89 protein-coding genes (1 of these 89 cut by a window edge) are annotated in these 94975 nt (G+C 37.4%); 32 read left to right on the plus strand and 57 right to left on the minus strand.

The genetic code is table 11. The annotated features are described in order from the left end of the window. From O4O04_RS01075 to O4O04_RS01085, 3 genes are all read left to right on the plus strand, one after another. On the plus strand, nt 1-770 hold the end of the coding sequence (locus tag O4O04_RS01075; protein WP_272531399.1) for an SNARE-like domain protein. Its footprint begins 847 nt before the window's first position; only the last 770 of its 1617 coding nucleotides appear in the window; its start codon lies beyond the left edge, outside the window; the stop codon is at nt 768-770. 105 nt (nt 771-875) lie between these two features. Continuing rightward, entirely contained in the window at nt 876-1718 is an 843-nt protein-coding gene (locus tag O4O04_RS01080; protein WP_272531401.1) for an alpha/beta fold hydrolase, read from the plus strand. Nucleotides 1719-1752: 34 nt separating this feature from the next. Beyond that, a complete protein-coding gene (locus O4O04_RS01085) occupies nt 1753-4422 on the plus strand; it encodes an autotransporter outer membrane beta-barrel domain-containing protein (protein WP_272531402.1) in 2670 nt (889 codons plus the stop codon). A 73-nt stretch (nt 4423-4495) separates the two neighbouring features. Here O4O04_RS01085 and htpX read toward each other — a convergent pair whose 3' ends face one another. The 5 genes from htpX to O4O04_RS01110 are packed head-to-tail and all read right to left on the minus strand — an operon-like array spanning nt 4496 to nt 10235. Continuing rightward, nucleotides 4496-5383: a protease HtpX gene (gene htpX, locus O4O04_RS01090; RefSeq protein WP_272531403.1), complete on the minus strand. Its 888-nt coding sequence runs from the start codon at nt 5381-5383 to the stop codon at nt 4496-4498. 35 nt (nt 5384-5418) lie between these two features. Then, a complete protein-coding gene (locus tag O4O04_RS01095; protein WP_272531404.1) occupies nt 5419-6258 on the minus strand; it encodes a hypothetical protein in 840 nt (279 codons plus the stop codon). After that, on the minus strand, nt 6255-7859 hold the full coding sequence (locus O4O04_RS01100; protein WP_272531406.1) for an NCS2 family permease: 1605 nt from the start codon (nt 7857-7859) through the stop codon (nt 6255-6257). Before O4O04_RS01100 ends, O4O04_RS01095 begins: the two co-directional genes overlap by 4 nt. After that, nucleotides 7849-8334: a ClpXP protease specificity-enhancing factor SspB gene (locus tag O4O04_RS01105; RefSeq protein WP_272531407.1), complete on the minus strand. Its 486-nt coding sequence runs from the start codon at nt 8332-8334 to the stop codon at nt 7849-7851. The genes O4O04_RS01100 and O4O04_RS01105 overlap by 11 nt, the downstream gene beginning before the upstream one ends. Nucleotides 8335-8357: 23 nt before the next feature. Then, nucleotides 8358-10235 carry a polysaccharide biosynthesis protein gene (locus O4O04_RS01110; protein ID WP_272531687.1) on the minus strand — a complete coding sequence of 626 codons (1878 nt, stop codon included), beginning with the start codon at nt 10233-10235 and terminating at the stop codon, nt 8358-8360. Between the two features lie 93 nt (nt 10236-10328). Between O4O04_RS01110 and O4O04_RS01115 the strand changes: the two genes are divergently transcribed. Further along, entirely contained in the window at nt 10329-10814 is a 486-nt protein-coding gene (locus tag O4O04_RS01115) for an STAS domain-containing protein (protein WP_272531408.1), read from the plus strand. 8 nt (nt 10815-10822) lie between these two features. Here O4O04_RS01115 and O4O04_RS01120 read toward each other — a convergent pair whose 3' ends face one another. Then, entirely contained in the window at nt 10823-11713 is an 891-nt protein-coding gene (locus tag O4O04_RS01120) for an acyl-CoA thioesterase (protein ID WP_272531409.1), read from the minus strand. Between the two features lie 9 nt (nt 11714-11722). Continuing rightward, nucleotides 11723-12307, minus strand: a complete 585-nt coding sequence (locus tag O4O04_RS01125) for a TetR/AcrR family transcriptional regulator (RefSeq protein ID WP_272531410.1) — start codon at nt 12305-12307, stop codon at nt 11723-11725. A gap of 122 nt (nt 12308-12429) precedes the next feature. On the opposite strand from O4O04_RS01125, the gene O4O04_RS01130 reads away from it, so the two are divergent. Both O4O04_RS01130 and O4O04_RS01135 read left to right on the plus strand, forming a co-directional pair. After that, complete coding sequence (locus O4O04_RS01130; protein ID WP_272531411.1) at nt 12430-13122, plus strand: nitroreductase; 693 nt, start codon at nt 12430-12432, stop codon at nt 13120-13122. 66 nt (nt 13123-13188) lie between these two features. After that, nucleotides 13189-13506: a hypothetical protein gene (locus O4O04_RS01135; protein ID WP_272531412.1), complete on the plus strand. Its 318-nt coding sequence runs from the start codon at nt 13189-13191 to the stop codon at nt 13504-13506. Between the two features lie 63 nt (nt 13507-13569). Here O4O04_RS01135 and O4O04_RS01140 read toward each other — a convergent pair whose 3' ends face one another. From O4O04_RS01140 to O4O04_RS01150, 3 genes are all read right to left on the minus strand, one after another. Next, a complete protein-coding gene (locus O4O04_RS01140) occupies nt 13570-13986 on the minus strand; it encodes a hypothetical protein (protein ID WP_272531413.1) in 417 nt (138 codons plus the stop codon). Beyond that, complete coding sequence (locus O4O04_RS01145; RefSeq protein ID WP_272531414.1) at nt 13976-14491, minus strand: hypothetical protein; 516 nt, start codon at nt 14489-14491, stop codon at nt 13976-13978. The genes O4O04_RS01140 and O4O04_RS01145 overlap by 11 nt, the downstream gene beginning before the upstream one ends. 62 nt (nt 14492-14553) lie before the next feature. Beyond that, a complete protein-coding gene (locus O4O04_RS01150; protein ID WP_272531415.1) occupies nt 14554-15414 on the minus strand; it encodes an AraC family transcriptional regulator in 861 nt (286 codons plus the stop codon). Between the two features lie 249 nt (nt 15415-15663). On the opposite strand from O4O04_RS01150, the gene O4O04_RS01155 reads away from it, so the two are divergent. Continuing rightward, on the plus strand, nt 15664-16596 hold the full coding sequence (locus O4O04_RS01155; RefSeq protein ID WP_272531416.1) for an NAD(P)-dependent alcohol dehydrogenase: 933 nt from the start codon (nt 15664-15666) through the stop codon (nt 16594-16596). A 9-nt stretch (nt 16597-16605) separates the two neighbouring features. Here O4O04_RS01155 and O4O04_RS01160 read toward each other — a convergent pair whose 3' ends face one another. Beyond that, nucleotides 16606-17214, minus strand: a complete 609-nt coding sequence (locus tag O4O04_RS01160; RefSeq protein ID WP_272531417.1) for a glutathione S-transferase family protein — start codon at nt 17212-17214, stop codon at nt 16606-16608. Nucleotides 17215-17335: 121 nt separating this feature from the next. On the opposite strand from O4O04_RS01160, the gene O4O04_RS01165 reads away from it, so the two are divergent. The 5 genes from O4O04_RS01165 (at nt 17336) to O4O04_RS01185 (ending at nt 25672) form a co-directional block, all read left to right on the plus strand. Beyond that, a complete protein-coding gene (locus O4O04_RS01165) occupies nt 17336-17677 on the plus strand; it encodes a hypothetical protein (RefSeq protein ID WP_272531418.1) in 342 nt (113 codons plus the stop codon). Between the two features lie 28 nt (nt 17678-17705). Then, entirely contained in the window at nt 17706-18545 is an 840-nt protein-coding gene (locus tag O4O04_RS01170; RefSeq protein WP_272531419.1) for a bile acid:sodium symporter, read from the plus strand. 121 nt (nt 18546-18666) lie between these two features. Next, nucleotides 18667-19290 carry an NlpC/P60 family protein gene (locus tag O4O04_RS01175; protein WP_272531420.1) on the plus strand — a complete coding sequence of 208 codons (624 nt, stop codon included), beginning with the start codon at nt 18667-18669 and terminating at the stop codon, nt 19288-19290. Nucleotides 19291-19656: 366 nt separating this feature from the next. Next, a complete protein-coding gene (gene gltB, locus O4O04_RS01180) occupies nt 19657-24234 on the plus strand; it encodes a glutamate synthase large subunit (protein WP_272531421.1) in 4578 nt (1525 codons plus the stop codon). Next, nucleotides 24227-25672 (plus strand): glutamate synthase subunit beta, encoded by a 1446-nt coding sequence (locus O4O04_RS01185; RefSeq protein ID WP_272531422.1) that lies wholly within the window; start codon nt 24227-24229, stop codon nt 25670-25672. The genes gltB and O4O04_RS01185 overlap by 8 nt, the downstream gene beginning before the upstream one ends. On the opposite strand, the gene O4O04_RS01190 is transcribed toward O4O04_RS01185, so the two are convergent. From O4O04_RS01190 to O4O04_RS01250, 13 genes are all read right to left on the minus strand, one after another. Further along, complete coding sequence (locus O4O04_RS01190) at nt 25639-26166, minus strand: GNAT family N-acetyltransferase (RefSeq protein WP_272531423.1); 528 nt, start codon at nt 26164-26166, stop codon at nt 25639-25641. The genes O4O04_RS01185 and O4O04_RS01190 overlap by 34 nt on opposite strands. 73 nt (nt 26167-26239) lie before the next feature. Then, a complete protein-coding gene (locus O4O04_RS01195; protein ID WP_272531424.1) occupies nt 26240-26563 on the minus strand; it encodes a hypothetical protein in 324 nt (107 codons plus the stop codon). Nucleotides 26564-26784: 221 nt separating this feature from the next. Then, on the minus strand, nt 26785-28614 hold the full coding sequence (htpG, locus tag O4O04_RS01200) for a molecular chaperone HtpG (RefSeq protein ID WP_272531425.1): 1830 nt from the start codon (nt 28612-28614) through the stop codon (nt 26785-26787). Further along, nucleotides 28611-30269 (minus strand): BatD family protein, encoded by a 1659-nt coding sequence (locus O4O04_RS01205; protein ID WP_272531427.1) that lies wholly within the window; start codon nt 30267-30269, stop codon nt 28611-28613. Before O4O04_RS01205 ends, htpG begins: the two co-directional genes overlap by 4 nt. A 95-nt stretch (nt 30270-30364) precedes the next feature. Beyond that, a complete protein-coding gene (locus O4O04_RS01210; protein ID WP_272531428.1) occupies nt 30365-31096 on the minus strand; it encodes a tetratricopeptide repeat protein in 732 nt (243 codons plus the stop codon). Beyond that, the gene (gene batB / locus O4O04_RS01215) at nt 31096-32136 is read right to left on the minus strand and encodes a VWA domain-containing protein BatB (protein WP_272531429.1); all 1041 of its coding nucleotides are present in this window, start codon (nt 32134-32136) and stop codon (nt 31096-31098) included. Before batB ends, O4O04_RS01210 begins: the two co-directional genes overlap by 1 nt. Further along, a complete protein-coding gene (batA, locus tag O4O04_RS01220) occupies nt 32114-33073 on the minus strand; it encodes a VWA domain-containing protein BatA (RefSeq protein WP_272531430.1) in 960 nt (319 codons plus the stop codon). Before batA ends, batB begins: the two co-directional genes overlap by 23 nt. Further along, the gene (locus O4O04_RS01225) at nt 33066-33974 is read right to left on the minus strand and encodes a hypothetical protein (RefSeq protein WP_272531431.1); all 909 of its coding nucleotides are present in this window, start codon (nt 33972-33974) and stop codon (nt 33066-33068) included. Before O4O04_RS01225 ends, batA begins: the two co-directional genes overlap by 8 nt. Further along, a complete protein-coding gene (locus O4O04_RS01230; protein WP_272531432.1) occupies nt 33971-34807 on the minus strand; it encodes a DUF58 domain-containing protein in 837 nt (278 codons plus the stop codon). The genes O4O04_RS01225 and O4O04_RS01230 overlap by 4 nt, the downstream gene beginning before the upstream one ends. Beyond that, complete coding sequence (locus O4O04_RS01235; RefSeq protein ID WP_272531433.1) at nt 34807-35805, minus strand: AAA family ATPase; 999 nt, start codon at nt 35803-35805, stop codon at nt 34807-34809. The genes O4O04_RS01230 and O4O04_RS01235 overlap by 1 nt, the downstream gene beginning before the upstream one ends. Before the next feature lie 3 nt (nt 35806-35808). Continuing rightward, nucleotides 35809-37125 (minus strand): LIC20035 family adhesin, encoded by a 1317-nt coding sequence (locus O4O04_RS01240; RefSeq protein WP_272531434.1) that lies wholly within the window; start codon nt 37123-37125, stop codon nt 35809-35811. Continuing rightward, nucleotides 37122-37676 carry a PaaI family thioesterase gene (locus O4O04_RS01245; RefSeq protein ID WP_272531435.1) on the minus strand — a complete coding sequence of 185 codons (555 nt, stop codon included), beginning with the start codon at nt 37674-37676 and terminating at the stop codon, nt 37122-37124. Before O4O04_RS01245 ends, O4O04_RS01240 begins: the two co-directional genes overlap by 4 nt. A 1-nt stretch (nt 37677) precedes the next feature. Continuing rightward, nucleotides 37678-38715 carry an SAM-dependent methyltransferase gene (locus O4O04_RS01250; protein WP_272531688.1) on the minus strand — a complete coding sequence of 346 codons (1038 nt, stop codon included), beginning with the start codon at nt 38713-38715 and terminating at the stop codon, nt 37678-37680. Nucleotides 38716-38766: 51 nt separating this feature from the next. On the opposite strand from O4O04_RS01250, the gene O4O04_RS01255 reads away from it, so the two are divergent. Next, nucleotides 38767-40989, plus strand: coding sequence for an ATP-binding protein (locus O4O04_RS01255; RefSeq protein ID WP_272531436.1), 2223 nt, complete (start codon nt 38767-38769; stop codon nt 40987-40989). On the opposite strand, the gene O4O04_RS01260 is transcribed toward O4O04_RS01255, so the two are convergent. Continuing rightward, nucleotides 40952-41737, minus strand: a complete 786-nt coding sequence (locus tag O4O04_RS01260; RefSeq protein ID WP_272531437.1) for a DUF1295 domain-containing protein — start codon at nt 41735-41737, stop codon at nt 40952-40954. The genes O4O04_RS01255 and O4O04_RS01260 overlap by 38 nt on opposite strands. Nucleotides 41738-41779: 42 nt before the next feature. Further along, the gene (locus tag O4O04_RS01265) at nt 41780-42982 is read right to left on the minus strand and encodes a TraB/GumN family protein (RefSeq protein ID WP_442915887.1); all 1203 of its coding nucleotides are present in this window, start codon (nt 42980-42982) and stop codon (nt 41780-41782) included. Nucleotides 42983-43056: 74 nt separating this feature from the next. On the opposite strand from O4O04_RS01265, the gene O4O04_RS01270 reads away from it, so the two are divergent. The 3 genes from O4O04_RS01270 to O4O04_RS01280 are packed head-to-tail and all read left to right on the plus strand — an operon-like array spanning nt 43057 to nt 44958. Next, the gene (locus O4O04_RS01270) at nt 43057-43563 is read left to right on the plus strand and encodes a chemotaxis protein CheD (RefSeq protein ID WP_272531440.1); all 507 of its coding nucleotides are present in this window, start codon (nt 43057-43059) and stop codon (nt 43561-43563) included. Nucleotides 43564-43570: 7 nt separating this feature from the next. Next, entirely contained in the window at nt 43571-44422 is an 852-nt protein-coding gene (locus O4O04_RS01275) for an HDOD domain-containing protein (RefSeq protein ID WP_272531441.1), read from the plus strand. Then, entirely contained in the window at nt 44419-44958 is a 540-nt protein-coding gene (locus O4O04_RS01280) for a shikimate kinase (RefSeq protein ID WP_272531442.1), read from the plus strand. The genes O4O04_RS01275 and O4O04_RS01280 overlap by 4 nt, the downstream gene beginning before the upstream one ends. Here O4O04_RS01280 and O4O04_RS01285 read toward each other — a convergent pair. The 4 genes from O4O04_RS01285 to queA form a co-directional block, all read right to left on the minus strand. After that, entirely contained in the window at nt 44952-45461 is a 510-nt protein-coding gene (locus tag O4O04_RS01285) for a PaaI family thioesterase (RefSeq protein ID WP_272531443.1), read from the minus strand. The two genes, O4O04_RS01280 and O4O04_RS01285, sit on opposite strands and share 7 nt — an antisense overlap. Further along, entirely contained in the window at nt 45461-45979 is a 519-nt protein-coding gene (locus O4O04_RS01290) for a FlgO family outer membrane protein (protein WP_272531444.1), read from the minus strand. The genes O4O04_RS01285 and O4O04_RS01290 overlap by 1 nt, the downstream gene beginning before the upstream one ends. Further along, nucleotides 45976-47376, minus strand: a complete 1401-nt coding sequence (locus O4O04_RS01295; RefSeq protein ID WP_272531445.1) for a hypothetical protein — start codon at nt 47374-47376, stop codon at nt 45976-45978. The genes O4O04_RS01290 and O4O04_RS01295 overlap by 4 nt, the downstream gene beginning before the upstream one ends. Nucleotides 47377-47437: 61 nt before the next feature. Continuing rightward, entirely contained in the window at nt 47438-48523 is a 1086-nt protein-coding gene (gene queA / locus O4O04_RS01300; RefSeq protein ID WP_272531446.1) for a tRNA preQ1(34) S-adenosylmethionine ribosyltransferase-isomerase QueA, read from the minus strand. A gap of 1 nt (nt 48524) precedes the next feature. Here queA and O4O04_RS01305 point away from each other — a divergent pair, with 1 nt between their 5' ends. From O4O04_RS01305 to O4O04_RS01335, 7 genes are read left to right on the plus strand one after another with little or no spacing between them, the layout of a single operon-like run. Then, the gene (locus O4O04_RS01305) at nt 48525-49817 is read left to right on the plus strand and encodes a glycosyltransferase family 87 protein (protein WP_272531447.1); all 1293 of its coding nucleotides are present in this window, start codon (nt 48525-48527) and stop codon (nt 49815-49817) included. Next, complete coding sequence (locus tag O4O04_RS01310) at nt 49801-50946, plus strand: glycosyltransferase family 4 protein (protein ID WP_272531448.1); 1146 nt, start codon at nt 49801-49803, stop codon at nt 50944-50946. Before O4O04_RS01305 ends, O4O04_RS01310 begins: the two co-directional genes overlap by 17 nt. Continuing rightward, nucleotides 50934-51524 carry an LIMLP_18675 family protein gene (locus O4O04_RS01315; protein WP_272531449.1) on the plus strand — a complete coding sequence of 197 codons (591 nt, stop codon included), beginning with the start codon at nt 50934-50936 and terminating at the stop codon, nt 51522-51524. Before O4O04_RS01310 ends, O4O04_RS01315 begins: the two co-directional genes overlap by 13 nt. Next, complete coding sequence (locus tag O4O04_RS01320) at nt 51525-52886, plus strand: hypothetical protein (protein ID WP_272531450.1); 1362 nt, start codon at nt 51525-51527, stop codon at nt 52884-52886. Between the two features lie 2 nt (nt 52887-52888). Beyond that, the gene (locus O4O04_RS01325; RefSeq protein WP_272531451.1) at nt 52889-54391 is read left to right on the plus strand and encodes an MBOAT family O-acyltransferase; all 1503 of its coding nucleotides are present in this window, start codon (nt 52889-52891) and stop codon (nt 54389-54391) included. Between the two features lie 8 nt (nt 54392-54399). Then, on the plus strand, nt 54400-55554 hold the full coding sequence (locus tag O4O04_RS01330; RefSeq protein WP_272531452.1) for an SGNH/GDSL hydrolase family protein: 1155 nt from the start codon (nt 54400-54402) through the stop codon (nt 55552-55554). Continuing rightward, nucleotides 55551-55877: a nucleotide pyrophosphohydrolase gene (locus O4O04_RS01335; protein ID WP_442915888.1), complete on the plus strand. Its 327-nt coding sequence runs from the start codon at nt 55551-55553 to the stop codon at nt 55875-55877. Before O4O04_RS01330 ends, O4O04_RS01335 begins: the two co-directional genes overlap by 4 nt. Before the next feature lie 216 nt (nt 55878-56093). Here the strand turns inward: O4O04_RS01335 and O4O04_RS01340 are convergent, their stop codons facing one another. From O4O04_RS01340 to O4O04_RS01350, 3 genes are read right to left on the minus strand one after another with little or no spacing between them, the layout of a single operon-like run. Beyond that, nucleotides 56094-56555 (minus strand): class I SAM-dependent methyltransferase, encoded by a 462-nt coding sequence (locus tag O4O04_RS01340; protein ID WP_272531453.1) that lies wholly within the window; start codon nt 56553-56555, stop codon nt 56094-56096. Nucleotides 56556-56582: 27 nt separating this feature from the next. After that, nucleotides 56583-59141, minus strand: a complete 2559-nt coding sequence (locus O4O04_RS01345) for a methyl-accepting chemotaxis protein (RefSeq protein ID WP_272531455.1) — start codon at nt 59139-59141, stop codon at nt 56583-56585. A gap of 45 nt (nt 59142-59186) precedes the next feature. Beyond that, nucleotides 59187-60323, minus strand: coding sequence for an Lsa36 family surface (lipo)protein (locus O4O04_RS01350; RefSeq protein WP_272531456.1), 1137 nt, complete (start codon nt 60321-60323; stop codon nt 59187-59189). A 68-nt stretch (nt 60324-60391) separates the two neighbouring features. On the opposite strand from O4O04_RS01350, the gene O4O04_RS01355 reads away from it, so the two are divergent. Together O4O04_RS01355 and O4O04_RS01360 are read left to right on the plus strand one after the other, a co-directional pair. After that, the gene (locus O4O04_RS01355) at nt 60392-60736 is read left to right on the plus strand and encodes a hypothetical protein (protein WP_272531457.1); all 345 of its coding nucleotides are present in this window, start codon (nt 60392-60394) and stop codon (nt 60734-60736) included. An 81-nt stretch (nt 60737-60817) separates the two neighbouring features. Beyond that, nucleotides 60818-61315 (plus strand): TPM domain-containing protein, encoded by a 498-nt coding sequence (locus tag O4O04_RS01360; RefSeq protein ID WP_272531458.1) that lies wholly within the window; start codon nt 60818-60820, stop codon nt 61313-61315. 212 nt (nt 61316-61527) lie between these two features. On the opposite strand, the gene O4O04_RS01365 is transcribed toward O4O04_RS01360, so the two are convergent. Both O4O04_RS01365 and O4O04_RS01370 read right to left on the minus strand, forming a co-directional pair. After that, nucleotides 61528-61806 carry a TIGR04454 family lipoprotein gene (locus O4O04_RS01365; protein ID WP_272531459.1) on the minus strand — a complete coding sequence of 93 codons (279 nt, stop codon included), beginning with the start codon at nt 61804-61806 and terminating at the stop codon, nt 61528-61530. A 66-nt stretch (nt 61807-61872) separates the two neighbouring features. Then, nucleotides 61873-62754: a patatin-like phospholipase family protein gene (locus O4O04_RS01370; RefSeq protein WP_272531460.1), complete on the minus strand. Its 882-nt coding sequence runs from the start codon at nt 62752-62754 to the stop codon at nt 61873-61875. Between the two features lie 82 nt (nt 62755-62836). Between O4O04_RS01370 and ccrA the strand changes: the two genes are divergently transcribed. The 3 genes from ccrA (at nt 62837) to O4O04_RS01385 (ending at nt 65632) form a co-directional block, all read left to right on the plus strand. Further along, complete coding sequence (ccrA, locus tag O4O04_RS01375) at nt 62837-64090, plus strand: crotonyl-CoA carboxylase/reductase (protein WP_272531461.1); 1254 nt, start codon at nt 62837-62839, stop codon at nt 64088-64090. A 79-nt stretch (nt 64091-64169) separates the two neighbouring features. After that, a complete protein-coding gene (locus O4O04_RS01380; RefSeq protein WP_272531462.1) occupies nt 64170-65183 on the plus strand; it encodes a zinc-dependent alcohol dehydrogenase family protein in 1014 nt (337 codons plus the stop codon). A gap of 74 nt (nt 65184-65257) precedes the next feature. Next, nucleotides 65258-65632, plus strand: coding sequence for a hypothetical protein (locus tag O4O04_RS01385; RefSeq protein WP_272531463.1), 375 nt, complete (start codon nt 65258-65260; stop codon nt 65630-65632). Nucleotides 65633-65764: 132 nt separating this feature from the next. On the opposite strand, the gene O4O04_RS01390 is transcribed toward O4O04_RS01385, so the two are convergent. Genes O4O04_RS01390 through O4O04_RS01405 form a run of 4 tightly spaced genes read right to left on the minus strand, consistent with a single transcriptional unit; the run spans nt 65765 to nt 68683 of the window. Beyond that, nucleotides 65765-66364 carry a glutathione S-transferase family protein gene (locus O4O04_RS01390; protein ID WP_272531464.1) on the minus strand — a complete coding sequence of 200 codons (600 nt, stop codon included), beginning with the start codon at nt 66362-66364 and terminating at the stop codon, nt 65765-65767. Nucleotides 66365-66367: 3 nt separating this feature from the next. Then, on the minus strand, nt 66368-67282 hold the full coding sequence (locus O4O04_RS01395; RefSeq protein WP_272531465.1) for a DMT family transporter: 915 nt from the start codon (nt 67280-67282) through the stop codon (nt 66368-66370). A 55-nt stretch (nt 67283-67337) separates the two neighbouring features. Continuing rightward, the gene (locus O4O04_RS01400) at nt 67338-67817 is read right to left on the minus strand and encodes a DUF2505 family protein (protein ID WP_272531467.1); all 480 of its coding nucleotides are present in this window, start codon (nt 67815-67817) and stop codon (nt 67338-67340) included. Further along, nucleotides 67814-68683 (minus strand): ferritin-like domain-containing protein, encoded by an 870-nt coding sequence (locus O4O04_RS01405; RefSeq protein WP_272531468.1) that lies wholly within the window; start codon nt 68681-68683, stop codon nt 67814-67816. The genes O4O04_RS01400 and O4O04_RS01405 overlap by 4 nt, the downstream gene beginning before the upstream one ends. Nucleotides 68684-68804: 121 nt before the next feature. Here O4O04_RS01405 and O4O04_RS01410 point away from each other — a divergent pair, with 121 nt between their 5' ends. The 4 genes from O4O04_RS01410 to O4O04_RS01425 all read left to right on the plus strand — a co-directional run bounded on the left by O4O04_RS01410 (nt 68805) and on the right by O4O04_RS01425 (nt 71836). Beyond that, nucleotides 68805-69110: a hypothetical protein gene (locus O4O04_RS01410; RefSeq protein ID WP_272531469.1), complete on the plus strand. Its 306-nt coding sequence runs from the start codon at nt 68805-68807 to the stop codon at nt 69108-69110. 43 nt (nt 69111-69153) lie between these two features. Beyond that, nucleotides 69154-71034 carry a methylmalonyl-CoA mutase family protein gene (locus tag O4O04_RS01415; RefSeq protein WP_272531470.1) on the plus strand — a complete coding sequence of 627 codons (1881 nt, stop codon included), beginning with the start codon at nt 69154-69156 and terminating at the stop codon, nt 71032-71034. An 80-nt stretch (nt 71035-71114) separates the two neighbouring features. Next, the gene (gene cutA, locus O4O04_RS01420) at nt 71115-71438 is read left to right on the plus strand and encodes a divalent-cation tolerance protein CutA (RefSeq protein WP_272531471.1); all 324 of its coding nucleotides are present in this window, start codon (nt 71115-71117) and stop codon (nt 71436-71438) included. A gap of 2 nt (nt 71439-71440) precedes the next feature. After that, nucleotides 71441-71836 (plus strand): DUF5329 family protein, encoded by a 396-nt coding sequence (locus tag O4O04_RS01425; protein WP_272531472.1) that lies wholly within the window; start codon nt 71441-71443, stop codon nt 71834-71836. Between the two features lie 21 nt (nt 71837-71857). On the opposite strand, the gene O4O04_RS01430 is transcribed toward O4O04_RS01425, so the two are convergent. The 18 genes from O4O04_RS01430 to O4O04_RS01515 form a co-directional block, all read right to left on the minus strand. After that, a complete protein-coding gene (locus O4O04_RS01430) occupies nt 71858-72352 on the minus strand; it encodes a GDYXXLXY domain-containing protein (protein ID WP_272531473.1) in 495 nt (164 codons plus the stop codon). Further along, nucleotides 72339-73436, minus strand: a complete 1098-nt coding sequence (locus tag O4O04_RS01435) for a DUF4401 domain-containing protein (protein WP_272531474.1) — start codon at nt 73434-73436, stop codon at nt 72339-72341. The genes O4O04_RS01430 and O4O04_RS01435 overlap by 14 nt, the downstream gene beginning before the upstream one ends. Further along, complete coding sequence (locus tag O4O04_RS01440; RefSeq protein ID WP_272531476.1) at nt 73433-74374, minus strand: DUF2157 domain-containing protein; 942 nt, start codon at nt 74372-74374, stop codon at nt 73433-73435. The genes O4O04_RS01435 and O4O04_RS01440 overlap by 4 nt, the downstream gene beginning before the upstream one ends. A 9-nt stretch (nt 74375-74383) precedes the next feature. Further along, a complete protein-coding gene (locus O4O04_RS01445) occupies nt 74384-74677 on the minus strand; it encodes a ubiquitin family protein (protein ID WP_272531477.1) in 294 nt (97 codons plus the stop codon). An 83-nt stretch (nt 74678-74760) separates the two neighbouring features. Continuing rightward, complete coding sequence (gene metH, locus O4O04_RS01450) at nt 74761-78486, minus strand: methionine synthase (RefSeq protein ID WP_272531478.1); 3726 nt, start codon at nt 78484-78486, stop codon at nt 74761-74763. Nucleotides 78487-78723: 237 nt separating this feature from the next. Further along, nucleotides 78724-79023, minus strand: coding sequence for an indolepyruvate ferredoxin oxidoreductase subunit alpha (locus O4O04_RS01455; protein ID WP_272531479.1), 300 nt, complete (start codon nt 79021-79023; stop codon nt 78724-78726). 160 nt (nt 79024-79183) lie between these two features. Continuing rightward, entirely contained in the window at nt 79184-80503 is a 1320-nt protein-coding gene (ahcY, locus tag O4O04_RS01460) for an adenosylhomocysteinase (protein ID WP_272531481.1), read from the minus strand. Next, entirely contained in the window at nt 80484-81470 is a 987-nt protein-coding gene (locus O4O04_RS01465) for an ArsR/SmtB family transcription factor (protein ID WP_272531483.1), read from the minus strand. Before O4O04_RS01465 ends, ahcY begins: the two co-directional genes overlap by 20 nt. Nucleotides 81471-81550: 80 nt before the next feature. Then, nucleotides 81551-83005 carry a pyruvate kinase gene (gene pyk / locus O4O04_RS01470; RefSeq protein ID WP_272531484.1) on the minus strand — a complete coding sequence of 485 codons (1455 nt, stop codon included), beginning with the start codon at nt 83003-83005 and terminating at the stop codon, nt 81551-81553. A gap of 6 nt (nt 83006-83011) precedes the next feature. Next, nucleotides 83012-85006, minus strand: a complete 1995-nt coding sequence (locus tag O4O04_RS01475; RefSeq protein ID WP_272531485.1) for a hypothetical protein — start codon at nt 85004-85006, stop codon at nt 83012-83014. A gap of 41 nt (nt 85007-85047) precedes the next feature. Then, nucleotides 85048-86094, minus strand: coding sequence for an aspartate-semialdehyde dehydrogenase (gene asd, locus O4O04_RS01480; RefSeq protein WP_272531487.1), 1047 nt, complete (start codon nt 86092-86094; stop codon nt 85048-85050). Between the two features lie 35 nt (nt 86095-86129). Further along, the gene (locus O4O04_RS01485) at nt 86130-87650 is read right to left on the minus strand and encodes a hypothetical protein (RefSeq protein WP_272531488.1); all 1521 of its coding nucleotides are present in this window, start codon (nt 87648-87650) and stop codon (nt 86130-86132) included. A 22-nt stretch (nt 87651-87672) separates the two neighbouring features. After that, nucleotides 87673-89196, minus strand: coding sequence for an MBOAT family O-acyltransferase (locus O4O04_RS01490; RefSeq protein ID WP_272531489.1), 1524 nt, complete (start codon nt 89194-89196; stop codon nt 87673-87675). Between the two features lie 816 nt (nt 89197-90012). Then, entirely contained in the window at nt 90013-90228 is a 216-nt protein-coding gene (locus O4O04_RS01495; protein ID WP_272531490.1) for a hypothetical protein, read from the minus strand. Between the two features lie 799 nt (nt 90229-91027). Continuing rightward, on the minus strand, nt 91028-91495 hold the full coding sequence (locus O4O04_RS20395) for a hypothetical protein (protein WP_336297477.1): 468 nt from the start codon (nt 91493-91495) through the stop codon (nt 91028-91030). Next, nucleotides 91396-92520: a hypothetical protein gene (locus tag O4O04_RS01505; RefSeq protein WP_272531491.1), complete on the minus strand. Its 1125-nt coding sequence runs from the start codon at nt 92518-92520 to the stop codon at nt 91396-91398. The genes O4O04_RS20395 and O4O04_RS01505 overlap by 100 nt, the downstream gene beginning before the upstream one ends. A 49-nt stretch (nt 92521-92569) precedes the next feature. Then, nucleotides 92570-93562: a hypothetical protein gene (locus O4O04_RS01510; RefSeq protein WP_272531493.1), complete on the minus strand. Its 993-nt coding sequence runs from the start codon at nt 93560-93562 to the stop codon at nt 92570-92572. Nucleotides 93563-93565: 3 nt separating this feature from the next. After that, nucleotides 93566-94846, minus strand: a complete 1281-nt coding sequence (locus O4O04_RS01515) for a helix-turn-helix domain-containing protein (protein ID WP_272531494.1) — start codon at nt 94844-94846, stop codon at nt 93566-93568. Between the last annotated feature and the right edge of the window lie 129 nt (nt 94847-94975).

Genomic DNA, 94975 nt, shown 5'->3' on the forward strand with positions numbered 1-94975 from the left:
GAATGAATTTTCCTGTGATTCTAAAACCTGATGTAGGGGAAAGGGGAGCTGGAATTCAAAAAGCAGAAAATATAGAAATCTTGATTGAGTTAATTTCTAATATAAAAGAGCCTTATATTATCCAAGAGATGCATCCTGGACCGTTTGAAGCAGGAATATTCTATTACCGATTTCCTAGTGAAGAGAACGGAAATATTTTATCGATCACTGATAAAATATTTCCTAACTTGATCGGAGATGGAATCCATAATGTTGAGGAATTGATTGACAACCATCCAAGATTTAAATTTCAATCTGATGTATTCAAAAAAAGAAATTCACATAATCTAAAGCGAATATTAGATAAAGATGAAATTCTCACCATCGGAAAAGTTGGAAATCATATTCAGGGATGCTTATTCAAAGATGGAAGTTCCCTTATAACGACCCAACTACTAGAATCTATAGATTCCATTTCTAAATCCATAGACGGATTCTTTTTCGGAAGATATGACATCCGTTATAAATCCAAAGAAGATTTTCGAATGGGCAAGAATTTTCAAATCATTGAATTGAATGGAGTAACAAGTGAATCAACAAATATGTATGATCCAGATTTTCGAATAGTAGATTCTTATCACTATCTATTTTTGCAATGGCGAATCCTTATGAAGATAGGTTATGAAAATTATAAGCAAGGCGTTGATCCTATCACTTGGACTGAGTTTAAGAATATTCTGAAGAGCCATAAAAATTCAATGAAGAATATAAATCCATATGCAATTTTTTAAACTTATGGATGGATGGATAGTTTTTGTAGACAATTCGCGAACGAAATATTCTCAAACTAATTTTAAGTTTCTTGCTTCACATTACTTATGTTTTCTTATTGTAGGATGGAAGGAATCATTTCCACACCTCTCACCGAAATAGCATACCAATCCTTTGGAAGGAAAGATGGTAAACCGATCCTTTGCTTACACGGATGGCTAGACAACTCTTCAAGTTTTGAGCCAATAGCTCCAATACTTGCTGATCATGGATATTATTTAGTAGCAATTGATTTTCCTGGACATGGTAAATCCGGTTGGCGTTCAACAAAAACAATATACTCCTTTGTGGATTTTATCGCCGATATCAAAGCAGTGGTAGACAGTCTAGGTTGGGAGCATTTTTCGCTATTAGGTCATTCAATGGGTGGCGGACTTGGCTCTCTATTCGCAGGCAGTTTTCCAGAACAAGTAGACAAATTGATATTAATTGAAGCACTTGGGCCAGTCACTCGTGAACCGAGTGAAGCTCCTTCTTCTCTTGCAAATGCCATCAACCGTCTGTTAAATGGAATTGACCAGACGGACTCATCTACCTTTAGAAGTTTGGAATTGCTAGTCAACCTCCGTCTCAGAGCAGGCGCTATGAAAAAAGAATCAGCAGAACTCCTAATGAAACGAGGAACAGAAAAACTAGAAGACAATACTTATAGATTGCGTCGTGATCCCAGATTGAATCTTCCATCATTGGTAAGATTGACCGAGGAACAAGTTTTGGAATTTCTAAAAAGGATTTCATGTCCTGTGAAAGTGATTTGGGGGCAAACTGGATACCAATGGGAGAAAAAATTCCTTGCTCAAAGAATTGGATCCATCGCTAATATAATTGAGGTGACATTAGAAGGAAACCATCATCTTCATTTGGATTCTCCTGATGAGGTTTCCAAGGAAATTCTCGATTTTTTATAATTGTTTCTTTTGACGGCAAAGATTGGAGATTCAATTGTTGTATAGGATGATGGTTTTAACTAGAAATTTTTTTCTTCTGATTGTATTGGTATTCTTATTGGGACATTGCGCACCAATACCTACAAACTCTTCTGAACAATTTCTAAATGCACTTGGATTTGCAAACTACGGGTCTCAATCCTTTCAATTGGGAGGTCGAATATCTGGTCTGCAAGGAACGGGTCTGCAAATCAGCAACTCGATTTCAGGAACGAACTTAGCGATAACAGATAACGGCAACTTTGTATTTGCTGAACCGATTTCGATCAATCAAGCATACAACATAACCATAACCAATCAACCAACTTCCCCTGCGCAAGAATGCGTTGTTACAGGAGGAGAAGGAACTGCATTAGGCAATATTGAGACAGTATCAATCAACTGCGATATTTCCAGATTTAGTATTGGAGGAACTGTCGAGAACTTAAAAGGTAGCGGATTCCAAATCAGTCTTAATTCAGTACAATTTTTATCGATAACCTCAAATGGAACTTTTGCTTTTCCTGATACCTTTATTTCGGAACAAACCTATTCGGTGACCGTTACGAATCAACCAACTAGTCCACCGCAGACTTGCTTGTTAGAGAATGCGACGGGAACAACCTCAAATAGTAACATCACAAATATTAGAATCAATTGTTTGGATCAAGCCGTAGTTGCATCAGTGAGTCCATCTGGGCTTACCATGACTGCGACCGCCCCGATTGTGATAACTTTTAATAAAGCAATGCAAGCAAATAGCTGCACCATTGAAGGATCGATTGAAGGCGATAGCCATACAGAAACTTGGTCAACGACTAGTTCAGCAAATGATACTTTGACTCTAACTCCAACCGCAACTTGGGGACTTGGTATCAACCGTAATCTAATCATACAGAATTGTTTGGATGTTGATGGTCTCTTAAGTCTCAATGGCTTCAGTTTGCGATATGAAGGATTTTTCTCGATTACTGCTACAGTTGATGCGATTCGGTATGTTTCTAATTCGGGAAATAATGCAGCCAATAATTGTACCAATCCTGCAAGTCCTTGTCTTACAATTGAATACGCCTACAATCTACTCACTGGAGTTGCTAATTGTGCGACCAATCATGATTGCGCTGTATTCATTCAATCTGGGAATTATTTTCCAACTAACACCATTGCTTTAAGTGAAGGTGTATCATTGATTGGAAGTCGGAGTAGCAATTTTTTCTCTTCGACGTATCCAAATACTGTTACGGGTATTTTTGGTAATAGTATTACAGGATGTGGAAATCTTGCTTCCAATTATTGCAGAACCATACTAGTGCAAAATGTTTCCAATCAAACCCAGATTAGTTCGATGGCTGTCCTCGGCAAACCTTCGGTCGAATTTGCAACTGCAATTCAAGTCGGTAACTCAGGTAACGCAAACTTACGAAGCCTTCAGATCACAGTGAATGATACCAATCTTACAGGATCAAGTCCTGTGGGTGTTTTGATTAATGGAACTGGCCTCACAGTCAATTACAATTATCTCTACGTAGAAGGAGGGAATGCAACGGGAACCGGAAGCACCACGACCGCTATGCTAGTTGATAATTCTCCGAGCATAAATTTGACAATGACTGGATCTGTCCTTGGCATCAAGAATGCAAACACAGTTTACGGATTTCGTCTCCAATCAACGAGTATTGCAACGATTAATCTATACTATATATCCAGTAATCGGAACAATGTTGGATTTCTTCCAAACTCCGTTAGAAATCTCTCTTTTGATGGAAATCTATCTCAAGTCGCTTTCAATCTAATCTATTCAAATATTCAATCATTCAATGCCAATGAAACTTCAATCGCAATCGATTGGAATAGCACGAATGCTCCAACAGCAGTGCAATACCTTTTAAGCAACAATATTACAACTGGTTCGATCTCGTTAGGAACTGGTCAAGCGATTGGAATAAACTATCAACGATTGGCTGGAATCTTACTCAACAATCGCATAGTAGGTGGAGAATTTAGTGGAGCAGGATCTCCGACTATAAATGGAATCCGATGTTCGATTGCAAATGATGTAAGAATCTGGGGTAATAGCATTGCCTCGGGCAGAGGCTCTTCTAGCCACTCGGCAGTGTTTCTCGGTGCTGGATGTTCGGAAGCCTCGATTCTCAATAATAATCTTGCTGGCAATAGTGATGGAAGCAGTGTTTGTATACTCGCAGACAATTCCTATGCAAATGGAGCGATTACCAATAATAATTTCCATTCTTGTGCCGGTGCTCACTTCAGAGTAGATGGTGGAACTCCAGTCAATTACTTCGTGTCGAATTGTGCAGGCACTGGAACTGGGAATTTAGCTTCTGGTGCAGGATGTACGAACACTCTGTCCGCAGCTACGGCAGCGACAGTGGCAGGCAACATAGATCAGAATGCATCCTTTCTCAATACGGGATCGGGAATTGATTTGTGGAATTGGGATTTGAGACTGAGAACCGATGGAACAACTCCTTGCATACTATCACGAGGAGCAAGAAGCCTCACGCCACTATTGGCGATGGGCAATCCTGCATATCAATATCTTAGCTTAGATATAGCAGGGAATACAAGAACACAAACTAGTACAACTGGAATAAACAATTTACCTGTTGATGCGGCTGGAATAAGTATAGGATCTTATGAAAATGATGGCTTCTGCCAAAACTAGAACAGCTCTATTCGTGTTTTAAACCAATAGAGCTGTATTCTCAAAAAAGAAAACGATTATTAGAATGTTCTAATCAGTATCGATTTCTCCGTAGGGCATCAATTCGATCTTCGAGCGGTGGGTGTGTTGCAAACAAAGCCATCATTTTACCTTTACCAGAGATCTTTAATGAAGCAAGGGCTGCACCGCGTTCATCTTCTGGAGCATTTGCATATTTGCGTAATTTTTCTAATGCAGCAATCATAGATTCACGACCGGCAAGCTTTGCTGCACCTGCATCAGCACGAAATTCTCTTGCACGAGAAAAATAATTCACAATTATGGATCCAAGAATTGTGAATAAGATATCCAAGACAATAGTCGATGCAAAACGAACTATAAATTCTAGATCTTCTCTTACCATACGTCCAATCGCAAAAGCAATGACGCGCGACAAGAATAATGTGAAAGCATTCACGACTCCTTGAACTAGTGTCATCGTCACCATATCTCCGTTAGCTACGTGGGATACTTCATGAGCAAGAACACCGTCAACTTCAGATGTATCCATATAATTCAGGAGACCCGTAGAAACCGCAACTAAGGAACTGGATTTTGTAGGGCCAGTGGCAAAGGCATTGATTTCTGGCGAATCATAAATTCCGACTTCTGGTGTTGGGATCCTTGCAGCAGCCGCAAGCCTTTGCACTCTCGCATATAAGTCTCTTTCGACCCCGACAGCTTTATTCGGATCAATTATTTTGACTCCCATCATCCATTTTGCCATTACTTTTGAAAGGGCTAATGATATGAAAGCTCCGGCAAAACCCCAGATAGAACAGAATATAAGCAGCGATGTAAAATTTATTCCTTCTGCTTCCACCCAATGCCTAACTCCAAGTAAATTGGTTATGATGGAAATAGTAACAATAATAAGAATATTCGTAACCAGAAACAGTCCGATTCTTTTAAACCAAGTCATAGATTTTATGACCTCCTTTATATCCATTAGACTGGCTACCTAGACTTTTTTGCCAAGTAGGATTCCAAAATTAAATCAGCCTCGCTAGAACGAAGCCAACCTTTATCTCGGAAGATTTCTATACAGACTTCTAGAGAATCCGATGGAACATTTCCAAAGAAGGAATGAAGTTCAGGATAGCTTAGATTAGAACCTTTTTTCTGAATCAACTTTTCCATTTCGTCTGCAAAACTCGAAGCAATCCTCAATTGAACAAATAGCATTGTGTAGTTTTCGAGAAAGCTCAAAAATTCCGTATCAGAATCCTCAACAGCCAAACCGAAAGCATAATCGTAAATATTCATATCTTCCGAGAAAACCTTTTTTATATCAGAGCCGAGCGACTTGAAAAGATGCAACATTCGACTTGGGTCAACCGTTCCGCTCTTGGTTAGCATTTTGATATGTACTAAATCAATTCTTGCAATCAATCCTTTCGCTGGCTCGAGATTCCATGTTCGTGAAATTGTATTCTTTAACAAAACCGCATACTGTGCCTTAGATAGATAACTCCAATAGGAGCTGATCAGATCAGGCGCCGGTTTATTCAGTAATTTGGCTTTGTGAATTGAAGTAATCTGACAATAGAATAATTCCGTAAGTGCCGCATGAGAAAACATTGGATTCTGCAAAATGGATTTAACAATATATTTATCTGTCACACGAAAATAATAATCCATCATATAAGCGAATCCTACATCTTTCTCAATCTCGACAGAAAGAGTTGCTGGATGGATCTCACTTAGTACGGATTCAATTTTCTTTAACTTTGGAACCGGTTCATAAACCAGTTCTAGTAATTCTCTTATCTTATCTGGATTACTAGATATTGTCATTCTTTTCGTGGACTCAATTTAAAATAAGATGCAATAAACATTAGAACAGCAAGCAGAATATATGCGATCGTAAATTTTGAATCATAGTACAATCGAAATTCAGTTAAAATTGCATTCCCAGAAAGCGTATATGCATGGATGATACCAACGAGACTCAACACTCCACCCGCCAAACACCAAATTGACGCTTTTTTGAATTGCCTATCGATAATAAAAACTGTAATAGATGCCCATACCATAGCGGTAAGAAGGAATCCTTGAGACAAAGACAATACTCCATCTAAAGCATAGGGAAGAATCGGCTGCGACATAGACACATTGGACATCCAGAGATTATGAACTCCACTCACTCCTGATTGGGACAAAATTGTCTGCAATTGATTATCTGCATAAATGAAAACACTTTGTACCATTAGCACAGCCCAACCAGCGAGTGCGGGAAACAATCCTACAACAACAGCAGGCGCATGATTTTTTGGAACCGATTGAAACGCTTGAGCTCCGATCACAATTCCGATCCATAGAACAATAGCCATACCAGCTTCAATCGGAATCAAAGCTGAGATAAGTCCAATAAGACCAAATAGAGATAGTACTGTGATGAAGGCTCCATTTAACACAGAATAACCGATTTTTGCTCCGAGACCTTTCCATCCTGGATGTCCAATGTAAATCGTCGTTGGGAAAGGAGAGCCAAACAAGGAACCTGCAATCGTTCCAATCCCATTCACTAGCAGAGATGACTTGGTATCATAGGAATCTCCAGCAGCGTCCGCTGACTCTAGGTTTTGGAGAGATCCAATCACATTGAAAATTCCCATAGGAAGAATTACTGCAAAATAGGCGGATAAGTAGCTTGGTTCTAATACTGAGAAAAGTTCTGATATATAAATTTTTGGAAACTCAAAACCGATTGTTGCTGTGGCAAGAGAAACCTGTTCCATCTGCATCAAAGGCGTTCCCCAGATCCCACTTAACCAAGCGAGTCCAGTTCCGACGATTACCGCAAGAAGACCACCTGGAATCATAAGTGGGAATTTGACATTGGCAAAATACTGTACCAAAATAATTCCGAAGGGAATAAATCCAACTAGTGGATTCTGAAATGTGCGAAGTAAAAAATCCATTGATATAAAAGTGATCGCAATCCCAGCAAGTGATGAAAGTAAAGCTGCCCTCGGAGTTGAACGTCGTATCCATCCAGCAACGAAGGATCCTCCTACTTCAATCAATCCTGAAAGAAAACTAGCTAGAATTCCTGCCTTCCAAGCCGCAACATAATCACCAGTTTCCTTATAAACGGGGAAGAGAATAAAAAATATAAATGCAAATAAAGATACCGTATTGATTCCATAGGGAAGGGCAGTCACATCGTCTCGACCCTCTCTTATGCCAAGTCTATACGAAAGCCATGCATAGAATAAATTACCAATTAACAGTGAGACTGCGATACCGGGCATTACAACTGATGTGATAAAAGCGATTGGAAACCCACACAACCATACACAGAGAGCGATGATGACGAGCAATTGAATGAGATTGTCAATCATCAATCCAAAAAAACCATCGATATCTCCACTGACGAAGATCTTAGGTCTCATTTTTTTTGCCTCCAAAATCTACACGAATCACATTGCCATCGTTAGGTTCGGATGGCATTCTCTCTTTTACAGCTTTTTTGGTAGACTCAGCTTTGGATTCTGATTTTGCTTCTGACTTATCTTCTGAGACAGGCGGAAGCATTCTCAACTGAACCAGGGAAGTCTGACTTTTATCATAGATACGAAAAACACTATCCCAAGGAATGATTACTGCTTCCCAATTATATCCGAATTGCAGTTCGGCAAAAAGTTCTGTCTCGAGGGATTGAACATTTCTTACAGCTCTTGGTCCAAAAACCAAAATGATTCCCGATTCTTTTTCTTCTCCAACAAGTCCACGATTGCCAATCTTCAATTGAGGGTGCGGTAGGACATGGAGATAAAAAGTTCCAAATCGTTCCCAATATAGATTAAACAATTCACTCTTAAAAGAGCGAATGTTTTTCAATTCTTCAGCCGTAAGTTCGCCGTCCATGCGTTAGTCCTGTAAATTCTATTTTATAATGGTATTTTTCTTGTGGTCTGAATATAATCATTGTGTACAACATATTCTGGAACCAATTCTTGAAATAGTTTATATATTTCTGCATCTTTGTTTGCTTTTGCCATGCTAAACATTGTATTCAATTTATTCTGGAACAAAAGAAGGTTGTATGATTGGAGTGGCGCTGCAATTCTGATTTTCGGATGGTGGGTTTTCTTGATTCCTTCTTGATCAAGCATCAATTCTTCGAATAGCTTCTCACCTGGTCTAAGACCAGTATATTCAATCTTAATGTCTTTGTTTGGAGTGTAGCCAGAGAGCCGAATCATCTCTTCTGCAAGATTGGATATTCTTACAGGTTCTCCCATATCCAAAATAAAAATCTCTCCATGCTCACCCATGGAACCAGCCTGCAAAACCAATTGGCTTGCTTCTGAAATTGTCATAAAATAGCGAATGATATCTGGATGAGTGACAGTGACCGGTCCACCACGTTTGATCTGCTCTCTAAACCTCGGGATAACAGAACCATTAGATCCCAAAACATTCCCAAACCTTACTGTTATAAATTTTGTTCTTGAGTTAACAGAAATATGTTGCAAATACAATTCGGCTACCCTTTTGGATACACCCATTATATTGACAGGGTTGACTGCTTTGTCTGTCGAGATAAGAACAAATCGTTCAACTCCCGTTAGCCGAGAAACGTCCGCCAGGTTTTTGGTTCCCATAACATTATTCAACACAGCTTCACTGGAATTGATCTCCATCATCGGGACATGCTTGTAAGCGGCCGAATGAAAAACAACTTGAGGTTGGTGGACTTCAAATACATGTGATAGTCTTGATAAATTTTTTACATCAGCAACAACCGGATGGATCTTAGTCTTGTTTGTAAATCGATTGCGCATTTCATATTCGATTTCATAGAGCGGAGTCTCAGCTGCATCCAGAAGAATCAATGTTTCGGGCTCGAAATACATGACTTGACGACACAACTCACTTCCAATCGATCCGCCGGCACCCGTAATGAGGATACGCTTTCCTTTTAAGTAAGATTGAATATTCTCAACTTCTAATTTTACAGTAGATCTCCCCAGTAAATCTTCCACTTCAACTTCTCTAAGCTGCTTGATTTTAGGTGCATCCAACAGGAGTTCACCTAACCCAGGTAATATTTTAAAGGGAACTTGGCATTTATCACAGATTTTTACAACCTGCGTAACAAATTTTCCGTCAGGATGTGACATTGTGATAATGACTTGCTGGACGGAATTTGACCGAATCGCATCTTCTAGAACATCTAAATTTCCGAGAATTGGAACTCCTTGTATATGACCTCCAATTTTGCCTTGGTCTTCATCGATGAAACCGACTGGCTGAAAATTCAATTCTTTATGTCGACGGATCTCGCCCAAGAAGGTTGCGCCAAGTTTGCCTGCACCGACCAAAATTACAGGCTTTGTTCCTGCAGTATTTCGATTCGCCTTGAAAATCTCATCTCGAATCATTCTCCAAGAAAAAGAACGAATGCAGAGAAAACTTAACAATAATAATGTGTCTAGAATCGGAACCATTCTGGAAAGCTGTGAAAATCTATTGTAGAAGAGCAGCATGGTCGTCGATACCAAAGAAGAGAGAAGGGTAGTCTTGATGATTTCGACTAAGTCATGAATGGATGCATAAGACCAGATTGACCGGTAGATCCCGGAGAGTAGAAAAATGACAGAGCGAACGCTAACAACAATTACGAGTGAAGTAAAAAATAAATTTCTATCCTCCAAAAAAGAAAAATTTTCGTATCGGATCCAATGGGCGAGGAAAAAAGATACGACCATAAAGACAAAATCAAATGGGAAAACTAAATATCTTCTACTGAAATTACTCATAATAGTGTTTCGTAGTTCATTCTCAACAATGCAGAAAGCTTGTAAACAAAAGAAGAAAAGAATTGACTCTAAAATCTCACAAAGGATACAATTTCAATGTTGAAATCTACAATTATTAATTTGCAAGGGATACTTTCTGCCGATTTGGGTTCAGAATTTTATCTTGAGACGAAGAAACTCTTTTCAGAAGACCGCTATCTAGTTCTATTGGACGCACAGGAATTGAAGTCTATCGATGAAATCGGAATTGGTTTTTTGGAGAAAACTGCGTCCGCTGCCAAAAATTCCGGAAGCCAGATTGCTATTTGCAATTTAGCACCCTCACTTATAAAGATTTGGAATGAATCCAATCTAGAAAGTTTGATTCCGAGCTTTCAGACTAGATCTGACGCAATCCAACACTTGGAACAATTTATCCATGCTCCTTCTCAGAAAAATACGGATCCGAGCTTGGTATATTGTCCTGCATGCTCTGTCCTGCTACGAATCAAGAATTTTGGAAATAACTCATGCCCAGCTTGCGGAAATAAATTCTATATCCAGCAAAATGGACATTTGACTTCTTACGAAAAATTAGCATAAGCGAAGGTCTATTCCAGTCTGTATTTTTTCGTTTTGTCATAAAATTCTTGAGGGACTCGGCAGGGCTTAGACGCCGACAATTTGACAAAAAGCTGTTCGTCTCTCATACTAGCGAGCAATTTCCCATTGGCATCCCGAATGTCTTGCCTGAAGTAGAAACGGATTTTCTCAATTGAATCAATCCAGCTTTCCATAGTGATGATGGTTCCAGGTTCTGGAAGTTCAAAAATTTGAATATTCGCATTCATAAAAAATGTTGTTACATCGATTTCCATGTCTGCACCTATTCCAAAAACTTCCTTAAAGAACAAAAACCTTCCTTCTTCGAAAAACTTCCAAACTGCAACAGACGATAACGTCCAAAATATATTTAGATCATTGAATGGAACTTTTATAGAATGAGTCAACGGAGTTAATTGTTCTGGCCTCGTATTCATTTGGATATTGAGCGTGTGATATTCCAGTTGCGATGGGTCAATCTCAATCTTTTTTCCAGCAGATTCGTCTATTAGATTATTCGGATCTATACGCAAAGATTTTACTTGCAAAGGTTGATTTTTATTATCCATTAAATAAGAATTCGATTTTAAATCACATACAGCCTTCCCATCCTTATCTTCAATTAGATGATTCCAATGAATGAGCCCCGATGAATCTTGGTAAGCACTAGTACGAACTTTTAACTTAGAACCAGCAAATTGTTGGTTGAGGAAGCGAACAGTGGTTTCATTTGCGATAACTTTGTATTTCAATTTTAAAAGTTCGTGAATTGACAATCCTATCGAATCTAGAAGATCCATTCTACCTGCGTATGCAAAGTTCTCGTATGTTCTGCTAGTCACATGACGATTATAATCCAAGTCAAAAACTTGCGTTTCAATAAATATTTCTTTATACATAAATGTTCCTTATTCTGAATATAGTCTGCCCGCTATTAAAACAAGATCATCAATGGCATTTGAATCTCCTGTAAGTCGCCAAGTTTGCATTACGCCTTCATAAACAGAAAAAAGCAATCTTGCCTCTACTTTTGGATTGATGGAATCTGAGATCAGTCCTTTCTTCTTAGCCTCCAGAAGATATTTTTCTAAAATTTGAAGCGTACGAGATGTTACATCCTTTATATCTAAGAGAATATCTGGAGCCTTATCTGCTATTTGCGATCTAAAATTTGCCATTGCACAACCGTGGATGTTATGCTGCTTGGCTTCTCGTTTCAAAAATTTACACCAATATTTAACAAAGTCACGAGGGTTTGAATAACGATTTGCAAGACCTTCTAGAAGCATAAGATTTTCTCGGGTATACTCGCGTAGAATGCATCTTCCTAATTCTTCTTTAGAAGGAAAATGTTGATAGAGACTCGCTTTGACAGTTTCGGCCTCTGATACAATTTGATTCAACCCAGTCTCACCATATCCTTGGCTTAGAAATAATTTTTTGGAAGTTTGGATGATTCGATCCCGCGTACTCAATTTATTCGCTTTTGACATTTGAACATCCCTCCTTAGAAATTATTGAAGTTATAGTAAATTTTATTTACATACATACCGGTCAGTCTATTTTTGGTGACAGGATCATTTTGTCTATATTTTTTTATTAGGAGTTATATACTATGGAAGAGTTTATAAATGTTGAGGAAAAGGCGATATCTGTCGCTGAGGCCATTATTACCAGACATAGCGTGCGAGAATTCAGCCAAAAAGCAATCGAACAATCCGTTTGGGACGAATTACTGAATTTGAGCAAGCGAGCACCTAGTTGGAAAAATTCTCAACCCTGGAAACTGAGAATTCTGCAGGGCAAGAGTAAGAACAAGATGGCAGAATCATTGGTTAATGCAGCCAAGGCGGGTCCGCCGAGTCCTGAAAACCCATGGCCAGAAAATTACCCTGCTGATGCCAAAAGAAGAATGTTTGATCTTGGCATGAAAATATATGGGGTGGCAGGAATTGATCGCAAAGACAAAGCTGCACGAGATCAATTCATGTTGAACAATTTTAAATTTTTTGATGCCCCGGCCGCAATATTTATCACAACTACTTTCGATTTAAACTTCTATGTTGGAATCGATATTGGATGCTTCTTGCAAACAATCCTATTGTCAGCACGTGCGCTTGGGCTAGGCACTTGTCCTCAAGCAGCACTTGGAGCTTTTCCTGATGTAGTAAGAAAAGAATTGGAATTGCAACCAGAAGAGAAAGTTATCTGCGGATTGAGCATTGGTTACCCCAAAGAAGAATCACAACTAAATCGCTACCACACACCCCGCGAACCCTTAGAAAACATGGTTCAATTTTATAATTGACGATCATAGATGGGTTAGGAAATATATTATTTCCTAACCCATTAAAGTAACCACTCTGGAGAATCTATGTATAAATTGATTGCATTAGGATTTTGTATTTTCATGGGCATGACAGCAGTATCTCTCGGCTTTGGGGCAATTTATCCACCACTGAATTCTGTTGCAAAACCACTTGTATGTCCTAATGGGGAAATGACTTATAATAGAAGTTTCTCCAATCCGCTTCCTGGTAAAACTTATATCCAGGCAATTTGGCTCTGTGAAGATCCTCAGGGAAGCATCCAACCCATTAGCAATTTTCTCATAGCTCTATATGCTGGAATTTTTTATGGTTTCCTAATATATATTTTTTTCTGGATGATCATTAAGCTCCGTAGAAAATAAAATCCGTTGAATTATTCACTCAAGCTTTCATTAACTCATAAATAGATTCTAATATTCTACATTTCATTTTTCAATTTCCTGTTTTCTCATTTTATCGATAAAATCAACTCCGAAGCTTAATTTTTTTGCAAGAGGAGAAGCTGGATCTATTACCCTCCAAAAAGGTATAACCTCATCTATTGGAAATCCGTTGGTAATTCTTTCCATTTCGCGTTCCGCTATCACTCGTGTAAAAATTCCCGTAGTAACAGGGCAAGTAAAGTCCGCATTTTTTGATTTAGCTAGCTTTTGGCGGAGTTCCTTAATAGTTAGAAATTTACCTTTTCTAATTTTTTTAATTTCGGAACCAATTTTTTTCGGATTAGAGATCAAAAGTCTACTTCCTTCAGGAACATCCGCAAACCGTTTCGTTAATATCTCTATTTTTTCCTCCGTTTGAGACTGATATTTTTCTTCCCAAGTTTTGATTTTATTTCCCATTTTGCCTCTCCAATTCTGTTTTCAAGTCTGCTAGATATAGATCCATTGTAGAGTTTAGATCAATAAATATTTTCGCAAAAATTCGCATCCAAGGGGAAGGGTAACTTACTGATTCAACGAAATCTATTTCCGTTTGACTATCATTCAATGATTTAAAGGAACCAGTCCAAGTAGCAGAAAATCCTTTAGTTTCAACGATCTCCATTTTCCATGCGATCGATTCTTGGATTGATACAGTTCTGAATTTGATTTGAGGACCAGATTTCGGGTATTCTATCCATATTTCTTTGGCTTTAGTAGTATCTAATACTTCAATATTATTGATATCAGATCTCCAATTTTCTTGTCCTTTGATATCTCGGACTGTTTCCCAGACGCGGATTATCGGGTGATTCAAAATTTCCGATTTCTGAAATTTCAAGTTTTCTGGCAATGTCAGTCCCCAGGCATACAGCAATCCAATAAGACTCATAACCGAAATTGCTACTACAATCATTGTTTTCATAATTCTCTCCTAATTCAATGATAAAGGTAACTTGGAATTTTGAGTTGACGAATCTTGCTTTTTTAAAGATTTTCAATCGGAATAAAAATGTCCGTGATACAGTCTTTTTCTCTATAAAAAATTGGACTTTGAATGTATTTCTCAAAAATCATTCCATCTACCAATCTATAGCGATCAGCCTTAAGAATTCCATCGTATATCAATGGATAAACGACATCTAAATATTTAAATTCACTGGAATATCGAAATTTTAAATAATTTCCGGCTTCAATATATTTATTTATAAAGCTTTGAAATAAATCTCTGCTATCAATCGGGAACTCATAACACGCATCTAATAAGAAACTTTCATCATCAGTGATATCTGGATTATTCAATATAATTCCATAAAAATTATCTTCCTTTGAAATTTTTCTTTTTTTATTTATTAGTTTGACAAATTCTTTCCATGTCTTTCCGATTTTGTCGACCGAACTTGTATGTCTCATGCTTATTATGGGAATTGATTTCTCAATTCTCACAACCTGTGGAGATGAAAGTTTCTCTTGAGCGATAGCCATTCGTTTGCTATCAGTTTTCTTTGCTTCAAGAAGCTTGGAAATATTTTTCTTCTTTCGAAATTTATCAGGACTCAATCCAAAACTTGATTTAAATCTTCGAATAAAAGTCTCTGGATTCTCATAACCAACTTCAAAAGAAATATCTCCTATAGGAATTTCGGAAACATGAAGCAGATGCGCCGCTCTTTCAAGCCTGATTTTTTCTTGGTATTCCCTGGGTGTATAGCCAGTTACTGCTTGAAAAATACGGTGGAAATGGAAAGGGGAGAAAAAAGAAGATTTAGCTATTGTTTCCAGCTTAAGCTTTTCTGAATAATTTTTCTCAATAAATGCTACAGCAAGTTGGACCGATTCGATCTGCATTGAATTTGATTCCAAAAATAAGTATTTTTTTATCCTATTATAAAATTTTAGTTTACAGTGTAAACTAAAAATCCTTGACAGAATTACGCGATACCAATAATGTCAAAATCTAGGCTTACGTTGTAAGCCTAGATTTCAGTTTGATCAGTAGAGAATTGCTAAGGAGAATTTTTAAATGTTGTTATTTTTACTTTCGATGCCATTAAAAAACAAATCAGAACCAATCATTCAAAAAAAGGATAAGAAAAAATGAAAGTGATAATCTGCGAAAAATATGGACCTCCAGAAGTATTGAAAATTACAGAGATCCCGAAGCCAAATCCCAAGTCCGATGAACTACTTGTCAGAATCAAGGCAACAGCCGTCAATTCTGGTGATGTGCGAGTAAGAGGACTCGCTGTGTCCGGATTTATGAAATTGATCATGCTCCTTGTTCTAGGATTTAATAAACCTAGTAAATCTATTCTTGGAACAGTCTTCTCTGGAGTAGTTGAAGAAGTTGGAAACAATGTTCATAAGTTCAAAATCGGGGACGAAGTGTTCGGAATGAGTGGATTCCAATTTGGAACATACGCTGAATATATTTGTATTAAGCAAGATTCAACTGTATGCTTAAAACCAATAAATGGAAGCTTTGAAGAGGCTGCTTCGATTGTATTCGGAGGTTCGAGTGCATACTATTTTCTCAAGAAGGCAGGTATCGATATTTCTCCAAAGAAAGTCTTGATCTATGGGGCAACAGGCTCCGTCGGAATTGCGGCAGTGCAAATGGCAAAATACTACAATGCAGATATCACAGCCGTTTGCAGTGAAGCTGGTTTTGATTTAATTAAATCTTTAGGAATAAAAAATATATTAAATTATAACAACGACTTCATTGAACAGCTCTTTCAAACAGGAGAAAAATTCGATATTGTTTTCGATGCAGTTGGAAAGATATCAAAAAGAGATTGCGCAAAAATTCTATCAGCAAATTCAAAATTCATAACCGTCGGCGGATTGGATGTTGCAGATGAAACTTTACAGCAAATGGAATTCCTTAAGAAACTCTTTGAGGAAGGTTTCATCAAACCTGTGATAGATAAAATATTTAGTTTAGATGAAATTGTAGAAGCACATAGATACGTCGATTCCGGAAGAAAGAAAGGAAATGTTGTCTTGAGAATTAATAATAATGAATAAGGGACTAAGTCAATTTTCATACATTCGAACATATCCATCAATATTTTCAATGCGTTTTAACCATGCTTGTATAGATGGATATTTTCCTAGATCGAATCCCCCCTCATCTGCAACATGAGTGTATGAATACAAAGATATATCTGCCAAACTGATTCTATCTCCAACAAAAAAGTCTTTTTGTTCCAAATGATTATCCATAATAGTTAATGCCTTGTTTCCACCAGATTGTTTACTTTCATACTCCGCGAATCGCTCTGATGGAAGTCCTAGATACTTACTGATAAACCGAGCAACGGCAATATAGGGTTCATGACTGTATTGTTCAAAAAATTGCCATTCAAGCATTTTATGATAATCAAAAGGATCATTTGGAATCAATTCACTGCCTAAAGATAAAAAATTGATTATCGCATTGGATTCAGATAAATACTTTCCATCCCTTAATTCGAGAACAGGCACTTTGCCATTTTGGTTCATGATCAGAAAATCTTTCGTTTGAGTTTCATTTTTTAGAATATCAATTTCAATCCATTCATGTTCAATTTTCAAAATTGACGTAGTCAAAATGATTTTATAACAATTCCCAGATTTTCTATCTCCGTAAATTTTCAATTGCATTTTCCTCTTTATCAGATATCAAACATTTTCGTTTTACAAGTTTTGAGTCAAATCTGTAAAGTATGCATTGAGACAGAACTGTAAAGTATGTATGAGTACACTCAATCTGGGAATAGCCTTGATGAGACATAAGATTGATTATGGGAAGTTGCACCTTTTTTACAAATCAAACTCGATCCTATCTTATTTTAGAAAGTTAACTATATCGGGATTCCATATTGACAGAAATATCAACCATACAAAACGTTCTACTATGATAATGATTGTGGTTAAATCTGTTTTGATTTTAGTTGGTTGCATTCTTGGTTGCGGTGTTCTTGGTTTTTTGATACCATTCATTATTGCTTTATTTGATCCAACACAAAATCCAGCCTGGTCATTCATTCCGATGATAACAGTTCCGATTGGTTTTGGAATTGGTTTCTTTTTGGGAATCTATCTGATCTTCCGTTTCTATGTTTAATCATTCTCCGTAAAATCAATTTTTTTCTATGTTGATGCAAATCGTTCTCATTATTGTGAGTTTTTCATCCATGTATGCACTTGGATTGAGTTTTCATTTTCAAGAAATAAAATCAATATTTCGATTTTGGAAATCGACTCTTGGAATCCTACTGTACAATTTTGCAGTTCTTCCAGGAATAACCTTTTGGATATTGAACTATTCAGATTTCGATCCAGAAATTTCTATAGGGATTTTCCTTGCGGCAGCAGCACCAGGTGGTGCGTCTGCGGCGATATTTGTACTGCGAGCAAAAGGAAACCCAGCATTCGGCGGATTGCTCATCATCTTATTGAATCTATTCAGTACAGTCATAACACCAATTCTCTTTGCCTTGTATTCGGGTATTGAATTATCTGCTGGCTATTCTGTCGCAAAGAAGTTACTCATTGTTAGCTTTTTAATTCAAGGCCTTCCTTTGATTGTTGGAATATGGAATCGAGCGAAATTTTTATCTCTATCAAGGAGATTGTTACCAATAGCGGTTAAAGTAAGTAATTTTTCCTTAGCTATTGCAATAGGAATTTTGGTTGTTTATTATTATGATGAGCTGTTTAGTTTCGGATGGATTGTTTGGTCGGTAATCCTAATCGTAATTTTTATTTCTATCATCAGCGGATTATTCTTTTACAATCTTGATACAAGTTGGAAAGCTTCAATCTCAGTAGTGACTTCTGTTCGAAGTTTGTCACTTGCATTATTGCTGTCTGAGATCCAACTCAAAAGTCCAACCACCCTTCTTGTGATTTTGGTTTATGGATTCTTGATGTATCTTCTTACAGAATTGTCAGCTAGAATTTGGGTTCAAACTGCTCATAAAAATACATAGATAAAAGTTTTGTTGTCTGATTTAAATTTCTTTCTTTCTAAAGGATGGTATCTTTAAATTTCAAAAGCCTATTAATGTAGAAACTCATTTTAGTCGAACATAAATATAGGTACCTTGCAACATGAAGTTTATCAAATCCATTTCTTTTTTTCTTTTAATTTTTGTTGTAACCTTCAATCAATTCTCAGCTCAGATCTCCAAATCCAAAAAACAAGAATTGATTCGATATGCTCGTGAGATGAGTTCTAAGCAAATCAAATACGGAGAAACTTGGAAACCAAATGATCGAGAGCTAAATTACGTTATGGATTGTTCGAACACATTGCTCTATAGCTACGATCGTATTTTTGATGTTAGATTGCCTCGCACTTCTCTAGATCAATTCAATTACGTTAAGAAAAATGGTAAATTCCATGCTTCGGAAAATTTGATCAATGGTTCTGGAGAAATCGATATTGATAAAATACGAAAATCATTACAAATTGGCGATATACTATTTTGGGAAAACACGTACAATGTGTCCCACAATCCGCCCGTTTCTCATGTCATGATCTACCTCGGCAAAAACAAAGATGGGCGAATGAAAATGTTTGGAGCGGGTTCCTATGGATCTGGTGAACAAACGACCAATGGTGGGATTGATGTTTACGTTTTTGATCCAAACCGTTTTATGGGATGTGTCAAAAGCTCAACCGGAAAATGCAAAATCAACGGCCGTTTCATCGGATATGGTCGGATCCTATAGTTTGCAAAATTCTCTATAATTTTTTTACGGGAATCTTTTCCATAAAATCTGCGCATTACTTCCCAAAATTATTGAACTGAACGCATTGAATTCCTGGAATACTGCCTGTAAAAACAATCGACGTACAGAAAATAACCGAAATCTTGGTACAAGTTTTGCTATGTTAATTAGCAAGAAGCAATTTCGTGAAACGTTTTCAGTAATAAAATGTCGAAATGATGACTGATTGATATATTTCTAGGCATTTTGTTTAAATTGCTTGCACATTCATCAGAAGTCCCTTGTAGGTCTGATTTGATTACTACTTTCCGAATTTTGCCACCCTGGTAACAAGGTAAATACAAATAATATTAAAGGCACAAGACTATGGATCCAAGACATTCTTTACCTGCATTGCCTCCATTAGGCCCACAGCCGCAAGGCCTGTATGACCCCGCCCTCGACAAAGATTCCTGTGGTGTTGGATTTATCGCAAATATCAAAGGGAGAAAATCCCGCACTATTGTAGACAAGGGCTTGCGTCTCATGTGCAATTTAGAACATCGTGGTGCCGAAGGTGCCGATCCCAAAACGGGAGACGGTGCGGGAATCATGATTCAGGTTCCTGATAAATTCTTTCGAGGTGTCGTGCCTTTTCAACTTCCACCAGAGGGAGATTATGGCGTCGGAGTTTTGTTTTTACCACAAGACGAAGAAATTCGCGAAGCAATAGAAAATATTATCGAGAAAGTAATTATTGATGAGGGCGAGCATTTTCTCGGATTTAGAGAGATGCCAATTAACAAAGAATATTCGGGAGTTGTTGCATCCAAGACCATTCCTGTTTTTAAGAATGTTTTCATTGGCAAAAACAAGAAAATCAAATCTTCCGATGAATTCGAACGTAAACTGTTCCTGATTCGTAGAATTATTGATAGGCGAGTTCGAGCAGAATACAAACTCGACCGTAGCCAATACTATGTTCCTAGTTTTTCAAGCAGAACAATCGTATACAAAGGTATGCTACTTGGTAATCAAGTAAAACCTTTTTATGAGGACTTGAATTCACCAGATATTGAATCAGCGATGTGCTTGACTCATACAAGATTTTCTACTAATACTTTTCCGACTTGGGATCTTGCCCATCCATACAGATTGATCGCGCATAACGGTGAGATCAATACTCTACGTGGCAATATCAATTGGATGCAAGCAAGGCAAATGGTTATGGAATCTCCTCTCTACGGTGAAGAACTCAAGAGAATGCTTCCAATCGTAATGGAAGGACAGAGTGATACAGCAACTTTTGACACAGTACTTGAGCTGCTATTCCTTGCTGGACGAAGCCTTCCCCATGCTGTGATGATGATGATTCCAGAAGCTTGGTCTAAGAACAAAGATATGGATCCCGACAAACGTGCATTCTACGAATACCATGCTTGCCTCATGGAGCCCTGGGATGGTCCCGCTGCAATCGCCTTCAGTGATGGTAGGATTATCGGTGCAACTCTTGACAGAAATGGTCTAAGACCAGCACGTTATATTGTTACCAAAGATGATGATATAATTATGAGCTCGGAAGCTGGAGTTTTGAATACTCCTCCTGAAGATGTAGTTGTATCCGACCGTCTGCGTCCAGGTAGGATGTTACTAATTGATATGGAGAAAGGACAGATTCTTGATGATGAAGAAATCAAGAAACAAATCTCTACACAAAAGCCTTACAAAAAATGGGTTGATGAGAATCTGATTCGATTGAGTGAATTGCCTGCAACCAATTCGGCAACTAACCCTAATCACGATACTATCTTGGAAAGACAGAGAGCTTTTGGTTACACAAACGAAGAAGTATTTACAGCTCTCAAACCGATGGCGATCAATGGTGAAGAAGCAATAGGATCAATGGGTGAAGACACGGCACTACCCGTTCTCTCTGATAAACCTCAATCTCTTTTCAAATACTTCAAACAATCCTTTGCACAAGTTACCAATCCACCGATTGATCCAATCCGGGAAGAGCTTGTTATGGAGCTTACTACTTATATAGGTCCTGAAAAAAACCTCCTAGATGAGAGCCCAGAGCATTGTCGAAGATTAGAACTTGAGCATCCGATTCTAAGCAATGATGATTTTGAGAAAATCAAACATATCAAAGAAGGACAACTCAAATCCTTTACGATAGAAATACTTTTTGATCCGAACAAAAAGCACGATATGCGCAATAGCTTAGAGAAGGCTTGCAACAAAGCAGCAGATGCAGTTCGAGATGGCCACAATATGATTATTCTATCCGATAGAGGGCATAACAAAGACAAGGCGGCAATTCCAAGTTTACTTGCCGTTTCAGGTATGCATCACTATTTGATTCGAGCAGGTCTCCGAACGAAAACAGGAATCGTGATTGAGTCGGGTGAACCTCGTGAAGTATCTCACTTTGCTCTATTGTGCGGATATGGAGCGAATGCTATCAATCCTTATCTAGCTTTTGAAACACTTGCAGATCTCGTCAAAGAAGGCGTTATGCCAGAAGTGGATTTCAAAACTGCAAAGAAGAATTATATCAAATCCATTGGTAAAGGACTATTCAAAATTTTTAGTAAAATGGGAATCTCCACTCTGCAATCTTATTGTGGAGCACAGATTTTTGAAGCGGTTGGTTTGGATTCCGAATTGGTCAATAATTACTTTACTGGAACTGCAACTCGAATTGAAGGCTTGTCTAGTGAAATGTTGGAAGAAGAGACGGTTCGTAGACATAAAAATGCTTATGACTCAACTTTTTTCCCTGGCAATCTTGAACCTGGTGGCTTCCACTACTATAGAAGAAATGGTGATGCCCATCTTTATAATCCTTTAACAGTTCATAAATTGCAGGAAGCAACCAAGCATAATGACTATAAAGTTTTCAAAGAGTATTCCAATCTAATTGATGATCAGAATGAGAAATTAATTACACTGCGATCTCTTTTCAAATTGGACACAGCTCATAGCAAACCAATTCCGATTGAAGAAGTAGAATCTACCAAAGAAATCGTGAAACGATTTCAGACTGGTGCTATGAGTTTTGGATCTATATCTTGGGAAGCTCATACAACTCTTGCAATCGCCATGAATCGCATCGGAGCCAAATCGAATACAGGTGAAGGCGGCGAAGATCCAATTCGTTTCAAAACTCTGCCGAATGGTGATTCTATGCGATCTTCGATCAAGCAAGTTGCATCTGGAAGATTTGGTGTAACCGCAGATTATCTCGTAAACGCAGATGATATTCAGATCAAGATGGCACAGGGCGCCAAACCAGGAGAAGGTGGTCAGCTCCCAGGACACAAAGTTGATAAATACATTGGTCAACTTCGTTATAGCACACCTGGTGTAACTTTGATCTCTCCCCCACCCCATCACGATATCTATTCAATTGAAGATTTGAAACAATTGATCTTTGATCTGAAGAATACCAATCCAAGAGCTCGAGTGAGCGTGAAGCTCGTATCTGAAGTTGGTGTAGGAACAGTAGCCGCAGGAGTGGCTAAGGCAAAAGCTGATCATATCCTCATTGCAGGACATGAAGGTGGAACTGGAGCATCTCCTGTATCTTCCATTCACTATGCTGGAACTCCTTGGGAGATAGGACTTTCCGAAACTCATCAAACGCTAGTTGCGAATGGGCTTCGTGATCGAGTTTATCTTGCAGTAGATGGTAAGATCATGACAGGAAAAGATGTGATTATCGGAGCACTACTCGGTGCTGAAGAATTCGGTTTTGCTACATCTGCACTAGTTACAATGGGATGTATCATGATGCGAAAATGTCATCTCAATACCTGCCCTGTTGGTGTTGCGACTCAAGATGAATTCCTTAGAAGCAAATTCCTTGGTAAACCAGAATATGTAGTGAACTTTATGTTCTTCATTGCCCAAGAAGTTCGCGAATATATGGCAGCACTCGGATTCAAAACTTTCAAAGATATGATTGGACATGTGGAAAAAATCAAATTCAACAGACCTCATCATCACTGGAAAGCGAGAGGATTGGACTTTTCTAAAGTATTGCATAAACCAGTTCCGAATTTCCCAACTGAGTTCCATAGAACTAAAGAACAGAATCATGGACTTGCGGCACAAATTGATAACGAAATGATTCGCAAATCATTAGCCGCAATCGACCACAAACAATCTGTTCGCTTCCCAATGGAGCTAACAAACCTTAATCGAACCGTCGGGGCTATGCTATCGGGTGAAGTTGCGAAGAAATATGGAACAGAAGGCTTACCAGAAGATACTATCCAAGTGGATTTCACGGGAACTGCTGGACAGAGTCTTGGAGCCTTCCTATCCAAAGGAATCACCTTTAGAATGGTAGGCGAAGCAAACGACTATGTAGGAAAAGGATTGTGTGGTGGTAAGATCATTATCAACCCATCAACAAAAGTTACTTTTGATCCATCACAAAACATTGTAATCGGAAATACTTGTTTCTATGGCGCAACGAGTGGCCAAGCTTTCATACACGGGATTGCCGGTGAAAGATTTGGAGTTCGTAACTCTGGTGCGGAAGTGGTAGTTGAAGGTGTTGGTGATCACGGTTGCGAATACATGACAGGTGGCAGGATGATCGTTCTTGGTAAGACCGGACGTAACTTTGCAGCAGGAATGTCCGGTGGGATTGCGTATATATGGGATCTCGATCAAGCATTCAAGACAAGGGTGAACCCAGAGATGGTCGACTTAGATCCGTTAGTTGAAGATGCAGAGATCAACTATGTAAAATCTATGATCCAGCAACAATTTGACTATACACAATCTCCGAGAGCCAAAGCGATTTTGGATAATTGGAAAGAGAACGTGAGTAAATTCATAAAAGTGATTCCACGTGATTACAAGAAAGCTCTTCTCAATGCCCAGAACGAACTAAACGAATCCAATGGAAAACAAAACTCAAAAGAAGGAGTGACCGCAAATGGGTAAGCCGACAGGTTTTATAGAATTTGATAAGAAAACTTTAAAGAAAATTGAACCTAACGAAAGGATCAAGAATTATAAGGAATTTGAATCGGATTACGATGAGCCCATTGCGAAAGAGCAAGGTGCTCGTTGCATGGATTGCGGAATTCCATTCTGTCATGGGGATACAGGTTGCCCAGTTGAGAACCTTATTCCTGAGTTCAATGATTTTGTCTATAGAGGTAAATGGAAAGAAGCTCTAGAGAATCTCCATTCAACTAATAATTTCCCAGAATTTACAGGAAGATTATGCCCGGCTCCTTGTGAGTCGGCTTGCACACTCGGAATTATCGCATCCCCAGTTTCGATAAAAGCAATTGAAAGAACAATCATTGATCGTGGATGGAAGGAAGGTTGGATCAAACCAAGAATCGCAGAACATAAATCAGGCAAGAAAGTTGCAGTTATTGGATCGGGACCCGCAGGTCTTGCAACAGCTCAGCAACTAGCAAGAGCTGGACATAGTGTTACTGTTTACGAGAAGAACGAAAAAATTGGCGGGCTTTTAAGATATGGTATTCCCGACTTCAAAATGGAAAAATACCATATAGATCGAAGACAAGAGCAAATGGAAGCCGAAGGTGTTGTTTTCAAGACTAATACCAATGTTGGTAAAGATATAACTGCTCAAGATCTAATGAAGGGTTATGACGCGATCATCCTTGCTATGGGTTCTGAAGTCCCAAGAGATCTTCCCGTTGAAGGTCGCCCACTAACAGGCGTTCATTTTGCAATGGATTTTCTTGCTCGCAACAATCGATTGGTTGATGGAATCGATGTACCAGACAAAATCATGGCTACCGGCAAAGACGTGATAGTGATTGGTGGGGGTGATACTGGTTCGGATTGTGTGGGCACATCCAATAGGCACGGTGCTAAATCTATTAAGCAATTGGAAATTTTTCCAGCTCCTCCAAAGGAAAGAGATAAAACTACACCCTGGCCTCTGTATCCGAAAATGTACAGAACGTCCTCTTCTCATGAAGAAGGTGTCGATCGTAAATGGGCAGTCAACACAATTGCTTTCATAGGTAACGAGAAAGGTGAAGTTACCAAGCTAAAAGGATCCGAAGTAGAATTCAAGGACGGACGCCCTGTACCCGTTCCTGGGACTGAATTTGAATGGCCAGCTGATCTAGTTTTACTAGCTATGGGATTCGTTCATCCAGTCAAAGAGGGAATCATCTCACAATTCCAAGAAATGGGTCTACAGATTGATCCTCGAGGTAATGTGGATGCCAAATTTGGAAATGCTGATGGATCTTTTGCAACTGGCGTATCAAAAGTATTTGCTTGCGGAGATGTAAGACGCGGACAATCGCTTATAGTCTGGGCAATTTCTGAGGGAAGAAAATGTGCAACCCAAGTTCACAAGTTTCTAACAGCAGAAGTAGAAGCATAATCGCTCCTCTGTAAAACATGGACAAGGCATTCGTCTTGTCCAAACCAACGGATTTCGATCGGTTTAAAACCTAGTCTCTGGTAAAATTTATGTGCGCGAGTATTAGACAATAATGGATCAATCCAAATTTCTGTAACATGCAAATCTTCAAAACATAAATCTATAGCTAGCCGCATCATCTCAGATCCAAAGCCTTGGTCTAAAAAATCCTTCTCCCCAATCCAAATATCGATAGCTCTTAAGTTAGGTGAGCAATCACCCCAATAATGAGAATCTTCTAAGTGTGGATCTATGATGTGGACAAATCCAATTGGTTTTCCATCCAATTCAGCTATCAGTTGCTGTCTCCATTCTGGGTCTTGAAGAAGCTCTTCTTCCCAATTCCAATCATCGTTTGGATCCGATTCAATGACATGCTCCTCGTTGTCCCATTTATTTAATAAATCAAGATCTTCAATTGTTGCGGTTCTTAAGATAATTTGATTGTTTTCCAAAAGAATTACCACCCAAAAAATTATTTTTGCCTTCTGCAAATTATAATATAAAGATATAACTGGGCTTTCGTTTCTATTTTGAAGTCTTTTTCTTGGAATCTGAAGTCTTGATAGATCGTTTGCTTGAACCAGATAATTTAGATGATATTTTAGAAGGCGTACAATCGGCACAAGCAGATTGGAAAAGATTGAGAGAAAATGGTGCGTGATTGATTGTATTTGCGAGTCCGATCTTTCCAGATCCATCTTCTAAACTATTCGCATTGCGCTTGCCAAATTTTATCTTGTAGATTTGAGAGAAATGGTTCCATAAAGATAAAATTGTTGAGCCAAACAAAAGATAAAGAACGATAATAACAATCCCATATACAATATAGTTTTGTAAAACTGGACTCATAGAAACAATCTGCAAACTGAGATGTCTTGTGTCAAATCGGAAATTGAAGTCTAGCAAATCTAGCCAACTAGCTTCCTTCCTTCAATTCATTCTCAATTTCATAATTTTCCATTCGAAATCAAATTCGTACGGAAAGCAATCAACATTTCAATTCGTTTGAGTCATAATGGAGAACGGAATTACTCTCCATTATGTATATAAAGCTAACCGAATAATTTAAATTATGCGGTAAGTTCCTCAAGTAATTTCGCTGATCGTTTCGTAAATTCCCCTAATTCCTTTTCTCCGAGTACTTTCGAAGAGATCAGAGCTAAGTCATAAATTTGTGCTGCAAGCAATTCTCCTTTACTTGCATTCACTGACTCAAAGGCTTTCAAGGCGTTCTTCACTAAACCCGATGAAGCATTGATCATCAATGTATGATTTTTCAAAAGTGTTCCGGCCATTTCCGAATTCATCATAGTATTCATCTCAGACATTCTACGAATGTATTCCGGCAAAAGAATTACCGCTGGAACATCTGCACTCTTGAGAGAACTGACTTTGATCTCTAAGCCTTCTCTTCCTAATGCCTTTTGGAAAAATTCCTGGATTCTGTCATTCTCTGTCTTATTGTTCTGATCTACAACCCCTGCACTTGCGTCTTTGTCAACAACTTGATCAGCTAACTCGGAATCAACTCTCTGAAATTTCCAATCAGGATTCTTGCCTTCCAAATGTTGAAGAAAATGTGAATCAATTCTTGAATCTACTAATACAGCCTCCAAGCCTTGTGACCTGAGTAGATCCATATAAACTGACGTTTTCTCTGTTTCATTGGCATAGAAAATTTTATTATTATTTTTTTCCTTATTTTTATCCCAATATTCTTGCAAAGTAGTGAATTTATCTTCAGATGTTTTGAAAAGAAGTGCGTCTTTAACGGACTCATAGAATTTTTCTTCCATCATCATTCCATACTTAACAAATATCGAAATATCATGCCAATTCTTCTCATAAGTTTCACGATCTTTCTTGAAATCTTCTGTAAGTTTATCTGCAATTTTTTTGATGATATGAGCAGAAATTTTCTTAACGAGAGGTTCAGATTGTAAGTAAGATCTCGAAACATTTAAGGGAAGGTCAGGTATATCGATGGTTCCCTTCAGAATGGTAAGAAATTGCGGGATTAACTCATTTGCTTCATCAGAGACGAAGACATGATTGCAATACAATTTGACTCCATTCTTGGCCGCTTCCAATTCATGTGTGAGTTTTGGAAAATAAAGAATTCCTTGTAGTCTAAATGGATAATCCACATTCAAATGAATATGGAACAATGGCTCAGCTTGGAAAGGAAATAAATAATTATAGAATTCTTTATAATCTTCTGGTTTAACAGAAGAAGGTGATTCTGACCATAAAGGGCGCATTTTGTTTGCCTGTTCGTCGCTGACTGATATTGGGACAGGAAGGAAATCGCAGTATTTCTTGATTAATTCTTTGAGTTTGTATGCATCCAAGTATTCTCCCGAATCTGAATCCAGATGCAAAATGATCTTCGTGCCTCGATCTTGTTTGTCGTTAGTTGAAATTTTGAAGTCTGTTCCTGTCTCAGATTCCCAAGCAACTCCAACGGATCCTTTCTTATAAGATTTGGTCTGAATCTCAACTTTCTTCGAAACCATGAAGGAAGAATAGAAACCTAAACCAAAATGACCAATAATCTCGGCTTTATTTTCTTCAGTTGAATATTTTTTTGCAAACTCAGTTGCGCCAGAAAAAGCGATCTGATTGATATATTTCTTAACTTCTTCATCCGTCATCCCTATCCCATTATCTTCAATGGTAAGTGTTCTTGCTGTCTGATCAAAGCTAAGATTCACCTTGTAGTCGGTGCCTCCTTCGAATTCTTCGGATAGCGCGACCTTTTTTAATTTTGCTATCGCATCACAAGCATTAGATATTAATTCTCTGAGAAAAATATCTTTCTCAGAATACAACCACTTCTTAATTATTGGAAAAATATTCTCTGTTTCTACTGATATTTTACCTGTTTCAACTTGACTCATTTTTTAACTCCTACATTAAAATATTCATTTAAAATTTCTTTCTCTCTTCCATCTACTATCGATAAGATTTCGGTGAATTTTTGGTCAATATATTTATCACGCAAGCTTCGCAAAAATTTTGCCTGTTCACCATCATATCCGTTTTGCATAAGAGCTTTTTCAAGCAATAATCCTGACTTCATACCAGCGATTTTTTGAACCTGGCTTAGTGCTTCACTGACGTTGTTAGCTTTCGGAAGCAAGAAAAATCGATAGATTGTCCAAGCTATAAAACCGAATACACTCAAGAATCCGATTGTATAGAATTCCCAGCCAATCTGCATCTCCTTCGTAAAGTCAGATGAAGAATCCTCATTTGAAGATTTTTGAATACTATTTGCGTCTATAACCAATTTTGGAAACTGAATGTTTGTGGTAACGTATTTTCCAAGTTTTGGATTGAAAAAAGAAAATTCTATCTTATATGGACTGTTGCTTTTCTCGAGAAAAACTCCATATAAAAAAGAGACCTCACACCTAAATCCATACACCCCTGGTTGAATCTCTGTGAATTTCTGATTCTTGTTCGTAGATAAATTTACAATTCTTCCCGGAAAATTCTTTGGAATATTCGTAATCAGCGGATCTTTAATATTATTACAAAGTCCTAATCCCGAAATTTTAATTTCATAATTCCATGGCTCTCCACGCTTGACTTGTTCTCCGTTATAAACTGCAATCATATCCATCTCTCCGACTTCACCTGAAAACGACTTCGGCGCCCCAGGTGGCAGACCATTGACTTCAATTGATTTCGGCTCAGAATGGATAGTATGGGTTAAATAATGCATTCGATTCGAATTCGTATAATCAAACTTAGTTGATCCGATTTCGAACTTTCCATCTTTTAAAGGAGTGAGCGCATAAATTTCCCGATTGTATGGAATTGCATTGTATAAAGTTTGCTTGCCAAGCGAGTCAATTGGTATTTCCTCAGGGTAGCTAATTTTAACTCCCGTTAGCAACTCACTTGTAAAGAATGGAAATCGTATGGACTCATTAGGATTCCTTTCAAAATGTGGCTTTCGAGAATTTCGATAATAAAAGACAAAATAGCCGATGATAGGTTCGCCTACGTAAATTTTACTTTTGCTTGTTTGAAATTTCAACTTTGCGTCCATTTCACTCATTTGAGTTTCAATGTCTTCGTGAAAAAAATTTCCAAACATTCCGTAAGGAGATCGATTTTGATGATTGTTTTGATATACTTCATTGGAAACTTCGAAATAAGTTTCGGATATCGTGTATTTTGATCCATCAACTAATACAGAGATTGGTGGCACTCTAAACTTACCAGGTTTGTTATGCATTAAATTGAATCGTAATATCGTGTAACTGGTCGTTTTAAGATTGATGATTTTTGTTTCCGACACAATCCCAGAATAGACTGCGGTTATAGAGCCTTCTGTAAATGATTTGGAAACGGGTTTTAAATTTTTGGATCCTTGTGCGACAAATTCAATGGTTAAAGGTTCGCCTTTTGCCACTTTCTGAGCAGATAAACGAAATTCGAAGTCATTGGCACCAACCCCAATCGGAAAAAATACAAAGCAAACCAAGACAATTTTTATTATTCGATATTGGAAATGAAATGTTTGCGATAGGGTTTTTTTCATATTCAATTGCTATATTTTTATATTAATATATCTTAATATAAATTGAAGACTCAAGACTTTTCAAACTTCAACTATAAAACTTTTTACAACTCGCCCTACCAGAATTTATCTCTTCTCATTTGGAAAAATCCTCGATTCTTCCTCCGCTCGATTTTGTCAGGATTCATCGAATCCATAATTCGATCCGCTTGATCCCGGCTGAGCTGATCTGGATCATTGCCATTGTTCTGGGTCGACGGATCTTGCCCTATACTATTATCATTACCTTTGCTCGAGCTATTTCCTTTTGTATCCCTTTGATCATTAGACCCCGAACTTGGATCTTTTGAGTTGTTCTGGTTGGGATTGGATTCGGATCCATTCGCTTTATTCGATTGAGGTTGATTATACAGCAGCTCTAAGTTCTTTCTAGCAGCTTTATTTATAGGGTCATATTCTAGTGATTTCCGATAAGAATCTAAAGCCTTTTTCTTCTGACCCATAGCCGAATATGCCTTACCCAAATTATAATAAGATTTGGATTTCCATTCAGGATCTGGGTTTTCCAGAGATTTCTCTAAGTGGGTTATGGCTTCAGAATGCCTACCATCATGAATTTTGACACTTCCTTTGTTGAATTCAATTCTTGGATCATCGGGCAAATCATCTTCAGCTTGTTCAAAACTGCTGACAGCATTATCATAATTCTTATCATAAAAAAAATCAATTCCTTGTCGGATACTATTTCCTGTTGGATCGAAAAAAGACTCTGCGAACAAAATGTTCGGATTTACAAGAAATAGTAGGTATATGACTGAAATATAGATTCGGTAATAGCATCTAATCATTATTGACTTTCCTCCTTTCGATGAATTCGAAACATCAACCATTCTAAAATTGAAATATCGATAAAAAAAAGAAATACTGCGGGGATCAGAAAATAATGTGGTTTTTGATTTCTCAACAATTGTTTGTTCTTCGATAAAGAATTTTTTTCCATGTCTTGAATATCATCAATCAATTTATAGCGAGCACTGCCATCAGTTGTTAGATCGAAATACTTACCTCGATTCTCTCGAGCAATATCTCTTAGATAATCTGGATCTGCGACCGATATTATGATTTGTCCATCACTAGCCGAAGATACCAATCCCCCTTGAGTTGTGACATAACCTCGACTCCCTGTATCGCCATCTTCATAATAGATTGGTGCTCCATCGATCGATCCAAAACCCCACACAACCAAATCAGCGGATATCCGTGGGAGACTCGACTTGGAATGATCCTCGCCATCTGATGCAAGAACGATTATTCTATTTCGCAAAAGTTTCGAGGAATCTATCAATTTCATCGCTTTATCGAAGGCACCATTGATGTCAGATCCTTTGTCACCAACCATATCCACATCCAATCCTCGGACATAGTCTGCAAACGCATTCATATCTGTAGTCAAAGGACAATACAAAAAAGGTGATCCAGCAAAAACTACAATACCGAGTCGATTCCCTTCAAGCTCAGGCAAAAGAGACAGAAGAGTCTCTTTGAATCGAGCAAGCCTTGTTGGTTTTGCATCCACAGCATTCATTGATAGTGATGAATCAACGAGGAAAAGAACATCTACACCTTCAGAAGATTCTTCTCTTAAGATATTTTCACCGGGAGGGAAAATCAATGCACCAACTAACAATACAACGACTATAAAGTATAAAATAAGTCTAATTATCTTTACTCTTGGATCTCCGAATGATATTCTAGATGCAATACTTGGCTTTTTCGAAATTGCTTGCCTAATAATTTTTATATCAAGCATACGATAAACGCCATAAGCCAGAACAAATACTAACAGCACAGTTGCGACTAGCCACTCAAGGATAGAATCGGAAAGCATACATTCTTCCTCCCAAATCTAACATAAACAATAGCATAGCAAGTATTAGATATTTTTTATAACTTGATTCTATCAATTCTTTTGGTTTGTCAGCTAGAATATCCTTTTCCAGTTGATCAATCTCGAGTAACACTGACTCCAATTCAGCAGGACTTTCAGCTCGAAAGAATTTCCCACCACTGCGTCTCGAAAGATCGTGGAGAGCTGAGAAATTCACTTCATATTCTCCATCTTCTTTTCCGATTCCAATAGAATATATTTTTATTCCATAAGCTCTTGCAGTTTCGGAGGATGTTTCGGGATCTATTTTGCCAGTATTGGACACTCCATCCGTAAGCAGAATGATTACTCTTGATTTTGTTTTGGATGATTTCAATCGATAAGTAGAAAGTAAAATAGCATCGCCAACCGCTGTCCCTTGTTCTTCGATAGTATCTGTATCTATCTCACTTAGTATTTCTCGCAAGGCAGATAAGTCACTCGTCAAGGGGGACTGAAGGTAGGCTGCGCCAGCGAATACAACCAAACCTAAACGATCTGTAGTTCGTTTTTTTATGAATTCGTCGACTAGATCTTTGGAGACTTCTAATCGATTGCGAGGAAGAAAATCTCTAGACTTCACCATCGAACCAGAAATATCCAAAGCAAACATAATATCGATGCCCAGTTTATCATTGGGAAGGAACTGGTGCTTACTTCCAGGTCCCGCGGCTGCAAAAACTATAAGGGCAATGATGAGAAATCTTAAATAGGGAAATAGCTCGCGACAAATTGATTGAAAAGTGAACCCAATTGACTTGGATTCCGTGTGATCCAAGTTCATCTCTTGACGTGGAAATGGTTTGAAAAACTGAACGAGGTTTCGTGCATGATAGGCAAGAACCAATAAAATCGGAACAAGTAGAATCAAGATAAAGGGACGTTCGAAATCAGACATGATGAATTCCTGATATCAAATTTGCCCATCGATCCCAAAATTTTTTTGCCTCTTCCTGGGAAAAGGTTTCTAATAAAGGAGTGAACTTGGCGACCAACAAAAACCATTTCACTTCCCTCAACTCCTCTTGAGGAATAGAGGAACGATTGAAAATCACTTCCAGCAATTCTGAATCACTCTTCATACTGAGATCTGATTCGAGGGCAATGGATAATTTCCATTTCAAATACTCTGTCAGAAAGAATGCAAATTGCTTTTTTGAAATTTCTGGATCTTTAAAAAATTTCTGAATCTTCAGATTCCATTTCTCATCATCAGGAATTGGAGGTCTGGTCTCAATGATGGCATCCAACGGTTGATTCTTCCAATGGCGGTATGCGTAAATGAGTCCGACAAGAATCAGAAGAAAAAAAAGTGTTAAAAGAATCAGCCGATGCCATAAAAACTTCCCAAATTCGATAGGGGCAATAGCATCTTCTTCTGTGCTGGACTCACCATCTGCAATGGATGATTTTACCTTTATAGTTTTCTGAGATTCCACCCAAGCATCTGAGTCCGGAAGTTTCCAGCTCACTGGAACATAGAATTCGCCAGAAAGGAAATACCTCAGTTGAATGGTTGCCTTACGTTTTTCCAAATCAACAGATAGTATTTCACCAAAACTCATTTCATTATTTTCTGACTGCAATTCTCCAATGGTAGGCAATGAAACTTCCCAACCATCTTCCCATTGAATTGTGTAGCGAGCGGTATCATAGACTACCACTTCATCTGATTCCAATTTTTCTTCGGGAATCAAATCTGTTGCCCGCAAAGCGTTGATGCTATAAACAAGTGAGCAAAGAATTGCAAATTTTAGACCAATGCCCATTGAATGAAGAGATCGTTGCCCATTCTTCATAGACCATCTCCAAATATTCTCAGCAGTTGCCCAACCCAATCACCATCGCTTCGAATTTCATTTAGGTTCCGTCCAAAAAGTTTTTGCAATCTCTCAAGATCTCTTTCATAAGTAGGAATTGTATCGGTTGCCAGAGAAGATGATTCCGAGTTTTTAAGGGCAAACAAAGTCTGTAATTGGGTTAAATCCTGCGATTCGGAATTAATAAAGAGGGCGTTGATTTCATGCCTTCTCGTTACTGGCAGCAATCTATCAGTTTCAGGAAAGTTTGCAAAATCACTAATGATATAAACCAAGTTTCTCGTCATTGCCCTATCCTGTAAGAATTGAAAGGGCAATGCAAAGTTTGTTGGGTGTACTCCGACTTTCAAGGTTAGAATTTTTTCTTGCAGCAGTTTCGCTTGGCGAAAGAAATCCACTTTAGACTTGATAGGTTCTTTGATAAATTCCCATCGGTTGGTAAATCCCATAATCTGCACTCGATTGTTCGACTGATTGTGCAACAGGGCAATGAGAAGAGTCAGCTGAAAACATAAATCCGACTTACGAGAATCTATTAGCATCGAAGTTGAAAGATCCAAAAAAATAATTACAGGAATATCACGTTCTTGATAGAATTCCTTGATATGAATTTCGCCAGTTCGTGAAGTTACATTCCAGTCAATTAAGCGAATATCATCACCCGAAATGTAATTTCTCACATCTCGAAATTCCATCCCCCTTCCTTTTTTATGAAAATGCGATCCCCCGTCCCGTCTGCCATGAATCCATTTCCTTGACCGAGCTTCCAATAGTGAAACGAGTCTGTAAAAGGATGGATTTAGATAGTTCACTACGGAACTCCGATGGTTTCCAAAATTGATTCAATGATATTGTCAACAGATACATCTTCAGCCAATGCTTCATAATTGAGAAGAATTCTATGGCGAAGGATTTCCTTAGCATAGGCCTGGATATCTTCAGGAATCACAAAATCGCGACCTTCCAAAATTGCCTTAGCCCGAGCGATTCGTAAAAAGGAAAGACTTGCTCTTGGACTTGCACCATGTCGGATAAACTGAGAAGTCTCCTTGGCAAAACTCGTTTCAGGTCTTGTCTGTCGGACAATCCTGACAATATACTCTTTGAGCTTTGGATCAATATAAACTGAGTCAGCGAGTCGAGAGATCGCAATTCTATCCTTGCCTTTGAGAATCACGGTAACTTTTTCTGAACTGCTATGTCCACCTTGCCCATGTTGATCCAGAATCGATATCTCATCTTCTTGGCTTGGATAGCCAACTTGTATTTTTAAAATAAAACGATCCATCTGAGCTTCAGGCAATTGATACGTTCCCTCTTGATCAATTGGATTCTGAGTTGCTATAACAAAGAAATTCGGATCCAATTCAAAAGTTTGATCACCAATCGAAACAAGTCTTTCTTCCATACATTGCAAAAGAGCCGACTGGACTTTTGCTGGAGCACGATTGATTTCATCTGCAAGCAATACACCTGTGAAAACAGGTCCTTTCCTTATATCAAAAGTTGCTGTTTTTGGATTAAAAACACTAGTACCTGTTAGATCGGCTGGTAAAAGATCTGGTGTAAATTGTATCCTCTGAAAAGGAGAATCCATTGATTTGGAGATTGTTTTCGCAAGTAATGTTTTTGCAAGTCCTGGCATTCCTTCAAGCAGAACATGTCCTTGTGAGACCATCGCAAGCAAAACCGCCTCGACGCTTGCTTGCATTCCTGTGATTTGCTTTTGAATTTCTGTTCGAGCCGAGGCCATTTTCTCCCGGACAAATTGTATCTTGTCATCCGGGATTGTGGTTTGCTTTTGCTCCATTCTTTAAGAGCCTCCGCAAGCGTTCGCGGTCATGGTTGCTCTTTCTTTGCCTAACATATAGTATACGGTTTTACCACCCTCTTTCCAACAGCCATTCTTTCTACCTTGAGCATCACCGCCACCTCGTCCAATTTCTTTGCCATTTTTATCATATTCAATAGCATCTTCACTGGATCGGATTTCTAGTCTTTTCTTACCATTGTCATGGTAATAAGTAAAAGGAATATCTGGTTTGTAGCTGTCTTTTAAATCGCCAGTTTTATCATCAATGGCAACGATCGAGAAGAAAAATTTACCTTCACCTATCTTTAGGCCAGATCGGTCAAAAACTTCGGCTGATTGAAGCATAACTTCATTCGCCATAATTCCACGATATCGAAGTTTACCGTCGTTGTAGTAGTAATTCCATTTGCCATTGCGAACATGTTTTCTTGGACCCTCAGCAAATAATTGTCCATTTGGATAGTATTCTCTCCATATCCCTACTCTCTCATACTTACTATCTCCAGTTCCGCCATCTTTCGGAGCATAGCTTCCTTCTGATTGAAGTTTCCCATCTGGATAGAAAGTTTTCCAAGTCCCAACTCTTGCATCGTCGCGGTTCATTCCCATTGAAGAGACAGTTTTACCATCATCATAGAAATTTTTCTCTTCTCCATTCAGTGCACCGTTCTGATAATTTGACAGCTGTTTAATGGTTCCTTTTCCAAAATGAAAAGTTGTCCAGAGACCATGCTTTTCTCCTTCCTTGTACTGTCCCTTTTCTAGAAAGTTACCATCTTTTGCTGCTTTCAGGTAATAGGAACCATGCATCTTATCGTCAACATACTCTGTCTCGCTGATAAGTTGCCCATTTTCCCCATAAGTTTTCATAGTACCTTGGCGCTTGCCATCAGTATAAGGAATCTCAGCAATGATCTTACCTGTTTCCGCGTTAGGTCTTTTCCAAACGCCAACTCGCTTTCCATTTTCATAGGTTCCGACAAGATCTAAAACATTTTTGAATTTAGGATTTTTCAGATCACCACCATCTTGAAACTGGAGGTATTCTTTCCATTCACCGTGCTTGGGGAAGGCTTTTATTTTAACGATACCGAGAGTTTCCAATTGCTTGGAGTCACATGGCTTGCCACCGCAATCTGTTAATACGGGTCCTTGACCACGAATCAATTTTGTATTGCTAAATCTTTCGATTCGAATATTGGGTGCCTTCATTTCAAAATCAGGAATCCCCTTTTCAGGTTCCTTAGTGTCGCCACCTCCGCACTGAATGAGAAATGACATTGTAAGGATCAAAAGGCTTGGGATTTTAAATTTCATTTTGGGTTCTCCTGATTGGGTGAGTAATCTCTTATTCGATCAAAGAAATGGGCTCTTTCTTTTTTGTTCAACTCCAATAATTCATAAGCATCGAAATGTTGTCCACCATCCAATTTTCTTACAAAGAATCGAGGAGGCAAAATATGGAAAACACCTTCACCTTTTACATAAGTAATTGATTCGTCGAGTGAAGTAAGACTACATTGTAGATGGATTTTTCTCTTTTCTTTCTGGATCGGCCATGCTCGAGCAAGCAATTCATTTTCTACCGGAGTCGCCTTTAGAAATTTATAGGACATTGTGTCCGTCATTACAATATAGCCTAGATGGAAGCACAAGGCTCCCATCGTCTCATCCATCAGAGTTGATATCACTCCACCATGACTAAAGCCAGGAGCTCCATTATAATGTCTTGGAAACTTGTAAGTAAATCTTACTTCACCCGATTTATCATCGAATGAAAAATCAGCTTGAAGTCCGTACGGATTGTTCTTACCGCAACCAAAACAAGTGTCATGATGGATTTCATGTCCCAATAAGGATGGTTTCATTTTACCTCTTTTGAAACAAATAATGGCTTACAATCCATTCCTGACCACCATTATATCCCCACAACTCTGCACATGCCATAAAGAAAACTTTCCAATACACCCACCATTTAGTGGCATTCTCTTTACCATAGGTATCCTCTAAGATTGGGAAAATTTTATCTCTATGGGTATACATATTTGCAAGCCAAGCTTCACTTGTTTTCTGATAATGCGTTCCCTCTACAGCCCATTGATTCTCAATCAGAAAATCTTTTTGGAAATACAAGAACAGATCGTTCGAAGGCATCTGACCTCCAGTAAAGAAATATTTTGCCATCCAATCAGTATCATCTATGACTTCAAAAGGATAAGCATAATCTTTATGGGTAAAAATATGAACAAAAAACTTTCCATTGGGTTTGAGATATGTTGCAAGTCTAGCGAAGAGAGCTTCATAATTCTTCATATGCTCTAACATTTCAACAGAAATGATTCGATCAAATTTTTTACTGGTTTTAAAAACATTCATATCTTGGGTAACAATCTCGAGATTCTTCAAACCACGTAACTTTGCTTGTGCGTCAATAAATTGTTTCTGTGTTCTAGAATTGGAAACTCCAAGTATTTTACACTTTGGGAAATGTTCCGCGACATATAGAGAAACAGAACCCCAACCACATCCAAGATCTAGAACCGTCATCCCGTCTTTGAGTTCCGCTCTTTCGACTGTTAGCTTAAGCATCACTTCTTCGGATTCATCAAAACTCGTGTTCTCGCTTGGCCAGAAGCCAGAACTGTATTTCATTTTCTTCCCCATAACAAAGCGAAAGAAATCACTTGGAACTTCATAATGCTGTTCATTGGCAGCTTCGGTGTGAACAGCTATAGGTGAGTTTTTTAATTCATTCACATATTTAATTTTATGTGCAAGTTGCTCGCTTGCATTTGCCTTTTTTTCTTGCTTGAGTCTTGTGCTCAAAAGCTGTCTTATCCTCACGCGAATTAACCAATCAGGAAAAATATCCTTCTCTAATAGCTCTTCAATCTTCAAAAATTTTATCTCCAATTTTTTTTTTATAGAAATTCTCAAGCCAAAACGAAACTTTAATCCGTGAAGCAAATTTGTCTGGTTTTATGCATATTCTTTGCCGAATCGTTGGCGGCAGAAGAGTTCATCAATCTTCGGAGCAATCCAGTTCTGGTTAGAGCTGGATTCGAGCAAGAATGGACCATGCATTTACCTTCACAAGAAGAGAAAAAGAACTGGATTCAAGTTGACCAAGGTTTTGGGAAATACCATTCCCTTATGGCTCATGCTTTAAAGATTCCAGATCCAAATCCTAGAAGTTTCCTTTCCTTAGACGACTCAGCCGAAGAAACTTTTTCATATGTTTTTCATTTTTCTTTAGATTCAAATGATTTTGATCAAGATAGATTGTATGGAATACTTCTGGGTTCTGTTGGAATCCGCTGGCAATGCTATCTGAATGGGAACCTTGTACATGACAAATCGCAAGAAGACTCGAGAAATGTTAGGTTCAATTATCTTTTTCCCATTCCATCACAGCACTTGACTGCTGGCGATAATGTTCTCTTGTTCAAAATTATAGGTTCTCGAAGTAATAATATGACGGGCTTTAACTATGCGGAGCCTTATCTATTAGGTAAGTATGATTCTCTTGTAAAAATCCAATCAGAGATTCCAATCATCATCATAATCACAATTTTTTTTATGATTGGTCTTTTCCATTTTCTTCTCTTCTTCAAAAAAAGAAAAGAAATCCATAATTTATTTTATACTTTGTTTTCGTTGTCCTTGAGCGCATTTATCCTATCACGAACAGATTTTATTTCACATTATATTCCTGATTCTATGACAATGCATAGAATTCAGGCTTTTACTTTCTATTCTTTGCCCATTCTGGGAATTGGTTTTTTTCGTTCTCTCTTCCAACAGAAGTTTAATTTTTTTGATAAGGTTATGATCGTTCTAAATCTCTGTTTGATGGTTGCAGTCTTGTTATTCTCTCAGTCTTGGATTTATGACTCAGTAACGGCCTATAAATACTTCTTACCTATTCTATCTTTGTACGTCTTGGTGGACCTGGTCGGAAGAGAGTTTATAAAAGATCTGATGAGAAAGGAATCCATTCGACCTGACGAAATGGAAAATATTCAACCTATTGGAATGTTCTTTAGAATTCTCTATAGAACGGTTTCTGGCAATCTGCTCATTGGTACGTTTAGTTTCGTTGCCTTTATGATTATCGATATAGTTGATATGGGTTTTCTCTATAAAGGTTTATTCCTGAGTCAGTATGGATTCGTTGCGTTTGTCTTTTCGATTGCTTTCTCACTTACAAATCGATTTCTCAAAGTCAATGAGATGAATGAAAAATTGAATTCTGAATTGGAATCGAAATTTAAAGAATTAGAATATTCGGATAGAAAATACCGATTCTTAGTAGAAGGAACAACCGATTTACTTTTTATCCTGAATTCAAAGTATGACATTATATCAATCAATTCTTCCGCTAGGAAATACTTTGGTCTGCGTCCAGACACTCTCATTGGCAAGAATTTTATTGATCTTTTGTACACCACAAGCAAAGATAAAATGATTATCCATCAATTGGCGGAAGAGAATTTACGCCAACTGAATGAAGCGGGAAAGCAAGTTAAATTTCGATCTAGAATTAGGTCCTCCAGCATCCATGAGCCTCTCGAACTTTTCTTCCATATTGAAGCCGTTGATACTGGTGATAACTTAGAATTCATTGGCAAGGGCAATCGATCCTTTGAAGATTCATTAACTTCTCAGATTGTAAAAGAATCCCAAGTCTATCAGATTGATAATTATATCCTAATGGCAGATGAATTGAGCCAGCGCCTTGTTCGCGTGATTAGCAAAAAGCTTCCTGATTATAAAACAGATGCCATTCGAACTGGACTCAAAGAAATGTTAATCAATGCGATTGAACACGGTAATTTAAATATTACCTTCGAAGAAAAATCTCAGCATCTATCCAAAGGAGATTATTTACAATTGATCAATAGTCGCCAGAAAGATATGATCTATGGATCGAGAAAAGTAAGAGTTGAGTATGAACTGACAGATCATTATGTGAGCTATCTCATATCGGATGAGGGCAACGGTTTTGATTATAAAGAGCTTATGATGAAAGCCTCTGCCAACCAATCTCTAGGTCGGGAGCATGGCAGAGGAATTATGCTTGCCGAGAATATTTTTGATTCAGTGGAATATCAGGGCAAAGGCAATAGCGTTTATCTAAAAGTTAACTTTTCGGAAACCAAGGGAAAAAAGCATTCGTAGTTCGCTGGTATTCCCGAAATAAGTCTCCCTTAGATTGCAACGAATATTTCTCAGCAAAAGGAACTCCAGAAAAGTAAACAAGCAATAGATACATTAAGATTGCTGGAAGAAAACCTATAAAATGATAAGATCCCGCTACCATTGATAGCCCAACCCAGATTACCCATTCAAAAAAATAGTTTGGGTGCCTTGTGTATTTCCATAATCCCTTTTTACAGACTTGCCCTTTATTGGATTTATCTTTTATAAAGCTGGATAATTGATTGTCTGCAATGGTCTCGCCTAACTGTCCAACGATAAATAAAACAACCCCTGCATACGCAAGGCAACCGGGATCAGAATCAGCATAGATGAATAGAGCTAAGAAAGGAGCTGTAAGGATTAGAGCAAGCAGTCCCTGGAACAGAAATACATTGGTGAAGAATTTGCGGTGAACCGCGTCACCATAGTCTGCACGAAATGCATTGTATCTCTTATCTTCCGCATGCCCTGGCTGAATTCTTGTGAAGAACAAAAAAATTGCCAATCGAAATCCCCAGATGGCAACAAGAATAAAGAGTAGCAATCGTGCATTGAGGTTGGCATCTGATAAGTACGCATACACACCAACTATGGCCGCGATCACAAGCCCCCAACCTACATCAATAACACCATAATTATTTCTTGATCGTCCCCATGACCAAAACAAAACCATCATAAAAAGTGAAGTGGCAAAGCCTGGAAGAACCATTTCCAATAGTATATTCATAATAACCTCTATGGGAATTAGACATTTCTAATTCGATCGGTATTACAATATAGATTGAAAAACCGCTTTGGTTACCAAAAAGGTGCCAATGCTTGAACCAATTTGCGGAAGCATAAAAACCAAAAATATTCTAATCACTCGATTTTTCCAATATCCAGTAAATCGTTCTGAATCTATAGAAATATTCTCGAAGTCTTCGGCGGTCGGTTTGCGAAACCAGGATTCAGAAAGGGCTGCGACCCAACCTGGCTTAATGATTGGATTGAAATTTCCTAAGGGTGCAGCAAGAACTGCAAGCAATAAGGATACAGGGTGAGCGAGTGCAATCAGCGCACCAATTCCAGCTAACGTCGATTTCACGATAATCCAAGACCAGATTAGATCGGTGCCAACTTTTGCTCCTCCTTTCCAGAAAGCGAGTGAGAATAGAGCTATAAAAAACATTGGAAATAGAATGACTTTGGCCTTATCCCACCAAGTCTTAGCAGGCACGATATCCAATTCTTGTATGTCACTGTCTTCTTCTATATGAGTAATGATTCCATTCAAATGTCCAGCACCCACAATCGCGAGAAGCTTTTTGGAACCGACAGCTGCGTCACGTATTCTTTGGGCAAGATATTGATCTCTCTCATCGATGATGACTCGTTTGACTTTTGCATAACGGTTCGGAATCTGAGAGAACAGATCGTTTAGCACATCTTCGCTTTTCATTTCCTCAATCTTCTCTTCGCTCACATTCTCTTTTACGAAAAGAGAGGTAATCAAAGCACTCAAAAGATACATTTTGGAAAATCCACCGACCGTTCCCCATGCCCTTTTGAGAGTGGTTTGAATTTCTCTATCTATAGGAATCAATTTGGCACCATATACAGTTGCTTGATCCATTCCCTCTCTAAGCTCATCTCCTGGTCTAATTTCTCCATGTCCCATTTTCTTCTGAAAAGAACTGAGGATTAAGGAGGACATGAGAAGATACATTTTCCTCTCTTTGAAAACTTTGAAGACATCTAATTTTTTGAAATAGTCCGGATCTTTGATTGAGCGAATTCGGGATTCACAAAGCTCTACGCAGATCGTGTCGGGTTTTATAATCTCGGCTAGTCTCTTGACTTCTTTTACGCTCTCTTCGCTTACGTGTGCCGTTCCCAAAATTGTAACCTGGCAATCACCAATTTGTAATTCCCGAGTCGGTTCTCTAGAATCTATGACTTTTTTATTTTTTTTTGTTGAATTCATATCCATCACTATCAATCTCGAAGGTAGTATTCCTATTTAAGGACTAGTCTTCTAAATCTTCATTTTGAAACCATCACATTATGCTCGGTAAAAACGATAAATTAATCAACGTTGGCATTGCCGATATCAAATTTGGCAAGGCACCAGAAATCTTAAGAACAACCCTTGGGTCTTGTATTGGAATCGTTTTTTACGATCCAGATAAACAAATAGGAGCACTTTCTCATATCATGCTTGCCAAAGACCCAACTGGCAAGGACTCTGAGAAAAATCCATTCAAATATGGTGAATCCGCACTACCTATACTAGTCAAAGAAATGGAAAAGAATGGAAGTTCCATTGGAAGCTTCAATGCTCGGATTTTTGGTGGAGCATCAATGTTTAAGGGAATCAACTCAAGCTTTCTTCAAAATATCGGTGAACAGAACATAGCCGTTGTTAGAGAGTTTCTTGCTAAGAATAATATTCCTATTATTGTAGAAGATGTCGCTGGTCATGATGGAAGAACGATCAGCCTATATCTGGACGATGGACGGATACTTCTCAAGAAAGGCGGATCTGAGAAGTATCTTTACAAGGTTAGGTAAATCATCTATGAAAGAAAAAATTGACGAAGTATTACAAGATGTTAATAAACTACCCGCGATATCATCCGTTGTAACTAAGGTTCTTCAGATGGTTCAGAATCCGGATGTCAAGATTCAAGAATTGTCTGAAGAAATTTCAAAAGATCCGGCAATCACTGCTTCCGTAATAAAGCTTTCTAATTCTGCTTATTATCGAGCATCGAAACCAATTCGCACTGTTTCTGAAGCATTAATGACTTTGGGAACAAAAACTGTAAAAGAAATCATCCTACTCACTGCCGCGAAAGGAATTCTCAAAAAAGATCTTCCAGGTTATCAGATTGAAGGGGATCAAATGTGGTTGCAATCCATTCTTGTTGCAGAACTTGCATCAAGAATTGTCGCTCATAAGAAAATCAATCTGGGAAAAGACTTGGTTTTTACAGCAGGATTGTTATGCAATGTTGGCAAGATCGTTCTCGCTCAATTTTTTCAACCATTACTATTCAAGCTTAAAGCTGAGATTGAAGAATCCAATGAACCCTTCCCTGTAATTGAAAAAAAATATCTTGGCTACACGCATATGGAGATCAGTGAAAAATTGCTTCGAAATTGGAATTTTCCTGAGGATTTGATTGATGTTGTTGCTAACTATACCAACCCTGAAAATGCAAAACTAGTTCCTCTGCTCGTTTCAGTTATACATATAGCCTACGCGATTTGTATTGTATCTGGAATTGGAATTGATATAGGTGGAATCAGTATTCCCATCTCACCAATAGCACTTGAACAAACTGGGATCACAGATAAAGATATAGAAATGTATTTTATGAAAATCCCAGAGATCGAAAAGCACTTAACCGATCTGTTGACAACATGAACAGTATTGCTTTGATCGGACCGAGAGGTGTCGGTAAATCCAAAATTTCCAAACGAATCGGTAAAAAATTAGATTTTCCTGTTCTATCAACTGACTCAATCGCAGTATATGAATTAGGTGGTATTTCAATTTCACAATTCGTAACGGAGAAATGCAACGGCGATTGGCGAGCATTCCGAGATCTAGAATTCCAAATTTTGACAAAATTAGAAAATGCAAAAGGAATAGTTCTCGATTGTGGCGGTGGTATCATTTTTGATCTTGATAAAGATGGCAATGAAATTGTAAGCGAAAGAAAGTTAAATCTCCTCAGAAAAATTGCGAAGGTTGTTTTCCTAGATGATGATGTAAAAGATTTGGTTGAGAAAGTGGTCGGTGATAAATCTCGTCCGGATCTTTCTAAATCTGAGCACTATGAACAAATTCTAAAGCGCCGCCTCCCCCTGTATAAAGATGCTGCACACTATCGCCTGCACTTAGGTGGAATGAAAAAAGAGGAAGCTGCTTCGAGAATCGTTGAATTGGTTTCTTACTGAGCAAGCACTACTGTCTCAAATTCTTGCAAAAAGTCTTCATCCAAAAATCCGAACTTACGAATTCCTTCCGGAGTAAACAAAGCGATAACTCCTTCAGCACGTGCGACAACTTCTGATTTACTATTCTTTAATTCGGCTATGACAATTACTTCTTTTTTTGAATTCTTTGCTGAATCATCTGAAGGGGATATGATTCTTCCTTCACATAATACTGATTCACCGACAAAAACAGGTTTGATATAATCTACTTTCATACTTTTGGTTAGAATGTATGTTCTGTTTAGATATATTACTGTCCATGCCATAGTCTCATCGAGAATGGTTGCTGTAATTCCGCCGTGAGTAAGATTCGCCCAACCTGCCATTCTTTCTGGAATCAGAAAATGAGTCCGTACAATATGTTCATCTGACTCAAACACCAATTTCATTCCGATCTCATTCGCAGGACCGCAACCGAAGCATTTTTTAGTTTCTAGATTCTTGATTGTTTTCCAGTTATTCATCAGTTAATAACAAGAAAAATCTCTTCGGCTTTTAGAATCAATCCCGATTCTATATCGATCAATCTAGCATTCAGAAAAACACCATTTCGATATTTATACAAAATTCCTGTAACCAAACCGTCAACATTTAAGGTTTTGCCAATTTTCTTCATCGTGTCTTGATCGACATCTGCATCTAAGTTCAATTTGTTCGCTTTTAATATTTTTCCATGAATTCCGCGATCCAGAATACTAAAGTCGCTCTGCTTAACCAATTCTGTTGTTATTTTTTCGGCAAGCAATTCACCAAGACGATTGTCCTTCTCTCCTGCTTTGCTATCTCGATCGGTAAAAGTCATAACCAAAACACGTTTACCTTTGAGGCGAAATCCGCTCTCACTCAGTGACTTGGCTATGTATTCAATAGGAGTTGGTGGTTGTGGTCTGGATACTGTTCTTACCTGCTCTTCGTCAGGATAACAAAAGTTTGCTGCAAGGAAAATACTGATAAATAAAAAAGCTCTCAAACAATAATTCAAAAGTTCACTTCCATACCAAGTCTTGTTGCATATTCATAAAAGGATTTCGAACCTTGATTGGCAGAGTTTGGATCTAACAAAGGGTTCTGCACTCCGAGCCCATAAAAACCAGGTGGTTGATTCTGGAAATTCAAGAAAAAATTTGCCTTGGTGTCACCGTAAGTTTTCCCTCTAATAGAAGCTGTGAATGACGGTGGCTGTCTGCTATCACCACTATTCGAAGATGATCTTGTGCCTCGTGAATTACTATCTGCAATATTGAATTGGTTTCCACCAACATAAAAAGAATACTTCTGCGCTTGATCCAAAAAGAAAATCAACCCAACAGATGCTGAGTCTTGATTCGGCTCCCACTGATACATAACGCTTCTTAGGTTAGTATTAGTTAGCCGATAATCATACTTGACATTTAAGATAACAGATTTCTTACCAAGAAACACCGACATACGTCCTGAGTCAGGTGCGTTGGAAAGATTTTGATTGGGGTCACTTTGCTGTACAATTTGATTGTTAAAAAACGCAGTCTGGAAACGGATTCCTTTTGTTGGTGTAACATTTGTCTGCCACTCTAACGTTCGATTATTGATTCGATCTCGTTCTCCCAATCCGCTTGATCGGCTGGCCTGAACGGAGGATAAGTCATTATTGAAATATGCAGATCGATTGCGGCTTGAATGCATATTCAAATCTCCACCAACAATCCGCGTGGTAAAGAAATTGCCACCTTTAAAACTGAATCCAGCCATAGGAATATTACTAGTCAGTCCATCACTCAAACGATCATCATAAATATCACGCGATGATGTTGTTATTACAGCAGAGATAGATCTACTGATTGGGTATTGAAGATCTATATGATTGAGATCTAGTTGACCCCGTCTATTGCGGTAAAAGCGCGTTGTATGATAATTATTCATAAACATTGGCCGAGCAACACCAACGATTGTAGAGTTAACCTCCAATCCCGAATGATTGTAATCAACCGTTCTTGCGCTTGCATCATTGGAAAATTTCATATTGTCTTGCGGACTGAAACTATTGGATTCTAGAATTCTGGAAAACCTGGTCGACTCAAGACTCAATCGATTCTTGGTATCTTCGTTTTGCCTTTCGTATTCTTCGATTTCTTTGGGAGAAATATGCAAATTAAATAGAAAAGATTCAGATTTTTTTTGTTTATTCAAAAACTTCGCTGAATTAGAATTAGGTGAAAATGCTCGAGATTTAATCTCAGTTTCGAATCCTGATTCAATGGACCGGCTTTTATTCGGAGCAGGATTCTTTCTCTCTATGTTATCTCTCACCGGTGCAATTGATACAACCGCAACTAGCCCCGCTCCTAGAAAGAAGGAAAGAAGTAGAGATGATTTTGGATTGATTACACCCGAAAAAAGCATAGCTATTTAATAGAATCGGCTATCTTTCTACAATGTAAATCATTAAATGATTTTAAATATTCTAATCGACAATTAGCATTGCATCGCCATAAGAAAAGAAAGTAAAATCATTCTCGATCGCTAATTTATACGATTCCATGATTAACTCTGATCCAGCAAAAGCTGAAACCAATAGCAATAGACTACTTTTGGGTAAATGGAAATTAGTTATTAACCCATCAATTGTGTCGATTGTGTCATCAGGTGTCAAAAATATATCAGTCTCGCCTTCCCATCCAGATCTTATGTCTAAACTGGTTCTATACATAGCCTCAAGAGAACGAAGTGTTGTTGTTCCCAATGCAATCCTTCTTTCTTTATTTTCTGATGCTAATGAATGAGCAATTGCAGTATCAGGAGAAATAAATATTTTTTCTTTATGCAATTTTTTTTTAATAATATCTTCGTCGTATATAGGTTGGAAAGTTCCAAATCCGATTTCTAGATGCAAAGGATGAAATTGAATTCCTTTCTCAATTAGATTTTTTCGAAGCTCATAAGACATATGTAAGGATGCAGTAGGTGCCGCAATTGAGTTAGCTGCCTTGCCCTCAGAAAAAATTGACTGATACCGAATATCATCAATCGGTTCGGATTTTCTTTTAAGATAAGGTGGAATGGGAATATTTCCTTCCTGGTCAAAAAATTCTTCCAATATAGTAATATTAGATTTTAGCACTATATCCTTTTCTCTTTTTTCGAACACAATGAACTCTAATTTTTGTACGGGTGAAAATAATATATCACCTAACTTTAATTTTTTAGAATTTCGGACTAAACAATTCCAGTATTGAGAATCTCTCGATTCTATGAAAATAGTTTCATGAATGCGATCCTGATTCTTAGTTTCGAGATAAACTCTTCTTTTGGATACACGAGTCTCATTATAAAAAATATGATCACTTGGATAAAGCCAATCAGCAATATTTCTAAAATGAGGTGAAATTGTGATTTTTCCCGATTTTCTCTGGACAACCATTAATTTACTCTCATCGCGATTCTTGGCCGGGTATTTTGCAATTCGATCATCGGAAAGTGGAAAATCAAAATCTTCTAAATTTATCACAAGGAAAGCTTGAAAGAGATAGCCAATATTGTCGAGTGGCAATATGGTTTGGCCAAGGATTCTTACAGCTTTGATTCTGGTTTTATTGCTCGTAAACGGAGTCTATCGATCGGGTAATTCTACCGATTTCGATGATTATTACCAAGCGTCGAAAAGATTTATAGAAAAATCTGACATCTATGCTTTTGAGGATATTGACAGAGCAAGAAGTCAATTTACAAAAATTGAAGATCTTTTTCTTCCCGAAAATTCTGCGATCTTAGATAAGCTAATCAATCAGACTGGCAGTTATATTTACCCACCTACGTTTGCTTTTCTTCTCATTCCTCTCGGTTTTCTAGAATATTCGACTGCCTCTCTGATATTTTTTATGATCAACTTCATTGCATTGATTGGCTCACTATATCTTGCGTACGAACTATACGGTAAAAAATTGTCCCCGACAACTTGGAATTGGTCTTTATTCTTTGGGTTACTGATTAACTTTCGATTCTTAGAAAATCATACAAATAATAACCAAGTTGGTTTTATTTTGATTTTTCTAATACTACTCAGTGTCTGGAGTGACAAAAACTGGTTGAGTGGGATTTTACTCGCTCTTGCAATCGCAATTAAGTTAACTCCTGCTATATTTCTCGTGTATTTTTTCTGGAAAAAGAAATATAGCGTAATCGCATACACTTCCGTTTTTCTGGTAGCATGGGCTATCCTTCCAGGATTGTATGACTGGGATCTTAACTTGCGTTATATAGGGAATTGGAATGAGATGGTTCTGCAATCTGCAATGAAGAGCCCGATCTTTCGCGCTTGGAAAAATAATCAATCCATGATTGCAACATTGGCAAAATATTTTATTCCAATGGCAGATCCAATCAACCAATCTACTTATAAAATGCCTTGGCTTGTCTTGGATATGAAAACTGTACAATATGTATTCTATTTTATAGGTTCCATTTTTGGTTTTAGTTTAATTTTTAAAATGTATTCTAGAACTAGGAAAGTGACAAGTATACAACTTTTGGCAATGCTATTCATACTTTCTGTAATCTTTAGTGGAATATCTTGGATCCATTCATTTACATTCATGCTATTCCCAATTCTATTTCTCGTAGCTGAGTATATTGATGGCGGTATGTCCAAAATGCAAAAAATACTTTTCTGGTTGGGAATCATTATTTTGAGTATGCCAAATCGTAACATTGTAGGATCCGAAATCGAATCATTGTTTCTCATGTTATCCTTTATATTGTATGGCTCCGTAATTCTATATATTTTGACTTTTGAATATATGGACTATGAGGATTCAACAGACGCAACCTATGAAAGAAAAATATAATTTAGGAGAACAAAAGATTACTGTTGCTGTTGATGCAAGACCTTTTGCCTATGGTATGACTGGCAATAGTCGATACTTGTATGAAGTATTGAAAATACTTGGCACAACTAAACCTAATATACAGTTTCTATTATTATCACATAAGCCCATTCATTCAATTTTTCGAAATCTATTAGAATATAAGAATATTTCTATAGTATCAGAAAAATCTTTCATACCTGGACCAATTTGGCTGCATTTTGTTTTACCTTTCTATGCAATAAAGCATAAGGCAAACTTAATCTGGGGTAGCCTTCAATTGCTTCCATTGATATATAAATTTTGTCCCATGATCGTTAACTACCACGATTTGAATTTCATTTCTGCTCCGCAAACAATGGCTAGGTGGAACTTTTGGCAACATAGATTGCTTTCTGGAATCACAATTCGAAAAGCTGATTCTATTCTATGTCTATCGCAAAATACAAAGAATGATATTTCTGCCTTTATTCCAGAAGCTTCAAGTAAGTGTAGAGTTGTCTATCCCGGAGTATCCATAGCGAACAAGAAAATCAAGAAAACTAAGGGAATAAACTCAAGTGAAATCAAATTCGGTAAATTTATTTTTACTCTCGGGACACTCGAACCAAGAAAAAATATTAAAACTCTCATTCAAGCCTACCTTGATTTAAAAGTCAAAATTCCAAAATTTCCTCTGAGTCTACTCATTGCTGGACGAGCTGGCTGGGGACTAGAGGGAGAGGAACTCTTAACTACTTTGAGAAGCGGAGCTCTTGAGTCCAAAAATGTCTATTTCATTGAGAATCCTAGCGATACTGTTTTGGACGAATTGTACAAAAGTTGCAGTGTCTTCGCCTTTCCATCGCTACATGAAGGTTTTGGGCTACCTCTACTGGAAGCAATGAAAGAAAATAAAAATTGCATCGCATCAGATATCCCGATATTCAAAGAAATTCTTTCTCCAAATTACGATATTTTAGTTCCACCGCTCAATCAAATGGAATGGACAAATGCTTTAAAATCTTTTCTAAAAAATCCACCCAAACCAAGAAGATGGAATAGTAAAGAGTGGACATGGTATGCGACCGCAACAAAGATTGGTGAGGAAATAGAAATTTGCTCAAGATAATATCTCAATGGTCGGCCGCTCTCGCAGAAAGAAAAAAATCTCGAATCAGCTCTTGGTTGGGGACTAAATTCTATGATGAAATCAAAACAAATCCTCTTCCAGGGTTTTTCTGGATTGGAATTGTTTTGGCATTTTTACTTTGGCTTTCCAGCCAAATTCATTACTTATCAGGTTTTCTTGAATGGTTCGTTTATCTATTAGAAATTCCTAAAGTATTAAAATTGCCAATACTTGAGAATAAGGATATCTATAGATACCCCGCCGTTTTAATTTATCTCTATTTATCATTTGCCTTACTTTGGGATATAAGCATGAGACTGCAAAAGTCTTGGGGTCGGTCTATTTATTTCACATCCGATTGTCTATATATTAAAACAAATGAAGTGCTAGGCTTTCAACTCGAAAAAATCACTCTTCGAAACCAAAATATTGTCTGGAAATTAAGGCGAGGCTTTGTACGTGATAAGTTAGGACTCGTTCAATTTCAAATTCGAATCGACAATACGTTAATTGAATCTCCTTACTTTTTTGGTTCAAAGAATATATCCATCATCAATAAATTTTTGAACAGAGATTAAATGCAGGATTCCTTAACAAGTGGAATTGATTCCAAAATTATAACTTGGAGAAAGCTCAAACCTCTAGTTGTTATAGTAATATTAGTATTACTTTTTATTTTTAATGTTAGATATCTTTCGAGATTTTTTGATTGGGATTCCTCGGTATATACTTTAAACATTCAAAGAGATCGAATACATAGTGTATTTTTTAACCCTCATCATTTGGGTTTTGAATCAACCGGATATCTTTTCTGGAAGACAGCCAAATCAATATTTCCGAATGCGGACATTATGTTCACGCTTAGAATAAGAATATTGATATCATCTCTTATATTTTTATATTTCTTTATTACAATGATGGACAAGTTGTACAATGACTTTATTGGATCTTTATTGCTCGGGTTTTGTGTTTCATTTACACAAGCCTTTTGGTTTTATAGTCACCACAATGATACTCCATTAATACATTCTTGCCTTGTTGTTTTACTTTATTTAAGTTTAGTAATTACGGCTCGAACTGGCATGAACTTTTTGAGAATGATAGGCATTGGTATTCTCCATCTAGGAACACTGTATTTCCATCAGTCCAATGCAATTCTATTCCCAATGGTTCTTGTTGGTTTTCTAATTACGGATAAATGGAAAAACAAAGATTGGAATTTTTCTTCGAGAATGATGGTTGGGCTCATATATAATTCTGTTATTGGTATTCTCATTATTCTTAGTTATGTGCTGGTTGGATTCGGGATCTTAGGAAGAGAATTAGGTGCCGTCGGAGAAAAGCATTTTTCCTTCTGGTTATTCTTATATGCGGCTCAGGAACGCTGGGGAATGAGTGGATCGGAAAAAAATTATTTTCTTTATTTCTATCGGGGCATTGGTGACGCTTTCCTAAATTTTCAAGGTGTGAATGAACGCTTTCGCGTGAATTTTAATAACGATTGGAATATAAAAAATACACCTTATAATCTCAATCTTTTGTTCTGGATTTTCATACTGCTTTCTGGATTATTGAATATAAGGAGACTTGGAAAATTATTTTCCAAGGAGGTTATACTGCTGAGTTTTTGGCTTATTCCCTCTATCCTTTTCTATACTTGGTGGGAAGGTTATTTTTTCGAATTCTGGGTTGGTGTCACAACTGGACTATGGATCGTAGCTTACTTAATAATGAAAAGTTTTGATTTTGAACAGTGGACAGCAACATCTAAAGCAATAAGAAATGTGATATTGCTAATCGCTGGTAGTTTCTTTTTTATTGTAAATTTTACATTTTCAACACTTCCAAGATCCAAAGGAATTCAATACGGATACTTAGAAGGTTTCAAAGATAAAGTCGAAAAAATCGCTAACGAAAAGATATACTTTAAGAACAATTAATTATGTTATTTAACTCTACACAATTTTTGATATTTTTCGTTGTTGTATTGATCATTGGGAATATTCTCAAGAATAAAACTTGGAAAATATTTCTACTTGCAGCAAGTTGCATTTTCTATATGGGATGGCATCCCGCCACTATCTCGTGTAGTGCATTTCGTACTGGTTCTAGTTTAGAATTCTGGATTGATAAACTATTCTGTGAATACCATATAAATGCTTATATTATAATATTATTCGCAAGTACTATCGTTGATTTTTTTGCAGCAAGATTGATGAATCGGATCAACGAGCCAACTTCAAGACGTAGAATCTATCTTATCGCATCTTTATTAACAAATATTGGAATACTTGCATATTTCAAATATACGAACTTTCTGATTGGTGTCGTCAATGATGTTTTTCTAAACTCAGAGTCAGTTATATCCAATGTTGATATTATTCTACCTGTTGGAATTTCATTTTATACATTCCAATCCATGAGCTACTCCATCGATGTTTACAATAGAAGGATAGAGCCTCGAAAGTCATTTCTTGACTTTTGTATGTACATTGCTTTCTTCCCTCAACTCGTTGCAGGACCAATAGTTCGAGCAGAAACTTTTTTTAGAGATTTAGACAATCGGCTCCCTGTTCTCAAAGAAAATATTGAAGCTGGTTTTTCTTTGATCTTAATCGGTTTTACTAGAAAAATTGTTTTTGCGGATAATCTTGCTAAGGTGGTAGACTATACCTTTGCAAATTATATGACAATGAATCCCTTAGAAATATGGACGGGGGTAATTGCTTTCGGTTGGCAGATTTATTTTGATTTCGCTGGTTATACAGACATTGCGATCGGTGTTGCGAGATTGTTTGGTTTTCAATTCGACGCAAATTTTAACTTCCCAATGGCCGTTAAGAATATTGGGGAACATTGGAGTAAATGGCATATTTCATTTTCAACTTGGATAAGAGATTACATCTTTATTCCGCTAGGTGGTTCAAAAGGTTCCCCGTTCCTTACCTATCGCAATCTATACATTACATGGTTATTTGCAGGCTTGTGGCACGGGGCAGCCTACCATTATATTGGATGGGGGATCTGGCAGGCAGTAATGTTAACCGGATTTCGTGAGTATTCTCGAAGCGAAATTGCAACAAAGATCAATGAAAAAGGTGGACTTGCATATGATTTGTTTTGTAGAATCTTTACAATGTTCTGTCTCGGATTTGGATTTGCAATGTTTCGAGCAGAGACATTGACAAAAGCTACGGAAATTATGAAGGCCATGTTATTCATTGGCGATAGTCCCAATGCAATCAATTCCTATGATAATTATCATTACGGTATTCTACTTATCATCTGTTATACGGCGAGTTATTATTTCTCCAAAAGAAAAATTGCCTGGGTAACAGAGCATAAGAAGCCTTGGATTTTTCCTGCATTTATCATAGCAAACGTGATGATGATCCTGATTTTTGGAGTCACTGAGAGTCAGAACTTTCTGTACTTTGCTTTCTAGAGGACAAGATGATAGAATATATTAGATTTTTTACAGATAAACGATTATTAAGTTCAATTGTAATATTAGTTTGTTTTGAATTGTGTCTTCAAGCAGGAGCTTATAAAACTTTACTGAAGAAAAATTCTTATGCAGCAAATGTCAATCGTATAGCAAGTCATGCAGTGAATATGAAATCGGAATTAGATCCAGACATATTGATTGTCGGCACATCCGTCGCATTCGAAGGTTTGTCGGTTAGAATACTGAATGACAAATTAAAAAGTACGGGGTTAAAAGTTCAGTCATTAGCAATTCCAGGATCAGAACTAATCGTTCAAGATCAAATATTACGAGAGAATTTGCCAAAATTTCCAAATGTAAAAATTATCCTACATGTAATGGAAGCTGGAATGCCTTGGGTAGATAGAAACGAGCTCATCCTACCTACCCTGGCTATGCTGTCCGAGATTAACCATATAACATCCATTAAGCGTTCATATGAATATGAATATATGGTAAATTGGCAGGATTGGTTCTATCTAATCTTCAAATCAATCGCATATAGGAGAGACTTCAAAGATTTTCTTACTGAACCCCAAGAACGCATCAAATTTCTTGGACGAGATTGGAGAGAACCAAATGAGAATCCATGGGACTATGAGAATCCGCATACTGAATCTATAGCAGCATACAACATTAAATCTTTGGAAGAGTGCATGCAAAAAACAGGTCCAGAGAATATAGATCCGATACCAGCAGGATCAACGAAGATGCATAAGAAAATGTTGTATGATACATGTGCCCTTTCGTATGTTACAACGAGTGAGAACGTAGCAACCGAGCGAACAGGAAGATACTTTAGAAGATTGAGCAAAATCTATGAAGCGATTGATAATAAAGAAATCAAAATTGTCCATGTTTTTGCACCGTACAGTGAGCTGATATATCATTTTGGAAAAGAAAGAAGAATGCCTTTATGGAAATCGGAACTGAACCGAGTTATGGCAGACACAAGAGGCTATCCAGAAGCAAAAATTATAGATCTTGAGAGCTTGCTAGACGGATCTGAGAATGGTAAGTACTGTTTTGATCTTATCCATCTCAATCGTGATGGAATGGAAAAATTTTCAAATAAACTTGGTGATATTCTAAATCAGCGAATATTAGAAAATTCTTTATGACAATAGATGAAGCTCAAAAGCAAGTAGATGACTATATCCATCAATTTGGAGTTCGGTATTTCTCTGAACTAACAAATCTGGCTATTCTCATGGAAGAGGTGGGCGAGCTATCCAGACATTTTTCTAGAACGTATGGAGATCAATCTTATAAGTCCTCCGAAGATCCGAACGGATTGCAAAAGGAAATGGGTGACGTGCTGTTTGTACTTATATGTCTAGCTAATCAAACAGGAACATCTCTTACGGACGCCTTACAACTCACACTCAATAAAAACAAAACCCGCGATAAAGATCGTCACAAGAATAACGAAAAGCTATTGTAATAATTGGATGTTTGTCTAAATTATCAGAATTCTCTGCTAATTCTCTCGTTTAACGGCTATTAATACAGTATGTACATCTTTCTTAGTATTTTGATTCCCAAATTCAACATGGAATATTTTTAAATTCGCAAAATTTTGATCGATAAGGTTTTTCTCTAAGCTTTGAAGATTATGGTAATTAAAGAAAACTCGATTCCCATTATTGCCAACTTTATATTAGGAAAAATTAGGATCCCCTTCAACAAAACTAATATACAAAAATCCATTTGCATTTAGCAGTTTTGCGGAATTGAAAATCAATTGATCTGTTTCTTGAGAAGAAAGATAAGGTATACAAAATCCGCAAATCACTGCATCAAACATACTTTCCAATTGATCAATTTTTCTGATATCCATAACCGAGAAATTTGCAGTTGGATTGTTGATCTTCGCAAGCTCTATCATGTTCGGAGAAATATCGATCCCATGAATTACAAAATCTTCCCGCTTTGATAATAAGTATTTTGTAATATTCCCAGGTCCGCATCCAATATCTAGGATCTTTGCTTGAGACTTGGTCAAATTTTCGCAAATAAAATCATAAGTCTCATCATAAATAGATAAATTCATAAACTTCTCTTGGTACAAATCCGCCATATTGTTCCAAGTTTCGAAAGTTTCTAGATATTTATCTTCCATAAACTAATATTTACTTTTAAAATATTATTATACTTTAAAGTATTTTATTTTGTTCTTCAAGCTTTCTGCCATAGAAGCAACTCCATTAGAGTTACCAGTCATTTCCTCAAGTCCTGAGGCTGTTGATTGAGTGAGTTCATTGATGTTGTAGATTGCTTGTGAGACTTCACCAATAGCATTTTTCTGCTCTTCCATAGCGAGCTTGATTGCTGCTGTGATTTCATTGAGACCATCCACTTCTTTGTTCACAGCAAGATTGATACCTAGTTGTGAATTCATATGCTCATTTATGTTCTTGGTCATTGTCTCAAAATAATTCACACCCTGTAAAATAGTTTGAATGTAACGAGCTGTATCGGAGATAATTTTTGTGCCTTGGTCAATTTCTTCTTCATTGATTTGAATGAGGTTATCAATTTCTTTTATGCTATCGGCAGTCTTATCTGCAAGTTTTCCGATCTCATCTGCTACGACTGCGAAGCCTTTTCCATATGATCCAGCTCTTGCCGCTTCAATTGCCGCATTCAGAGCAAGAAGATTGATCTGTTCAGATATAGACGTAATGATCTCGACCACGCTTGTAATTTCTTGGGAGCTCTCACCAATCTTACTGATGGATAATTTCATCTTACCAAGGGATGCTTCACCATCCTTACCATCTTGAACAATTAGTCCGACTCTCTTCGCTGCGTCTGACACTTGCTTGCCCATATCTTCAATGATATGAGTCATTTCTTCCATTCGATCTCTTAGTGTAAAAACACGACCACTTTGACTCTCTGCTTGGTGATTGACATTGTCGATTCCAGCACCAACTTCTTCAATAGAAGCGGAAATTTCTTCGGCACTCGCCGCTTGAGTCTGTGCATTCCCTGATAATGAAGTTAGAGCTGCAGTCATCTGCTCTGAAGAGGATGCCATATCCTCAGAGACTTCTTGATTGGACTCCAAGATCTCTTTGAATTTGAGAATTAAGCTATTGATACTTTTGTTCAAGGAAGAAATCTCATCTGAGTTGGTAGCATTTAACTTCTGAGTCAAATCTCCTTTGGTCATTAGCTCGATTGCAGAATTTGCATTACCAAGTGGACGCAGTCTTGTGTTCATAATATATAAAGCATAGATTGCAAAAAATATAAGCCCAATAAACACAACTATTGCAATTGTAAATGTTGCTTGTAGTGCTGGTCCTTCTACTGACTCAGCATCGAGCAGAAGTCCAATCACATATCCATATCGAGAAGAAGTCTTCTTAATAAAAAAGAAAAATTCGTTTCTCCATTTAATCTCAGTTAAAGTATTATCAAATAAATCTTTTATTGAACTTGATACAGCCGAATCCTTAAAATCCTGATCAAATTTTTTATCGGGTGCATACATTCTATGCAAACTTGAGTCCACGAGAAATACGAATCCTGAATTACCTATCTTTACGTTTCCAACTGCTACGTTCAAATAATCTTCAATTTGAAAAGTCATAGCAATATGACCTATTATTCTATTTTCATCTTTTATAGGAGTTAATATTAAAATTATTGACTTATTAGAAAGTGGTGATACATAAGAAGGCGTCACAAAAGTCTTAGGTTCGTCTTGCCACTCAAAATAAGCAGTCGCTAGATTAAACTCTTTGTAATCGAATCCAATGATATTTCTATTCGTATCAGGAACCGCAGATATACGAACCGATTTTCTTGAAGCATTGGATAAGATCATTATATTTTCATTGAATTGGAATATTAGATTTCTTCTAACTGAATCTAAGTAATCTTCTGTATCTTTGATTTTTCCTTTCTTGAGATTCTCAATTATGATAGGATTTGCTGCAAGATCTTCTGCATCTTTGACGCGGCTATTGTAGTAATTATCAACAAGTTGAACATTTGCGTCAGCTGCATTCGTTAATTGATTCTGGTATGTTAATTTTACAGAATCAACTGAAGACTTATAAGAAATCAGAGAAACAATAACTGCAAGCATCAGGACTAAGCATGTTAACAATATTGTGAAAACATATCTTACCGAGAGAAATCTAGGGACATCCGTTTGAATATCTTTTGGAAATAAGCCATTTCGTCTAACCTCCGTTACAACACGGTCTGTTGATGCAAAGAATATCACGAAATTAAATATAGTAGTGAAGAAAATTATTCCGACCAATAGAAACGCTTGAGAGACAGAAACATCAGCATAAAAATGCATGATCGGAGGAACAAAAATCAGAGGTAGTCCCCATCTAATCAAAGAATCGAACCCATGATAGTAAGCCAATCGATCCATTCTGCGGTAAGCTTTTTTATATAACTTTTCTGGAATATCTGAACCTTTCTCATTTAAATTCATATATTCACGAATAGGCGCGAGAAGAAAATTATTGCTTACGAATAGAATGATGATGGCAATTGCAGTAAAAATTACTGCAAGGAGAATGAAAATGGGAAGCTGGCTTGCTGAAAAACCAATATAATACAAACATAGAAAAATTGCGATTGGAATGGTAAAACCCAAACCGAAAATGTCTGTTAGGAGCGAGTACTTGATGAGAAAATTACGATATTTAGGTTTTTCAAACTTTTCGATTGCCATATAATATATATCGGCTCTCGGGTATCATCCAGTCAAGTCAATGAATCAAAAAGAAATTCGTACAGCAAGATTTGCTCCGTAGAAATCTTTACCCCCATAAATGCCTTCAAGATTGATTTTTAAGAGAAAAAGATCGATATCTAAACCACCAATTCCATATGCAATATTGCGTCTCGATACTCCTCGTGCATCAGCATTTAAACCAAGAGTTCCTGCTTGCGAAATTGAGTTATCTTGGTTAAAAAATTGTTGATATTCACGAGGTATATTTAGATCAGAGATACCTGCAGTCTGCAAAACAATAGGACCATTTCTGGATAAAGAGACATAGGTCTCACCTTCATTCCAACTATATCCTCCACCTACCACTAGATTGAGAATCCAAAACAATCCAATGCCAGTCCTAACATCAACGTTGTATGTTTTCGAAACAGTTTGGTAATTAAAAATTGTATCACCGCCCCATTTACCTTCTACTTCACGTATCTTAATAGACTGAGCATTGTCATTTCGATAGTTCAAAGCGTAATCTTGTCTTGCATAATGATATCCCGCTCCAACATTCAAACCATTCCAAGTAAGAAAGCCAAATCCGAACTCTGTTTCTTCGATAGCTTGGAATCGAATCATACCACCATAAGATTCAATTTTTCCATTAAGGGTTACATTATTTTTTGCCTGAGTGGAACCTTTGGCATCACCTTCGTTGAAATTAAATTTCATTCCATGTAAATAGATACTGAATCTTCTGAGGAAAGAATCTTCTTTTTGTCCTAGTACCCAACCAAGATTAAAATCTAAATTAATTGCTGGATTCAAAGAGATTCCACCGTTCGGAAGTTTCGGCAATTCGATGTTATTATCCGCAATGATTATATCATCTTTCTTGACCGCTGCAGCACTCGCTGAAACCCCAAATTGAACTCGCCTAACTTTACCAGTACCGACACTTGAACTTATAATATTGGTAAGAAATGAAGCTTCTGTATTATTTTTTAGTACTTCTTGTAAATAATCATTCTCAAGCTTACCGAGAGTGGAATTCAATTCTTGAGAAATTCCTCCTGGAAAATAATCGCAGATACTTCCAGTACATGTGAATTGAGCCTGCAGACTTGAGGTCTGAAGTAAAGCTACCGATAAGAAAAGAAAAGCCGGGGCGAGATTGTGCCATTTAATCATTGTCCGCCCTCCATTATTCTATGAGACAACTGAAAATAAAGAATTTCCCAGGTAAATTTCCTTTTTCCATGAGCATATTGGTTTTTTTTGCTATTATTCTTCACTCCAATACCAAGGCACAATCAAGTCAATTCAGTCAAAAAATTGCAAATAATAAAAATTCCTTAACTTTGACGACGAAACCTCTATTGAGAATCTGGCCCGCTTTTAGACCCGAAGAATGTGATTGGGCAATTCGAAAATTCATCTGCCTACGTTGCCTCCGAAACCAAAAATCCTATGCCCAAATCATCGAGTTCAATCAAGATGACGAACCAACTCGAATCCATGGCTGCTATTCCAAATCGCTTGGTTTTGAAGCTATTGAAGAAGGTCGTGACCATCCCGTTTTACACGAAAATGGTAATAATTAAATTGAATTTCGAATCTGTTTTTGTTATTGGTTAGGATTTTTTTCTTGATTAAAGAATCAAACTCGATGGAAATTGAACTGTATGAACGTAAAACGATTTTTCAAGCATTTATTTATCACGCAATCTCATTCAAAAAAATATTTCCCACAAGCTTCTCTAGATAAGATCAAAGCCGTGATCACAGAATCAGAAAAGAAGCATGATGCTGAAATCGTCTTTGCAATTGAATCTTCGATTCAACCAATTGCAGCTATGCAAAATTATTCTGCAAGATCTCGCTCGATAGATGTCTTCAGCCAATTGCGAGTCTGGGACACTGAAGCAAACAACGGAGTTTTAGTCTATCTCTTGTTAGCCGATCATGACATTGAGATAGTTGCAGATAGAGGAATCAACAAAGTTGCTGGAGAACATTTCTGGGAAGAAGTTTGCAAGAAAATGGAAGAGAACTTTCGCAATGGAAATTTTGAGACAGGAGTGATAGAGGGAATCAATATGATTACGGATATTCTTGCAAAATACTATCCAAAAAATAATAAAAAATCCAACGAGATTCCAGACAGCCCAGTTGTTATGTAGATTGTAGGAATATTACAATATTCGAAACAAGCCATAGCTTTTCAATATTGAAGACTTCTCGTGTAACCAATTATGGTCAATATTCAAGAGTATCGGTATAGGATTAAATCAATTCAAATACGGTTATAATTTAAAAAATTGTATAAAAAACTGAGGAAATAAACAGCAACGAGTGGAGTCCCACTCGCTCTGTTAAAGTTAGTTTCTAAAATTTACTTCAAGCAGGTTTGTAGTGCTGCAATATTTGTTGCTTTGTCTAAACAATCCAAATCAAATTTGCCTTCCATACAATCTTTCTTTAGTTTACCCATCAAAGTTGCTTTCATTGGTGCAAATTTAGCTTTGTCTTCTTCAGTTGCTGCATCTGTAACTTTGTCAAATACATTGTTCAAACTTGCTTCACACTGTTCAGATGTGTAAACGTTTCCGCCTCCACAATTTACAAAACCCAATACCCCAAGAATAGCGAGAACGAGGAAAATTCTTTTCATTACAATACTTCCTTTTAAATACTAAGGGATAGTTTTTTAGAATCTCAGGAGTTGAAAAGTCATTTTTTAGGTTTTGGATAGTTGATTTCGAGCATCTTCATATCCTGCTTCTATCAATGATTCAGCTTGATCTACAGAAAAATTCATAATAGAACCAAGGCCCAAAGGCTTACCAGGACTAATTGTTCGGATTCTCAAATTTTTATATTCATGCCCGAAACCAAATAAAAAAGACTCTAACGGACCCATTTTAATTTGTTTTTCTTTTTCTTTTTTTAGAAAATTATTGACCATCTGATAGGATCCAATCATGGAAAGTTCGAATACCCTTTCCATAGTTTCCGATTTTGACTTAGGAATTCCTAGATCCACTTTCGCACCGACTGGAGAAAGTAGAACAACAATTATATCTCTTGCTCCTTGTTCAACTGCAGGTTGAATCGGAGTGTTAGCCATTAGCCCACCATCCCAATACGGAGATCCATTTATGTATTGCCATGGGAAAATTACAGGAATCGCACTAGATGCAAGTATATGTGAGATGGTGATTTCTTCATTGGAAAAATACCTAAGCTCAGCATTCAGAATATTTACAGCACTTATGAATATTTTCTTCTTGGATGAACGACAAAGTTCTAAATCTATATGCTCTTCCAATAATTTCTTGAGTGGAGAAGTATCAGCAAGAAAAGAAAATTTTCTAGTGATAAGTCGCCAAATAGTTCTAAAAATCGAATATTTAAATACTTTATCCGATTCGATCTCTCTCCACAATGAAATCAACCTCTGCGAATTCATACCCGAAGCAATTGCCACTGTATTGATCGCTCCAACACTGGTTCCAGAAATTATGTCAGGTACAAAATTTATTTCCTCAAGATATTTCAATACGCCTGCCTGATATGCCCCTCTTGCCCCACCACCCGATAATACCAATGCTTTCTTCATAAGATGAGTCTGATTCGGTTCACCCTAGTAGAGCAATAGAAAAAATGGTTGGTGTCTTAGAGGGATTTGCTTTTTTTGATTTATGACATCTATACCTGAAATCGTACCCGTAGGCGAACTACCTCCCCTAGGAGTAGTTCCGAAAAAAATGCACGCTCAAGTCATTCGCCCTGAAAGATTTGGAGATCCAATCACTTCGATTCAACCAGAAGAAATCGACGTCCCAGAAATTGCTGCCGATGAAGTCTTGGTTGCTGTGATGGCTGCTGGTGTGAACTATAATAATGTTTGGGCAGCACTCGGTTATCCTGTAAACGTTATTGGCGCAAGAAACAAAAAAGGCGAACCAGAGCAGTTTCATATTGGTGGATCAGATGCATCCGGTATCGTTTATAAAGTTGGAGCCGATGTAAAAAACGTAAAAGTTGGTGATGAGGTCGTAGTCCATTGCGCAATGTGGGATAAAAACGATCCTTGGGTGAAAGCAGGCAAAGATCCAATGTTTGCTCCATCACAATTGATTTGGGCCTACGAAACGAACTGGGGATCTTTTGCTCAATTCTGTAAAGTCCAAGATCACCAATGTCTTCCTAAACCAAAGCATTTAACATGGGAAGAATCCGCAGCATACATGTTAGTCGGCGCAACTGCGTACAGAATGTTACATCATTGGGAACCAAACACAGTCAAAAAAGATGATGTTGTTTTGATCTGGGGTGGTGCTGGTGGACTTGGAGCTATGGCGATTCAAATCGTAAAAGCTGCTGGTGGAATTCCAATCGCTGTTGTAAGCTCAGATGACAAAATTGATTTCTGCATGAAGTTAGGTGCAGCTGGAGTAATCAACCGAAATAAGTTCAAGCATTGGGGAGCTATAACTAGCGAGATCAATAAGCCAGAAGTTTTTGCTGAATGGACCAAATCCGCTCGTGAATTCGGTAAAGCAATCTGGGATATTGCAGGCAAAGGTAAAAATCCACAAATCGTTTTTGAACATCCAGGAGAGACTACAGTTCCTACATCTGCTTTCGTTTGTGAGACAGGCGGAATGGTTGTAATCTGTGCTGGAACAACCGGATTCAATGCTACAGTAGATCTAAGATATCTTTGGATGAGACAAAAAAGATTCCAAGGTTCCCATTTTGCCAATGACGACAATTGCAAAGGAATCAACGATCTAGTGATTGATAAAAAGGTAGATCCAGTTCTTGCACAAACTTTCCAATTCAGTGAGACTGGTTCATGCCATCAACTGATGAAAGAGAACAAACATCCATCGGGCAATATGTCCATATTGGTTGGAGCAAAAACTACTGGTTTAGGTAAATCTGCTTAAACTTCTTGCTAACATCTGCTAGAACATCTAAAGTCAATTTGATCTAGCAGATCAATAATCCCAAAATCGAGAATCTATCATGAAAGCAATCACACTCAGTAAATTTGGTCGGGAAAATTTAGTCTTTGGAGATATTGAAAATCCTGGTTCACCTGGCGCTGGGAATGTTCTTATTCGATACAAGGCAGCTTCACTCAATTATCGAGACTTACTTGTGATTGCTGGAAAATACAATCCAAAATTTCCCTTACCACTCATACCTTGTAGCGATGGGGCTGGTGAGATTGTTGAAGTTGGAGAATCTGTAACGGATTTCCAAGTAGGTGACCGCGTGATGTCATGCTTCGCACCTTCATGGATAGATGGAGAAGCAAGTCATAGTGAATTGAGAAATACACTTGGCGGACCATTGCCTGGAACCATGCGCGAATATGCAATTTTGCCAGCATCTGGTATTGTAAAGACGCCAGATTATCTTACTGACGAAGAAGCAGCTTGCCTTCCTTGTGCTGCTGTAACATCTTGGTCGTCTTTAGTTCGGTTAGGTGGTATTAAAGCAGGTGATTGGGTCGTAGTTCAAGGAACGGGTGGGGTTTCTTTGTTTGCCATTCAGATTGCGAAAGCAAGTGGAGCAAAGGTTATTCTCACTACAGGAAGCGAAGATAAGAAAAAGCGTGGTATGGATTTGGGTGCTGACTATGTGATTGACTACAAAGCGAAACCAAATTGGGGGCGCGAAGCAAAAAAAATCACTGGCGACATTGGTGTCGATCATGTGATGGAAGTTGGAGGAGCTGGAACTCTAGAACAATCTATCCGTGCAATTCGTCCGTTCGGAACAATTCACCTAATTGGCGTTCTGGGTGGTGGTGAAGGATCAATCAATCTACTACCTGTCGTTATGAACCAAGTAAAAATGCAAGGTGTCGTAGTAGGAAGTCGCAATACTTTCCGTGAAATGGTAAAAGCATTTGAAGCACATAAGATTCATCCAGTAGTTGACCAAGTCTTCTCTTGGAAAAATTTTCAAGATGCACTTGAGCATTTAAAATTAGCCAACCACTTTGGTAAAATTGCAATAAAATTAGATTAAAATTGCAATATATTTTGATTTTTTCTATAAATACTGATTGATTTTTCTAGTTTTCTCAATAGATTTGTGAGACCATGAAACTGCAGATAAGAATTTATCAACTCATTTCGTTAATGATACTACTTCCCATTGTCATACAATGCACAACAACCGCGACAATCAGAACTGAACCAATTAACGTTGATATTTACCAAGATAATGAGCTATTAGGGAAAAGTCCCCTAGAACATGATTTTAGCAATTTTTTATTCAATAGGAATGAGATTGAACTTAGAAAGGAAGATCGAGTTATTCGTAAAACAGAATTGGTACGCGAAGGCAAATTTTGGACAACTGTTGGTTGCTACTTCTTATATGTCCCTTGCTTGTGGATTGCTGGTCCGAAGAAAGACCAGCTTTTCATTCTAGAAAACTACGAAATAGAAAGAATAAATCAGATAGCTAAATGAAGAAACATATCCTTCTAGTATTCCAATCCTTATGCGACTTTCTATCAATCATCGCTCATCTATATAAGATCGCCATTTAAGAAATAAATATCTAGATTTTTATAACAATCCAATCAATGCAAATTTCTACTTTTATCCAGGAATTTCTGTCTTGACTAAATAAGGATTGTTAGAGTGAAATTTTAAGAATTCACTCAGAATTTTATCTTCATCAACAGCATACATTTTCCTAAATCGCATCCAATCAAGTGCAGTGTATAGAGCTAATTCTGATAAACCCAGTTTTTGATTCTTAGTAAAATAATTATCAACCAATTGCGGTTTAATCCACTCAAGTGCAGACACAAGACGTCCTAGTTGCTTTTGCATATAGGCAGAAGTATCCGTCTTAACGCCATCCCGATTCAAATAGAATACATTGATTGCAGATTCGAGTCCACCATCAATCGCATTAACACGATTGTATTCCATCCACTTCTCTTCTTGATTGGGAATTCGGAAATTCCCTGCTCCATTCTTCTCAAAAAGATATTCCATGATCACATGACTATCCCAGATAATGATTCCATCCACTTCTATGCAAGGAACCTTCCAGATGGGTGATTTTGTTCTAAGTTCAGTCTGTCCTGACTCTATCATAGTATCTATCAACTCGAAAGGGATATTCAATTCCAGACAAAGGTATCGAATTCTCCTAACGAAAGGACTTGTGTAACTGCCGTATATTTTCATTTTTTATCCTCCAATATTTTTTTGAGTATCAAGGCTAGTTTGCTGCTTTATTACTTCATAGGTTGATGCACCAAGAACCAATAGTCCACCAACAATGGTTAGATTCGTTGGAACCTCATTCAAATACATCCAAGCGGCAATTGTTCCATAAATTGGAGAAATGGTGGAAATGATACCGATTGTTGTAGCCTTCATTTTTCTTAGCCCTTGAAGATACAAGACGTGCGGAAGTGCTGTAAAGAAAAATCCAAGCACCATCCATTTCCATAGATTAGACCATTCTAATATAATGGAATTGCTTTCGAGGAATGGCAATAGAAGAATAGATGTAACTAACAATTGAAAAACCAACAAAATGGAACTCGAATAGTAGACCATATTTCTTTTCGTGAGAAGATTTCTAACAGAATAAACGATAGCTGAGAATAATCCCCAGAGAACTCCTTCCACATAACTGGAATCCAAACTAAGATCAGTAGATGAAAACGCAACTAAAGTGAGACCTACAAAAACGATACAACATAGAATGATTTCTCGCACACTGATTCGACCACCGAAAAAAAATGGCTCCAAAATCGCTGTAAAAACCGGATATGTAAATAAAGAAATCATTCCGACCGAAATAGTCGAGACCTGAATTGCATGAAAATAAGTCACCCAATGGAGAGCCAATAGGATTCCCAAAGAAAAGAGAAAAGCATAATCACGCTTACGATTCAAAACAAAATGATGGAGTTGTTTTCGGATGAAAAGAAAAGCTAACACAGCCAAGGCTGCAAATATCGATCGAACACCAATGATTGTTACTGCACCAAATGGAAGAATTTTGGCAAACAAGGTAGTATGACCCATAATCAAAACTGATAGATTGATCTGAATCAAAGCAATCTTGCTCGGGTTGGTTGATTTCTCAGACATGTGGATGGAGAAGTAAAAGTAGCAATTTCAAGCCAAAGAAATTGCTACTTGATAATTAAAGTTCCAAGAACTTTCGAATCGAAGCCATATCCTTCTCTAAGCTATGTTTATGGATTCCTTCAATCGCTAACTCAATTGCCGGAGCTATAAACAAAACTTTTGATTTGACTTCGACATCATAAGATCTTTCTGATTTAGAATCATCAGTGGCTTTATAAACCGATGTCCCTGTAATTGTTACAACATTTTCTTTCTCAGGAGGGTACAATTTGAACTCATGAGTATTGGTATCTGTGTAGAAAATGGAATCTTCCATAAGGCATGGTTCAGAAAGTGCAGTTGCGAGGATTGGTGGTAAAGAAGCACCTAGGTCAATCTTTCTTTTCTGAAAAATCTTATTGCCATCGCGCTTTTCTTCTATCAATGTAACATTCTTTAAATCTGGAAATTTATCCAAATGTTTGTAACGATCTTCTCTTGCTTGAAGCAATTGATTCAATGGGACTTCAAAATTTTGTGTAACTTTGTATTTCACTTTTTTTTCTTCTTTTTAGGTGCTGATTTTTTCTTTGCTGATACTTTGCTTTGTTTAGGCTTATTTACTTTCACTTTCTTAGATGTTTTTTTCGCCTTTACCTTGTTTGCAGTTCCTGCGGCAGAACTATTTTTCTTCTTCTTAGCTGTAGCTTTTTTCTTAGCTTTTGGTTTGGCGGATGATTTTGTTTTGTCAGCAACTTTTGGTTTGCTTGCTTTCGCTTTATCTTTCTTGGTTGGTTTAGAGGGTGTAGGTTTTGTTTGCTTCGAGGAGCTTTTGGCCGAATTGCTATTCGAAGATTTCTTGCGGTCTGTTCCTTGAGCTGCAGCTTCCATTAAAGAATCATCTTCCCAGAAAAATTGCAATTCAGGTTGGTTTGCTTGACCAAGTGCCATGATCTGGGCTTCGATCAAATTGGTATTGGTATCAATGAAATCTTGAAGTCTTCGAAATAAAAGATTGATCTTAGGATCTGGAAATTTGTCTTTTAGTTTACCATAGAATTCTCTCGCATCATCTCCATGTAGAACAGCGAGTTCAAGCGCCTTTCGTTCGTCATTTTCAACGGCTTGATTCATATTTCTTTCTAACTTTTCCATTAGCATTTGGATCGTAGAAGAATGGAATTTATGAATCTCAGAAAGGGTTTTTAGATTGGGGAGTTCTTTACCTTCAGCTTGCTTATAGATCTCTTCGATAAATTTAATATGTTCATCACCATCAGCTGCCAACTGCTGAAAAAGTTCTTGAGTCTGTCCTGGCTTAAGTTCATCACTCATTTTCATAAAGAATTTGAATGATCTTACTTCATGTTCTATTGCTGCTGCAACTGCTTCTAAATAGGTTGTTTTCTTTAATGATTTCATCCTTCCACCGCCCTCTACATAACTTGTTTAGACGAGAATCTTATGACAATCAAGTAAAAATTGCTTGTAATTGGAAAAAACAAAAAAACAATATAACTACAGTCGAAAAACGGAGTCTTCAATGAAAATACTATTCGCATCAATATTAATCATACATTTATTTATTACCACATCGAACATTTCTGCAAAGGAAGTTCCAAGCGGTGGTGAAATAATGGTTGATGCTTTGCTTGCTAGACCTCTCGGACTCGCAAGTGTAGGACTTGGCTTAGGTCTCTATATAGTATCCGCTCCATTCAGCCTAATATCAGGAACATTTGTTCAAACTGGTCGCAGATTGGTAGTATATCCTCTCAAATTCACATTTACTCGTGGACTCGGCGATTTTCCAGGTTATATGGAAGAGCTCGAATTAGTACAAGATTGATAAATATATTTACTTGAATTTATTACATTATTAAGGATAGACTTTGGAAAAATTACTCAAAGAATTCGCACCCATATCTCCTGCCGATTGGGAAAAGCTTATAGAAAAAGACCTTAAAGGTCAAGATTATAATAAAAAGTTAGTATGGAATACAGATGAAGGGATCGCTATTAGACCCTACTATACTGAAGAGTCTGTGCAAGATAGAAAGATTGGCCTTCCTCCTGGAATGCCTTCGGACTGGTCCGTTATTGATGAAGTTTCCGATCAAGATTCCGATACTGCAATCAATCAAGCAAAGAAATATATTGACTCAGGTTCGCAAGGAATCAAAATCACATCACTCTGGAACGGCAAATCGGTTCAAGGTGTAAAACTATCAAGCAGAGATGAAATAATTAAATTTTCTAATAAACTACTAGAATTAAATTCGAATAGTAGATTCTACTGGGATACTGGATCTTCAACTAATGCCTATCAGGTTGCTTTTCTGGAGTCTGTCGCAAAAAATAAGATTTCTATCCAAGGCGCTTTTCTCCAAGATCCAATGTCTGCTTTGACTGTCTGTGGTGAATTCCCCAATACCAAAAGCAAAACCTTCTCTCTTCTACATGACAGCATCCAAATATCTGAATCTTCTAATACAAATTTTCGAGCATTTTCAGTCGGTGGTCATAACTTTTCAATGGCGGGCGCAAACTTAATTCAAGAAATTGCATTCACCTTAGCTATTGCATCCGAATACCTTTCCATTCTTACAGAATTAGGACTGAGTAGCTCAAGTATTGCTTCACAAATCTGTTTTCGATTGCAAGTTGGTTCCAATTATTTTCCAGAAATTGCGAAATTTCGCTCTTTCCGATTTCTATGGAATAAACTTCAAGAATTCTACGGAATTCCTATGCAAGATAGAAACTGCCATATTTATGCTGAGACATCATCTTGGAATACGAATCTTTTCGATCCTCATGTAAATATGATTCGTTCCACTACAGAAGCTATGGCGGCAATCATTGGTGGATGTGATTCACTTTTGGTTCAACCCTATGATACAGTTACTTCCAATGGTGATGATTTCTCTAAAAGAATTGCAAGAAACGCTCAACTTTTACTTAGACATGAATCCTATCTTGGTAAAGTAGAAGATCCGTCTAATGGTTCTTATTACATCGATCACTTAACGTTTGAATACGGAGAACAAGCTTGGAGATTATTCCAAGAAATCGAAGCAGAAGGTGGATATCTTAGATCCTTTCAAGATAACAAAATCCAAAATCGAATTCAGAAAGTTGCCAACTTAAAGCGAGAAGCAATCCGAAACAAAAAAACTCCTCTACTCGGAACTTCTCAGTACCCGAATCCAATAGAAAGCAATCCACTTCAATCTTCAAAAATATTTCTACAGACGAACACTGCTCCTTTTCCTGAATTTATAGGAGAATCGGATATCAAAGCTGAAGCTGTTCCAACTTGGAGAGCTAGTGAAGATTTCGAAGATCTAAGACTTCGAGTCATTGAACATGAGAAGAAAACATCAACCAAACCAAAAGTATTTATACTAGCGACTGGTAACCGTTCTATGCGTACGGCAAGAACTAGTTTTACGACAAACTTTTTTGGTGTGGCGGGTTTTGAAATTATAAATCCTGGTGCATTTGATTCGACCAACGATGCAGAAAAGATACTCGCAAACTCGAAAGCTGATATTATTGTTCTCTGTTCAAGTGATGAGGAATATCTTGGTTTGGTTCAGAACAATGCGGATATCTGGAAGAAAATGCTCCCTAATTCTAAGCTAGTTATTGCAGGCTTCCCTCAAGATCATATCGAAGAATTAAAAAAGTCTGGAGTTGATGACTTTATCCATGCTAAGTCCAAATTGTATGATACCTTACTAGCCTGGGTTGATAAATTGTTGAACTAGTCAATTTTCACTAGTCAGATACTCTTTTGAAATAATTTTTTTCTTGTAATGACTATTCGGATAATATGAAATAGTTTATTATGAAAGAATATATCGTATACACAGCGATTAACGATCGCGATTGGGCAGATGAGTTTGTATCAACTCTTCTAGAACAAAAACTCATAGCGAGTGCTACTTTTTTCCCTGACGTAGAAGTCATGTATATGTGGGATGGACATCTCACAGTTGATAAAGAATTCAAGCTCATGATGAAAACTTATGAAGACAAAATTCCAGCAATTGAAGAAATGATTGCGAGCAAACATCCTTATATTGCACCAGAAATCATTGCTATAGAAGCAAGTTTCGGATCGGCAGAATTTCGCCTCAAAGTTACGGATAAAATCAATAAAAATCAGTAGTCGTGAACTCGATCAGAAGCTTAAAATTATGGATTGTCTCTGCATTATTGGTAATGATACCAATACTTGGATACAATTCGTACGCACAAGTACAATCTGAATTTGATCAAGACTTACAGACATTGCTAAATAATTTAGAGAATTGCAATTGTATCTATATTAGAAACGGATCCGAATATACAGCATTACAAGCAAGGCAGCATATGGAATTGAAAATGAAATCTTCTCGCGGAATGATTTCTACAATTCCTAATTTCATCAAGCATATAGCAACCAAATCATCAATGACAGGAATTCCCTATCTTATTAAATTCAAAGATGGCAAAACTATTGAATCGTCGGTATGGTTAACTGATCAATGGGAGATTCTAAAGAAATCTAAATTGAATAATCAGTAAGAAAATTTTAAATACTAAGCATTATAGTTTATTGCCTTCTGCATCATACATACCTACAAGTAAGCTGTTGCCAACACGATCAACCATCAATCCACCATATTTTGCTTTCTCAAATTGAGACGCAGATCCTTCTTCAAAAAAATAAGATTCAGCTCCGATAGAAAGATTGGAACGACTGAATCCTTTTGAATATCGGATCACATATTCTCCATCATTCAATGGTTGAATATCATCCTGAAGACGAACACGTTGTCCAATACCATTGGAATCTAAAGTCACAACAATAAAGCCTCGTTTAGGAATATCATCGATATTCATCTCATTTGTAATCGCATATCTAAGCTCCATATAGTCGCCTTGAATCAAGGATCTTGGATCAACTGGTGCAAGTTCGAACTTAATCAACTCTCCTTTGGCAAGTAACTCTTCTTTATTCATAACTGAATAATTCAGGTAAATCAACAGAAGTGATAAATTACCCAAAATAAAAACTGATTTAAAATTATTGAGCTTCATTCTTGAAATCCTTAGGGAATCTTTTAATAATAACAGAATAAATTCCAAGACAGAGTAACCCAGAAACCAAAAGAATCCCTGATTTTTCTATCAATGTAAAACTAAGATTATAGTAGTATTGGAAAAGAAAATATACAAGTCCAACCAAACCTGCGACCAATCCCGAATTATAATTTACATAAAAGCACAAAAATATAATCAAAAAAGATCCAGATATAGCTGGATAGAACAGAGTTGGAATTAACAAAACAAATGTTAAAACCAAAGCTAAAATTCGTTCGTTATCATTTAAACCGAGAACCCTACTCAATCGATAAAAGATAAAAACCAATATACATCCAATTATCATAATGGATGTTAGCGCTTGAAGAATTGAATTCTTCTCAAAATCAAAATTAGAGAATGACAATGTATTCAAAAAGAAAATTACAAGAAAAACTGCAATAGAACCCAATCTAACTGGATCATAGATTTTGCTCAATTTATTATATCTTGCTATTATAAAAGATTCTTTCATAAGTAAAAATGTTATGAACCAAGCCAGTAGAATTGTATAAATATAATTGATCTCTCCATAATAATCTTGAAGATTCCAATTGATTAGAGAAATCAAGCTTGTATGAATGGACAACACAGCCAGTAACAAGACCATATAACTGGGAGAAAAAATAATTGTCACTATGGCAATTGCTAACATAGCGATTGATACAAGATTATCATTTAAATCCAACCCAAAAAGACTATATCCAACAAGTATAATCCCAGAAAGATAAGCAGATATTATAAACGATTCATATACCAATTCATGTACTATCGTGCTCATATAAATGGAACCAGCAATCAGTATCAAGCCCAAAATTAACAAAGTATAATACGAACTATTGAATTCAAAAAGCATCAGAAAACCGAAAAAAGCTAAACTAGAAAGGAGCGCTCCAAACATAGTAAAGCCGAGCATAGCAATCGATATGGAATTTTTAGATTGTAATTCTGATTCAGAAATTATTTTTTCTTCATCATAAACAAATTTTGATCCTTCAGCTTGCTTCGTTTTTAAGATTAAATTTTTCAACTTATCATTCATGATTTACTGATCCTATTCCCAAACAAGATAAGGTGAGTGACAATCCAAACAGTAAATACGATATAAACTGTCACGAAAAGAAACATTAATGCATCATCACTTTGCTTTATAAAAAATGCAGAACTAATTATAATAAAACTGTACGCAATGGCTGCGATGAAAAATCTTTGATTCTTCAAAACACCATATATCATTCCTCCTAAGTAAGATAAGAATGTCACAAGAGCTAGTAAAGTAAAGTATTTCCCCGGAGTGAACATTCCAAAAACCATTCCCAATGTAGAAAAACAAAGTGCCACCGATCCAACTACATAAATGAACCAATTAGGAATAATCAGATTCTTCTTATATTCATTATAGCTAATGCTAAATGACAATACGATCAGATTGAATAGGAAAATAAAAAGGAAGATTAGATTGTCACTTATGCCATTTTGCGTTTGTTCAAAAAATAAATAAATAGATGTATTGATAAGCCCAATATATAGCAACCATAAGGCAGAAAAATTGGAGATTACCACCCAAATGGAAATACAAATTGTCCAGCCGATAAAAAAATCGTAAGCATCAGCGCCAGTCTGATAGATCTGTCCGAACACTCCGAACAAAACTCCAACAAGCAAGCTGATAGAGGTTAATAAGATATTTTTGACAACATCATTCCATTTGGTGAATACAATCAGACCGCAGATCAACAATAAGAGAGATTCAATGATTCCGATTTTTATAAATTTATGTAAGGAAGCCCAATTATATGCAAAGAAGAAAACTATAGCTAGGGCAACAAAACTTACTCCGATACTTAGGAAAAATATTCTTAAGAAAAATGCCCAAGAAACAAAAGGTCTATAGACTGATTCCTTGAGTGCCTGGTCTATTCCTTGTTCAGACCAATTGCTATATTGCCTTAGTAAATAAATATCATTTCTTTCGCTCATTTCCAGCTATCATTTGCCGACCTGCTTACGAATGGAAAGAATTAAATCTTGCTTGGTAATATTTTCTTTTGGTTTACCCAATTTCAAAATCCGAGTCTTGCTTTGATCAGATGAATCCTTCGCCGTAATCAAAGTCTCAAAAACGGGACAATTATTATCGTCACATCCAAATTCCTGGATATCAACCAGTTCATCGGATGTTAGATTCCAATATTCTATGAGCCAAGCTTTCAATTTTGGATGAAAACTATATTCTTCATCTGGCTGAAATTTCCCAGAATATGTTGTGGTATGTGCATGCATAGAGATTAGACTACATTCGATCTACATTCAAATATTCGAAAATTACCACTGAGATGTAGACTCCGATTCAGCAGAAAGATAGCTCAGACTACAGCAGCCGCTTTTCTTCTATCATATTCTAGATAAGGCTCTAGCCATTTTTCCACTTCGTCCGTTGTCATTTTCTTGCGAACAGCATAATCTTCCACTTGATCCTTAGATATTTTACCAACTGCAAAATACCTGGACTCAGGATGAGAGAAATACAACCCACTCACCGAACTCGCAGGCCACATTGCACAATTTTCCGTTAGGCTAATACCTGTAGTCTCGGTTACATCCATAAGTGAGAATAGAGTAAATTTCTCAGTATGATCAGGAGAAGCTGGATAACCAGCAGCTGGTCGAATACCTTGGTATTTTTCTCGAATCAAATCATCCGAACTCAGATTTTCATCCTTACCATAGCCCCACTCTTCTCGAATCTTTTTATGCATGAGTTCTGCAAATGCCTCAGCTAGTCTATCTCCAATTGCTTTGGCTAGAATAGAATTGTAGTCATCGTTTTTGTCGGCAAAGCCTAACGCATATTCATCCACACCATGACCTGTGGTTACAGCAAAGCCTCCAATATAATCGGTCTTACCAGAATCTTTTGGTGCGATAAAATCCACCAAAGAATAGTTAGGCTGCCCGTCTGGTTTATCCATTTCTTGTCTTAACATATGAAAAATAGTTTTTACTTCTTTTCTGGACTCATCCGTATACACTTCAACATCCTCACCAACTGCATTTGCTGGAAAAAATCCAACAACAGCTCTTGCACGAAATGCCTTTGTATCAATAACTTCTTTTAACATTTTCTGAGCATCAGCAAAAAGTATGCGAGCCTGCTCACCCATATTTGGATCTTCCAAAATCATCGGGTATCTTCCTTTGAGCTCCCAAGTATGAAAGAACGGTGACCAGTCGATAAATTCAGCAATCTCACTCAATGAGAAGTTATCATAGACTTTTGTTCCAATGAATGATGGTTTATATGGAGTGTATGTTGACCAGTCTATTGGCGTACGATTTGCACGAGCTGACTCAAGAGAGACAAGATTTCGTTCGTTTTGACGATTGTAGTAATTTTCTCTTATACGATTCTGTTCTTTCTGTAGTTCTTCGAGATACGCATCTTTCGTTTTCGGATTCAACAAAGAGTTGACGACATTCACAACTCGAGAGGCATCTAGAACATGAACCACAGGACTTGAATAAGCTGGAGATACTTTAACGGCCGTATGCGCTGGACTCGTAGTTGCTCCACCGATCAACAAAGGAACTTTGAATCCTTGCTTCTCCATTTCTTCGGCTACGCCAACCATCTCATCTAAGGAAGGTGTAATCAAACCCGATAATCCTATAATATCCGCATTATGCTTTCTTGCTTCATCCAAGATTTTATCAGTAGCCACCATAACGCCTAGATCAATCACTTCATAATTATTGCATGCGAGAACTACACCAACAATGTTCTTACCAATGTCATGAACATCACCTTTAACTGTCGCAATAAGAAATTTCTGTTGTTTAGAATTGTCTTTGTTTTTCTTCTTCTCTTCTTCCATAAAAGGAAGTAAGTATGCTACCGCCTTCTTCATAACGCGTGCAGACTTTACTACTTGAGGAAGGAACATTTTGCCTGCACCAAAAAGATCACCAACTACTCTCATTCCATCCATAAGTGGGCCTTCGATCACATCCAATGGCTTATCGAGCTTAGCTCTGGCTTCTTCTGTATCAATTTCTACAAATTCATCAATCCCCTTAACAAGCGAATGAGTTAACCTCTGTTCAACGGTGCCATTTCTCCATTCGTCTGTTTTCTTCTCAATCTTAGCTCCATCCCCTTTGAAGGACTCAGCTCGATCAATCATACGTTCAGTAGCATCGGGGCGACGGTTCAAAAGAACATCTTCCACTAGTTCTTTTAATTCTGGATCAATCTCTTCATAGACTTCGAGCATACCAGCATTCACAATCGCCATATCCATTCCAGCTTGGATCGCATGGTACAAAAATGCAGAATGCATAGCTTCACGAACGGGATTGTTACCTCGAAAAGAGAACGAAATGTTCGATAATCCACCACTGACTTTAGCACCAGGGCAAAGCTTCTTGATCTCACGTGTAGCTTCAATAAAATCTACAGCATAATTATTATGCTCTTCGATCCCTGTTCCAACTGTTAGAATGTTTGGATCAAAAATAATATCTTGAGGATCAAAATTGGCATTCTCTACAAGTAGATCGTAAGCTCTTTTACAAATCCTAATTTTTTCGTCTTTCGTTGCGGCTTGCCCGTTCTCATCAAAAGCCATTACAATTACTGCCGCACCGTATCTTTGGACTTTGATTGCGTGCTCTATGAATTTTGCTTCTCCTTCTTTGAGAGAAATCGAATTGACGATGGGTTTACCTTGGATACATTTTAGTCCAGCTTCAATGACCGACCACTTTGATGAATCAATCATAAAGGGGACTTTTGTTATATCTGGTTCTGCCGCAATCAAATTCAGATAATGAGTCATGGATGCTTCACCATCTAACATCGCTTCATCAAAATTTATATCTATAATATTTGCACCAGCTTCTACTTGCTGAGCTGCAACAGATACTGCCTCATCGAATTTATCTTCTAGAATCAGCTTCTTAAATTTTGGAGATCCCGTAACATTTGTACGCTCACCAACCATTAAGAATCCGATTGACGGTGTAATATTCAGAGGTTCCAAGCCAGAAAGTCTACATTGCGGAACGATAGTCTTCAGTTTCCTTGGTGAATGTTTTCTCACTTCAATTGCACCAGCACCGACGTGTTCTGGTGTTGTTCCGCAACATCCGCCAGCAATATTCAGATATCCTTCTTTTGCAAAAACTCCAAGCCATTTACCGAATTCTTCGGGAGTCTGGTCATATCCACCGAATGCATTCGGTAGTCCTGCATTCGGATAACAAGAAACATAACATTCAGCAATTCTAGAAATTTCCGCTATATAAGGCTTCATCTCTTCAGCACCTAATGCACAATTGATGCCAACGCTAAGAGGTCTTGCATGACGTATCGAGTTGTAGAATGCTTCGGCAGTTTGACCTGAAAGAGTTCGTCCAGACGCATCCGTAATTGTTACTGATATTGATACAGGAAGACGAACTTTCATTTCATCAAAAACATTCTCAATAGCAAATATTGCCGCTTTCAAATTCAGAGTATCAAAAGTAGTCTCAGGAAGCAGAATGTCTACACCTGCTTCAATAAGGGCACGAGTTTGTTCAGAATAAATGGATACCAATTCATCAAAGCTCGTTGCCCTGTAAGCTGGGTTGTTCACATCAGGAGACATGGAAGCTGTTCTATTGGTCGGGCCAATCGCTCCTGCTATAAAAATAGGTCTTGTTGGATCCTTCTCATGAAATCTTCTTTTGGCATCTAACGCACATTCTACGGATGCTTTGTTTAGTTCTACAACCAACTCTTCTAATTTATAATCAGCCTGTGAGATTTTATTTGCTGAGAAAGTATTCGTCTCCAAAATATTCACTCCAGCTTCCAGAAATTTTAGCTGTATATCAGAAATTATATCAGGTCTAGTTATTGAGAGAAGATCATTGTTGCCTTTGAGCGGGAATTTATGATCTTTAAAACGCTCACCCCGAAAGTCCTCTTCTGTCAGTGGATATTTCTGGATCATAGTGCCCATTGCACCATCTAAGATAAGTATCTCTTTTTCTAATAAACTCAGTAATAATTTCGAGGATTCCGTTGTATATTTTGGAAATTTCATTCTTTCTCCTGTTTTCAATTGATATTAAGCAGGTTTTCCGACCTGCTGATTCATTCATGCACAATACAGTGCTATGCGATCTATATCATATATTCCAATTGAAATACGCTATTTACAATATATGATAATTAGATCATTCCATGTTACAAACACTATATACAATATTTGGTAATTAATTAAAACTATTGTATATATGCAAAATTCTATCAATAGATAAAAGCTTCTAACCGATTACGATTATTTGCTTGGATCCACGCATTTCGGACCCTTTAACGCAGCCTTAGAATTCAAAATCACGGGAAATTTGGCTGCTTCATCAGCGTTTTTCTGTGTCCAAGATTTGAATTTCTCTGGAACTTCATAATCTGGAAAAATCGCCTCAATCGGGCATTCGTACATGCAAGCATTGCAATCTATGCAAGTATCGGGATTTATATATAAAATATCATCAGCTTCATGAAAAGCTTCTACCGGACATACTGCCGCACAACTTGTATATTTACAATCAACACATAACTCTGTTACTACGTAAGTCATATTCTAGATGGAGTTTAGAGGACAGAGGCAGCACTGTCTTAAGCATCCCATTCCTTATTCAATTTTTAAACTGCCCATATCAAAACCAAAAATACTTGGGATGCGAGCTCCAAAAAATTGGAGTCTCTGCTATCCCAAATTTTAAAACTAAGATCCGATCTTAGTATCTGTAATGCTCTGGCTTGTAAGGTCCTTCTTGAGGAACACCTAGATAGTCAGCTTGTTTTGGATTCAGTTTTGTGAGTCTTACTCCAAGATTTTCTAGATGGAAAGCTGCAACCTTTTCATCCAATTGCTTAGGCAATCTATAAACGCCCAATTCATACTTGTTATTCCAAAGTTCAATCTGTGCAAGAACTTGGTTTGAGAATGAAGTCGACATTACGAAAGATGGATGACCTGTAGCACAACCTAAGTTTACCAATCTACCTTCAGCAAGAATGATAATTGTTTTACCATCTGGGAAAGTATACTTGTCAACTTGAGGTTTGATTTCTGTTTTTGTAACAGCTTTATCAGCATTGATACGAGCCATTTGGATCTCTGTGTCAAAATGTCCGATGTTACATAGAATCGCACCGTCTTTCATCGCTTTCATATGCTCGTAAGTTATGATGTCATCATTTCCGGTCGCAGTAACAATGATATCAGCTTGCTCAATAATATCTTCTACTCGAAGAACTTGGTAACCTTCCATACAAGCTTGAAGAGCACAGATTGGATCGATCTCTGTGATTACTACTCTAGCACCGAAGTTACGAAGAGATGCAGCGGAACCTTTTCCAACATCACCATAACCACAAACGATACACAATTTACCAGCAAGCATAACGTCTGTTGCTCTTTTGATACCATCTGCAAGTGATTCACGACAGCCATAAAGGTTATCAAATTTAGACTTGGTTACAGAATCATTTACGTTGATTGCTGGAACTTTCAATTCACCTTTCTTAAGCATCTTGTTCAGAGCCATAACGCCTGTAGTTGTTTCTTCGGATATACCACGAACATCTTTCATGAGTTCAGGATATTTCGTATGCATAACATGAGTTAGGTCACCACCGTCATCAAGGATCATGTTTGGTCCAGTTCCTTTGTCATCGAAGTAGATTGTCTGATCAAGGCACCACCAATATTCTTCTTCTGTCTCACCTTTCCATGCAAAAACTGGGATTCCTTTTGCAGCGATTGCGGCTGCAGCGTGATCTTGTGTAGAGAAAATATTACAAGAAGACCAACGAATTTCTGCGCCCAATTCGATTAAGGTTTCAATCAATACAGCAGTTTGGATAGTCATGTGAAGAGATCCTGCGATTCTTGCACCTTTTAGAGGTTTAGACTTTCCATATTCTGCTCTAATTCCCATAAGACCTGGCATTTCTTTCTCTGCCATTTCAATTTCTTTTCTTCCCCATTCAGCGAGAGAAATATCTTTCACTTTATAAGGTAACACTGTAGTTTTAGTTGCTGTTGCGGACATTTAAGTCCTCCTTTTTCTTTGCTTTAATAAAAATAATTTTAAAAACGGAATCTGTTTGTATCTCTTCATCTACTATCACTTCAAATCCAGAAGAGACCAACCAATTGATAAGAATCTTAGTCTCAAAACCCAACCATAGATCTGCATATTTCTCACGCATAAATTCTTGATTGTGTTTTACTAGATCAACAATAGAAAAAATGCCACCAATACTCAAGCAACGAGCGACTTCATTCAGTACTTTGATTGGATCAGAAATATGATGCAAAACCATGGAAGCAACAACGCAATCTGCAGTTCCAGATTTGATTGGTAAGTTTTCTAAATGAGCATATTCAACTTGGACACGTTTATCATTTTTGTATTCTTTCTTGACTGCTTCAATCATCACAGAAGATGAATCGACTGCCAGAACCTTCTCACTGCGTTCCAAAAGATAAGGTATCATTACTCCCGGTCCACAACCTAAATCAAGAACCAAGTTCGTGTTAGCTGGGATGGAATCGACCAATTTTGCTCTATAAATATTAGAATTGATAAACTCTTCTTGAACTTTTTCCCATTTCTCACCAAGATTATTGAAAAATTCCTGGCTTCTCTCGGCTCTTTTGCCAAGGACAATATTTGCGTTACGCTGATCCGTCTCGCGACTTGGTAGATCTTCTATATAGGAAATAATTAAATTCGTAAGTTCTGCGGCGAAATCTTGATTTTTTTCTACAAGCCCATAATAAACCCACGAACCTTCTCTTCGAGATTTGAGCAGTCCTGCATCTGCAAGAATTTTGAGATGTCTTGAAATTCGAGACTGACCCATAGAAAGAATCTCTATGATCTCATTCACTGAGAAATCTCCGTAAGATAAAATATGCAAGATCCGAACACGAGTCTCGTCCGACACAGATTTGAGTGCCGGTAAAATGGCAGATTTTTGCCTATTCAGAACATCGGAGAGGATCGTTACCATGATATCTAAATATCAACATATCAAGAATTCTTGATATCGTCAAGACAAAATTAGGAAAAACGACCAGTATTTGAAATTTTTTATTTCACTTCACGGATTTGGATCGTATCCACGCGTTCTTCGCCTGCAATTGCATCGGAAAGAATCACAACACGATCACCTTTTTCGACCATTTTTTCCTTCAAAAGTGTCTCAATCGCTTGTTTGATGGTTTTTTCTGGATCGCTTGAAAAGTCCATTCGATAAGGAATCACCCCACGATTGAGCCACAACTTTCTTCGAACAGAAGTCATATTGGTAAAGGCGTGAACGATCGCCGTACTCGGGTGGAAGGAAGAAACATGATTCGCCATAATACCACGACGAGTAATCACTATGATTGCTGGAGATTTCAAAGAATCTGCAAGATCAGAAGCTGACTTTGCCATTTCCTCTTTTTTGTCTTTAGGGACCTTCAATTTTACATATCCCATTCCACCACTTTGTTCAATTCTTCGAGATATTTTATCCAACATCTCGACACAACGAACGGGATAACTGCCCATTGCTGTCTCACCAGATAGCATGATCGCATCAGCTTCTTCGTATACAGCGTTTGCAACATCCGTAACTTCTGCACGGGTCGGTGACGGATTGTGAATCATCGATTCAAGTAGATGGGTTGCAACAATTACTCTTTTGCCTTCGATCGCACATTTCTTGATAATCCGTCTCTGAATGATCGGAAGATCTTCCAGCGGTACTTCAACTCCAAGATCACCTCGAGCAACCATCACACCATCAGAAACATTGATGATCTCGTCCAAATTTTTGACGCCTTCTTGATCTTCAATCTTCGCAACAATCTGAGCATGAGCTCCTTTTTCTTCGATGATCTTTCTTAATTGAATAACATCATCAACCGATCGAACAAACGATAGAGCAATAAAATCAATTTCTTCTTCTAATCCAAATAAAATATCTTTTAGATCTTTCTGTGTAATGCTTGGAATATTTACACGAATACCAGGAAGATTGATATGCTTTCTCGAACCAAGCTTACCACCGTCGAGAACCTTGCAAAGTAACTCTCCCTCGCGAACTTCTTGTACGGCAAGGTTGATCAATCCATTATCAACTGTAACCTTATCGCCCACTTTTAAATCTTTTACTATATCAATATAATTTACAAATACAGATTTGGCTTCAGCTTCTCGACCTGGAATCACATGGAAAGTAAAAGTCTCTCCAACTTTTAAATCCAACTCATTGTCAACATCACCAGTCCGAATCTCAGGACCTTGAGTATCCATAAGAATCGCAATCGGATTGCCACCCGCCGTATCTTTGTTAAGCGACTTTATATTCCGTATGATCTGGCGATGGAAATCATGATTGCCGTGTGACATATTGAGTCGAGCTACATTCATTCCAGCCATTGCAAGTTTCTTAATCATTTGTTTGTCAGCAGTTGCGGGGCCGATCGTACAGATAATTTTCGTTTTTCTTGCTTTGAGGAGAGGATTCGGATTATTATTCTTTGTTTGTTGTTCCATCTATTCTTATTTCAACTTTGGCAATATACGCTCTAGAAAATCCGCCAAGGATACAGCTAGATCAAATTTTTCTTGATTGGGCATAGATTCCGCTTTCTGCTCTTCAATGATTCCAATCGCTTTTTCTAGTAACCTTTTACCATTTTTCTTCAGATACTGTTTGGAGACAAGAATTGGAAAAGGATATTTTTCAATCTGGTCGCGCACCTGATAGGAATAAATATCCTTCCCACCCTTTTTCTTCATAAAAGAAATCAATTCGTCTTCTTCCATGGAGCCTTCAAGTTTATCCATTAGGTAATTGCGGTCTGGATAGTATCCAAAATCCCAAGCTTCGTCCATGGCAGAAAGGATTTTTTCTAACTTTGCTTTAAGCTTAGGATCTTCTTCGCTATCTGCTCGTTTTTCCGTAAGAATAGATGGTGAACTTCCTTCTTCTTCAAGTAGTTCCAAACGCTGTGATTGCAAGCTTCCATCACCAGATTTTTCGCTAGAGGGTTTGTCTTTCTTGATTCGCTCTTCTGCGATTCGAGTTTTTTCTTTTGCAAGAAATTTGGTTCGCTGTTCATTGATCAAAGCCTTCAGCTTACGATTCAATTTATTTCTGATCGCATCTGCTTCGAATCGATGGACAACTTTATTACCAACCAGAGATCTCCACAACCAAGTAAAAAAAGAAAGATGACGAAAGAGAGCACGATTCTCTATTTCTTCCAAATTGCGAATCAAAGCACTATCGTCGACATGACTATGAACATCCATAAGTCTCAAAACTGTTAGCTCAGCATCATTACCCGTTGAAAGAAAAATATTTTTTGCATTTTGGATAGCTTGAGGAATACCATCTTTATGAAGAATATATTCATGATAACTCAATCTGTCCGCATATTCTGCATACAAAATAGACGGATTCGAAAGAATTGAATTCCTAGATTCCTCATCCAAAAATTCACTTTGAACCCTAAGAAAATTCATATCAATTAATTTTCCTGATGATTGAATGTACACCATTACATCTTCGAAAACTTTTCTTTTTTGTTCTTTGAATTCTTTTTCTTTCTCGTGGTTATAATAATCTGCAAGTAGAATAATCTCTTCTACAACAGTCTTCTGATCCCCATAAGAATCGCTTAGAAATCGGAGAATATTCTCCGCAGTTGGTTTGATGTTTTCGTATTCTTCTGCACTTGGCTCTTCCAAAACTCCAATCCGAACAAGATCTTTTACGATAACATCTCGCATGTAATCTATATAAATTTCTAATCTAGTAAATATTTCCTCTTTTTTGAAATAAAAAAACAGAGATTTATTACCAGCTTTCGATGCTTTATCATTTCGAATAAAAAATAATAACCTATCTTCGACTAACTTTTTTAGTATGGGCTTGAGATGAAGAACAATCGTTGAATCTTTCAATTGTTTTGTTGTATCGAAAATACAATTGAACAAACCACCAATTTCCGTGGATGCATAGGTGTCATATAGTCTATTCTCTTCTATCGCACGATTGATGTTCTGTCGCATTTTCTCAGGACTAGTGGATTGCCTTCGTTCATTGATCCATCGACGAATCGCATCAATGCTAATCTCATTGAGTCCAGTCACATAACGATAACATGTCGTTCCATCTGCTGAAGTCGGTCTGCAGAAGACAGATGAATGCCTAAGATAGGCACGAGGATCGTCTGTATCTCCAGAACCTTCCGTTGGAGCATAATCCAGATAATTCAATTTTTTTATTAATGGAGGTCTAGTTCGGATAGCGTATTCGGAAAGAAAATACTCTAGCTTCTCAGGCTCATAGCTCAAGTCTCTCTCAAGTTGATCTTGATTGGGAAGAATTTTATTTACGGTAAACTTCTCTGTCCACTCGTAAATCGTAATCAATAATTTATAGATTCCCTTATTTAGAAAATCTCCCCTAGATTCTAATGATTGAGAACGCTGCAAAGCTTGTGTATAATCCAAAACTTTCAGCTCGGGGAGATTGGGATCTAGCATAATTCTGCTTGAATACTAACTGGTTAAACTAAGTGAACCGTTTAGATTAGCCCCTTATTTACAATTAATTCTGCATTGAGAACTGCAGCACCCGCAGCACCACGAACTGTATTGTGACTTAACACAACATATTTCCAATCTAAGATCGGATCGGGTCTAAGCCTTCCGAGAACTACAGTCATACCATTACCGGTCATTAAATCAAGTCTTGGTTGAGGACGATCTTGTTCTTCACGATAAACGATAGGATTGGCTGGAGCAGATGGAAGTCCTAATTTCTGTGGCTCACCACGAAAATTTTTCCAAGCTTCTATGATTTCTTTTGAATCTACTTTCTTCTTAAGTTTAACGGATAAGCAAACAGTATGTCCATCGAATATAGGGACCCGATTGCAATGTGCTGACATTTTAAAATCTGCGGGAACAATCTGTCCGTTCTCAACACGACCCAAACATTTTTGTGGTTCCATCTCAGCTTTATCTTCTTCACCACCGATGAATGGAACGATATTGCCCATTATATCCATCGATGGAACGCCTGGATATCCAGCACCCGAGACAGCTTGCATAGAAAATAAAAATAAAGATTCTAAACCGAATAAATCCATCAAAGGCTTCAATGAAATTGTTACACCCATGATCGTACAATTGGAATTAGTTATAATTTTACCGGGAGTTTTCTGATACTGCAGTACATCCAAATGTTCTGGGTTCACTTCCGCACTAAGAATCGGAACATTGGGAACCATGCGATGATTCTTACTGTTTGAAATTACATGGACTCCTGCTTGTGCATATGCAGTCTCTACTTCACCCGCGATACTTGCATCTAAACCTGAGAATACAATTTGTACACCTTGGGTCTCGGATGGAGTTGGAGATGTTACAACTATATCTTTAACGTATTCTGGAATATCTCCTGAGATCTTCCAGCGAGACTTCATCAACTCACCATATTTTTGGCCGACACTTCGTTCCGATGCACAGAGAGCCACAACTTCAAAGAGTTTATGATTTTCTAATAATTCTACAAATCTCTGACCAACAGATCCTGTCGCTCCGAGTATACCAACTTTTACTTTTTTCATGGATAATTTAACCTAGCCTGTCTTACATGCAATTTTTATAAAGCAGAAATTCTCTTGATATATTTAGCATAAATTGAATTCATTTTGATCATTCCACTATAAGTAAAATGGTGAAAATCACTGAATTCCTGCATTCGCAAAGCATCTTTTAAATCTACAAAATGAACTGTATCGCCCTGCATTTTATTTAAATAATCTAAATAATCAGAATACCAAGAAGTATTTTGATACCATTCCAAGGAAATTGGATTCTCGGGATTATTGATAATCAACAAGGGAATATTTCTCTTCTTAAATTCATCGGATATTTTGTTTAAATAATAAAAATGCATAATCGGACGAAATTTTTCATTTGCTAATTTCTTTTTTGCTTCTGCAAGCTCATAAAGATATCGAATACCAGGCCTAGACTCTAAATCCGCAAGCAATCTATAGAAAAAATATTCTCTATATTCAGTGTCACTCATCCCAAGATAGCGCAGATCCTCAGTTCTTTCTTCTCTTTGGTATTGCATTTCTACTTTAGGTTTTTCTAATCCAAAAGTCTGCGACAATCTTACTCCCAATTCGTCCCTGTGATAATCCTTTAGGAAACTATTTGATTCATATGCCTTCCATATGTTAGAAAGATGAACTTTTACAATAGATCTGTCACAAAGTTCAGGTTCCAAAATAATTTTTTTCCAACCCGGTGAATCAATAATTAATTTCTGAGATGTTTTCTGATTCGAAATCGTTATTTCAAGCGGTCCTTTCGCTAGAATATCATCAACTACTTCTATCCAAAATCCTTTCTCTTGGATCTCATCTGTTGGCATAAAACTAAATTCGCGCCCGGTCCAACCCAAAGAGTTTACACGCTCTGGTATCTGAACACCAGCGTAACCGTGGTAGCTTGTATTTCTTCCAAATTTATGATTGTATACGCGCGATAAATTATCCCAAAAAAAATCTTTGTATGCGTAGAATTTAAAAAATGAAGCTATAAATAATTCTGAACGGCGCTCCCAACTCAAATATTTCCACATATAAGTAAGAGTTTCCCAAGGAAAAACGTATTTTGCCTGTGGAGCTTCAATCGATTCCAAAGCATCCTTGATCAATACCTCTTCACGCATGTCTTCTAATTTCTTACCAGGTTCGAGTACAAAGCTTCGATGTAGGCGAAAATCTATAAAATTTACCGGATAAATGACCAAATCTGGTTCCATTTTCCATAATTCTTCCAAAAACAAATATAAATAGAGAGGACTTTTTCCTGCATAGGAAAAGTATTCAACTGCTACTTCCTGACCAATATCTTTTCTTAATTGTTCGGAGAGGAGCGACTGATCAATGCTATAGTATGCGATACTGGATCCAACAATAAATATCCTTGGTTTGGACTTCGGTTTATTGCTAATTGACTTAGTCTCATAAATAAAATTATAGAAATGGTTCGTATTCCAAGCACTTGTATTGGGTAGAACCCAGAGTAAATAACGGAAAAATAAAAAATCAATAAAGAAAATGGATACAATAAATACCAAAACGTACTTAGTATTTGAAGCCTTCATGCCTCCATAGTTTTACAATACATCAGAAAACAAAGTAAATAAAAGGCTTGGTATCAGCACTCAATAGAACAAAAGCGATCAGTACGAAAGCTGCTACAATTGAATGCAGATAGGTAAATTTCTTTTCCATCCAGTAACTCGGGTGCCTTTTTGTTGCACCTAAATAATGTCCTATCAAACATATTGCACTGACCCAGAAGAGATCCAATCTCATCGAATAAGGAATATTGAGTCCTGATCGATTCGCAAATAAATTATTGATTATTTGGTCCGTTGTGTTCCAGTCGGGAGACCGAAATAAAATCCACAAAAAACTCACCGCGCAGAATACTACAATAGACAAAATACCTTTTGTAAATCTATTGAATTGATTAACTCGATCTTTCCATTGAAAATATCTTTCTATAGCGAGCAAAATTCCATGAATACAACCCCAGACTAGAAAATTCCAGCTTGCACCATGCCATATCCCACCAAGCATCATCACGATAAATAAATTTCTAAACGTAATCCATCTGCTAATCCGATTGCCACCAAGTGGAATATACAAATAATCCCTGAGCCAAGAACTCAGACTTATATGCCAACGATTCCAAAAATCCGTAATCGTAGATGAGGTATAAGGCATATCGAAATTTTTTGAGAGCCTAAAACCAAATAAAAGTGCAAGTCCGATTGCAATATCTGTATAACCACTAAAATCCAAATAGATCTGTAAACTATAAGAGAAAACTCCAAACCACGTAAATGACGAAGATACGGCATCTGGGTATTTATAAATAGTATCACTTATCTCGGCTATTCGATCCGCAAGAACTGCCTTTTTAAAAATTCCAAGAAAAATCCATCCAAAGATAGCAGCCAACGGAATTTCAGACCAAGAAATCCGCTTCAATAACTGAGGCAAAAACTCCTTAGCCTTAACAATCGGCCCTGCAACAAGCTGAGGGAAAAAGGAAATATACAACAAATATCGAAAAAAAGAAGTCTCCGGTCTAATCACAGATCGATAAACATCAATCGTATAGCTCATACTCTGGAAGATAAAAAAGGAAATTCCAAGCGGTAAAACAATCTCCGAGATCCAAGTGGGAGAAGTAACTGTGCTTATTGCTCCGATAATACCGAAACCATTACCCTCGAAGGTTCCATTAGAGCCGGAAAACCAGAAATCTGCATTCTCAAAAAGCAATTGACAATATTTAATCAATTTAATGATCAATTCTGAGCATGTTTCTATCAATAAACCGAAATACTTAAAGAAAAGTAAAACGCTCAAATCGATAGTTACAGAAAAAATCAAGAGCAGTTTTCTTAGCTTCTGATTCCGATTTAAATTAATGCCTAATCCTAAGCAATAATCAGAAAATGCGACTAAAATCAGAATGCAAATATGGTTTCCATTCAACAAAGAGTAGAAAACCAGAGACGAAATCAGAAGGATCGCACGGTATCCAGTATCGCGAGATGGAGTTCGATCGATAAGTTCATCTTTCGAAGATTTTAGTAAAATCCGTTCGCTTCGACCCTCCTTTCCATTTTTCATTCGCTTTGAATAAGAGATGTAAATGCTTATTATTAATCCATAAAATGAATAAATTAGTAAAGTAAGTATCAGAAAGCTTGCAAATATTGAAGAGGTAAAAATCATTATAAAATGGCTAAATTAAGATCTCTATCCATGCTTTGCTACGTTCAGATGTCCTTCAACTCGAAATTTGAATGCAAAGGATTTTGATCTGAGTTTATTCATACCAAGGGAGTAAGAAAATTATGTCTCATTACAGAAAATATAGAAAATGCTAAATCCGATATTTTGCTTATTTTTAGGTATATTTTTGATTGATTACATAATTCTGTTTTTAAATACCAATACGATAGGCTTATTTCATTAAAAATCCCATAATACTAGTCATATTTATGACCATTATTAATCATTAAATTCCATTCCTATTCCGAAACGCTATTATTCTATAAGTCTTCAGGACTAAATTACCCTTTCTCAAAATTACAGGAATAACCAAGCACGATATAAAGATGACTGCTCTCCTACAGGATCTTCTGGACGATACTGCCTAAATTCGATCCATATTTATATTATTTATGCACATCTAATTTGAAAATAATAAGCCTTAATTCACTTAATAACAAGCAATAAATATAGGTAACATCGATGAACAAGGTCCAGCCGCTCACCGATTGGATTTGACTCACTTCGAAGCTTCGGATACTCGAGACTTACACGCGAGAAAGCAAGGAAGCGCGCTAAATTAATCTTTTTTATGCCAATTTTTAGACAAATGTAAATACTTAATCATTTATATGCAAATATTTGAGCATATATGTTAGGCGGTCTCTAGATTCACACTACATACTTGCAAGTGACACCACAATTTGGACAGATGCAAGTGACTTCTGCCTTAACTCGCCTACCTTTTGCTGATTCTACTTTGCCAACAGCAACAAAATCAAAAGGAACACCTTCTGAGACATAATGCCCTGATCCGTATTTGGCGGTTCCTTCAATCTGATTACCGCAGGCATGACATTTAACTCTTAAACGAATAGATTCGGCCATATTTCTTCTAAATTTACCGAATGCGTCCAGGTTTGGAATCTATTTTAAATAGGACATAATGGCATACGTAGGAAATTTTCATTATAATGACAAATTGTCAGGAATATGGCATGTTTCACGGATGATACATCTCCTTTAAATAATGAGCAGACTACGCCATATCACGGAAAAAGGATTTTTATCGTTGAACTTGGCTTTAACTCGGTAGGTTGGTTTATTCTTCTAATTTGGTCAGATATACCTATGGTCTCTGCGATCTTAGCTAGATATCCCAATTGCTAACTTTTTTATAACTTCAAATTTCTGACCATTGAATCAGCGATCTAAATGCCCTATTCTAAAGCTTGGGATAGACTTTGATTATTGACGGATGATGGTCATTTGCTACCTAATTGATTGCATTTCGTTAGTTATTTCGGGAAAAATAGAGTATATATTTCTCTTTTTTCCGCACCGATACCGTGTTTATAAGACGAATTTTGAACTTTTGAAGGCACTCTTTTTGTAACTGCCTAGTTTCGGGATTGAACCATCACCAAATCTGCTTGGCATTTAGATTTCCAACTGACCAAAGCCCACCTTTTATATAATTGCTCAAATATAGGCAATTTATTTCGGCAATTAAGGTCTTGCGTTGGCATTTACTAGTAAACAACGGTATTTGGGCAGAAAGTGACGTATTTTAGTCAATTAAATATTTAAAATTAAGCACTTATTGGGACTGTGCACCCTACACTAAAGATTTTGTTTTTTGAGGATTTTTGATAATCCACTTTTTTCTGGAAGTGGATTTAGGAATTTATTTTTTTGAAGGGGATTTGGTCGCAGTTTTCTTCTTTTTTGCAACTTTTTTGGTTGTAGCCGACTTACTAGTTTGTGATGGAATCGGCTTATTGGTTGGCTCTTTTGTTTTCTCTTGGGTTACACTAGAAGAAGATATTTTCTCTTTCTTAGGTTTTGCCTTTTTTTCTAAGCCATCTGCATCGCTTCCGTATCCAACGGGTCCGTTTCCAAGCCTCTCATTGCGCTTCACCATATAGATAAAATGCCTTACATATTGAGTATAGGGTTCAGGTACTTCTTTGGGTTCAAAATCTAATGGTTTGTCAATTAGGATCTTAATTGAGCTGAGAGCCAAGTCCTCTTTGCTCGTAAGCATAAGTACTTCTAGGCGTTTACAGATCTCGTGGTCATTAACTTCCACTGAAAGTCTTCGCATGGCAGCGAGGAGCTTATTGAAAGCGATTCTTTTTGGTTTGGAAGCCATACGGATATGTTTTCAAAAACGACTATTTTTTCAATGTTATTTTGCTCTTGGTAAGAGCGTTTTGGCAATCCTATTCCCGCTGAAGCATTGCTGTCCGTATCACTTAAAATTCGGGACAAAATGTTCACAACTTTCGATTGCCGATCTATTAACTTAGAATTTCTAACTGATAGGAATGTTTTGTAATCCAGCAGATTCGCAGTTTTGCTATTGGCAATAATGCAGTTCGGTAACAACCCTACTGAACTCAATCCAAACCTTGAACCCAGACTATCGATAGATTTCGAAGTTCTATCCACTCGAATCATTAATGTGATACGTTCGTTGCCATTGGAGACAATAGAAATAAAATTTCTATCTCCGTTGTATTCACCGAGAAAGGCACCATTGAAAAATCCTGAAAAATTGTTGGTCGAATGATTTGCGGCTCCGATTAGCAGATTTTCCATTAGCGTTGAAAAAGATAATGTCGAATCCAATTCTTCATTCAGCTTAGCGAAGGAGTTATTGAAATTCGGTGAATTGACCTTTGTTCTCGAAAGCTGTCCAATTCCGATCACGTAGAGACTTGACCCGCTGCAAGAATTGGAAATTTCTACTCTGTGTTCCGGAACAGAAATTTGTCGGATGGAAAAAGATAGAATATTGATGTTCTCTGATTTAGTTGAGCCGAGCGCAGGCTTGTCTTCTTGTATCTGGATTCTATCTTCGTTGGCTAAGATGATTGGAGAAGGATCGGAAACTTGCCCTTCCCATTCAACCATGGTGATCGAATTTCTTTGCTGACCATCCATTGCAAAAATTCTCTCGACTTCCGAATTATGGAATTTAGATGCATTAGCTTGATCATCCTGAGCATACAAAGATCCAGAGAAAGAGAAAAATATAACAAGGAAACCCAGAGCAGAAATCTTTCCTGAAATATTAATCCCAGGTTCAAATTTTGCTCGAGTGGAGCTGTTCTCAGCCTTCCCACCTGCACGAAAAATTCGTGCCAGATTTATTATTTTTTTCTCTAAATTCATGACTTATATACCTATTTACTGGCATTTTCGTCAAAAAAGCAAGTTTTTTTTAGGTCGAAAGGATTTTTTTGACTCTAAGTTTCCATTCCCAGAGAACTAGCTCTTTCTCTAGTTCCCGACACTCGTCTTGCTCTTTAGAAAGCAAAGTGTACAACATTGCCGCTATGTCCTTGCCCAAACCTTTCTGAATTTCCATTTCAAAATTATCCACTTCCCATCCAAGGATTTGGACAGACAATCGGAAAGCTTCATTGAGGGCGATCAACTTATCCTTGTTAACTCTAAGCTCATCTTTACTGAACTCATTCTTTATCATTACCTCAAGAAAGGTTCTGATAAAGGTTACGTCTTGTGTGCTGAGTTTGAAGTCGAAAAGCAATTGCTTCACTTTATCGAGCTCCATATTTCGGAGATGGATCCGAGCAAGAAAAACGGGGTTCTGAGAATACTGATTGAGATTGCTATTGCTGATTACATCTGTCGCTCTCACTGCATTGAAATCAACGACTTTATCTCCTTTTTCTGCGGCAACAGCTGAGATACGATCTGGAGTGCTTACAATTTTTTTCTTAATAACCAAGATATTCATAGAGGGAAATCGGATCTTTAACGAGACCATATCCGTGCGCGGAATATCTTCATCGACAATTAAATGATTGAACGGGTTTGAATTTTCACAATTGTGAATGAGTTCTTCTTTGTTCTGGAAATGCTGCACAACAACTGGCAAAATATCGCTTGCGCTCCCCGTTGAGAGAAATATGGTTTTGATCTCGTTGGAATATCCATGCTGGTATGGAATTACCAATTTTCCTCCCTTAACATTTACAAAACTCAATTCACCCAATCGGAAATGCCCAAGGTTAAATTCTGAGCCAAGAAAAGCTACATTTGGAACCGAAACAACTATGGATTTGTTTTTGGAGCCGCGAGGAACTTCAGGACCCTGATCTGTAAAAACCACGTAGGTCATTTTTGCAAGACGAACCTTCACAAGAAAACCAGCAGGGGTTTTTCTTTCTTCGTATAGAGAATCTTCCATAAATTATGATAGCCCCAAGTTTTTCATTTTGTATTGCAGGGAACCCCTGGAAATCTTAAGAGCTTTTGCCATTCTTAATTGATTGCCCGAGAATAATTTAAAAGCCAGCATGATTTTCTGACGCTCCAACGCTTCTATGCATTTTGGGAGATCAAGATCTTCCGAATCTGGAAGCCCAGTAACTGCTTGATTATCGCTAGGCTTTTCCCCTATATCTGAGACTCTAACCGGGTTCGATTTGGCAGTCCATATAAGAGTAGAGAGAATATTCCGTAAATTCTCAAGATCGTTGACCTTCATTTTATCAATAATAAATTCTATTACTTCATCCTCAATACCAAGATTTTCTCTGCCAATTGCGTGGCTAAGTTCTTGGAAAATATTTTGGACTATTTGAGTCTGAATGGATCTTCCCAGTTGCGAAAAGCTTTTGATTTGGATCTGATTGTCTTCCAAAATCTCCCAAAAAGGCGAGTAAGGTTCTCTAGGTTTTCGGCCATTTCCAAGGAAAATCACCTTCCCTAAAAAATCAGATTCCGTAAGCCATTCATAAAAAATTCTTTGCTGGCCCAAAGTCAGATTTTCCGAATTCTCAAAGACAAGACTTCCTGATTTCTCAACCATTTGCTCCCAGCTCAGTATGGACTTTTCAAGTTTTCCAAGCTGCTCAGGAATCGTTCCGATGATCAGAATCTCTCCGCTACCACCACTCGATTTATGTAAATATTTGGATAAAGTCTTCTTTCCAGATGCAGAACTACCGTAGACGTATAGAACTTTTTTACTAATACCAGTTTGAACAGTTTGAGCAAAAACTGGATCCGAATCTAGGATTGCTCGGATAGATCCAAACTCATTTGCCGAGAGTGTCGGAACTTTTTTTGGTAACGGTTTAGATAGAGCTTTTGCCAAAAGATACGTTGTCATTGTAGATTGTTCAAGATTGCCAGCATGTTCCAAAAGCACGAAACCTACGAACCGATCACCCTCAGTTATTTTTGCGCTCACAGCAAATTCTGAGTCTTCAAGAAATAACGGGTATTCATCTTTTGCGAAAACTAGAGGCTTTTCTTGAGATTTCATCCTTTCCAAATTCCCTTGGCCTCGTGCGAGGAAGGAATAAAAGAATCCTTGGTCTTCGTATCCAAAGCTGGCTCTTTCTTCAAATCCAGATTGATCCCCAGTCTCCCAAACTAAAATTCCGCAGTTCGCACCAATATCCATTGCTGCACTCTGGAAAAATTCTGATATTTGATTTTCGGAAAGCCCGAAATTACTACCCATAGATGAAAACTGTTTAAAATTAAGCATATTGTCAAGACCGTACAGTTTTTATTGTCGGATATCCGACATTTTTTCACAGAATAATCAACCGAATTTTCCAATGTATTTTTGTGGAATTTGCAAGAGAAA

The sequence above is a fragment of the Leptospira sp. GIMC2001 genome (assembly GCF_028462125.1).
Taxonomy (GTDB): domain Bacteria; phylum Spirochaetota; class Leptospiria; order Leptospirales; family Leptospiraceae.

What these genes read in the sequence shown, in the direction of transcription:
- gltB (WP_272531421.1), top strand. Translation starts at nt 19,657, where the DNA reads ATGGATCCAAGACATTCTTTACCTGCATTGCCTCCATTAGGCCCACAG.
- htpX (WP_272531403.1), bottom strand. Translation starts at nt 5,383, where the DNA reads ATGACTTGGTTTAAAAGAATCGGACTGTTTCTGGTTACGAATATTCTT.
- O4O04_RS01330 (WP_272531452.1), top strand. Translation starts at nt 54,400, where the DNA reads ATGATAGAATATATTAGATTTTTTACAGATAAACGATTATTAAGTTCA.
- O4O04_RS01395 (WP_272531465.1), bottom strand. Translation starts at nt 67,282, where the DNA reads ATGTCTGAGAAATCAACCAACCCGAGCAAGATTGCTTTGATTCAGATC.
- O4O04_RS01170 (WP_272531419.1), top strand. Translation starts at nt 17,706, where the DNA reads ATGTTGATGCAAATCGTTCTCATTATTGTGAGTTTTTCATCCATGTAT.
- O4O04_RS01475 (WP_272531485.1), bottom strand. Translation starts at nt 85,006, where the DNA reads ATGCTAGATCCCAATCTCCCCGAGCTGAAAGTTTTGGATTATACACAA.
- O4O04_RS01310 (WP_272531448.1), top strand. Translation starts at nt 49,801, where the DNA reads ATGAAAGAAAAATATAATTTAGGAGAACAAAAGATTACTGTTGCTGTT.
- O4O04_RS01160 (WP_272531417.1), bottom strand. Translation starts at nt 17,214, where the DNA reads ATGCAATTGAAAATTTACGGAGATAGAAAATCTGGGAATTGTTATAAA.
- O4O04_RS01305 (WP_272531447.1), top strand. Translation starts at nt 48,525, where the DNA reads ATGGTTTGGCCAAGGATTCTTACAGCTTTGATTCTGGTTTTATTGCTC.
- O4O04_RS01095 (WP_272531404.1), bottom strand. Translation starts at nt 6,258, where the DNA reads ATGACAATATCTAGTAATCCAGATAAGATAAGAGAATTACTAGAACTG.
- O4O04_RS01100 (WP_272531406.1), bottom strand. Translation starts at nt 7,859, where the DNA reads ATGAGACCTAAGATCTTCGTCAGTGGAGATATCGATGGTTTTTTTGGA.
- O4O04_RS01145 (WP_272531414.1), bottom strand. Translation starts at nt 14,491, where the DNA reads ATGAAAACAATGATTGTAGTAGCAATTTCGGTTATGAGTCTTATTGGA.
- O4O04_RS01135 (WP_272531412.1), top strand. Translation starts at nt 13,189, where the DNA reads ATGTATAAATTGATTGCATTAGGATTTTGTATTTTCATGGGCATGACA.
- O4O04_RS01440 (WP_272531476.1), bottom strand. Translation starts at nt 74,374, where the DNA reads ATGAGCGAAAGAAATGATATTTATTTACTAAGGCAATATAGCAATTGG.
- O4O04_RS01445 (WP_272531477.1), bottom strand. Translation starts at nt 74,677, where the DNA reads ATGCATGCACATACCACAACATATTCTGGGAAATTTCAGCCAGATGAA.
- O4O04_RS01515 (WP_272531494.1), bottom strand. Translation starts at nt 94,846, where the DNA reads ATGGGTAGTAATTTCGGGCTTTCCGAAAATCAAATATCAGAATTTTTC.
- O4O04_RS01410 (WP_272531469.1), top strand. Translation starts at nt 68,805, where the DNA reads ATGAAAATACTATTCGCATCAATATTAATCATACATTTATTTATTACC.
- O4O04_RS01495 (WP_272531490.1), bottom strand. Translation starts at nt 90,228, where the DNA reads ATGGCCGAATCTATTCGTTTAAGAGTTAAATGTCATGCCTGCGGTAAT.
- O4O04_RS01345 (WP_272531455.1), bottom strand. Translation starts at nt 59,141, where the DNA reads ATGGCAATCGAAAAGTTTGAAAAACCTAAATATCGTAATTTTCTCATC.
- O4O04_RS01210 (WP_272531428.1), bottom strand. Translation starts at nt 31,096, where the DNA reads ATGATTAGATGCTATTACCGAATCTATATTTCAGTCATATACCTACTA.
- O4O04_RS01130 (WP_272531411.1), top strand. Translation starts at nt 12,430, where the DNA reads ATGGAAGAGTTTATAAATGTTGAGGAAAAGGCGATATCTGTCGCTGAG.
- O4O04_RS01405 (WP_272531468.1), bottom strand. Translation starts at nt 68,683, where the DNA reads ATGAAATCATTAAAGAAAACAACCTATTTAGAAGCAGTTGCAGCAGCA.
- pyk (WP_272531484.1), bottom strand. Translation starts at nt 83,005, where the DNA reads ATGGAACAACAAACAAAGAATAATAATCCGAATCCTCTCCTCAAAGCA.
- O4O04_RS01155 (WP_272531416.1), top strand. Translation starts at nt 15,664, where the DNA reads ATGAAAGTGATAATCTGCGAAAAATATGGACCTCCAGAAGTATTGAAA.
- O4O04_RS01245 (WP_272531435.1), bottom strand. Translation starts at nt 37,676, where the DNA reads ATGAAACCATCCTTATTGGGACATGAAATCCATCATGACACTTGTTTT.
- O4O04_RS01390 (WP_272531464.1), bottom strand. Translation starts at nt 66,364, where the DNA reads ATGAAAATATACGGCAGTTACACAAGTCCTTTCGTTAGGAGAATTCGA.
- O4O04_RS01265 (WP_442915887.1), bottom strand. Translation starts at nt 42,982, where the DNA reads ATGGATATGAATTCAACAAAAAAAAATAAAAAAGTCATAGATTCTAGA.
- O4O04_RS01280 (WP_272531442.1), top strand. Translation starts at nt 44,419, where the DNA reads ATGAACAGTATTGCTTTGATCGGACCGAGAGGTGTCGGTAAATCCAAA.
- O4O04_RS01340 (WP_272531453.1), bottom strand. Translation starts at nt 56,555, where the DNA reads ATGGAAGATAAATATCTAGAAACTTTCGAAACTTGGAACAATATGGCG.
- O4O04_RS01380 (WP_272531462.1), top strand. Translation starts at nt 64,170, where the DNA reads ATGAAAGCAATCACACTCAGTAAATTTGGTCGGGAAAATTTAGTCTTT.
- O4O04_RS01115 (WP_272531408.1), top strand. Translation starts at nt 10,329, where the DNA reads ATGTTGAAATCTACAATTATTAATTTGCAAGGGATACTTTCTGCCGAT.
- O4O04_RS01455 (WP_272531479.1), bottom strand. Translation starts at nt 79,023, where the DNA reads ATGACTTACGTAGTAACAGAGTTATGTGTTGATTGTAAATATACAAGT.
- O4O04_RS01240 (WP_272531434.1), bottom strand. Translation starts at nt 37,125, where the DNA reads ATGAAATTTAAAATCCCAAGCCTTTTGATCCTTACAATGTCATTTCTC.
- O4O04_RS01465 (WP_272531483.1), bottom strand. Translation starts at nt 81,470, where the DNA reads ATGGTAACGATCCTCTCCGATGTTCTGAATAGGCAAAAATCTGCCATT.
- O4O04_RS01365 (WP_272531459.1), bottom strand. Translation starts at nt 61,806, where the DNA reads ATGAAAAGAATTTTCCTCGTTCTCGCTATTCTTGGGGTATTGGGTTTT.
- O4O04_RS01105 (WP_272531407.1), bottom strand. Translation starts at nt 8,334, where the DNA reads ATGGACGGCGAACTTACGGCTGAAGAATTGAAAAACATTCGCTCTTTT.
- asd (WP_272531487.1), bottom strand. Translation starts at nt 86,094, where the DNA reads ATGAAAAAAGTAAAAGTTGGTATACTCGGAGCGACAGGATCTGTTGGT.
- O4O04_RS01485 (WP_272531488.1), bottom strand. Translation starts at nt 87,650, where the DNA reads ATGAAGGCTTCAAATACTAAGTACGTTTTGGTATTTATTGTATCCATT.
- O4O04_RS01285 (WP_272531443.1), bottom strand. Translation starts at nt 45,461, where the DNA reads ATGAATAACTGGAAAACAATCAAGAATCTAGAAACTAAAAAATGCTTC.
- O4O04_RS01080 (WP_272531401.1), top strand. Translation starts at nt 876, where the DNA reads ATGGAAGGAATCATTTCCACACCTCTCACCGAAATAGCATACCAATCC.
- ccrA (WP_272531461.1), top strand. Translation starts at nt 62,837, where the DNA reads ATGACATCTATACCTGAAATCGTACCCGTAGGCGAACTACCTCCCCTA.
- O4O04_RS01175 (WP_272531420.1), top strand. Translation starts at nt 18,667, where the DNA reads ATGAAGTTTATCAAATCCATTTCTTTTTTTCTTTTAATTTTTGTTGTA.
- O4O04_RS01235 (WP_272531433.1), bottom strand. Translation starts at nt 35,805, where the DNA reads ATGGAGCAAAAGCAAACCACAATCCCGGATGACAAGATACAATTTGTC.
- ahcY (WP_272531481.1), bottom strand. Translation starts at nt 80,503, where the DNA reads ATGTCCGCAACAGCAACTAAAACTACAGTGTTACCTTATAAAGTGAAA.
- O4O04_RS01505 (WP_272531491.1), bottom strand. Translation starts at nt 92,520, where the DNA reads ATGAATTTAGAGAAAAAAATAATAAATCTGGCACGAATTTTTCGTGCA.
- O4O04_RS01320 (WP_272531450.1), top strand. Translation starts at nt 51,525, where the DNA reads ATGCAGGATTCCTTAACAAGTGGAATTGATTCCAAAATTATAACTTGG.
- O4O04_RS01510 (WP_272531493.1), bottom strand. Translation starts at nt 93,562, where the DNA reads ATGGAAGATTCTCTATACGAAGAAAGAAAAACCCCTGCTGGTTTTCTT.
- O4O04_RS20395 (WP_336297477.1), bottom strand. Translation starts at nt 91,495, where the DNA reads ATGGCTTCCAAACCAAAAAGAATCGCTTTCAATAAGCTCCTCGCTGCC.
- O4O04_RS01275 (WP_272531441.1), top strand. Translation starts at nt 43,571, where the DNA reads ATGAAAGAAAAAATTGACGAAGTATTACAAGATGTTAATAAACTACCC.
- O4O04_RS01335 (WP_442915888.1), top strand. Translation starts at nt 55,551, where the DNA reads ATGACAATAGATGAAGCTCAAAAGCAAGTAGATGACTATATCCATCAA.
- O4O04_RS01325 (WP_272531451.1), top strand. Translation starts at nt 52,889, where the DNA reads ATGTTATTTAACTCTACACAATTTTTGATATTTTTCGTTGTTGTATTG.
- O4O04_RS01225 (WP_272531431.1), bottom strand. Translation starts at nt 33,974, where the DNA reads ATGAAGAATGGGCAACGATCTCTTCATTCAATGGGCATTGGTCTAAAA.
- O4O04_RS01435 (WP_272531474.1), bottom strand. Translation starts at nt 73,436, where the DNA reads ATGAATGATAAGTTGAAAAATTTAATCTTAAAAACGAAGCAAGCTGAA.
- O4O04_RS01185 (WP_272531422.1), top strand. Translation starts at nt 24,227, where the DNA reads ATGGGTAAGCCGACAGGTTTTATAGAATTTGATAAGAAAACTTTAAAG.
- O4O04_RS01205 (WP_272531427.1), bottom strand. Translation starts at nt 30,269, where the DNA reads ATGAAAAAAACCCTATCGCAAACATTTCATTTCCAATATCGAATAATA.
- O4O04_RS01195 (WP_272531424.1), bottom strand. Translation starts at nt 26,563, where the DNA reads ATGAGTCCAGTTTTACAAAACTATATTGTATATGGGATTGTTATTATC.
- O4O04_RS01260 (WP_272531437.1), bottom strand. Translation starts at nt 41,737, where the DNA reads ATGAATATACTATTGGAAATGGTTCTTCCAGGCTTTGCCACTTCACTT.
- O4O04_RS01270 (WP_272531440.1), top strand. Translation starts at nt 43,057, where the DNA reads ATGCTCGGTAAAAACGATAAATTAATCAACGTTGGCATTGCCGATATC.
- O4O04_RS01350 (WP_272531456.1), bottom strand. Translation starts at nt 60,323, where the DNA reads ATGATTAAATGGCACAATCTCGCCCCGGCTTTTCTTTTCTTATCGGTA.
- cutA (WP_272531471.1), top strand. Translation starts at nt 71,115, where the DNA reads ATGAAAGAATATATCGTATACACAGCGATTAACGATCGCGATTGGGCA.
- O4O04_RS01490 (WP_272531489.1), bottom strand. Translation starts at nt 89,196, where the DNA reads ATGAAAAATGGAAAGGAGGGTCGAAGCGAACGGATTTTACTAAAATCT.
- batA (WP_272531430.1), bottom strand. Translation starts at nt 33,073, where the DNA reads ATGTCTGATTTCGAACGTCCCTTTATCTTGATTCTACTTGTTCCGATT.
- O4O04_RS01430 (WP_272531473.1), bottom strand. Translation starts at nt 72,352, where the DNA reads ATGAAGCTCAATAATTTTAAATCAGTTTTTATTTTGGGTAATTTATCA.
- batB (WP_272531429.1), bottom strand. Translation starts at nt 32,136, where the DNA reads ATGCTTTCCGATTCTATCCTTGAGTGGCTAGTCGCAACTGTGCTGTTA.
- O4O04_RS01125 (WP_272531410.1), bottom strand. Translation starts at nt 12,307, where the DNA reads ATGTCAAAAGCGAATAAATTGAGTACGCGGGATCGAATCATCCAAACT.
- O4O04_RS01120 (WP_272531409.1), bottom strand. Translation starts at nt 11,713, where the DNA reads ATGTATAAAGAAATATTTATTGAAACGCAAGTTTTTGACTTGGATTAT.
- metH (WP_272531478.1), bottom strand. Translation starts at nt 78,486, where the DNA reads ATGAAATTTCCAAAATATACAACGGAATCCTCGAAATTATTACTGAGT.
- O4O04_RS01370 (WP_272531460.1), bottom strand. Translation starts at nt 62,754, where the DNA reads ATGAAGAAAGCATTGGTATTATCGGGTGGTGGGGCAAGAGGGGCATAT.
- O4O04_RS01165 (WP_272531418.1), top strand. Translation starts at nt 17,336, where the DNA reads ATGAGACATAAGATTGATTATGGGAAGTTGCACCTTTTTTACAAATCA.
- O4O04_RS01355 (WP_272531457.1), top strand. Translation starts at nt 60,392, where the DNA reads ATGAGCATATTGGTTTTTTTTGCTATTATTCTTCACTCCAATACCAAG.
- O4O04_RS01360 (WP_272531458.1), top strand. Translation starts at nt 60,818, where the DNA reads ATGAACGTAAAACGATTTTTCAAGCATTTATTTATCACGCAATCTCAT.
- htpG (WP_272531425.1), bottom strand. Translation starts at nt 28,614, where the DNA reads ATGAGTCAAGTTGAAACAGGTAAAATATCAGTAGAAACAGAGAATATT.
- O4O04_RS01295 (WP_272531445.1), bottom strand. Translation starts at nt 47,376, where the DNA reads ATGCTTTTTTCGGGTGTAATCAATCCAAAATCATCTCTACTTCTTTCC.
- O4O04_RS01140 (WP_272531413.1), bottom strand. Translation starts at nt 13,986, where the DNA reads ATGGGAAATAAAATCAAAACTTGGGAAGAAAAATATCAGTCTCAAACG.
- O4O04_RS01150 (WP_272531415.1), bottom strand. Translation starts at nt 15,414, where the DNA reads ATGCAGATCGAATCGGTCCAACTTGCTGTAGCATTTATTGAGAAAAAT.
- O4O04_RS01385 (WP_272531463.1), top strand. Translation starts at nt 65,258, where the DNA reads ATGAAACTGCAGATAAGAATTTATCAACTCATTTCGTTAATGATACTA.